This is a genomic window from Paenibacillus sp. DCT19 (assembly GCF_003268635.1).
In the GTDB taxonomy this organism is placed as follows: domain Bacteria; phylum Bacillota; class Bacilli; order Paenibacillales; family Paenibacillaceae; genus Paenibacillus.
In genome coordinates, this window is the sequence record NZ_CP029639.1 from 5,540,001 (window position 1) to 5,655,343 (window position 115,343).

The following is a 115,343-nucleotide window of genomic DNA, read 5'->3' on the forward strand; positions in this document are numbered from 1 at the left end:
ACTCGTTGTTCAGTTTTCAAAGATCAAACTTGAATCATGTTACTCATTTTTGTGTCAACCACATTTTCAGCGGCGACTTTTATAATGTAACACATTTCAGTTATTTTCGTCAAGAACTTTTTTTATTTCTTTTTTGAAGCGTTTTGTTCTCGATGTTCTCCAGCAGAATTTGACTGTTTGTTACAACATTCTGCGTTTGAGGAACGAAATATAATGTATCATAAATCATAATTAAGAGTCAACATTTTTTTATAAATTATTAAACAAACAAAAAAGGAAGGTTTCCCCTCCTCTTTTTACACAGTTAAACTGTAGAGTGCAGCAGTCATTTAACTCTCGATCCAGTAGCGGATCTCGCGCCCTTCTCCCCCGATCAAGGAAGGCCAGCCAGGTGATTCCTTCACTAATGAACGGAAAACCAGCTTACGCAGGACAAGCGGAAGATCTTTGGCTACAAACCTTAATTGAGGATGATGAACAAGTTCATCCATACTCCAAGGTTCTTTCCGGCTACCAAGCACACGTAGTAGCAATCCCGAGCTTTCACTCATTTTGGACATGACAGAAAACTCGCAAGCTAGTAGAACAAGCTCCACACGTTGCTCTAGTGTCTCTGAGCTGACGGTAAGCTCCTGATATAGCTTCCATAATGCCCGATCCAAGCTCTGTACATGTGTCCAAACAGCATGATCCGGGTATATTCCCTGTTCGATTAATACGATTCTAGCCCAGTTCCCTAGAGCCTCAAGTACATTGTAATATGCATCCACCACATGCCCTTCCTGAATGTAGCGTTTCGACTCCACATACATTCTAAGAAAGCTAGCAAATTCATGCAGAAGCTTCTGCTCTCTCAATTCTTGGCTAAACGTAGACAGCTCATCTCGCAGGGCACTTATAGCACCGTCAACTTCCCAGATGATCTCTCCTTCTATAAGGCATTGCATCATGTTGTCATTGTCACCAGTGATCACACTGCTTCGCAGCTCGTGTCGACTTGCATACATGATCTGATAACGCAGATCACCATATTTATAGTGCCCTACCTTAGATGCAACCTCATCTGATTCACATATAATAAGTACAAGCAATTCGAAATCCTGAATCAGGGAGCCGTGGAATCGCTCTCCTGGGTGGGAATAAGCGATAGCCCCAACTGCTCCCGTCTCTTCCGACTGTCCGGATAAAAAGGCTAGGTTCTTTAATTCCACGAGTCCCTCCATACAATTCATGGCAGATATGCGCCAAGTCAGTTATAATATAATTCTACAAGCAGGCTGAAGTTTCCTTCTTTTCCAGGTACGATACTACTCATACGTTAGGAGCATTTTTCATGATTTTTAAATCAGCTAAAATTAATGCTTTTCGCACTTGGGGACTGTTGCTTACCATGCTAGGTATGGGTCTAATGGTCCTGGGTACGGCCGGAATTGTATTCTGGGGACATGCTGGCAAGGTATTTGCTGCTGTAGGACTCGTTATTGGGCTAGTTGCTATGCTAGCTAGTCTGGCGATCTACTTTTGGGCAGGGATGCTGTCAACGAGCGCTGTGCAAGTTGATTGTCCAGAGTGCGGCAAGTTAACCAAAATGCTAGGTAAGACGGATCGTTGCATGTTCTGTCATACCATCCTCACCCTAGATCCCACACAGGCCAATACAATTGCCCCACAACTGAAAGCGCCTTCTCCTTCGAGTACAGACTAGGAATTAAACAGACGAGAAAGATAAACTCAACTCCTTAGATACCCATCATTCGCGACCGTTGTTAGTGCCCACAAGATTTCAATAACAAAAAGACCCGGAATAATCACTCCGGGCCTTTTTGAATTCAACAATGGGATTAACGAAACGAAGATTATAATCTTATTGCGTTGTTCATTAGGTTCTTAATCGTGTACCGATGATAAATTAAAATAAGTTCATTTGCCATAACCAGCTCGTTTCAGTACTTCCCATGCAGAGGCGTTTGCAAAACTGCGATTCCACGCAGCAACGCCGCCAAGTTCCAGCGAATCAATCAAATCTACACGTGCCTGGAGCGACACAGCGTCTTCTATCCATATTTTCTTCGTTGCGCCATCTTCCTCATATTCCACATAGTTCTGTCCACTGGCTTGATCCAGCACAGGCTTTAATTTCTTTTCCTTAATCAGATCTGTAACAGTATTCATACCTACTGCCTTCGAAGAAACCTTGACTTCTCCCTGTTCATTCTTCTCTTCAGTCCATATCCGTGTGTATAACGGCACAGCCATAATTAGTTTATTGGCAGGCACTTCGTCTTCTTCTAAAATACGACGCATAGATGCCTCTGTCCATGGCAGTGATGCTACTGATCCCGCCTTTGGACTTGCAGCCCAGTGTTCATCATAAGCCATCACAACAATATAGTCTGCGAAAGCACCTAACGAACGACGATCTAGAAAAGCCGACCACATCTCACTGTTGGATTTTGGTGTCACATCAACAGAGAGCATCAAACCATGAATACGTGCCATCGCTTTAATTTCACGCACAAATTGAGTTATGTTAGGACCGTCATCCGTATAGACATTCTCAAAATCAATATTGATCCCATCTAGCTGATAGGTCTGCGCATATGTCAACATCTGCTCAATAATATGTGTCCGTGTCTCATACGATGCCATTGCTTCCTTCGTAATATCCGGATCAAAACTATTGTCCATCAGTCCCCATACTTCCATACCAGAGCGGTGAGCCCAGTTCACATAGCTTTTGTCTGCTTTGCTTCTCAGGCTGCCTTGGCCATCTGTAATGTGGAACCAGGTTGGACTAACTACATTCACTCCTGGCAACTTGCCAATGGACGCAATATCTGGTTGCCGATTATACACGGCCTCCCAAACCAAGTTTACAGGCTTACTCTGCCACTTCTTCTCGGCTTCGGTAAGTGTGAACTGGGGCTTGTCCAGCTCCTTTTGCTCAGTGAGGGTGATATTTTTATTGTCCATGTAACCGGCATACCCATTGTCGAGCTGTACAAAACTTTGTTCATCCCCAGTCTGCCATACCCGTACCCGGTCGTCTTGCAGCATATCCGCAATAATAGGAGAACGTTCTTCCCCTTGCTTGTAGAGTGGAACCGTCTTATCTGCTTTGGTTGAGCCGGTATTCACTGTGGCATATTGAATCGTATCTCCCCGCGCATGAGTAGAACTGCACCGGTTGTTGAATCTTCTTGTATCGCTATGCCATAGACTTCCTTCAGAGGTTTAAGCGGAATGTAAGCTTCATCCCCTACTACCTCCGGCTCTACCGACATCGGAAAGTCTTTATGATTCAATTCTGCTTGTGTACTACCTACCTTCATATGCAGCACTCGTTGAGGCGAAGCAATAATAATATCACCTGTAGCCGCTTCATAACGAATGCCTGGATCAATTACGTCCTGCAAAACGCTGACAGGTAACTTGAGCTCGTTGCCTGTACCTGAAGCTTGCCCCTCCATACGCTGTCCTTCTACAAAAATAGGTTGCTTCATCCCAATCCAATCGGGTTCCTCATAGGTTGGATTAAGCCATACACTCGTAATGAGCCAGTACGCAGCGCCCGCAACGATACAAGCCCCAAGGAAACCAGGCCAGAACGAGCGACGTTTCTGACGTGTATATCTGTTTTTTCTACTCAACAGTCTACCTCCGTTATTCATGCTGAATCTTAGTCATTATGCATACATAACATCATCTAATCGCCTTAAAAACAAAAAACGTGAAGAATTCAACCGAATTCCGCACGTTAATATTGTAATTCAACTCTCTTAAGTCCTGCAACTTTTACATACACCGTACACTTCCAGTCGATGACCATGTACTTCAAATCCAGTACTTGTCTCCGCCTGCAGCTCCACGCTTTTTAAAGAAGGATAGCTGAAATCTTCGATCTTGCCGCATTGATCACATATCACATGATAATGATCCGTGACATTGGCATCGAAGCGACTTGAGTTGTCTCCGTATGTTAATTCCCGAACCATGCCGGCTTCCAAAAACATCTTCAAATTGTTATATACAGTCGCCACGCTCATACTGGGAAATTGGGGTTCAAGCGCACGGTAAATTTCATCGGCTGTTGGATGCCCCATAGATTCCATCAGATAATTCAATATGGCATGACGCTGGGGTGTAATACGGACACCGGTCGTTTTCAGATGCTCCAACGCATGTTGGACACGTGTTGCCATAAAACCCACCGCCTTACCTTTCGTTCTCTGAAGGGAGATCACATTACCATGTAACGCCAATCAGAGTTTGATCTTAGGCAGGAACAACGGCCAACCGCCTATCCCACCGTGTCACCTTACCTTATGATAGTTATTGTACGGCGACTACAAGTTTGTTGTCAACGCGGCAGTCACGGAACTTCCGGTGGATTGTCCTGGGAATTTTGTTCATTCTCATTCACCTGTTCCACGTCATCCCCTGTGTTATCTACATCTTGTGCATCTACACGGGGTGTCATGACTTCAGGATTCTCATTAATCGTTAGATCGCTGTTTCCTTCAACTTTGACCGTATATTCCCCTTCGCCTAATTGACCTTCAATCGTTTTGTTCCGCACTGTAAACGGCAAATCTGTTACTAGGTCGCCATAGCTGCTAGAACCATTCAATTTATAGTCACCTAAATTTGGTATCAATATATTAATTGCGCCGACCGCACTGTACACTTCCCAATCGCCGCCGATCTTGGTCGAAGTAATACTGATGCTTCCATTTAACGATTGAGCTCTGATTCCCAGATTCGCATTGTCTAGGGTGATATTTCCATTCCTAGTCTCCGCCGTAAACTCACCAACAGAAGCGGTAATACTGATGCTGCCAACTTGTGTGGTTAGATCCACATCTCCAGATATCCCGCGGGCTTTCATATCTCCTCGATTACTGTCCAAATCAACATTGCCGATTGCATTAGCTACAATCACATCACCATTAAGCGTTTTACCAGAAATATCGCCAACCGCATTCGTAATTCGAATACGCCCGTTTCCCGTCTCAGCCAAAATCGTGCTAATCGCTTCAGGACGATTCAATAAGATCGCTCCATTGGATGTACGAATGTCCAGATTGAAACGACGGTCGTCAGGGACAGTAATGGTCATATTCATACGTGGCTGTGTTTTTTCATTTTCTCCATAAGTCTTGCCCGTAGCTCTGACATAAATAACCTTCGTGCCTTCTGTCTCAACAAAAGAAGCATCTGCTACAGCTTTAGCCTGTACCTCTGAAGCATTGTCCACCCAGACAACCGTACGAACTTCAATTTCGTCAGTGTCTCCGCGCTGAACGGCAATATCTCCATTCACGCCCTGAACGACTATATCCGACGTCTCCATCTCTACTGGCACACGTATGGTTCCTTTATCTTGCATGTATCCAGCAGCTTGGCTATAGTCCATTGATGCAGCTCCGAGATTAAGACTCACCCTGTTCCATAAATGCATGTAGTGATCCTGCTCTGTCACAATAAACACAGAAGCGGTAAGCACAAGAGATGCCAAAATGCCTTTTGCATCAGGTCTAAAACGCATTTTTACCTTCTCGCCCTTTACTTCCTCGTTTAAGGTCTTTCTCTTGCGAAGATACCAAAGAAATAATAGGATGCACTCAAAACCAAGTGCAATGAGCAGCAATGGCCACCAATCCACGATTTCATAGAAGTAGTCGGTCCCCCACTGCTTATCCATAATCAATAAAATACCAACTGTTATGATTAAGGAGGCAGCCGTATAGCGACCCACTCGGATTTTACGGTTCATCGTTTCCCCTCCTAAAATAACGTCATCTATACTTTCGTTTTACGCAGCATAACCCATATTTCACGACCGAATAAAATTAGGCCACCTATAATTAATAAAACTGCAAACACATATCCCCCATACAGCGCCAAAATCTCTTGGAACCAACGAGGCTTACGGAAGAAAAGTACCATAAGTGCTCCTCCTACAATGAGCAACAATCCAAATGATACCCCTCTCTCCCAGACCATAAGCGCCTCTCCTGCAGCACGCTCATTCGTTTCAGGCTTGTCCGAACCCCCAAGCACACTCACTCTACGCCTGCGCATCATAACCCAGTCTGCAGATTGTAAGACATCATACACATTGTAGAAATAAATAATCGGGATGAACAAAGCCAGCAGGATCAACAGTGGTACATTAATCTGTATGCCAATCGACGAGAAATACAAGAGCGCCGACAAGTCCAGTAGAATGAGCAGCATAAACGTAAGACCTCTCATATACAGGCGCAAATAGATATGCCCCATGCCAGGAATAATCGCGCTTAATAACCCGGCGAGGAATTTATGTGTTCGATTCCGAACGGGTTTGGGTTGCTTCTTGCTTACCATGACATGCCCCTTTCCTCAAAAAATGATGCTCACGTTCTTCGTGCATTTGGTTAGATAGTACCCTAAAGCGACAGAAGAGTAACTGGAAGAAAAATGGATACAAGCAAAAACCCTCCGCCACTACTGGCCTGGGGAGGGTTCAATTCATTTATTCTACAGACACCTTGGTAATATGCTCTCGTTGTCTCAATTTGGATACAAGCTGTACTGTACTATAATCATGCGGTACATGGACATGCAGTACAACTTCAATTTTACGCTCGACTGAGATTACTTCAGCAAAAGCCAAATCTTGTTCATTTACTGTAATTTTGCGTATTTTGATCTTCTCATGTTCCAAAAAGGCAGAGATCTGCTCCAGAAAGCCGGGTTCAGATAACGTATGAAGTGTGACGACATGAAGCTTGTTGCCCCGAATGTACCTTAACTCCAGCTTGTTAAATACCCAAAGATTAAGCAGAACTAAAACTGTGGATACGATCGATGCAAAAAAGAATCCTGCGCCTGCGGCAAGCCCAATGGCTGCAACCACCCAGATTGATGCTGCAGTCGTTAAACCAGTGATTGATTTTCCGGTAAAAAGAATCGTACCTGCTCCTAGAAATCCGACACCCGTAATAACCGCCGTCGCTAGACGTGCCGGATCGATCCGTACATTTAATTCATTTGCAAAATCTTTAAATCCATAAACAGATAACATCATAATTAGTGCAGAGCCAAGACATACCAAGATATGCGTACGCAAACCAGCCGCATGATTCGAACGTTCTCGTTCTAATCCTACAAGCCCTCCCAATAACATCGCAAGTAATAACCTTAACAAAATATGCCACTCATCAATAAACCAAGGATTACCCAAAGCCGGTGTTCCCCCTCCAAGTTGTTAACAGCTTTAATCGTTAATATCTAATATTTATTCCCTAATTAATGTTTCATACCTAGGATGGCTGAGATGAGACTATCTCTTATGAAACGTCGTTAGCTCCACGCCAGGTGCAATTTGGACAGTCTCTACGGGGTTGAAGCCGAATTTAGTGTACAGATTCACTGCGGGCTGGTTCAAAGTACCTGTAGACACGATATATCGAGGCACATGGGGATACTGCTCAAACACATGAAACATTAATGTAGCAGCGATTCCTTGACGAAAATGATCCGGATGCACCATCATTCGTGTGATCGTCAACGTATCTTCCTCTTCTTTAGCAACTGCGACAGCCCCGAGAAGCTCACCATCAGCATCTATGCAACCATAAAACGTCTCCCCACAGTTCTGGAGTGTCTCGATCGTATCCATCAGAGGAGGAATCTCCTGAAATCCGATGATTTCAGCTTCTAAGCGATATGCCACATGCTGAAGCCGCCAAAGCTGGCTCACGGTCTCCATATCGTCCAGTGCCAATGCTTGGATATGCACTTTTCCTCATCTCCCTCCTGCGTAATCTAAGTAAACCCTTGTGAATAAGGTATCCAGCTGTAAAAAACATGTACATGGATACTCCATAGATAGAACATGCTTCTATCGTCGTTATCCTTAGTATATTTTTTACAAAAAAGAGGCTGTCACAGGGACGAGCCTCTTTCGATCCGGTCTCACCGGCTGGATTAGCGGTTCAGTACGTCTGTCAGTAGTTTATTGGCTAAGCCTGGATTGGCTTTCCCCTTACTTTCTTTCATAACCTGACCAACCAAGAAACCGATGGCTTTTTGTTTACCAGCCTTGTAATCCTCAACGGATTGAGGGTTGTTTGCAACAACCTGCTCAACAATCGTAAGAATAGCTCCCTCGTCACTAATTTGGACAAGACCTTTCTCTTCTACGATTTGTTGTGGAAGTTTGCCACTTTCCAGCATTTCTTTGAATACTGTTTTGGCAATCTTGCTGCTAATTGTGCCCTTCTCAAGCAGTCCAATCATCTCACCAAGACCTTGTCCTGTCAGTGGAACCTGAGACAACTCTAAGTTACTGGTGTTCAAGTGAGCGAGCAATTCACCCATGATCCAGTTGGATACCGTTTTGGCATCTTGTGTGTATTTCAAGCTATCTTCAAAAAGATCTGCAATCGCTTTGGATGAAGTAATGACCTCAGCATCATAACTTGGCAGCCCATAATCCGCAGTATAACGAGCTTTACGCTGGTCTGGAAGCTCAGGAATTGAAGCTCTAATCCGCTCTTTCCAAGCATCATCAATATGCAGGTTAACTAGATCTGGATCTGGGAAATAACGATAGTCATGCGCTTGTTCTTTGCCACGCATCGTTAGTGTTTTGCCTTGAGCCTCGTCCCAACGACGAGTCTCTTGCACCACTTCACCGCCATCATCCAGGATCTCAGCTTGACGGAATTGTTCATATTCCAAACCACGCTGAACACCACGGAAGGAGTTCATGTTTTTGAGCTCAGCCCGTGTACCCAGCTTCTCTTGTCCATGTGGACGCAAACTGATGTTGGCATCACAACGAAGCGAGCCTTCTTCCATCTTCACATCGGACACTTCACAATACTGCATGATTGCACGCAGCTTCTCAAGATAAGCACGCGCTTCTTCAGGTGAAGAAATCTCTGGTTCAGAGACAATCTCGACAAGCGGTGTACCTACACGGTTGAAGTCAACCAATGAAGCATAGCCGCCATCAACGTGAGTCAGCTTACCTGCATCTTCCTCCAAATGGAGACGTGTAATGCCGATCCGTTTCGTTTCACCATTCACTTCGATATCAATCCAACCGTTCTCACCAATAGGCTGATCAAATTGGGAGATCTGGTACGCTTTTGGAGAATCCGGGTAGAAGTAGTTTTTACGGTCAAACTTACTGACATCAGCAATCGTACAGTTCAGAGCCATTGCCGCTTTCATCGCGTAATCAACTGCTTGACGATTCAATACCGGCAATACACCTGGGTGTCCGAGACAGACAGGGCAAGTATGCGTATTAGGCGGTGCTCCAAAGGCTGTGGAGCAACCGCAGAAAATTTTGGAGTTCGTGTGCAACTCGACGTGGACCTCAAGTCCAACGACCGTTTCATATTTAGATGCGGACATTTCTATATTCCTCCGTTCCGGGCAGTCTACAGCTGCGGACGCTGCTTGTGGAATTCCGTATTTTGTTCAAACGCATGCGCTACACGCAGTACGGTTGTTTCATCAAAGGCTTTACCAATAATCTGCAACCCAACAGGAAGTCCATCTGAGAAGCCACATGGAATGCTAACTGCAGGTACACCAGCAAGACTGACCGGAATCGTCAGAATATCATTAAGGTACATTGTCAGTGGATCGTCCACTTGAGAACCTAGTTTGAACGCGGTTGTTGGAGCAGTTGGTCCGATAATCACATCATATTTAGCAAATACATTGTCGAAATCTTGCTTGATCAATGTACGTACTTTCTGTGCTTTCAGGTAATAAGCATCATAGTATCCGGAGCTAAGCGCATACGTACCCAGCATGATGCGTCGTTTCACCTCTGGTCCAAAGCCCTGACTACGGGACTGATGATACAGATCGAGCAGATTTTCAGGATTCTCTGCACGCACACCATAACGAACACCATCAAACCGAGCAAGGTTCGATGAAGCTTCGGAGGAAGAGAGCAAGTAATAGGTAGCAACTGCATATTCGGTATGCGGGAGTGATACTTCTTCCCAAGTTGCTCCAAGTCCTTCCAATACCTTGAGTGCCTCCATAACCTTATCTTTAACCGCTGGATCAACACCTTCACCGATGTATTCCTTCGGCACAGCAATGCGAAGACCTTTGACATCACCAGTAAGACCGCTCAAATAATCAGGAATGTCGACTTTGGCAGATGTCGAATCTTTGGCATCATAACCAGCAATAGCTTGCAGAACATAAGCAGAATCTTCGACATTTTTGGTCAATGGGCCGATCTGATCCAATGACGATGCGAAAGCTACCAGACCAAATCGAGATACTAAGCCATACGTTGGCTTCAGACCGACTACACCGCAATACGAAGCCGGCTGTCTAATTGAACCACCTGTATCTGATCCAAGGGTGAAATATGCCTCGCCGGCTGCAACAGCTGCTGCCGACCCACCGCTCGATCCACCAGGTACACGATCCAGTGCCCATGGATTACGAACAGGATAGAAGCTTGAATTTTCATTTGATCCGCCCATAGCGAATTCATCCATGTTCAATTTACCGATCGTCACAGTATCTGCCGCTCTAAGTTTCTCCACAACCGTTGCATCATACACCGGGTCGAAATTACTCAGAAATTGGCTAGCACATGTCGTACGCAATCCGTTCGTAACGATATTGTCCTTGATCCCTACTGGCAATCCAAAGAGCAGACCTTTCTCCTCTCCACTAACGAGACGGTCATCCAGCTGACGTGCACGGGTACGAGCGCGTTCCTCATCCAATGCCAAATATGCCCTTACCTTATCTTCACGTACACCAATGTTCTCATATGCCTGATTCACGAGATCGCTGACCGACAATTCCTTGGCGTGCAGCTTGTTATGTATCTCCGGCAACGATTGTTCAAATAAACTCACGATGTTCGTCCTCCTTCCGGTTATCGGTTATTCCATTACAGCAGGCACTTTGAATTGGCCTTCTTCTTCATCCGGTGCATTGTGCATTACCTGTTCGATTGACAAACTTTCTTTTGTCTCATCTTCACGCATCACGTTGCTTACGTGCAGAACGTGACTGGTAGGTGCAATATCGTCTGTGTTCAGCTCATTCAGCTTCTCTGCATATTTTAAAATCGCGTTCAACTGTCCTGTCAGCATCTGCTCTTCATCCGAGGTCAGATTGAGCCTAGCCAGCTTGGCCACATGCTGAACGTCATTGTTTGAAATACTCATTTTCGGATGGCCTCCTTCATTTCGTTCAACTTCCCGAAACCGCCTAAAACGAATCGCTCGTTTAACGGGCTAAAGTCCCAAGATAACTTTTTTTATTATAGGGGAGATAGTTCGACAATTCAATGCAAATGACCTGTTCTCCATACTATCCAATATTCGTTCTTGTTCATAACTGCCAAAAAGGCAGCGCTAAACGCGCTGCCCTTGGTTACCAACCTGTTTAGAATTAATACTAGTGCGTGTTCAAAAAAAGGTTGGACTTTTGGAATTACCTTATTAAATAAGACCTGATTGCTGCAACAGCCGTCGAACAAGCACAGCCGTCTCTGCCCGAGTAATCATAGATTTCGGAGAAATGTTCTCGTTACTTCGACCAGATACAACTCCAGATTGTAGACTGATGTCCACCGCTTCTTTGGCCCAATCGGACACTTGATTCATATCGGTAAACCGTGAAAAATCTTGGCTTGCATTTATATCCAGCTTACGATCCAAGCCAGTGATTTTCATCGTCCGATGAATTATCATCATCGCTTCCTCACGAGTGATATCCTGTGCAGGATGGAACCCACCGTCTGTGTAACCATCGATAAGACCATAATCAGCCGCAGCGCTAATTACACCTGCATACCAATCACTTGGACTCACATCGCTAAACTGGTTATTAGCTGTATTGCTTTGCAGCCCCAACGCTCTTACTAGAACAGCCGTGAATTCAGCACGTGTAATACGCTCATCTGGGTTAAATATTGTATCCGTTACTCCACGAATAACCATACGTGAGCCCATATCGTTTACTTCTGCTTCTGCCCAGTGTCCCGCAACATCCGTGAAAGTTCGTGGATTCCAGACCAGACCATATACACTATTGGTCAAACTATTGATCTTCGCATAGTTCACACCGTTAATATTCGAAATCTTGGTTGGTACATGACGTATGCTGCCATCCTTCTCAACAACTACTCCTGTCGTCACCTGCATGGAATCAATCTCACTAGGTAGTTTTATTGCTCGTTCCACATACTCGTTAAATTGGTCTACACTCACAGATTTACCCTCATATGTGGCCGTGATATTGAATTCTAACAGCGAACCAATCAAGCTAAAGCCGTTTACACGTCCTGCTTCCTCCACTTCGGATACGCTATCTGCTGAAGCAGGGGAAATTTGCAAATGAAGAATCATATCCTCAAGATGGTTATCCACGCCAAGTTGTTGGGCTAGCATACTAATATCCACCAAACGCGAAGGCAAGGAATACGTAGCCGCATCTGTCTGTAGCACAAGTACAGCTTCTTGATCTGCCATGAACTTCACTAATCTTCCAGACAGTTCACCGTTAACTCGGTCTTTTTCGCCGCTTTGCACAGGAAGGGTCACTATGGCTCCCTTGCCTTCTGCCTGCAATTTTTGCATAACAGCTTGCTCATCAACGGTCAGAGTCAACACATTCTGCCCATTCAATTGAGTTTTGCTCAAGGTTCCCACTGTTTCCGGCTTTCCATTCACTAAGATCGTGACACCTGAGTTGGTTGCACCCTCACCAGAAGATGATGCTCCTCCGCCAGATGGTGATGCACCTGTCGCTGCGTTTCCAGTACCTCCAGAATTGCTACCACTACCCGGAGTCGTACCACTTCCTCCATCGGATGATCCGCCAGAACCTCCAGATCCACCGGAGCCTCCAGATCCACCATTATTCGAAGCAGTCCACTTCGCGTACAAAATAACGTTCGATTTTCCTACGAGCAGAATATCCCCTGCACCATAGTTATGTCCACTACCATCGGCAGCCGTATTCCATCCTGCAAAAGTATGTCCTGTCTTCACTAGATTGCCTGTGTTACCCAAAATGGTCACCTGCGATTGTGACTTATACATCTGGTCATCTAAAGGTACACTTCCTGATGTAGCCCCGTTACTGTCATACCGAATTTGATAGCTCTTAGATGGAACATAAGACATCACTGTTGATTTGGGTGCACTAATTCCTTCTCTAAACGCAAGGTAAAGGGCTCCATCTTTGTTAATCGCCAGTCTGGTATCCATTGCAATTCCTTCTGAGACTCCAGCTCCCCCTAACGCTTCCCAACCGTTAACCTCGCTATACTTCATAACCGTTGCTTTGTTCATATTGGCAAAGTCCATAAACGTTACATACGGATTTCCTTCTTGATCAAGCACCATTGAAAAATAATTGGCTTGGTGCTCTGAAAAATTAGGCTCTCCAACATTTTTCCATATGCCCGAATCATCAAATTTCATTACGGTTGGTTTAAGTCCACCTCGTGGATCTGTATAGCCTGCGTACACCGTTTCGTTCTGATCCACTGCGAGCGCAATTTCAGCTACATCCGTATGAGAAAATGCACGTTCACCAACCAACGACCATGAATCATCGGCTTCGTTGTATTTCGTTACGGATAATTTGAAGCCTGCATTAGTATCACTGTATGCAGCATACAGAGTACCGTTTGGACTTATAGATAATGTTCCGCCCGCCGCGGCTGCCAGGTCGTAGCCCGGGTTGCCAATGTACTCCCATTGATCCGATTCGTCATTATACTTCATCACCTTAAGATCATAACCCGTATTAGGTGCAACATAAGGCACACCATTTAGATCGAGTTTCAAATCAAGAGTCCTTAAACTATTCTGAGTGAAACCCGGTGATCCAACAACCTCCCAGCCATCATGCTCCGTGTACTTCATGACGGTGGCACTGCCAATACGATTGCCATCACTATAAGCAACATATATTGTTCCATTCTGGTCAATTGCTATTTTGTTTTTGGATGTAAAACTCTGAGTAAAGCCTGGTTCGCCTACTGCAATCCATCCGTTATCTTTGGTATATTTCATTACAGTCGCTCTATAGTCTTTAGCACTATCCGAATATATAACATATGGCGTACCATTCCCATCAACGGTAATATCCTGGTCTGAAGCTATTGCTTCTGAGAAGCCTGCTTGACCAAGAATATTCCATTTATCCTCCTCCAGATCCGGGTTATCTGTACCCCCAGAAGAAGAAGGTGTCCAAATCGCATATAGTGTTACGTTGGAAGAACCCATGATTAACGGATCGCCAGCCTCATAGCTCGTTCCACTTCCATCACTTGCTGTATTCCAGCCAGTAAATGTATATCCCGCTTTTTCCAAAGCGCCTGTGTTGTCTTGAACAGTTACACCTGCTTGTTCATGGTATTGCTGATTATCGATGGGTGCACTGCCTGTCTGAGCTCCATTTCCATCGTAAGTGATGGTGTACAGGGGTTTAGATCCAAAACGCATTACGGTTGCTTTGGATTGCTCAGATGTATCCTGATAAACCACATAGGGTTGGCCATATTGAGGATCTAGTGCAAGTGCAGGCGTAGCTACCACATCTGCTGAGAAACCAGCTTGACCTACATACTGCCAACCATTTTGGCTATAACTCATAACGGTTACTTTATGACCGTTTGCACCATCCTTAAAGGCAACATAAGTTACACCCATCTGATCTACTACAATTGACGGTGAAGAAATGGAACCTGGAGAGAACCCCGATTCACCAACGGTTTCCCAGCTTTCTGTCTCACTCTTGAATCTCATTACTGTCAATTTAGATGTATCGTCACTAAATGCGATATATGGCCTACCTGAAGAATTCAGTGCAAGCGATGGTGAAGAAGTATATCCAGGTGAGATGCCCGCTTGTCCTACCAATTCCCAAGTATCAGCGCTATATCTCATAACCGTCGTATTGGAGGAACTATCCTGAAAAGCTACATATGGTGTTCCTGCTTGATCAAGCACCAATGACACAGAGCTATTCACGTCTGGGGAGAAATCGGCTGTTCCGACCAAATCCCATCTCATCAAATCGCTGTTATATGCCATTACTGATGCCTTTCCACTAACACCGTCTTTAAAAGCAACATAAGGATTGCCCGCCTGATCCAGCGCAAGCGAAGGATAGTTCGCGCTATTTGGTGTAAAACCAGCTTGTCCTACCGGTTCCCACCCATCATTGACCACATTATATCTCATAACTGTTGCTTTACCATCCTCATTGTTATCCTGAAATCCGATATACGGAGTCCCCTGTTGATCTAGTACAAGCGTAATTCCAATTGCTGAACCGCTCGATAAACCTCTCTCACCAACAAGCTGCCAGCCATCGGAGACACTATACTTCATCACCGTAGCTTTGAAACTGTCACCTAAATCCGTATAAGCCACATATGTATTACCTGATTGATCCATCGCCAGCTTGGGAGCAGAAGCTTCTCCTTCAGAAAAACCAGCATTCCCGAGCGATGTCCATTCTTCATCAACAGAAGCATATGCCTGGTCTGCAACCCATGTCGGAAAGATTGGAACGCCTCCCAAAATGACTACACAAGCCAACAACATCATAATGAATTTCTTACCATTCTGATGAATCCTTCTCATATTCATATCTTCCTCTCTCACCTACGTAAGATTGATAGGGATTACCCTTCTTCAACGGAAGATATTCTATCAAATATCTCTGAACCGATTCTGAACATTATATAAATAGATATCAATTTATTGATGAATCCGATCTATATCAAGTTTTGCTTAAAGTAGCTAAAGATTTATCAAATTGATCATTATATTAGAAAATAAAAAAGAGTCGGCATCAGCCGACTCTCTAAATCCATGCTCGCAGATTAACCTGCTTTATAAAATCCGCCTGTGACATCACTTCGTCCGCGGTTTCCTCTTCCTCTTCCACAGCTTGAAAATCTCCGTTCATCAGATGATGAAACAGCTTCTCATTGTGTGTCGCAAGGGCGTAATCTATCAACGCTTCTCGCTCGACCCGCTCAGCTTCTTGCTTCAGCAGAACCTCTTCCAGATCAACGTCACCGGCTGGAACAAAAAAGTTCCGGTTCATTTGCGGCACTCGAAGCACGTAATCGAACGCATTGTCCGGATTCCGGTCATAAGCGATGATGAATCCATATTCCCCCACAGGAAGATTCTGCTCAAACGCATCCGCGACGATGACAACCTTCTCTCCTAAACGTAGCATCGTCTAACCTCCTGGTAGTCTAACTTTTAATTATTTGTATAGTCTACTAGAAAAGAATAGCGATGTCTAGGAATACTAGAATTATACAACATATTTGTGCAAAATCTTTTTGGAAGGTCATTCCTTAAACGATTGTTGCCGTGTTCTGCCCATTATCGCAAGGCTCAATTGATCCAGTGACCAGAGTCCACATGATAAAACTTTATTGTTTTGACTACACAACTTACATACAAACTAAATGAAAAGTGATTATAGCATGAACAGGTTAATTAAGAGTAGTGTATTCCATACCTCATTCATTTCCAGCAGTAAGTCAAGCAATCGTATCGAATCCCCTGGCTACAAGCATCTGAGCTTGAAAATCCAACTCCATCAACTATTCTTCAATTCTTACTTAATCGACCACGTTAGACTCAAAGAGAAGCAAAATGACATTGTCTAACCGCAATTCACCTCAAAAAACTCCATTAAAATTTAAACCTGACAATTTCCCGGGCAATCAGACTGGATTCCTGTAATCTTGCAACTTGTCAAACCACGGTTGGTTATGCGCTTTGTTTCTTAACACATGGCTTATCCATATATTCTGCTCAGACTTCAACTCTTCATTATTCACGCTAGGATTATGTATTAAATCTTGTTCGGTTCCTACTTCTCTTTTTCCACTTTCTATTATACGACAGCTCTCTTCAATGACCGGATACTTGAAACTTTGTGCCATTGGAATAACTCTTGTTTTCTCCACTTCTAGATTCCTCACTCTCATGATCTCCTATTTGCTATCTTCATCATCATTCTAAACAATCTCTACTTCCTAATTTCTACTGAATTGCAGTGATAAAATGTCTATAAACAAAAAAAGAACGCAAACCGGGTATAGACCACAGTCTGCGTGCTTCGCAAGGTTGGGTATTTCTGATTAACGCTTCAGTTAGATGATGCTGTACAGCTTGTAACAACTAATTGCTATTCTAATGAAAAAAATGTCACTTGTCCAGACTTTCTTCTCATCAAAATGACAGATTGTTATCATTCGCCCATAAGCTTGTCGAATTACCTTGCGGATACGTAAGGATTATTCTGCTTCTCATATCCGATGGTTGTTTTTGGTCCATGACCAGGGTGCACTCTAACTTCATCGCCAAAGGTGTACAGCTTATTCTGGATCGAATCGATCAGATCGCGTTCACGTCCACCTGTTAGATCGGTTCTTCCTACACCCATACGGAATAGAACATCTCCAGCAAATAGATCTTCACCACACAACAAGCTCACACTACCAGGTGAATGACCTGGAGTATGGAATACGTTGAATGTATGACCGATAAAGTTCAGTTTCTGTCCCTCGTCCATCGCATATTCGGCAGGATCTGTCGAAAGCGGCGGTGTTGCTTGTGGCCAGTTCATCGACCCATTTAACTTCGGAGATGACAACCATTCGCTCTCCAAATCGTGCAAGTAAACAGGACAACCCTTCAATTTGCGGATTTCGTCTACACCACCCATATGATCAAAATGAGCATGCGTCAACAAAATTGCTTCAATCTCCAGATCCTGAATCGCCTTCACCAGTGCACTCGGGTTCATTCCTGGGTCGATGATGACTGCTTTGCCCGGATCCTCCCCTGCACAAGATAAGCGTTGGTCTGTAGCGGGCCGAGTGTAAACGTACGAATCTTCAACATATCGAATCAATAACCCGAAATCAGTTCACGCAGCTCGCTAACGATAACTGCATGTGATTCCGTCCCTTCCCCATAACGTTTAGCCATTTCCTGACGTGCCACAGCGATATTATCCTGATAATCTGCCGCTTCACGATCTGGATTGAGACGTTTGAACTCAACCATGACTTCTTGTACATGCTGTGGACGTGGTCCCCACTGACCAAGCACATGACCACCTGTGTCTGCAAAAATAACGATCGGCACAGAGCGTCCACCCATAGTCAAGAATTCATCCATTACTTCCGGGTGATTCTCCATAATAAGCACTTCTGTCGGTATACCAGAGATTTCTAGAGCCTGAAACACAACTGGGATATTACGTACAACATCGCCACACCAGTCAGCAGCAAGAATCAGAACACGCAGATCGTCACGGAAGTTAAGGCTTTCGAAAAACTCACGATCCTCTTCGCTAGCCCAAGTAAAGCTATCATAGTTGGCCTGAAATTCACTTTGGTTCTTCGTCATACTCTCAATAAATTCTTTCGGAGGCAGACCTTTACCGAATTTGTGAGATAAGTTAGGTTTACTCATTACTCAACACTTCCCTTCTTTTTACGAGCATTCATCCATTTAATTAGTACATAAATAATCATAAGTGCCAGTGCTACAAGCAAAATCGGCATAATGTACGGTGCCGCTTTCTCATCAATATGTTCCCATTGATCTCCAAGAATCATCCCTAAATATATAAACAAAGCACTCCAAGGTATAACAGCGAGGGTAGTAAGCAAGATGAATTTGCCTGTATGCATTTTCGTGATGCCAGCCGGAATAGAGATTGCATGCCTTACCACCGGAACAAACCGCGCCGTGAAAATGACACCTGTACCATACCTGCGGAACCACTCTTCGGAATGGTCAATATGTTTTTTCTGGATGAGTATGTATTTCCCGTAGCGTTCAAGTACAGGTCTGCCACCATAACGACCGATCCAGTAAATAAATAGCTGTGCGATCACACCGCCCACTGTACCGAAAATCATAGCACCGAAAAAGTTGATGTTTCCCTGTGATACGAGAAAACCTCCATACGCCAGCACAATTTCACTCGGAATGACCTCAAGCATTAATCCAAGCATGATTCCAAAGTATCCAAGACTTTGAATCCAATCGAACAATTGGCTGACTATATTATGAATAGCGTCCATCTCAACCCTCTTTCTTCATCCTGATTAGCAGTGCCCGTTCGCACGATGGATGTTCGTCCTTATTTTATCACAGGGCTGTAGACGTTGCTACATTGCCCGGCTGGGATTGTGTCCTGTAAGAGGAACTCCGCATATGGTATCGGAAGAGGAGCGTGATGAGATGTCAAGCAAAACCACACCCGGCACTCCCCCGGTAAAACATAACATGCCTGGTCAGAAGCTGCCCTCGGCAAGAGGCATTCGGCGAGCTTGTAGCAAGGAGCTATATCGTACAGCCAAACGACTTAAATTGTATGTTTCCCCGGAGCTGATGAAACAAGCAGAAGAGCTATATTACGGTAAAGTGATTGGCAATCTGCTCTGGATCGGGGAAAATCGTGATAATCGCAAAAAACTGTGTGATTGGTGGAACGCAGATGTAAGCTCAGAGCTTGCTGCATTATGGAGCGTAGAGCTAGAGCCTCTTCAGCGTGCATTTCAACAGGCGTTTGGTGGTTATCGTCTATAGAGAAGTGGAAGCAAGAGAGCGGGAGCAGCTTCTTTTCTACTGCCCTCTCTCTGCTCCTCTCTCATCCATGGTTAGGTGAACCTGTGTACATCGTTAACGATCGATACTGAAATCTTTAGAGGAATAAGTATTGGCAGCTATTGTAGCTATTGTGCGCAGGCTTGCTTCATACGCGGTCACCTCTGGATGAAACACGAAGTGGCGGTCATTACGATCATTATTTATCGCCACCTCTTCAACCAACTGCCTATAATGTTCAACAATATGCACTCCAGCCGCAGCAGTGTGCCTGGCTTGATCGAGTTGTCCTGCCTTCAACTCTCGCCGCGCGATCTGCTCCATCCAATATAAAGCCTCGGAATGAAGCATTGAATCATACCGATTCAATGCAATCGCCTCATTAAAGTAATGTATGGCTTGTTCGCTCTTAAGCGATTGGGCTTCAAGTCTTCCTACTTCAAAATACATTCTGGGATCGGATTGGACATGGGACAAGCTCTGTCGCAGCATCTTCTCTCCATCAACCGCAGGAAGTATTCGAGCTAGCGAAATAGCGATATCCGGACGGTATGGATTCGCTCGGTAGGCCTGAATAAGTATCGATGTTTCTTCCTCTGATAGATTCGGTGATTGTACAACTTGACGATAATGCATCTCCGCTGCAACCTGCTGCCCAGCAAGCCAAGCTGTTCCGCCAATCCAACAGAACGCAGTGAGTAGAATCAAACCGGATCTAGTCCATATATCCACCACTTGATACTTATGTACACTAGCCCCTATTTCATACCTGCATTCCGAGAGTGCCTTTTGCGAATAAGCTTCCTCATGTGTCGATCTCCGCCATTCACGCTGCCCTGAAGGAATTGGATTAGTGCTAAAATCGAACAGTGAAACAACAGGACTATGTTCCAAGTTACTGCCTTTGGCACGGTGCACGGATGGCTGTGCTTCCAGCGTTCGTTGCACATTAAATCGCAAGGCATATGCCCAGCCACCAAGCCAGATAAACATCATCCACAGCAGCGTGAAGCTCCAGTCAAAGTCGATTGCACCATGAATAGCAAAAACCAGGATGCAAGGAATCAGGTGAGTGGCATTTTGCCATGCGATGCGTAGTGTGGAGATAAACCACAACGCAACGAGCACTAGTCCGATTATGCCAGTATCCAGAGCAAGATCAAGGATGCCGCTGTGAACCTCGCCGCCAACATACGGCGAGGATTGTATGGCGCGATACATGCCGCGCCATGCCTCTCCCCCGTGGCCAAGCCATGCGGCCTCGGTCCACAGCTTCAGGGCGTCCTGCCACATCCGTAGGCGGGACAGCCCTGTGCCGACACCTGCCGCGAGACGCTCGGCGGTGGAGGTCACGGCCAGCGCGGCTGCGGCAACTGCCGCCAGCGCCGTGGCCGTTATGGCGGCTGCGCGCGAACTCGCGCTGCTGTGCCATAACCGGCACAGCAGCAGCGTGCCGAGCAGCGCAGCTGCCCATGCCCCGGCCAGTGCCAGCAGGCCGGGCACAGGTGCAGGCGCCAGTTGGGCAGCAGCCAACTGGCGATATAGCCACGCCGCGCTCGCCAGAGGCGCGGCCGTGGCCAGCAGCAGCGGCAGGCGGTATGCCCGCCGCTGTAAGACGAAGGCGCAACCGGCCGCGCAGCCGGTTGCGAGCCAGGCGCCGCGCGACTCGCTCAGCAGGAGCGCGGCGATCGCGGGCATCAGCGGCGCCGCAGCCGCGATGAGCTGCGCGGCGCGCGGCGGATGCACGGCTGGCAACGGCCGCACGCCTTGCTGTGGTCGCCAGCCGATGACGCGCGCGGCGGCGCCTAGCCGCTCCAATGTGTACATGCCAACTACGGCACCGTACGCATTGGGGTATTGCAGCAATCCGCCGAGCCGTGCTCCGGCAGAGCTAATCTCAGGGTCGGCTGTTCGCATGACCCCAAAAGGCAGCGGTATGACACCACACACGGTTAAGATGCCGCTCAACACTAGCACGCCGCCTGTAATCTGCCAGCCGAGATTAAACCATCCTGCTCCTTGCGGGAGCCAAGCCAATATTGCTACCAACAGAGCAAAAATGGCTAGCAAGCTCCACCGGAGCATTTCATCTAAACTGCCCTGTGTACTGTGTGAGCCGATTAACGCATGCATGGCAAACCCTACCATCATACCTAGCGGCCACATCGTCGACGAAAAACATCTCAAGAAAGATAACTGTATTGACTTATCCTCTGGTCGGGTCAGATCTAATCCATTTATGCTCAGCAAACCTCGTTTAGAATTCGTTTGATCTGCATGATACAACAAGAAGATGAAAATGAAGAGGAATGCGAGTAGTGCCCCTGCACAAGCCATCAAAAGAGTTTCATAGACATCAGTAGCATAAAACAATCCCTGGCGTAGAGATGCCATCCACAAAAGCATACAAACGAGCAACCCCAATGCTGCGGTTAAGCATGATTCCAGCGAATTTCTCCCTTTTCGTTTGGACGTATCCCTCTTTGCCAACACATGACACCTCCTACCTGTAGTGCTTAAACCCTTTTAGAGGTTGTTCAAAAAGTCCTCTTTTGATTACGAAGGATGCGCGAGCGGCATCTCAGCGTCGAAGATGGAATTCAGCCGAAATGTCCGTTGCTCACGTAGGTTTGCCTACGCTCCGCTACTCCATTTCTATCTTCATCCCATCTTCTCGGTACTGAAAACCGACCTTTTTGAACACGCACTTTTATTGAGTCGTGAGATCCTCTATGTCAAACTGCCTTATATAAGCAATCTACGTGACGTAGCAATTCCGATACACTTCCATAAGCTTTCCATTCTCATTATCAGTATGGTCAGGATGTTTATGAAACATAAACGAGCATATCCACGTTTCATCATTCGACTCTATCCATTCGTTTGTTAAACTCTAACAATTTGATGCTGACGATCTCATCCACCCAATGAGTCACTGCACTGAAAGCACAAAAAAGGTCAACCAACAATTACTGACTGACCTGAAAACACAAAAAAGCCAGCCAGAACAATTCTGGCTGACCTCCACAAATATTCATTAACAGTCCTTACAATCACTTGAAGAAGGCGTACCCTCATCTGTACCAGATGCTTCCCGAGAAGCGCCTCCTGGCAACAGGTCTGCACAAGCTCGTTCCAGATACGGATCGGCATGAATGAAATCACGGAACGCTGTGTATTCATCCCACAACTGCTTCGTTGGACCTGCTTGGCCCCGTACAGCTCGTATGAGAATGTTTTTGGGCGTATGCTCCATATCGATAAATTCGAGCAACTGCGTTTTGTATCCCATTAGATCGAGCAACTTAGCACGAATGGCATCTGTCGCAAGTGCAGAGAAGCGCTCTTTGAGAATACCATGGGACAACAACGGATTCATGACCGTAGACTCGATCTGGTCAAATAGCTCATGCTGACAGCATGGAACCGATAAAATAACAGAGGCTCCCCAACGGACTGCTTTTTCTAATGCCGCATCTGTCGCCGTATCGCAGGCATGTAGTGTGACGACCATATCTACTGCATTCAGCTCATCATAGTCTGCAATGTCTCCAACCAAGAACTTCAGATCACCATAATGCAGCTTGTTCGCTAGATCGTTACAATGCTCAATGACATCCGCTTTCAGATCCAGACCTATAACTTTCAAGGATCTGCGTTGCTGTACGGACAGGTAGTGATACAGAGCAAAGGTCAGATACGATTTACCACAGCCAAAATCAACAATGGTCAGCGGGCGACCTTCAGGCAGGTGGGGAATTACATCCTGCACCATCTCAAGGAAACGATTGATCTGTCTGAACTTATCGTATTTACGAGCGAGTACCCTACCTTCTTCATTCATAATTCCTAATTCGACTAAGAAGGAAACAGGGACTCCATCCTCCAGTACGTATTGCTTCTTGCGATTGTGGGACAGATCCACAGCCGTCTTGGATGCGGATTTCGTCAGAATCGACACTTTATATTTTTTGCTGATCAAAATCTGATAGTCTGCTTCTGTGGTACAGAGCAGCCCTTGACGAAACGTCTCTTCGGCCAGTTCAGTCATGCGTTCAGTCGCTTCAGCCGGAGTCAAATTCTCATGCAGCACTTTGTTGTTATAATGAAATGCGAATTGATAATGCAACTGATTTTTGAGCGTTACCGGCTTGACTTGCACTTTCGTATACGAGACATTGTCCCGTCTGCGTAGCTGGCTCCAGGTCGCCGTAATCAGCGAGTTCTGTTCAAAGATGTCTTGTATAAGCTTTCGCAATGAATCCACGGGGGTACATCTCACTTTCGATTTGGTTTGGTCAACCGTTACCATACCACAATTCCGTCCCCGCTCCAAGCAAGGACATCTAACAAGCGGTGTTCCTATCCATTCGCCGTTTCCCGATGTAACTGGGCAAACCCCTCTTCCACTTCCTCACGAGGGAGTCCTCCCGCCTCAAGCTTGGCATCTTCAAGTTCACTTAGCCGTTCATAGAATGCCTGCACATCATGACGATAATTCACAGGATGCTCTCCACCAACATGTAATAGTCTATACCAGCTGTTCTCTGCCTGATCATACTTTCCTTGCTGTTCACGGTACATGGCAAGCTGTTTCTCCGTTCGTGCCGGTCGTTCGTATTCTTTGGTTAGATCCAAAATGGACTCGACACGATCCGGCGCATCCAGCAGTTTCGGATTGGCTCCGTGATTTAGTGCATATAGATAAAAATGAAGAGATTTCATTAATCGGATGAGTTCTTCATCTAATGAATGCTGTCGTTCCTCATCATCTATGCCTTCAACCTTCGCTTTTTCACCATATATATAAGCTTCCTCTTCAAGTAGGCGTGCCGCTTGCTGCAAATTATCTACTTCAATCATGCCACGAAAACGGAATAGCTCGATAACATCCTCTGCAGGCAAAGAATTCAGCAAAGACGAATTCAAGCCAAAATTCCTGCGAAGTAATTCATCCAGTTCAGACAGTGCCTCGGCATGTTTCCGCTGTTGCTTCAACGTAAACACTTTGCCGATCGCTTCAGTCATTTCCTCCACCATGCGGAGCAGATAGTCTTTTCTGAACATCCAATGTGCCCCCTTAACGTTCGCTTGTTGACCTAACCTCGGCCTAGCAGTCTTTCATTGCGTGTTCAAAAAGGACGGACTTTGAACAACCTCTATGAACATTATTTTAATGCATGCACTATCAAAAAGCCAAAGTACGCCCCTCCAACCGTGACCTTATACGCAAAAAAACCTCTGCCTTCCCGAATAGGGTATTTGGCAGAGGTTCATATATGCATCATCGTTAATTGTTAAATGGTTAAATGGATCATCACTTTATGCTGTAAATGAAGCTAAGCCATAATCCTCGTTCTATACATTATTTCGATGAAGACAAACCATCCATAAATTGCTTAATCACCTGAATTAACTGTTCCGGTGCCTCATACATGCTCATATGTCCCACTCCGGGAATTACCGCTTGTACGATATGTGGCTTATCACTTGTGAAAGTGCGTTCTGGCGGAATGACAGCGTCCTTCTCTCCAGCAACCAACAGTACAGGTAATGGTGTAGCTGACAAAACATCACGACGATCTGGACGTTCACGCATAGCGAGCGCAGCGCCAGCAGCTCCTTGTGGTGCTGTCTGATACCCAATTTCTTTCACACGTGTAACTTGTGCCGACATGGACTCTACATGTTCTGGGGCAAATAACGCGGGAACCAAACCATCCACGAAATTCACAATTCCATCCGTCTGTATCGTTGACACGGCACGAAGTCGTTTTTCTTTCCCCTCTTCGCTATCCGGGTAAGCCGTAGAATGAATCAAACCAAAGGCATTGAGTCGTTCTGGATGACGCTGAGCAATAGACAAGGCGATGTAACCTCCCATGGAGTGACCAAGCAGAGTTGCCTTTTCTACCTTTAACTCATCCATTAATTGCAGTACATCATTGCCCATCTGATCCATCGTATAACTTCCTACAGGCGCATCCGTTTTCCCGTGTCCACGCAGATCAGGCACGATACAGCGATAGCTTCGTGCAAGCTCAGGTACCACTTCATCCCAATAGGAAGAGCTACCACAATATCCGTGGAGTAAGATCAGCGCATCTCCTTGACCTTGTTCAGCATAACAAATTGTCGTTCCATCACACATCACTTTTTCCATATGTATCCCTCTCTCTACACATAATAAATGCACTTGCGTTCATTGTAATGAATCTGGTTCAGGTTGTATATTATTAAGCATTCCTATCAGGAATGAAACGGTTTGCCCGAAACTGCTGCTTGCAACACGGCTTCTGCAATCATCTGGGACATGTTCATCACCTGGTGAAGAGACGTCATTTGCAACACAGTATATGGTCTTGGCCCATTCGCATTCACCACAGCGGCTACACTATAATGTCCGACGGATGGCAGGTTGCCCCCTACAGATTCAGCTGGATTCAAGGCCTGATTAAAAAGGTAAAAGTGACCTATCGCAGCCTTCGGCCCCAGACACGCATCAATGGCAATGATGACTTGATGTGGCGGGATGCATGCCAGCTTCTGTTGCAGCGTGTCTGCATCACAAGGATATGGCATTGTTCCTATAACATGCCCCACTCCTTTTCCTTCCAGCAAACTCCCTGTTAACGGCCCGAGTGCATCACCTGTAGAACGATCTGTACCAATACACACAAAGGTGATCTCATCTGGGGAGTGAACCTGATATATGTTGTGGAAAAATAAATCTAGCTCTTCTCCCTGCACACTTCTACGGGTTTCTCGATTCTGCTTGCGGATCAATTCCCGCTTATATGCTGCCAAAAACATTTCCTCCTTCGCACATCGTATGGATGTCGACTGTTATTGTATCCATCATTTTACCCGATGCCCTCTTTTCCCGCAAAAGCATTCGCCTGAGCCAGTCCAATCATGATACAATGACAACAGTTTCCGATAGGGAAGGGATGGACATAACGATGGATTTAACGCAAGCAAGTACTGCCAACATGGAATATATGATTGAGGCAATCAAAACCAAATTGCGGATGGCGAGTGGAGCCGCAATGCAAGGATCATCTTTTCCACTGGAAAAGTATGAAGACCTTCACGATCTGTATGAGATGGTTATGGGAAAAGAACACTTGAGCATCTCTGAGGTTGAAGCTGTAGCTTCTGAACTTGGTAACCTGCGCAAGTAACTTCTCTCCTGTCAGATTGTCAAATAGCATGATGGCTGACTACAGTTGATACTACATCGCAGAGTGCAACGAAAGAAGCCTTAGCACAGAAGAGGATCTATTCTCCACATCATTGTGGGAATAGATCCTCTTCTGTTTATTTATTTTCCAATATTCATAGGAACAGATTCAGTACAAATCCGCATCATCCTGAACACTAATGCATCAGAACATAACTTCTTATGGTAGATCAATCAATACAAATTCAGCAGGCTCGCTGCCCGTTCCAGTGATCTGCAGATCACAGCTCTTACGAATTCGTGCTGCATCTCCAGGTTTAAGATCGAAGTTGCCATCTGCACATTCAATGGAGATATGACCACTGATCAGGAAAAGGTGTGTCCGCCTATCTTCATGTTGTGGATACATTAGCTTTTTGCCAGATTCCAATTTGGACAAATAACATGTAACGTCCTGATGAATAGGTAACGCATCCTCCGTGCCTTCCCCGGCTTGCCCTGACACGATAGGGCACAAACGGTTCAGATGATCCTCCGGCTGAAAACGCCGGTTCGTATACGTTGGCTTTGCTTTCCGCTCAGAAGGCAAGAACCACATTTGCAGAAAACGTACCGGCTCCTCTGTTGAAGGATTGGTCTCCGAATGCTCTACTCCTGTCCCCGCACTCATCACTTGTACGGTTCCGGGTTCCAGCAATTCTTCTGTTCCCATTGTATCTGTATGCTTCAACGTGCCTGAAATGACATAACTAACAATCTCTAGATCATGATGTGGATGTCTCTTAAAGCCCTCTTGCGGCATCAGCGTGTTGTCATTATGAGCTAACAGGCAGCCAAAATGGGCATTGCTTGGGTCATCATAATCTGCAAAAGAAAAGCTAAACTCACTGTGTATCCAACCGCGATCCGACGTGTGCCTTTCTTCCGATGTCACTACTTTAATCATGTTCATCCACCTCCAAGGGTTAGAGCTGCCAGTATCTCTCCAGCAGTCCTTCATGTAAACGAATTGTATAGATTCATACCAGTTGGTATGTCATGTTTACCCTTGGTTAGACCATTCTAATCATGCACTTTAGTTCAGTTTATACGCTTTTTTCAGTTGATTGTAAAATGAATTCACTCTCTGCCCGTCCTACAATTGTGCCAGCATCATTTCGGATATCTGGTGGATATATTTCGCGTAACCTTGCAATCGTTGCTTGGTTCGCATAACCAATCTGCTCAAGAATTGACTGGGCAATCCAAGCCCATTCTTCCTCTGAACCATCAAGGATCTTAAAGGTGATGCCTAATCTTTCTTTTTTGAGCGCAAAACCGAATACACCCTTGAATCCGCCCTTGGCTACGATGTTGTCGTCTTCCAGTAGAACAGAGTCTACGCGATGAGTACCACCTACCATGAGTGGAAATTCGTTCATTGCTGCTGTAATGGTCTCTACCGCACTGCGTGTCGAAGCATCCTCGATTAGATCTGGACAGGCTAATTTCAGATAAGCGTTCGATAATGCTGATAATGGCAACGAAAATACCGGAAAGCCGCAGCCATCCGTCCCTAGTTGAATTTCATGCTGCTCAATTCCGGCCATGTACGCCATCGTCTCTAAAATCTCGCGCTGTACCGGATGTTCTCGCTCAGCGTAACTGCCTAGATCAACCTTCTTCATCTGACTGTATCCAAGAATACCTAAGTGTTTCCCTGAACAGTTATGCAAAATCCGGCGCTTCTCTCCCTGACCACGTAACCATTCATTTCGACTCTCCTCATTGAGAGGGTAACTCGCCGCACAGACTAGACATTCTTCTCCCAGTCCGATTTTGGCAGATAACTGCTCCAATACTTGGATATGAACTGGTTCTGATCGATGTGAGGATGCCATAATAGCAATCTCTTGAGCAGATAACCCATAGTGAGACGCAATTCCTGCACGAATGCCTGGAATGGCTTGAAACGGTTTGGCTGATGAACGCGTAAACGCTCTAAAATGTGGATTACCTACTGAATAAACCACTTTACCGTATTCGTCTGTAATACTTATGTGACCGTAGTGGGCGCACTCCATCTCGCCAGCACGGTATTCTTTAACTAACAGGGCACTCTCCATGCGAGTTCTCTCCTTTATGCTCCCATAATCATATCTGCTTTGCGTCACGACGCCGCATGGGATATCTTAATTAGTATAGTACAAAAACTTCATTTTTACAGTTTTTTCGACATATCTTTCGGGTAAAGCATTAACCATATTCCCATCTGACTACTTCAACGGAGGAGATACTCATCATGCTACGTAACGCCCAGTCCTCACCGAGCTTTTTGGCTAAACCCAATTCACCAATTCGTGCTCTACTTATATGGAGCATCGCAGGCATTGTCATGAGTTCTGTCGTTGTATTTCTTATTGCTGCTCTTGCCTCCATCCTGGGCACGGATGTGATTTTGCAATGGGATCATCAGATCCAACGTTTATTCTATCTTCATTCCGAAACTCGTCTTCAACTGTTTCCTTTCACTTCGTTTATTACTGCGCTTGGATCCTTTAAGATCTCTGCTCTCGCAGCCATCGGCTTCACGCTCCTGTTTTTCCTACAGCGAATTCCTCGGTTCTACTTGTATGGATATGCGTTATTGGGCAGTTTCGCCATTATGTGGGCACTGAATACTGGATTAAAAGAGATTTTCCAACGTAGCAGACCCGAGCTTGAGCATCTATTAGTTGTTCACGGCTATAGCTTTCCTAGTGGACATGCCATGATCTCCATGGGCTTTTACGGCATGCTCTTCGTCATCTGGGCTATTGAACGGCAATTACGAACATCCAGACCAGGAATTCCTATTTTATGTGGCATCATATTTGTAACGTTGATTGGTCTAAGTCGGATCATGTTAGGTGTTCATTATCCTTCCGATGTTTTCACTGGATTCATGGCAGGTCTAGCTTGGATTCTCTGCATGATTCCTGCTATTAAACAGCGGAGCTAAGAGCGCGGACAAGATACATTACATATAAATTTCCAGCGGTCTAACGACAAGTTTAACTGTTTCACCTTGAAGCACCGCGTTTATATACGAAGTAAGCAAACGCGAACAGACAACATCCTACATCAAGTTTAAAGGAGGCGGTTGTTATGTGGGGCATTATTATCAGCATAATCATGGCGGTCATTATTGGTTTGATCGGAGATGCACTTGCCGGTCACAACATGCCCGGTGGTATCATCGGCGCAATGATTGCCGGATTTGCAGGAGCCTGGTTAGGGGCACTTTTGCTTGGTAACTGGGGACCAGTTATCGGTAACTTTGCAGTAATTCCTGCCATCATTGGTACAGCGCTCTTTGTGTTCTTGCTGGGGCTTGTGTCCAGACTGTTCAGACAGGCTGCCTGATCGGTCAACAAGGTGTTCGTTGTTTCGTTAGCCGTTTCTTAATTTAAAGAAGGAGTGATTAAACATGAATAAAGCAGAAGAACAATATCCTGTACAGACGGGTTCTACTTTCGCGAAAGGTATTTTCATCGGAGGTTTGTTAGGTGCAGCAGCAGCATTGCTCTTTGCTCCTAAACCAGGACGTGAACTGCGTGGTGACCTTTCCGAAAAAGTAGGTATGGTTACTGATCGTACCAAGGAAGTGGCAAGCGTTGTAGGTGATAAAGCGTCTGAACTAGCCAAAACGGTATCATCTAAAACGTCTGATATTGCAAAAACCGTGAACCAAGGTCGCAATGACGTTATGGATTCCGTTCGCAAAGCTTCGACGGATATTGCTAATGAAACGTCCAAAGCTTCAAGCGAGGTCGCTGTAGCGGCGGAGGATGCGAAGGATGATGCACGTAAAGAGCTGAATTCAACCAGTCTGTAAGGCTAATTGAATGTAAAATAGCCAGCTGAGTTTAGCTGGCTATTTCTCTTCCCATCTCATAATAGGAGGAATGAACATGAGTAAAGTTACAATTAACGGCAACTCGCCTATATCAGGAGACCCTCCTAGACAGCAATATGATACGTCAGAGCATCCTTTTGAATTACGACATGAGGTGAAAAAGCTCAATACCCGTCTCGATCAAATTGCAGATAGTCTTGAAAAGGCGCAGATTAAGGATATCATCGAGAACTATACCAATCCTAAGAAACGAATCATCACCAATTTCACAGCAGGTATGGCTCGTGGCTTAGGACTGACTGTTGGAACATTTGTAGTACTGGGTCTTCTCGGTTATCTCCTGAGTCAATTTGTGAACATGCCGATTGTTGGACAATACATTGCGGATCTGCTTGGCTACATTGAAGACTACAAAAATTAGGAGAGTGATTTCCTAGCCTATCCTTTCCTGACGGAAGTGGGACGTTTGTTCTCATCAACTGGAGGCTGGGAGGACTTCACTCTTAACAGATCCCCTGTCCAGCCTTTCATCATCATCCAAATGTACATGCCAGACATACTGGCCAGGATTAATGCAATGACCAGAACTACTCCCCAAGTTTTATCAATTAGAGGTAAGTTCTCAAAATTCATTCCCCAGATCGCACCAGCTGCAGTAGCGGGCGTGAACACAGAGGTTACGATGGTAAGTGTCTTCATGATCTCATTGCCTCGCACACCAGATGTTGCATTGTCGATAGATATTAAAGTGTCGATTTCCTTCTCATAATGCTGAAAGAGTCGTTCGATTCGTTCAATTCGGTGCTGAAGCTGTCGAAAAAACCGATTATCCTGTATCTCATCCAGGTAAGCTTCCTTGGAGGCTGCGATTAACTCCGAAAAAGGAATAAACAGATTGCTCCAATACAGCAGTTCATAACGAGATACGAGGATCTGATCCATCAGTGTGCGTGCGTTGCGTGATTCCATCTTCCGCTCCAGCTCGCGCAGGTTCATCTCAAAATGATCCATTCCGACGTGATAGTAGTGCAAAATTGCTCGAAACAAAACAAACATGCCGTCTTTTGCCTCATTGCATTGATTCAGCATGGCAGCACGTTCTCCGGTGTTCATGATGCCCCTCGTATTATTGTCCATGTTGAGCGTAACAAGTGTGCGCTGATCCACATAAAAAAACATCTGATTTTCTTTTCGTTCGCTATCCTTCTCATTCTTCACTGCATATAATAAAGAACCAAATATAACGGGCTCATCGCCATTCATAAATCGAACAGATAAATAATTGGAATGCACTTCTGGAATTTTGCGAAGCCAATATTGCATTTCAGGGAATGATTCCATCAGCTCTTGTAAAACCTCATCCATATCCTGCTTGTCTGGTGCTACCCAGTCCCACCATTTCCACTTATTCGAGAAAGACAATTGATCTCGTCTAACTTGCAAATCGACCTCATCCACGAGTTCTAATTCCTCCAATCCAGCATACGTTCATCCTATTACATACAGCACTCCCATCACTCACTAATCCATTCAAAAAAGGACACGTATGCATTCCAGTGGAATCACGTGTCCTTCATTATGCCGAACTCAACTTCATCAAAAATTTACATCTCATAGCATCGAAGCATTTGACATAATCTGTTTTAACTTCTCGGTTGCTCGCTTCTGAATTCGGGATACACTCATTTGAGATACACCCAATTTCTGCGCGATCGCCCGCTGAGACTGACCATCTTGGAACGCCAAGATGAGCACTTTCTGCTCTTGTTCCTTCAACTGTCCTAATGCCTGCTGTAGATCCATCCGCTTTTCAACCGAATCAAAGTCATTGACATCCGCACTAATAAGTTCACCTAATGTCGCCGCACTCTCATCTTGTGATAGCGGGGAGTCTAGGGAAACATAATGGTAACACTCACGGCCAGCCAATACTTCAATGGTTTCCTCCGGGGTAAGGTCAAGATAATGTGCAATTTCGTCTACACTAGGTGAACGTTCCAGTTTCACGGTTAGTTCATCGATAGCATGCTGAACGAGAGCACCCTTTTCCTTAATCCGTCTAGGTACTTGAATGTACCAAGATTTGTCTCGAAGGTAGTTTTTCATATGACCGATCATACTCTTCATGGCGTAAGGCTCGAAAGGAATCCCTAGGTTAATATCGTATTGCTGGAGCAATCGAATCAACGCCATCTGTCCTGTCTGATATAAATCCTCATACAGATCGGGACGATTTCGGGCAATCTTGCCTGCTGCCATTTTTACCATCGGTTCATATTTGCGGATAAGAACAGTAGCAATTTCGTTATCCTTGGTCTGCTGGTATTCCCAGATCAAACCTACAGCTTCAGACATGGACTCTGGGGAGTCACTTTTTCATTCATACTTTCTCCTCACTTCTTGCAAGACGTTTAACGAGTACTACTTTCGTACCTTTGCCCGTCTCACTCTCCACACTGACATCATCCATCAACGCTTGCATCAGATAGAACCCAAGTCCACCGATCTGAGCATCTGACAGTTCCTTGTCATGCAGGCCAGCACGTGTTGCTGCCGGGTTGATGTGGTCAAAGCTTGCACCTTCGTCTTTTACTGTAATCGCGAGCGTTTCGCCATCCACCTCAAATACAACTTCAACCATGCCGCCTTCGTGGGAGTAGGCATACAGTACAGAATTGTTACAAGCTTCGGATACAGCCACTTTCATATCCTCAATATCTTCATAAGAGAATCCCATTTTGGATGCTACCCCATAAAGATTAAGTCTTACGATATCCACATAATCAGCTGTTGCCGGTAAGTTAAGGGTAATTCTTTCAACTTCTGCATTCATTCCTTTTTCGATCCTTTCCTATTGGGAATTCTTCTGTGAGACAAAGAATTTGGCAATACCCGTCATATCAAAAAGCTTCTGTATCTGTGCAGGAACTTCTTGTACTTCGAAGCGTGCTTCCATTCCATGTCGTGCCTTCAGAACAGATAACAGGATTCCGATCCCTGTACTGTCGATATACTTGAGGTCCTTCATATTGATAATCAGATCTTGTTCTTTGTTGTCCACAAGCGGCTCCATGACCAAACGGAATTCAGGAGCAACCGACAAATCCAGCTCGCCAGTCAGATACACCGTGCATACGCCTTCGTGTGTCTCGGTCTTTGCGTTGAATTTTTCATTTTTATTTGTATTCATTAGACATCTCTCTCCTGATCAATGGTTTCCTTACTAATAACCCAACTTGAGCCTATGTGAAACAAAACAAATGTTGGTAAATTATTTTAATTGGCATGATTCATGGCTGATGATCTGGGTTTAAACATTTTTCGTTGTTCCTGAAATCGCGATAATTTCTGCTTCACACTGCCCATTTTGACAGGTTTGCTAATATAATCATCCATCCCCGCTGCGGAGCAGCGTTGTTGAATACCATCCATCACATTTGCTGTCATGGCCAAAATAACAGGCTGATGCGTCTGGGGAAGACGTTCACGAATGATTTTGGTACATTCCAGTCCATCCATGACAGGCATCTGCAGATCCATAAATATATAATCGTATTTTGGATGTTCTAGAACCATGTCGAGTGCTTTTTGCCCATCCTCAGCCAGATCTGAGACAAATCCAAGCTTGCTCAGCATGATCGACATCAGCTTTTGATTAATAGGATGATCATCCACAATTAACACTCTTGGCTGATGCTCGTAATTTTTCACATCAGACGGTTGCTCATCACCACCGCCAACCACAAACTCGGTTTCCACATATCGCTGTGCCTGGATCGTAAATACAAACGTAGCTCCGCGCTTCTCCGATGTATCCAGATAGATGTGACCACCCATCATCTCAACGAGAGTACGACAAATAGCGAGCCCTAGCCCTGTTCCGCCGTATTTGCGTGTCATCGAGGTATCAAGTTGGGAGAATGGCTGGAACAGACGATCCACTTTGTCAGCAGAGATACCAATGCCAGTATCTTTTACGGCAAACTCCAGTGTCATTCTTCCGTCCTTCTCCTCATTGACCGATACGATAAGATAAACCCCACCATGATCCGTGAATTTTACCGCATTAGCAATCAAATTCATTAATACTTGGCGCAATCTTGCCATGTCTCCATAAACAAGCTGGGGAACGGAAGATTCCAGGAAATAGTCCAGTTCGAGATTTTTTTTCCCTGCTTCCACCGTAAATAAACCTAATACCTCCCGAATGCAAGCAACCAACTCAAACGGATGCTCCTCCAGCTCCATTTTGCCCGATTCCATCTTCGTAAAGTCGAGAATGTCATTAATTACCGTAACTAGAGCATCGGCACTACGACGAACGATGTCCGCATATTCTTTCTGGTCTTCCTTAAGCTCTGTCTCCATCAGTAGGTCAACCATACCGATGACTCCGTTCATCGGTGTACGGATCTCGTGGCTCATCATGGCGAGAAATTCGGTCTTGGCATTGGCTGCAATCTCTGCTTCTTCCTTAGCCTGAATGAGTTGCTGGTTCATCTTCTCCAGTTCCTGCGTTTTTTGATGCAGCAGCATGGTCTGGGTCTTTAATCTTTTATTCGTCATAAACATCTCAACAAATCCCTCAATTTTCGATTTCAAAATCTGAGGAATAAACGGTTTAACCATGTAATCAATAGCTCCGGCTGAATAGCCTGCAAACAAATGCTCGGCTTCCCTGCTGTTTGCAGAGATGAATATGATGGGCACATCCTTAGACTTATCGCGGGCTTTAATTAGCCTTGCAGTCTCAATTCCATCCATTCCAGGCATTTGCACATCAAGCACAATGACCGCAAATTCGTCTTTCAGCAAACAACGAAGTGCCTCTTCACCTGAAGTTGCTTTGACGAGTTTATATCGTTCCGATTCCAGAACCGCTTCCAGAGCAAGCAGGTTCTCGGGGCGGTCATCTACCAACAATATATGGATTGGTTCATTAAGCCCCATGACTTGCCTAACCCCCTATTTTATCTTCCGGTATATTTTTTCCGTCCGGTCTAACGGCTCGTAGGCATCACTGAATTCCGTAAAATGTATCGATTCTTTAGACCCCAGAACTAGGACACCGAAGTGGCTTAAACTTTCATGAAATAACCCGTGCACCTGATTCCGCAGTTCATCATTAAAATAAATCATGACATTGCGGCAGAAGATCACATTAAATTCGTTAAACGAACGATCTGTAGCCAGGTTATGTTCGGCAAAAATAATATTTTTCCGCAGGTAAGGATGAAATATAACGGAATTGTACTTAGCTGTGTAATATTCTGAGAAGGCTCGAGTTCCTCCAGCCTCCAAATAGTTAGTCGTGTATAGTTTCATTTTCTCAATGCCGTATACGCCTTCCTTGGCTTGTTGCAATGAGCGATCATTCATATCTGTCGCGTAAATTCTTGCTTTGTCATACAATCCTTCTTCATGAAGCATAATCGCCATCGAATAGACCTCTTCCCCTGTAGAACAACCCGCATGCCATATTCGGATATAAGGGTAGGTTCGTAACACAGGAATGATCTGTTCTCGGAACGTACGGAATAACGATGGATCCCGAAACATCTCCGTTACAGGAATAGACAGATTCTGCACAAATCGTTCGAAGGCTGAGCGATTATGAAGCACGCGCTCCTGCAAAGCAGATATCGTTTTTGCACCTTCTGCATGTGCATAATGCCAAATTCTTCGTTTTAAAGAAGGCAAGGCATAATTTCTAAAATCATATCCATATAGACGGTGCATACCTTCCAACAGCAATTCGATTTCAATCAGTTCGCGCTCTTCATCTTGTGCCAAGCGGTCTGATTCTACCCCCGCCTCGGTAGGTTCCCACGATGTCATAAATTCTCTCCACTCTTCTTTTGTTACTTACGTTTATACAAAATGAACAAACGATGATTACACTTGCCACTCCGATGACAGAACAGCCTTCCGATCGCTGTTATCCCCAGATTTTTCTGATTCCCTTCTCCAAAGGGAAAATCCGGGGATAAAGGCGAACGCTTTGCTTCTCCATGCTATTTCTGTCCTCTTCGTTTCCGTGTAATAATTATTCATTTTATATATCATATTGTCCTTCATTACCCAAACTAGTGGCTTACGAATACAGCCATACACGCATTAATGATAATAATTGATCCGTTTGGATCGGCTTTTTCACATAATCGGATGCGCCAGCCTCAATACACTTGCCACGATCATCCTTCATTGCCTTCGCCGTTAACGCAATAATCGGCAATTTCTCGAATTTAGGAATCTGTCTGATCCGTGTCATCGCTTCATAACCATCCATCTCTGGCATCATCATATCCATCAATACGAGGTCAATTTCCGGATCTTGTTCCAGAATCTCTATTGCTTCTCGTCCATTCTCAGCAAAGGTAACATCCATGCGATATCCTTCTAATACACTGGAAAGAGCGAATACGTTACGAATATCATCATCGACAAGCAATATTTTCTTACCTTCAAATAACGTTTCTTTGTTGTGCAGCTTCTGCAGAATCCGTCGTTTATCTTCAGGAAGATTCGCTTCTACCCTGTGCAGGAACAAGGTGGTCTCATCCAACAAACGTTCTGGAGATTTCACATCCTTGATAATGATGGATTCCGCATATTTACGAAGCTTCGTCTCTTCCTTACTATCAAGCTCTTTTCCTGTATAAATAATAATAGGCAGATCACTCAAATATTCGTCATCCCTAATCTGATCCAACAGCTCGAATCCGGTCATGTCGGTCAGCATCAAGTCTAACACCATGCAATCATAACGCTGGCTATGCAGCTCGGTTAAAGCTTCTTTTCCTGTAGAGACAGCTGTTATTGCCACATCATCATGACCTATCAATTCAATAATGGCTTTACGCTGAGTTTCGTCATCCTCCACAATTAACAAACGCTTCAATTGGTTCTCTGTATAGGATTCGATATGTGAGAAGGCTTTATCCAATGATTCTTTACTGGACGGCTTCTTCAAGTAAGCTATCGCACCCATCATCAATCCTTGCTTCATGTCATCAATGACTGAAATAACATGTACCGGGATATGACGAGTGGTCGAACTACTTTTTAGTTCACCCAAAATCGCCCAGCCATCCATCACAGGTAATTGGATATCCAAAATGATCGCGTCAGGCAAATATTGACGAGCCATTTCAAGCCCCTTATCTCCTTGCAGCGCTACAATCGCTTTGAAGCCTCTTCCTCTCGCCATATCCATCAAGATATGGGCAAACTTCACGTCATCTTCGATAATCAAGAGAACTTTGTCACCTTCTGCAATTTCACCTTGATCATCCTCTACCGTTGTTGATGCTGTAGCCTCTGGTGCTGACAGTTCAATAAGTGCATTGCTGTCAGGATCTGGCGTGATGACAGTCTGTCTGCTTGAACGCATCATTCGAGCTTCTCTTTGTCTAGTAGGCATTTCAGAAGTAACAGCTGCCTCAGCGAGTGACTCCTCTAAGGGAGCTTCATCTTCGTGATTATCAGGTAAATACAATGTAAACGCACTACCTACACCCTCAGAAGATTCTACCTGAATGGCTCCACCGAGCAGGCGAGCAAGTTCACGGCTGATGGATAATCCTAGTCCCGTGCCTCCATACTTACGACTCGTTGTACCATCCACCTGCTGGAAAGCTTCGAAGATCAGATCTGTCTTATCGGATGGAATTCCGATCCCTGTATCCTTCACAGTAAATCCTACGTATTCCTGATTATTGTTCAGGTACCCTGGAAGTTCTTCTGGGGCAATTTTACGTCCAATAATACTTACAGACCCTCGGTTCGTAAATTTAAAAGCATTCGACAGCAAGTTACGAAGAATTTGTTTCACACGATGGCTGTCTGTATATACCCAATCTGGCAGATTACTGTCGAAATCAATATGGAGATCAAGCTCTTTTTTGTTCGCCATGGCGCCAAAATTCTGTTCGACAAATTGAGTCAACTCTTCCATTCGAACGGTCTCATAGTTGATATCCATTTTACCTGCGTCTACTTTTGACAAATCTAGGATTTCATCGATCATTTTCAGTAGATCTGCACCGGACATATAGATCGTTTGAGCGTACTCTTGTTGTTTCGTACTTAGATTTCCATCCTTATTCTCAGACAATAACTGAGAGAGAATCAGTAGGCTGTTCAGCGGTGTACGTAATTCATGCGACATATTAGCCAAAAACTCAGATTTGTATTTGCTTGTCATCGACAACTGCATAGCCTGCTGTTCCAACTGCGTTTTGGTCTTCTCAATCTCGTCGTTCTTCTCTTCGACTTCACGCACCTGTTCTTCAAGAGCACGCGTCTTCGCAATCAACTCGGTATTAAAATGCTCAAGCTCCTCCTGTTGTCGCTGCAGTAACTCCTCAGAACGTTTGAGTGCGCCAGTCTGTTCCTCTAAGTTTTCATTAGAGCGTCGCAATTCTTCCTGCTGTGTCTGCAGTTCCTCGGATTGCACTTGGAGTTCCTCCGTGAGAGCCTGAGATTCACGCAATAATTCTTCCACTCGCAAACGACGGCGAACGTTGTTAAGGATAACACCCAAATTCATAATCAACTGAGAGAACAATTGTTTATGCAGATCGGTAAACCCATCAAATGAAGCCAGTTCTACCACACCAATAAGCTCATCCTCGAAAACAACGGGATAGATCATAATGCTGGTAGCTCGCGATGATCCGGATGCCGAACCGATATGCACATAATCCTCCGGTGTATTCTCTACAACAATCGGATTCATATCCAGAGCCGCCTGACCGATCAACCCTTCTCCGATGCGATAAACTTCTTTACCGACACTCCCATTCTCTTCAAAAGCATAGGCTCCATATCTTCTTAATTCATCTGGATGTTTCTCCTCATCCACTAAATAAACGACACCTAGTTGTGCACCAAGCACAGGCGTAAATTCACTAATGAACATTTGCGAAATCTGACGAATCGAACCGATCCCTCTTAACAATTCTGGAACTCTTGCAATATTAGAACTCATCCAATTCTGATCCTGCTGTGCTTGCACATAAGCTTTTTCGATTTCCATTTTCTCTTCTAAGTCACCCGATACTTCTTTGAACACTGTCGCGATCTGACCAATCTCATCTGTCGACTTGATTTTAATCCGTCGAATGGTCCGATATCGTCCCTGGCCAAAGCTTGTAATCATCATGGATACCGTGTTCAGACCACGAGTAATGCTTGGCAGTACCCACATGATGACACCTAATGCCATTAACACACCAGCGATCATAATGCCAAATGTGATCTGTACAGCTCGTGTATAAGCTTCGTTGGCCGAAGTTATTTCTGTATCGATCTCCTGATCCTGATAGCGTGAAAGAGCATTGAGGCTATCTACCGCCTCTTTCTGAACAGCGAGTCCCGTCGAATTACGGTAGTTATTCGCATCCTCTACACGCCCCTGCGACATCAGGCTGAGCTGCCTCGTACCATAAGCCGCATAAGCATCCCATGCCGTGTTGACTCGATCAACTAACTGATGCTCAGACGCACTGTCGGCTCGCTCACGCACCTCTGTGAGATATCCCTTGGCTTTATCCATCATTTCCTTGAGCTCACCGTCAGCGGCGCTAATCGAATTGGTCGGGTTGAGCAACAAGTTAGCCAGCACTTTGGCCATATCGTTCACTTCTCCGCGTACAGCCGACGTAAATCTCACCTTCATATAACGCTCCTGATACATCTGATCCAATTGCTGATTACTGTTGTTTAGCCGCTCATAACTTATAAATGTAAGAACAATTAAGATTGCCATCAGAGCGGTAAAACCTATCAGCAGTTTGTTCCTGATTTTCACTCCGCTTCCGCCCCTTCACTTAACGTGATCCATACCAGACATTTATCGTCATCCCGCTCCTGAGGAATTTCGTCATCAAAGAACAAGGTTTGCATCAAAGGCTCATTCCACCCATGTGGACCTTTCAACTGCTCCTTGAGAAATTCAATTTGTTCCTCCTGATCTCCTGGGACAGCTTCCGTTAATCCATCTGTGTATAGGGCAATATGACCTTCACCCTCATAATGAATCGTCTGAGGTTCAATATCCATTTTATCGAACAGACCTACTGGGCAGCACACGCTGTCAAATGTTGTGATCGAACCATCTTCACGGAAAAATAAAGCCGGTGGATGCCCTGCGTTAACATAATCGATCCGCTTCTTCCGCGTATCAACGACTAGGTAGATCGCAGTGAAATAATACTGTACCAATTGTTTGCCTAGATGAAGCTGATTGAATCGCCGATTCAGCTCCTGAACTACCTTCTCTGGATCTACATACGTTGTCACCGTGTCCTTCAATACGGAGGCGATAAACATCGTAAATAATGAAGAAGAAATACCGTGACCCATCATATCCAGCAGTATTACACCATAGCGCCCTTCACCTAGGGGATACCACGAATACAGATCACCTGCTAGTTCGAAGGATGGTTTATAGATGGCATTCACATGAAATAAAGGATCTTCAATCGCTGGGCTAAGTACAGCGTTCTGAACCATGGCCGCAAGCTTAAGCTCATCCTGGATACGTTGATCACGCTCCTTATGCCAATCCTTCTCCTGCTTCAGACGCAGTGCCAACCTAATGCGAGCCATCAGCTCCACTTTGTTAATTGGCTTCGTTACATAATCGGAGGCACCGGCATCTAGCGCTTCCGCCAGCTTTTTGGAATCTCCAATAGCCGTAACCATAATGATCGGAATGTCCTTGAGATTCTCAAACTTTTGCACGATGCTACAAGCTTCGATCCCGTCCATTTCAGGCATCATCATATCTAGCAAAATAAGGTCAATATCCGACGGTCTCGGACGAAGTTCATCACTTTCTCCACCTATTCCGAGGATTTCAAACATCTCCATCGCAGAACTAGCGGTTACAATGTCACGATAGTTCTCTTTTTTCAGAATTTCTCGAATGATAATGACATTCGTCGGATTGTCGTCAACAATAAGTATTTTCATTTCTATCTCCTTATCTGTGGCGTTCCGGGTTTGTCGATTCGTTGGTTTTTGTAATAACATGTAACAACCCTAATGTTACATTTTCTGCATTTTACACGACGGTAGACATAATAATTCCTACTATAACTATAAGCGTAAAAATGAAAAACTGCTATCTGTAAATGGCACCATCAGAAGGAAATTCCCCCGCTGGTTACCTTGTTTTTGCCGCGGTTCTGACCCGCTTCCAAACTTGCAAAAACATAGATAAGGAATGGGGAAATCCCCATTCCTTATCTATGTTTTTGATTCAATACGATACATTAGATGAGCGTAACCACCGGAAGCTTGTACGCTTCAATCTTTCTTTTTGGCAATCACTAATACTTTACCTTTATCTAATTCACTTTCGTAGAAGTCCGCTTCCGCTTCAGTGAATCCCATTGATACAATTTTGGCTCTGAGCTCATCTCCACGAGAACGGAACAGATTAGCCATGGAATCAAACAATCCCTCTTCCTTGATGCCAATTTCATTCGCATCCGCTGTGTCTGCAATTCGATCCGTGCGATCCTTTTCATGGGCAAGAACGAAGATATGATCAGCAAGGTATCCGGTATTTTGCAGCTCTTTCACTGCTTCTACCGCCTGGACTCCGTTTTCTACCACTTTAGCATAAGCTTGCGCATTGGTTGAATTCATCGTTTCCACTCTCCTCTGATATTCTTCTTTCTCAAGCTACTTTTAATATATAACCATAGCATTTAGGGATGAAACGCTTTATGTTTTTTTGTCCCTAGGACAAGTTTGCATCGAATAGATCGATCCCCTCAATTTCATCAGTTCCTGGCTTCAAATAAACTTTCAAAGCCTCATCTCCGCGAAGGTACACCTCTCCATCCTCTGCAATAACATAAGGTTCACCAAGCTCCTCTTGTATGGATCTAAGATCCATCTCTATCCACTCTTGATTCAACTTAAATCGTTCTTGAGAGGCATCAATATGAACATATTGAATCTCTCCAGTATTTTCGCAAAATCCCACTTTCACATCCTGAAAATTAAATTCAGGACATCCTAGATAAGGATCTTCATTTATATCAATCGGTTGGCCCTTTTGATACAACATTTGATGCATGCCGTCATCCAAAGAAATATCATTTAGAGTCCGAAATGCCTCAACTGGTTCGGATCGATCTACAGCCAGACTAACTTCTGGCGTTTTCTCTTCCAATACCGTCCATGGCAGATCATGAGCAGCGGTTGTCGCTGCCGGTTGAACGGAAAAGGGAGAAATTACGCTAAACATTACAAGCAATAGTTTCATCATGATTCTCACCCTTTCATGAAGTTCAGATTCGTCACCGCTCTAAATGACTTCCTTCAAGTTAACCTTATATTGTTAATTACTTACGAACACGTTGCCAAAGGTTAGCTGCAAGATCCACATACTTCAACCAATTCTTCCCACCATTTGCTGCATCATTATATGTAGCATCATAGCTTTGCAGGGTACGATCCGTCTTGGTGGCTGGCGTTGCCTGTACATGGATTGGTTCAACAGCTTGTTCTTCTTGTTGACTGGAGCGTTTTGTTTGGAATTTAGCAATCATCGTAGAGGAAACTTGTTTCGCCGCAGCAGTTACTTCGTTGAGTACTTCGCCTAGGTTTTGAACAGATTCCATAACCGGATCAATCTTTTTCATTTTGTGTTGCACATCCGCCGTAATATCATTTGCATGTCTTACCGTCTGTTTCACTTCATAACTGAGTTCATCAATCGTTTTTTGGACTTCCTGTAACGTCTGGGATACATTGTCCAATGAACTCTGAGCGGATTTTAGAGTACGAATTAAAAAGAAAACCAAGACTGCAAAGGCCACCGCAATTAAAGCCACGCTAATTTGATAGATCATAGAAGAACCTCGCTTTCGATATACTATCTGAATTGTTATTGCTATAGTTACCCGACCATTTCCGGGACGAAACAAATGATAAAACCCACTTCATATATTCACTTTCTTGGAAAAATGATGAATGTTTCAACCTAAAAGTCCTCGGTTAAAGAACAACTACACAAGGCTGCGAGGTGAACAATTCTCGCTCCAAAATTCCTAAACGAAAGGATGAAAACTCATGTTGAAATGGTCTGTATTGTTTCTAATTATTGCACTTGTCGCAGGTATTTTCGGATTTTTCGGAATCGTTGAAGCAGCTGCTTCAATCGCTAAAGTCCTCTTCTTCATCTTTGTTGTACTGTTCGTAATCTCCCTCATTACGGGACGAAGCCGAATGCGATGAATGAGGCAACGCAATGAAAATCACGCAGTACATACAAAAGTCTATCGCGCTAACATTAGCCGGTAGGCTTTTGTTCGTTGTACACAGATGAATACATGGTTTGACATGCGAAGCAGCCACTATCCTCTATTATGTATTACACTCCCTTCTTCTCTATTCCTGAACCGCTCTCCCGGCAGTTATAAAATTACAACGTAAATAGGACCTTTTTGACATAGCCAACCTGAATTTATCCCACTGAAGTATGATTTTTACAAGCATCCCTAATACCCACAAATGCTCCAGTTGACTCTGGAGAATGCAAGAAAATATTGTTATAATTTGTGATTCATAGGTGAGCTTGCTTGGTTATTTTTAACACAGGACAACAAATTACATACCTACCGAGGAGGAATTACAAATGAAAAAAATCGTAAGTTTTGCCGCTGCTTTAACGTTGATGGGTTCGATGGCTGCTGCCGCAGGTGCTGAGGAAGCGGTTACTGGAACAGTAACTCCTGAAACTGGAACTGAAGCAACAACACCAGCAACCACAACTCCGGCTGTTGAAGTTAATAAACCGGCTGTAGAAACAGTAGAAGGCACGGTTGAGGGCGTTACAGGTACAACAACAACTGAAACTTCAACAACTACACCTGACAAAATGTTCGATGAGCCTGTTGTAAAAGCGGGAGACGAGGTTCTTGAGCCTACGATGCTGCTTAACCTGTTAGAGCGCACTTGGTTCTATGATGCTCCAAACGGCAAGCCAATCGGTGCACTTGGTTCACAAGTAATCGACACCACAGGTGAAGTTGTTGATGGTTTTGATGGTGGCGAGTGGGTACAAGTGTACACTTGGAAAGGTAAAGCTTGGATTCACGTTGCTATTCAGTAATATCGTATAATCCTTCTAGCCATAAGTAAAGAGGACAGCACGTGAACCCGTGACTGCCCTCTTTTTATTTTGGAAACTGAAATATCATGATCGTTAATCCTTAGCTTACTGTATCGTTTTCACTCATTCTTTGGAGTAGCGTTTTCTATTCTGGGTTCGACATGTACATGTACATGCATAATGTTGTGCGATCGTTTCAATCCTTCCTCCACCCTGTCACAGATCTGATGACCTTCAATCAGACTAAGTTTCCCGTCTACCTCAATGACGATATCCACTAACACATGACTCCCATGAACACGTGCCTTGACATCCTTAATTGTCTCTACGCCAGGAACACGGGCAACAGAAGAGCGAAGATCGGTTAATTCCTTCTGATCAAAACCATCGGTCAATCGGTGTGTGCAGTCTCTGAAAATCTCCCAAGCTGTCTTGCAGATCAGCAATCCTACAGCGATAGCTGCGACTTTATCAAGCCATGGTAGACCGAATTGTGCACCGATGATTCCAACTGCTGCTCCAATACTGACCCACGCATCCGAACGATTGTCCTTGGCTGCTGCCATAAGCGCCTGACTGTTAATTTGCTTGGCTAGACGAGAGTTATAGCGATACACACCTAACATTGAAATCGCGCTTATAATCGCAACTCCGGCTGCCAAGAGATTAGGGGCAACAAAGCTGCCAACATACCAGGATCTTACGGCTTCAACTAGCACTTGAAGTCCCACCACAGCCATAATAAATGAAGCAATCAGTGCCGCTATCGTCTCTGCCCGAAAATGACCATATGTATGATCTGAATCCGGAGGCTTTTGTGAAATCCGGAGGCCGATCAGCACTGCGACAGAGGCTACAATGTCGGTAACATTATTATATCCATCGGCTACCAACGCACTAGAATCAAAAATATAACCACTGATTAATTTAAAAGCAGACAAGACGAGATAAGCTGCTATGCTAATCCAGGCTCCCCGCTCTCCCTTACGGATTTCTTCATAAGCATTCAAACCAGTGCTCCCCCTTTACGATCTCTCATATTGAAGTCCGTGCTCAAACAACATCTTCAAGCTCATTCATCGCATTTTATCAGGTTGCCCTTGTAGGGCTTTTGTAAAACGTATAAAATAAGGACATCCCGTCCAAATCGGACGGCTTAACTGTAAGACCGGGAGGGAAATAACGATGAGCGATAATACTGAACAGAAAAAATCAGTTTGCAGGATGCGATACGTCAAAAATTGGCGCAAAAGAAGGAACAATCAAAATCCGGTAACCAATCCAGCGCCTATTTTGAAGGCGGTCCAAAAGCAATGAAGAGCCAAAACAACAAAAAGCCTAACAATCAGCGCCGCCGTACTGGCGGATCCTAGGCCCTTTGGGTATTTCCCAAGGCACGCTGTAGGGTGACCTCTAACGGCCTCTATGCTAGGTAGTTATGTATGTATGATGCAAACAAAAAAGAACCGCGACTTCCTCTAAGGAAGCTTCGCGGTTCTTTTTATATATCTATCTTTTATTTACGCTTCAACCGGGTACATCTTATTCCGTAATTCCTTAATCTCGTCGCTCTCCAGGTATTCATCATAGCTCATTTGACGATCAATGATGCCTGTTGGCGTGATTTCAATAATACGGTTGGCAATCGTTTGAATGAACTGATGGTCATGAGATGTAAACAGCATTGTGCCGTCAAAATCAATCATACCATTGTTCAGCGCTGTAATGGATTCGAGATCCAAGTGATTCGTTGGCTCATCCAGAATCAATGCGTTAGCACCGGTTTGCATCATTTTCGCCAACATACAGCGAACTTTCTCTCCCCGGAAAGCACGCTTGCTTTCTTCAAGGATTCCTCACCCGAGAACAGCATCCGTCCCAGGAATCCACGCAAGTAGGTTTCATCCTGATCTTTGGAGTACTGGCGCAACCAGTCAACCAAAGTCATCTCGACACCGTCAAAGTATTTGGAGTTGTCTTTCGGGAAATAAGCTTGTGATGTCGTTACACCCCAAGTATATTCACCACTATCAGCTTCAACTTCACCCATCAGGATATCAAACAACAGGGATTTGGCATTACCGTTCGGACCCACAAATGCGATTTTGTCGCCTTTGTTCACGACAAAGCTAAGTTCATTCAGCATGTTTACACCATCAATCGATTTGCTTACACGATCAACAGTCAACAGCTGTTTACCCGCTTCACGCTCAGGCTTGAAGTTGATGAACGGATATTTACGGTTCGATGGACGAAGATCGTCCAATGTAATTTTGTCGAGTTGTTTCTTACGAGAAGTCGCTTGCTTGGACTTCGACGCATTTGCTGAGAAACGTTGAATAAAGGCTTGTAGCTCTTTAATCTTCTCTTCTTTTTTCTTGTTCGCATCACGTTGCAATGCAAGTGCCAACTGGCTGGACTCGTACCAGAAGTCATAGTTACCTACATACAACTGGATTTTACCAAAGTCGATATCGGCAATGTGTGTACATACTTTGTTCAGGAAGTGACGGTCATGGGATACGACAATAACAGTACCTTCATAATCCATCAAGAAGTTCTCCAGCCATTGAATGGATTCGAGATCCAAGTGGTTGGTAGGCTCATCGAGAAGCAGGTTGTTTGGGCGACCAAACAATGCCTGTGCCAAGAGTACACGTACTTTTTCGTTACCACTTAGTTCAACCATTTTCTTCTCGTGCATATCACGGTCGATACCGAGACCAATCAAGAGTGCAGCAGCATCTGGCTCAGCATCCCAGCCGTTCAACTCTGCGAACTCACCTTCAAGTTCACCTGCACGCAAACCATCTTCTTCCGTAAAGTCAGCTTTGGCATACAAAGCATCCTTCTCCTTCATGATGGAATAGAGACGGCTATGACCCATAATTACAGTTTCGAGAACTGCATACTCATCATATTCAAAATGGTTTTGCTTCAAAACGGCCATACGTTCGCCCGGGGTGATGTGCACCTCGCCCGAGTTTGCTTCAATTTCACCTGACAAAATTTTCAAGAACGTTGATTTACCAGCACCATTGGCACCGATCAAGCCGTAACAGTTACCTGGTGTGAACTTGATATTCACATCTTCAAAAAGTGCACGTTTTCCGTAGCGGAGCGTTATGCCGCTTGTACTAATCATTAAGCATTACCATCCTTTATTTATTAATCTGCATTCTGCATGAATAGCAACTTGCATTAATCTTGGATTCAATATCCCGTAGCCTATTCTGGCACCATATTATAACACAAAAAAGCGGCAAATTCGAAAATTGGCCGCTTTTTACATTAAGATACATGTTCAAAAAGGACGGTTTTCAGTACCGAGAAGATGGGATGAAGATAGAAATGGAGTAGCAGAGCGTAGGGAAACCTACGTGAGCATCGGACATTTCGGCTGAATCCCATCTTTGACGCAGAGATGCCACCCGGGCATCCTGCGTAATCAAAAGCAGACTTTTTGAACAACCTCTTAAAGATTTGGTAATAAATTATTCATGCGGATATAACCTTACATTAGCATATTTGGCTTGCTATTGTTAGTCCTGTTTATGTGTTTCATGCTTGATACGTAATGTCTCTCCGTGACCCAGCACACGAATTCGCTCCGCGCTTATCCCTAATTTCTCACGTTCCGCTTCCAGACGGTCAAGCGCCTCCTTAGGCGTATCATCGGCCAGTCTGAATGTTCCGTAGTGCATAGGCACCATAAGCTGGGAGCCACACTCCACGAATCCCTGCAATGCTTCTTCTGGTGTCACATGTTGAGAGGTCATAAACCATTCTGGATCATATGCACCAATCGGCATCAGCGTAACGCCTATATCGAAACGTTCACCGATCGTTTTGAACCCTGGAAAATACCCCGTATCCCCGACAAAATAAACAACGGGTGGCTTCTCTACGCTTTCCTGCGCCGCTAAGTGCTGCGATGCAGAAGCTTCGGATTGTTGTATATGAGACGTGTTGCCTGTTGTATCTGCTGAATTGTTTCGCGTGTTCGTAACAGCCATTTCCTCAGCGTCTTCAGAAGATGTGGGATGAACCACCTCCAAGACATAACCGCCCCAGTGAGAGCTGTTAGTGTCAAACAAAGTACGACGAGTCCAGTGTTGAGCAGGTACAAAGCTTATTTTGACACCACCCAATGTAATATGTTCCCACCATTTCATCTCATGACACCGGTGAAAGCCTTTACGGATCATCTTCCGCTTGAGTCCATCTGGAACGATTAACAGCGTTTTGGCTGTAATCAGCTTCCGTAAGGAAGCCAGATGCAGATGATCATAATGGGAATGGGAGATCAAAATAATATCGAGCGGTGGAATATCCTGAATCGGAATACCAGGGGCACCCAGTCTACGCTGAAATCCCATTTTCTCTGCCCATACCGGATCCGTTACGATATTTAAACCGTAGTATTGAATAAAAAAAGTGGAGTGACCAATCCAGGTAAGGGTCGTCTCCTCCCGATTGGCATGCAAGTAGTCTAACTCCGGTGGGTGCTTAGGTACAGTGTACGAATAATCCTTTACCTTTTTGCGCCGCTCTTCCCTCCACTGCTTGAATTCCTTCAACGTCTTATCCGTGCTTACATTATCAATATTGTTATAACGAATTTTCGGCATGAAAGGGTCCTCCTCCCTTCCTACTATTTTAACCCAGGATCAGCCCATTTGAAAAAAAAAGCCTGTTAGTCCTTTGGGTTTTTGCACATCGCCAAGTACACAAATAAAAAGGCAATTGCCGCTACGATAATCAGTGGTGGAGCATACATGATCGTGAATGTCTCAAAAAAACTCAAACCTGTAATCCCGGGAATGCCGGAAACACCCTCCAGATACATGAAGTTCATCCCTTCTTCTTGCCCGAATATCCACGGACGTAATTCGCATCAAATAGAAACAATTTCATAATCAAAACCAGTGATGGAATGAGCACCAGTAGTCCCAAACTGAACGCTGTAATCAGCGCAATGCCCATCGTTCGATTCGTAAAGCTATCATATATATTAATGTACGGATACAGGATGTACGGCAAATGGGAACGTCCATATCCATACCATGCGAAGGCAAATTGCAGCATCACGGCGATAAAACACCAGCCCAAATATTTTCGCTTCCACACAAGTGTCAGGGCGATGACAAAACAAATAAACGAGGCAATAAACATCCACGAAATATCGAGCATCCGTTCAAAGTGAAGCGGATTTTGTTTGTTAATTTGCAAAAACGCAAGAAAACTCGCAAAAATCGTGGGTAGGCTCCATAACAGCGCATACTCTCTCAACACCTCAAAAGCAATTTCATCCCCTGCCCGCTTGGCATAATAGGACAAAAACATCGCCGAAATGTATAGCACACTCACAAGTGCCAGCAATACAACAGACCAAGTGTAGGGGTTCGTCAGAAACTCTCTCCAGCGAAAAAATACCTGCTCACCAACCTGCTCAATAATGCCTCCTTCGGATATAGCCAAAATGGTGGAAAATACCGCCGGAATCAATAGCCCTGTCGCTCCGTATAAGGCCATATAAATCCGACTGTTCTTACCATGGTTACCATAGGTATTATAGGCGTAATACACACCTCGGATCGCCAGCAATACAATCGCAAGTGAGCCGGGCACTAGGAGTGCCGTGCCGTAATAGAAGGCACTGTCGGGGTAAAACCCCACCAGACCCACAACAAAAAAAATAAGAAATACGTTCGTAACTTCCCACACTGGAGATAGATATCGCTGGATAATGTTGTGAATCTTATTCTCGTGACCAGTTAGCAGACTATAGAAGCTGAAAAAGCCTGCTCCAAAATCAATGGAGGCTACGATTAGATATCCAAATAGAAACGTCCATAAGATCGCAATGCCTGCAATTTCAAAGCTCAATGCACGATCCCTCCTTCAAGCCCCAGTGAATCCAGCTCTTTCTCTGCTTCCTTGTTACGAAATAGCTTGCTAAGCACCCGAATACAAGAGAAGCAGAGTATCAGGTACAGCACAATGAACAGCACCAGCATCCAACCTACAGATGAAGATGTCGTTGCCGCCTCGGATACTTTCATATATCCCCGTAATATCCATGGCTGCCTTCCCACCTCTGCAAACATCCAACCGAGCTCTATCGCAATCATTGCGAGTGGTCCGAGTAGAACAATGCCTAATAAGAGCCACTTCGGATACGGCTTGCGCCCTGGTAACCAACGACGAAACACATAGAGCACCGGAATCAATAAGATGATCACTCCTGTGGTTACTTTAAGATCGAACATATAGTGAATGGATAATGGGGGTCTAAGGTCTGCTGGATACTCTTCAAGCCCTTTCACTTCCGTATCAGGACGGTTCCCTGCCAAAATACTAAGTGCATATGGGATTTCCAATGCATACTTTACCTCGTTGTTCTCATCCAAAATTCCCCCATAGACTAACGGTGCATTTTTCATCGTCTTAAAATGCCATTCAGCCGCCGCCAGCTTCTCAGGCTGGTACTTGGCTAAGAATTTACCAGAAGAGTCTCCAATCATGACGGTACTTACCGCAAAGACAAGCGCGCTCACTGTCGTAAGTTTCAGCGCCTTTTTGTAATACACATGATCCCTTCCCCGAAGCAAACTGAATGCTGCAATTCCAGCAAGCACGCCTGCACTCAGCGTGTAAGAAGAAGCCAGTACATGAGATACTTTGGTTGGCGTAGCTGGATTCAGCATCGCGGCAATCGGATGGATATCCTTCATAATGCCGTTCACAAGCGTGAATCCCTGAGGCTGATTCATAAATGAATTAACGGTTGTGATAAATATGGCCGATGCCGATGATCCTAACGCAACCGGAATCAGCAGCAGCATATGTGTGTATTTCTTTTTGAACCGATCCCACGTATACAAATAGATACCCAGAAAGATCGCCTCGATGAAGAACGCAAATGTCTCCATGAAGAGTGGCAGCGCAATCGCTTGACCTGCAACACGCATGAACATCGGCCAGAGCAAACTGAGCTGCAACCCGATGGATGTACCGGTTACTACACCAACGGCTACGGTAATGACGAATCCACGCGCCCATCTCCGTGCTAGCAATGTGTAATGAATATCATTGGTACGCAATCCGCGCCATTCTGCCAGAGCAATCATTAGCGGAACGCCAACACCGATTGATGCAAAAATGATGTGAACAAACAGAGTAAGACCAGTCAAAATACGACTTAGTAGAACTGGATCCAGCGATGACATGGGTGACACTCCTCTTCAGCATAGTCAGTATGTATTGCTAAGCTTCGGTTATTAGGCATGAGAGAAGCCTTTCTCAATAACTCATGATCCGAATGATACTTTTCACAACGGCATATAACACCACAACGGCAGCTACCAGACAGACGATGATGAGCGTTTTCTCCTGTTTACGAAACATATCCCAGCCATCCTCCTTATTCACGAATTGCAAAAATTGGCTCTATAGACAGTTTGCAAAAGTTCATCTTTTTTTATCCCGAAAAATGTAAAATACCAAAAAAGCCTTTACCTTCGCAGTACGCCTCGCGCACCGAAAGGTAAAGACTTCATTGAACAAACCTTAAATTATAGCTTTTATGATGGGCAATGAATTCCTAATGTCAATTACTACAAGAGTTCATTCTGTTTAGGCAACCTGATCTTAAATGTACTTCCCTTACCCGGTGCAGATATGAAGCCAATTGTACCTTGATGATCCTCTACTATTTTCCGCGAGATGTACAGTCCAATACCGGTTCCACCAATCTGGCGATGATCCGAATTATCCACACGGTAAAACTTCGTAAAGAGCAGATCTTTCACGTTCTCTGCGATACCAATGCCGTAATCACGGACATCAATACATAACCACTCCTCTTCTTCCCACAGAGTGATATCAATACGATCCGTACCTGGAGAATATTTGACCGCATTGCCTATGAGATTGTGCATCACCTGTACCATTCGATTCTGATCCGCATAAGCAAAGAAATCACCATTAAATGCATGAACCTCAATACGCTGAACCGACTTCATGTTCCATTGCTCGGCGACACCCTCCACCAATTCAAGCAGAGGTACATATGTTTTGTGATACGTTAACCCTTCGTTATCCAGTCGCTGGATATCCAGAACATCATCAAGTAAACTGCTGAGCCTTGCCCCCTCAGATGAGATCGTCTCCATAAACTCCTGACGCTGGGATGCCGGCAGATCATACATCATCATTAACTCTACATATCCCATAATGGTCGCTACCGGAGTACGCAATTCATGGGATACGACACTAATCAGCTCATTCTTCATTCGGTTCAAATTTTCTTCCTGTGTTCGATCTCGGAACACCAACAAAAATCCATGGTTTTTACCTGGCACATCTACCTGCTTGATATATAGAGAGAACACACTTTTCTCCACATCGTTAAACCAGAACTCCGTCTCCACAAAGGAACGTTCTCCGTTCAGGAACGCTTGGGTTTGCTCTGTCAGATTAAAGTCATCGGTTATGACGATCTGATCAATTCTTTGGGCAAAATCTTCAATCGACTTGCCTAGGAAATTTCCTAAGCCAAACATCTCTTCAATTCGTCTGTTCACGATTGTAATCGTGCCTGAACGGTCAGACATGACAAGTCCTTCACGGACAGACTCAATAAAATGCTCACTAATGTCCCGCTGCTCCTGAATCGCATTCTTCTCATGGAACAACTCTGCATTTAATTGCTCTAGAGCAAGGGCATGCCGTACACGTTCTTCTTCGGCTCTCGTTCGTTCGGTAATATCCTTAATAAAGAGGTTGTATAACGACTCATTGTTGCCCAGACGAATCTCCACAATCTTGTATTCAATCGGAAATAACGCCCCGTTCCGGCGAATACCGGAAATTTCATCGACGATGGTATATCGCTTGCCCTGCTTATACTCGTATTGCTCAAGCATTTTTTTGATTTCAGCACAGCTTGCGCCTTGAAATAGAGACGGGGCATTCGTTTGCAGAATGACCTCTTCCCGCGTTAAACCGAACATTCTCTCGGCTTCAGGGTTGAATTCTATAATAAGTCCATTGGAATCCACTGCGATAATGGCATCAATGGAAGAATCGATAATGGCGCGCTTGATCTCCTCGCTATTCTTCAACTCTTTGGTTCTTTCCCTGACTCGATCCTCCAGCGTAAGTTTGTCCAGACGAATCTGCTCGAATTGTTCGATAAGCACATCAGCCATTTTACGCAAATTACCAATCAGAATCTGTACTTCAGTTACGTGGCTTGTTGGCCACTCCATCTTGCCATTATTGCGGAATAACAACCGCGGCAGAGAGCCTGTCACACGAGTAAGTCGTTGCATCGGACTTACCACTTTGCGACTGAGCGGAGCAGCAACAATCATGGAAGTAACGATTATCATAAACAGACTCTGGAGCGTGGTCAGGTAGACCGATTCAATACGATTATAATAATTTTCAGAGCTTGTCTCGATGATGACCCGATAAGGGAAATCTGGTATCTGATTCGCTTCATAGATGAACGAAATCTGTTTCCAGAAATCGAGCACATTCCGCTGATGTGATTCAACAGAATGAATTAAAAGTTCATTTTCTCCTGCCTGGATCAGTCGATACTGCTCCAAATCGAGCACATCTCCATTCCTCAGATTGCCTAATCCCGAGGCAGCCACCCTGCCATCATCTGCATGAAGCAGTATTACATTCACACCTAATAGATGATGGTATCGCTCCACATTCTGAGTCAAATTGTCTGCCGTTACATATCCTCTGTTCAAATCCTCAACAACTGCCACAGCCGCATGCTCCAGATTCGAACGAATGGCATCATTAATCTGATCGAGTTGTCTACGGCTATCTGCCGATAACAAGGCTAGTGATACGATTACCACAAAAGCCACCACGTATTTGAACGCAATCCGAGAAAGTGGAATTGTGCCCGTTCTTTTCGCCTTGTCCTCTCCTGTCGTAATCCAAAAATCCACCACAATGCCCGCAATCAGTGCATTAACCATGCTAATGACAGCAATGTGCATATAGGTATACTTCACATCTTCCAGACTCATGCCCTGAATGAAGTAGCCATACGTTGTTATTGGCAACAACATCACTAACCAAAATACCGCATTGGCTTTAATGATACTGCCATTCTTCCAACGAATCTGCCACACTAACATCCATATGAGTTCAACATAACGTAGCATAGCGATGACCATCGTTTCAGGCTGTACTCCTGCAAACAAAAGTTTCAAGATAAGAATAACGGTCATAGCCACGAATCCATAGATACCACCATGTAAACGCAAGGCAACGAGCACCGCTGCACTTACCAGTACCAGATTTACGCCACAAAATAACGTCACCGGAAAAAAACTGCTCGCTGTACCCAAAAGGATAAGGATTGCTGTTCCAATCCAGGGCACACGCAGTTTCAATATGACCCACTCCAGTATCTGTCTTGCCTTGATCTTAGCCATAAGCACATATCCCTCTGATGTTTCTCTTATGTATTTTGAATGGCAAGCCTAGTTCCTCCCATAAATAACGGTAAATAACGACACTTTTCCCCCTAAATCGTCTCTAATCTATTATACTGTAGTTAGTCCATGTTATCTCTTTGGCAATTATTGATTGATCGCCAATTGTATTAGGCTCATGATAAAATATTAAAGTTTAGCTCCATCAAGAGGTTTTATACATATGTGTATCTATTATAAAATAGATTCATGCACCCTATATTTTGGAATAAAATCATTAAAAAATTTGCAGTTTTTCGAACAATATTTAAGTATGAACTTCGTATTTTCTTAACAAATTCAATTCACCCAGGAGTGTGACCTCAATGATCAAAGTACTTCTTATAGAGGATGAGAAAAATCTGGCGGACATGATCGCTTTCTTTCTAGAGGAGGAGGGGTACATAACAGAACGGGTTCATCATGCGAAGGATGCATTATTGCTTTTCCCTAAGTTTCAACCAGACATTGTGGTGACTGATCTCATGTTGCCTGAAACGGATGGCAATGATCTTGTAGATGCGTTTCGCCAGCAATCCACAGTACCTATTCTTATGATCTCTGCAAGCACGATGTTGAATGATCGACTTCGGGCTTTACATAACGGTGCGGATGATTTCCTATGTAAACCCTTCAGTCTGAAAGAGCTCGATGCTCGGATTAAGGCTCTATTACGTAGATCAGCCATTACTTATTCCGATAAACCGCTCCAAGAGGAAAAACCGGCCGATGTGGCCGGGCATGTGAGTGTCAATGAATATAGACGAACTCTGTTTGTAGATGGGCAAGAGATCGAGGTCACGCATATTGAGTTTGAAATCATGAAAGAATTATACGGTAATCCCGGCAAAGTATTTACACGGAATGAGCTCATGGATCGCATCAAAGGCTCAGAACGGGCGTATCTGGATCGTACGATTGATGTACACATATCCAGCCTACGCAAAAAGATTGAACCCGACCCCAAAAACCCTCGTTTTATTAAAACCGTTTGGGGAACAGGCTATAAATATGTTATCTAGCTTAACTATAGCTGCTTGAATCATCAAATCAAATGAATACATAGCCATTTCTTCCCCGGTCATGATCGAATGGACATGGTGGAAGGAATGGCGTTTTTATTTTCCTGCGGAGAGGTTTGAAGCCAGTGCTGAATCTCGCATACCCACTGATCTAATTGTCCGGGATGCCACAAACTAAGTTTAACTTCCCCTGAGCCCGAAATTTGCTGCAAATGCCGTTTGCGAATCAGTGATTGGAAATCAGTGATGACGAGCAATGGAATCTGCGGCATAAATGCCCGAATCGCATTGGCTGCGGATATGGCACTGGAGGCTTCCTTATAATCCACGATACAATAACGGGACTTCTCCCAGCCGTCCTGTTCATTCATTCTATCTTCTTGTTCTCGCTTGCATGTCGCCTCAGCGATCCATTGTCTTAACATTGGAATCATCACGTCATATGCAATGCTACGGCTTCCATCCGAAAGAACAGTAATGGGCTCCATAATGTTACCTCCATTAATTTCATTACCTCCATTGTGAGCTTTTTCATTTAAAAATGTTTGTGCGTGAACATGAAAGAAGTGTTAACAATCTTCGTACTTCTTTACAATATACCTTTGACGAATAAGCGTTGATTTCGCAATTTAGACACATTCATGTAAAATATAGATATACTCGTGCTCAGTCACGGTAAACTTAATGATGAATCCGGTACAGGAGGTTATGAACCGATGAATATTGTTTCCATTGAACCAACACCCAGCCCTAATACGATGATGTTGCATCTGGATGAACGTCTGGAAGACGGAATCCGCAAAACATATACGCTGGATAATGAACGCTCTGCCCCAGCCTTTATTCGCCAAATGCTTCACATTCCCGGTGTAAAAAGTGTGTTCCACACCACCGACTTTGTAGCTTTGGATCGTAAAGGTAATGCCGACTGGTCAGTGATCCTTGGCGAAGTTCAGAGCCGTCTAGGACAACAGGGTCTAGACCTGGATTGGATTGACGGTGAAGATCATTCCGGTGAACACTTTGGTGAAGCCCAAGTATTCGTACAATTTTTCCGGGGTGTGCCTATGCAGATCCGGGTAAAAGCAGGTGCAAAAGAGGAACGCGTTGGACTCTCAGATCGGTTTGTCAAAGCCGTTACTGAGGTTGCCAGTGCTACGCTGATCAAAGAACGCAAGCTGAAGGACTACGGTGTTCGTTACGGTGAACTTCCAGATATCGCTCGCGAAGTGGAACAGGAGCTTGAAGCTGCGTATCCTGCTGAACGATTGAATCAGGTCATTCAGCAAGCCATTGCGCACGGCACCAATGCCGAGGAATTCGTAGAACGTCGTCGCCAACTCGAAGGTGCTGAACTTGAAGAAGCTCTGAACAGCACTGACTGGAATGTACGCTATGCAGCGTTTGACGGCATGGAGCCAACAGCGGAGCGCTTACCTCTGGTTGCTCATGCGCTTAAGGATGAGAAAATGCAAATACGGAGATTGGCGGTTGTCTATCTCGGCGACATTCGCACAGCAGAAGCGATGGAACTGTTATATCAAGCATTACAGGATAGCTCGCCCGCTGTACGCCGTACCGCAGGAGATACGCTATCTGATATTGGTGATCCAGCTGCAACTCCAGCTATGACAGCCACGTTAACTGATAGTAGCAAGCTTGTACGCTGGCGTGCAGCTCGTTTCTTATATGAAGTTGGAACGGAAGAAGCGGAAGAAGCTCTACGCGTAGCAGCTGAAGATCCAGAATTCGAAGTAAGCCTTCAAGCGAAGATGGCCTTGGAACGCATTGAATCAGGTGAGCAAGCAGCAGGTACGGTATGGCAGCAAATGGCTGGTCGTAACAAAAAAACGGAATAGGTCAAAATGTCTCACCCAATATTTGTTATTGCACTGGGAAACATTGAGCGGTATACTGAGTCTCTGTTTAGAAAACCAAACAAAGCTTGTCATGTTTGGTTTCCAACCAATTTCATAAACATATAGATACACCTCATCCATTGATGATGAGGTAGAGGTCGCGGGTGCGATCAGTATGCTGAAGGAGGCGCTAAGGAGCCGCTTGAGATCTCAGCAGAAAGGCGCACCCGCCGAAGCTCACTGGACGCCTCCTTATTTCTGTCCAGTGTCGCTGGGGCTGTTGCCGAAAGGTGCAGAACTGTCACAGTTAGAGCACATATTGCTATGAGTACGTGTCCAGAAAGGTTAAGCTAACTTTTTTGAACAACCTCTGTAAGCAAGTATGATTTCTACTGTGTTGAGCTATCTTAACATCGGGGACAATGTGGTGCGGACTAGATATAGAGACCGCAGGCGAATGCCTGCGGTCTTTGTTATTGTTATGAATTCCTTACCTATATGAACAACATCCGTATTTATTTGAATGAAGGAGTGTTTCCATGCAAGACCGCAACAATACTACATCAACTGGATCATCACTAAAAAAAGGGCTCCGTGCCCGGCACATGACCATGATCGCTCTGGGTGGATCGATCGGTACTGGACTATTTCTTGCAAGCGGTACTGCCATCTCTACCGCTGGCCCGGGCGGCGCACTTCTTGCTTATGCAGCCGTAGGAATCATGGTGTATTTCCTCATGACAAGTCTCGGAGAGCTGGCTACATTCTTGCCTGACTCCGGTTCATTTAATACGTATGCTGCCCGCTACGTTGACCCTGCACTTGGGTTCGCCATGGGCTGGAATTTCTGGTACAACTGGGCTGTTACCATTGCCGCAGAACTTGCTGCAGCTACAGTGCTTATTAAATACTGGTTCCCGGATAGCAACTCCATGCTGTGGAGTCTGTTATTTCTGGTATTGATCTTCTCCTTAAATATTCTGTCAGTTAAGGGATACGGAGAATCGGAATACTGGTTCGCCATCATCAAGGTAGCTACCGTCATTATCTTCCTTACGGTGGGTGTACTTATGATCTTTGGTATTATGGGCGGAGAAGCTGTTGGTTTCAGCAACTTTACTGTAGGTGATGCCCCCTTCCATGGTGGATTCTTCACTGTGCTTGGTGTATTTATGGCCGCAGGATTCTCCTTCCAAGGAACGGAGCTGATCGGTGTGGCTGCCGGGGAAAGTGAAAACCCTCGTGAAAATGTACCTCGTGCGATTCGGCAAGTATTCTGGCGTATCCTTATTTTTTACATTTTGGCGATTACAGTGATCAGTCTAATCATTCCATATACACACCCGAATCTACTCAAAGGTGAGCTGAATAATATCGGTGTCAGTCCGTTTACCCTTGTGTTTGAGAAGGCCGGGCTAGCAATTGCTGCTTCCGTCATGAATGCCGTAATTTTGACTTCTGTACTGTCTGCAGGTAACTCAGGTATGTATGCCTCTAGCCGTGTACTCTACGCTCTTGCTCGGGATGGTAAAGCACCACGCTTCCTGGCACGATTGAACAAAAGAGGTATTCCTATGAACGCGCTGCTCATCACGACTGCAGTCGGAATGCTGGCCTTCCTTGCCTCCCTGTTTGGAGATGGGATCGTGTACACGTGGTTGCTCAATGCATCAGGCATGTGTGGTTTCATCACTTGGCTCGGTATTGCCATCAGTCATTATCGCTTCCGTAAAGCCTATGTTGCTCAAGGCCGAGATCTGAATGATCTACCTTACCGTGCACGCTGGTTCCCGTTTGGCCCGATCTTTGCTTTTGTATTATGCATTATCGTCATTATCGGTCAGAACTATCAAGCCTTTACAGGAGATCATATTGATTGGAGCGGCGCGCTAGTTGCATACTTAAGTGTACCGTTGTTCTTAATTTTGTGGCTCGGCTACAAGTGGATTAAGAAAACCAAAGTGGTACCTTTGCAAGAATGTGATTTCACCTCTACAACAGATTAAATTACAGACAGCTTTCCTTCCGTGCGGAGGGAAGGCTGTCTTTTGTTATATTGAGATTTGCGATCTGCAATCTCCGATTGTTCGAGCCAACTGTTTCTCCTTCGGACAAAAAAAGAACGCTTCTGCATGAAGCGTCCTCGTTCGAAATAGTGAATCCGTTCTAATTCATATTGTTAGCAAATCATAATCAGCAATTACATCGTCCATGTAATTTTCACACGCAAATCAGTGGTATCTGCCATGTTCGAAACGTAATAGGATATTGACTTCATCCCTAGCTGATATAAATCCTGTAGATCCTGAACCAAGCCTTGCTCTGTTCCCTTGTATCTGAATGTTAGCGATGTTCCGCCGTCCTTCATGACCGTTTGCACTTTTTTCTTCAAGGCAGCATGTTCCTGAATCGCATCACTCTCGTTATACAAGGCATAATCCAGGGTATGGTACAGCTTCTGATAAGCAGCTGTTTTACTGCCTCCCTCGGTAATCAGACCATGCAGCACTTCACGGTATAACGTTGAAGCCGCAGGATATTTACCATTATTCGTCCAGAAGTGATCACGCGCCATCTCCGTATCACTCAGCAAATAATAATTATAGCTGACCTTGCCTTTACGGTCAGGCGTAGGATCATCCCACGTGGTGTCCATGTGATACCATTTCCCATCCAGTTTGACCAAATTCCAAGCGTGAAGCTGGTCACCAGCCGTACCTTCGACGATACGATTCTCAATGCCCACTTGCTCTAACATGCGGTAAGCCAGCAAAGAATACCCCTGACATACGGTGCTACCCGTCACTAGTCCGTCGTATGCCGTATATTTCTTTAACGAGGTATCATAGGCGAGGTTAAGCACGATCCAGTCATGGATCACTTTAACCTTCTCGTGATTGGACATGCCTGGAACGATGATCTCCTTCAGGACGCTCGCAACTTTACGATTCACATAGTCCGTCTGTGCCTTCGTTTCCCGATAAGACAATTTAATATGTACCTCTGCCGATACATTGGAACCTTTATAATTAAATGCGTAACTCTTAACCGTATACTGAATATAAGGGTCGCTCTTCATCGCTTCGTCAATGGAGCTCTGCAACTGTTTTTTGAGGCCTTTCACATTACCCTTGTATGTAAAAACCAGTTCCTCTGTACGCTGAGACATCGCCGTTAACAACGTCTTGCGCAATTCCGCAGTCGTAGATATGTCCGTCGTGCCGGAAGCAGCATATAACTGATCCAGATCAACCGTACGCGGTAAAGCCACAGCAATCAAGCAGCTAGCTAGCAAAATGGTGATGATTCGTTTCCCATTCTTGCCCATGAAAGGATACCACCTCTCTTCGCAAAGTTCTCATGCCTCATTGTATCACAAAAGCAACTGACATCAGGCTTCTAGTTTTGTCGAAAAGAATCAAAAGAGACCTTCCACAGAAGGTCCCTCTTATCTTCAGCAAAATAAACATGATTACCGTTATTCTTATTCTATGAATTCAGCACGTACTTATGACATCTTGCTCACGTTTAATACAGACGGTTACCACTCATAAACGTGTCTGTCTTGCCTTGCAGCTTCGCAAGTCGTTCCAAAACCTGTGCAGCCTCAGCAACGGTTACCTTGCGAGCAGGCATGAAGCGGCCTTCAATGGAAGGTAACAAGCCTAGCTTCAGGCTGAGCGAAACTGCGCCTTTGTTCGTCACAGCTCCTGCATCTGCGATGTTAGGCAAGTCAGAAGGTAGCGTGTAGAAACCCGCCAATTTCTCATACCGCAAGATCCGAACGAGTAACACTGCCAGCTCTTCGCGTGTCATTTCTTCTTGGGGATTCAAATTCTTCTCCGGGTCAGATCCACCTAACCAACGTTGATCAAGCAACGTTCGAATCGCTGGATAGTAAGGACTATCAGACGTAATGTCAGCGAAAGGCTTGTCATCACTGTCTCCGCCGTAATACATATCCATACTCGGATTGATGGCTCTGGCCAGATAGTTGAACCAGTCCCCTTTTGTAATCACTCGATCTGGCAGAATACGCCCTTGATCATCAGCAATGAATACGCCGTGCTGAACCATGCTTGTAAGAGCAGTCTCTGCAACATGTCCTGCAATATCCGTAGGCTGTGTCTTGGAGGATGAATTCAAGTCTCCATACATACTTCTCCACTCACCCGTGTTGGCATCCAGTACCTCATACAGACCATAGATCGAGTTTTCACTACGTGTTGGCACGTATGCCAATTTGATTCCCATAGGGACTGCTTCCCCATTCGTCATACCATATCCACCATAACGGGAATAGGCCAGAATCAATTGAATCTCTTTAAGATAAGTTGCCTTGGCATCCTCATAACTGATAGCAGGCTTCGCATCTGTAGGTAACTGCTCTGGAGTTGCAGTTACTCTCGCATAATATTCCGTGATAGAACCATCCTTCGCCACTTGAACCTGTAGAGAATCGTCTTTTACTAAAATTCCATTCATATATCGTTTGAACAGAAACGTTCTTGTTCCATCCATTTCAATGACTGTGGACAGGCGGAACTGCTTCGCTGCATCTGGAGCAAGTGCAATAGCCGTATTGACCGCCAGCTTCTCCGCCTCTGCTTTGGTTACAGACTTACTGCTTGTCTCCTCTGTAGCTTCCGCTTCTGTCGTTCCTGGCATGATGCGCTGATACACGTTAAAACTGTAGATCTGTCCTGTCACTGCATCAACCTGTGCCGAGATATCTCTCATGAACATGTATGAAGCACTGGCATTGCGATTACTCCAGCTCAAACTCCAGACCTGACTATTAGGGCTTGCATAATAACCTTTGATCAGCTGGCTGTGGTCTAATTGATATCCTTTGGGAATGTCGAAATTCTTCTTAATTAAGCTCTCGGCTTGAGATGCATTCAATTTCTGTCCTGTATTCGGAACAAAAGCAGCTACACTTCCCTTTAAGGGTTCGTCCAGTTGCTCCGAATCGGACGTCATTTCTTCACCAGTCATCGGGTTAATTGGATTCAGCGTGTTAGCATCCAGCCCATTGCCTGAACTTTTAGGTAAATAGCCAAGGTAATACTTCTGCCCTTTGCGGGATGAGTAGCCATCTGGGGAAATATAAGCGAGCTCAACATCAAATTGCTCGTCAAATTTCTTCTTGGCCTGCTCGGCAGATAATTCCGGCTTCGATGAAGGGTAGTCGCTCTCAATGGTGCCTCGTGAGTAACCTGTAACTCTTCCCTGGTCATCAACGTTCACATAAGCTGTCTCAGCCTCTGATAACAGACCTTCATGCTTCAATTGGTAACGGTACTGATATTCGGTTCTGCCGAATAATGATTGTTGTACAGCGTATGGATAGGATTCAGAAATAGCTAAAAATGCGTCTTTCTCTAAATCTGGTATCGCTTCATATAAAAATGCTTCAGCCAACTTCTCTGCTTCGGCCTCTGTCACCTGGCTGTCTGATTCAGCACGCTGTTTGTCCAGCAGCTCCGAAGGCAGATGCACACTGAGTACCTCACCTGTGCCAGCATGTACAGTGGCGCTGAACCCCATGGAATGATTGCCTTCACGAATTCCAAAACCAATTTCCCACGCTTTATAATCTGGCGGCGGAAAAGAGTTCGGTGAATCGAAATTGGCAGATGTAATGGTTGCCTTTTGGAGCAACGGAAATAGTTTCAATATGTTATCACTGGCTTGCTTAGAGGAGATCTTAGCTCCTTCCGGCACATCACTGTTTACGACACTTAATACATCTTCCCCCGTTGAAGCTTCGGTTACCTGTTCCGCTGTTGCGGCTGACACGCTGCCTGCAAATCCTGGAGCTTGCGTTGCCAGAAGCAAGGTTGCCATTGCAGCCGTTGCTGCTTTGGCGGTCATCATTTTGAATCGAACGTGAAAACTCAAATCTGTACCTCTCCCTTCAATCTCATACATGGACACACATCAAATAACCCCGCATGAATATTGCTAGTCTTTTCTATGATACCATAAGCTTCCTTTTTAATCGTCCTTTTCCCAACAATTTTACAAATGTGAATTTTGGCAAATCATTCGCAAACGTAAGAAAAACGCCAACATCGTTGGCGTTTCACTGTTTATATATTTATAAATTAATCGTCACTAGCTGCCGCTTGGGGCTGATCTTGCACCCGAACATGCTTCTGTAGAAAAGGAATCACCGTCTCCCAGAACGCTGGATCTTCCTCTGAGCAGCTATGTCCACCACTGTTCACCCATAAATGCTCTACAGGTGGATCGGCTTTACTCATAAAATACTCAAGCTCGCTCGGAGGGATAAAATTATCTCCTTTGGAATGAACCATAAGTAGCGGTAACTGCATCCCCTTACGTCGTTCATTCAACAACATGACAGGATCGCGCTGGCGATAGGACTTGAGTGACTCTCCCAGTCGCCAGAACCAGATTCGCGGGATAAGCTGAGCCAGTGGAAATAATGGGAGACGACGCCGTCTTAGTTCGGAACTTACGATAACCTCAAATTGAGATGGCATCGAGTCTGTAATCACTGCAGAGACAGGGAGATTCTCCGTTACAGCCAGAATGGTACCTAACCCTCCAAGTGAATGTCCCAGCACCCCGATGGCTTCGGGATCAATCTCAGGTCTTGTGGACATATACTTCAACGCCGAGAGTAGATCATCACGGAATAGATAAGCTGAAGCCGCTCGAACGGCATCACTCTCTCCATGACTGCGAACGTCATACATAAATAGAGCGTATCCTGCTTCCCAGATTGGGCGTGCATAGCGGAGTACACGGGAGCGATTAGAACCCCAGCCATGCGCAATGATAACCAGCGGCCACGGCTTCGGTACATGTGCAGCAGCAGGAATAAACCAGCCATGCACTCTCCCTCCACCACTATCAAAGGTTACATCTTCAAAGGGCATAGGCGGCGTCAACGTGATCGGAATTTTTTTGGGTGTCTGGCTGTTCACCGCTGCTTTCCACAGCCCTCCTGCAGTTAAGGCAGCAAAAGCAATCATTCCCCCAACCATCGTTCTCGTTTTCACAGGCATCTCTCCTCTCCGGCTCTTAGCATACCTTCATCATAAGATAGGAATATTAACTACACATTAAGGTTCATCGGTAAAATGGATCATTCTTACCCACCCATACTTTCTTTCGTTAAACTTATAGTGCATGTTCAGAAGTGGACTTTTTGAACAACCTCTTATATTTACCCAATTTACAAATGGCTTGTCACTATACTTTTATACTAGCCGCATTTACGAATGCACGTGTACATGCCGCAATCTGCTCATGATTCCCACTTGCTAGTGCCTCTTTGGGGAGAAGCGCGCTTCCCAAGCCTACCGCTGCTGCACCTGCCGCGTAATACTCTGCTATATTGTCCAGGTTCGCGCCACCAGTCGCAAGCAGTGGAATGTGATTCAACGGCGCCTTGATCTCCCGCAAATACGGGATGCCTAGGCTTGCCATAGGGAACAGCTTCACAACCTTGGCACCTGCTTCATAGGCAGCAACGATCTCGGTGGGTGTCATTGCCCCAGGCCAGATCTCTACTCCCTGTTCTACAGCATATTCAATAACGGATAGATCGACATTGGGCGAGACCAAAAATTGTGCGCCTGCAGCAACCGCTTCTCGTGCCATCTGTACATTTAATACGGTTCCGGCTCCTACATAGGCTTGTCCTTCATGTCGCTCTCGCCAATCGGCGATAATATGATGCGCACCTGCCGTATTGAGCGTAACCTCCATTAGACGTATGCCGCCCTCAGTCATCCCTTGGCCTGCAATAACAGCCGCTTCCCGGCTAATTCCGCGTACAATCGCAACCAGCCTTGATTCTAATAATGTTTCCGTTAAATTCATATTCCTATTCCCCTCGCTCCATCAATTCGGTTGAATATAACTATTGTAAAACATATCTTCCCTTGGTTGAACTACGAAAAGGATGTGACGGAACTCCAATTTAACTTTTGGATAAAAAGAAAAACGACGATAAGCGTTTCAACTCTCCTAAGAGAGCTGTCCCGATCACCGTCGTTGGATACTAACGTTATATCGTTCCTTTATGCATTTTCTAATACACTGCCCTCATCCATCTCTCGAAAGTACTTTTCGTTATACAGCATGCTTGGATGTGTTGGATGGTAAGCCAGAGCAATCGTATTGTGTTCTTGCGCCTTTGTCCGATTACCCAACCTGTCATAACACACACACAATTGCAAATGAGGCATCCATGTCCACGCGGCTTCATTCACCGGTACGATGGGGTCAGCAGGTCGTATAGCCTGAGTCGCCTGTTCGTACCAGAACACTGCTTTGCGGTAATCCTCACGGTCGGCAAAATATCCGCCAAGACGGCAGCATATCTCTGCTCTCGGTAAGTCATAAGCGAATGATCTTAGTAACGCCACAATCTCTTGATCCGGACGTTTCCGTGCGGCTTCGCAATCGGCCATCTTTTGACATGCCGCAATCTGATCCTCAACCCAGCCTAACCCAGTATCCAGAAACTTCGTATAATAGGATACCGCATCCTCATACTGTCCATGATCTTTAAGCTCATTTCCAAAATAATATAAGTCACGCGGAGAAAAGTCTTCACCTGCCTGTTCCCGTTTGCGATAAATTTTCAGGTTGCGATCGGTATATACTTTATCTTTCTTATGTGTGACAGCCACATCACTATGCAGCAAATGCCCGCTCACTTCCAAATATTCATGCACTGCACCAATCCAGCGAAAATGACGATCCCGACGAACCAATCGATTCCGCCGTAGACTGTATGCTACCTGGCCATCTGCTGTAAATGAAAGATTATAATTCATCGTCACACTGTCCACTGCTGGATCAAGGGATCGTTTCAGGGCAATGAGCTTTGCCCGGTCTTGAGGTTCAAACACATCATCGGCATCAAGCCAGAGGATATATTCACTTGTCGCCTGATCAAAGGCAAAATTACGCGCAGCCGCAAAATCATCCACCCATTCAAAATCTATAATATGCTCTGTATACCTTGCAGCAATCTGACGGGTACGATCTGTCGAACCCGTATCGACAATAACCACTTCATCAGCAATGCCGTTAACCGAGTCCAGACAACGTGCAAGGGAATTCTCTTCATTTTTCACAATCATACATAGCGTTATCGTGATCGTCTCTTCTTCGCGTCGAACCCTCCGATTATAAGCGGCTACCCCTGGTAGTTCAGACAAACGATAGATGTGATAGGCAGGATAATACGTATCTACAAACAAGGAAAAGCCGAGTGCTTGCGCGCGAATGCAGAAGTGACGATCCTCCCCCCAGAATGAAATATTCGGAATTCGATCAAAAGTAACACCTGCCTCCAATACATTCCTGCGTATGAGCGTACATGCCCCGAGGCCACCTACTTCGTAACAGCCTGGATTGTGCAATTGCTGCAAAAAAAGCTCTGTCTGGATCGTATGATTATCGGTTTCCGTTCCCTCAGCTACCTTCACACCTCGGCGGTACAACTGATACTCATCCTGTAGCCAAACTTGGGGCATTTCCCTTGCGCCTGGTTGCCAGCGCGTCCAAAAGATATTGGATACAATCTCTTTCTCCGTAGAAACGAGTTGTTCCAGCGTTCGGGGATGTAACACCAAATCAGAATCGATCAGAAATACGGCATCATACTGGTGTTCACAGACGTGTTTCAAAATCTGATTCTTCAAGCGAGCTACTCGCCAGACTTGTTCATCCTGCCAATAGTGTCCACCCTCATCTTTGGTATATGACCCTTCCAGAAGATCCTCATCTTCATTCAACACCGCGTCAACGGTAATAATGGTACCTTCGTTTTCTTTTACAAAATCTCGAAGCATATCCGAAGAGGTCGTTTCCTCATTATCGTCCACAAATAAATAATCTGTTCTTATCGTCGTTCGCTCCAGCGTACATAAGGATTCAAGAAATTCACGAAGTACGACGGCAGTTTGGCGCACTGGACTCGCAATCAGTATGTTTGGCTTAGCCTTTCCCTTCTTCAATCTCGTTCCTCCTTCCTTATTCCAACCATGGTAGAAGTCTTGGCTCCGGATCCAAAATGGACTCATACTGTTCCTTCCACCCATATCTCGCATCCGGATCTAGTGCCTGATAACGCTCCACCTTACGAATTCGGTCTTCTTCCCGTGCCCAGCCATAATGCTTCACCCGAGGTGCATGACAAGCGTAGGAAAAATGCTGGATCGTTAGCGGGAAACGGCCGCAATGCTGAGGTGTTTCCTTCCACTCATAGTCCCATTCAGGACGATACCTAATAAGAAATGGGCGATAGTAAGCATGAGCCTGCCAATACTGATCCTCTCGGTATGAAGTCTCGCTCCACATGTCAAACAAGCGGAAGTAGATCGCATCCTCTTCTCCACTTAATAATTGATCTCGTATCACTCCAAAATCAGATGTTACTATCTCATCCGCATCCAAATTCAGAATCCACTCTGGATTGGTAGAGATGGTTGCCTCCCACTGCTGTTTCCTCAAACTGACTTCATCCGCAAACCGTGGTGTAGAATTCTCTACTAATAATAAAGGTATATCCTGGAGTATCTCCCGGCACATCGCAACCGTGCCATCTGTACTGCCATCATCAATGATGACTGCCCGATCAATCCAGGGTCGATGAGTCTCAAGCGCCTGTCTTAAATAACGCTGTTCCTCATTACGTACAATCATCGATAAGGTCATATGCGGTCTTCTGTCGTCCTGATGATCTGTCAATGCTTCACCCCCCACCCTTTAATTCTGACCATGTATGTATGCTCGTTCATTGCGTAATAGGGGCTCTATTCCTTAACAGGTTGAATCATCTATCAGATGAACCATTCATGCTGTAATCATGTTGTACGCCATTCATCATTGTTCATTGAAACCAATCGTGTCCCTATAGCTACTGTATGCGCTCAAGGAATAAAGTTATGTCAGGCTTGCTTATTTCGTATATGAGCTGTGTGTACTACGCCGTTTATGTGCTATGCGATTGGCAAGTGTATATGGCAAAAAAGCACCCGCTTGCGCGGATGCTTAGGGTATCAAAAAGTATTAATGTATGAATTCACTCATTCTTTGATTAGCGATATTGAGCCAAACGATCATTCAGACTGCGTGTCTGTCCATAGACCTCTTGGTACAATGCAAATAACCCGTCATATACAGCAACTGTTTCTGGGTTAGGATCATAGGATTTCGCAGGGCGAAGGAAAGCCGTAGCGCATGCTTGCAATGACGGGAACCAGCCACATCCATATGCGGCCAACATCGCTGCTCCCATCGCAGGACCCTGTTCGCTCTCCAGCTTCACGATTGTTGCGTTGAAGATGTCTGCCTGCATCTGCAGCCAAGCTTCATTCTTAGCACCACCGCCGATGGAGATGACTTCTGTCACGGTCTTACCAGACCCACGCAGAATATCAATTGATTCGCGAAGTGAGAACGTAATGCCTTCCATCACTGCACGCCCAAAGTGCTCCAGCTTATGCCCAGCATCCATACCAATAAAGCTGCCACGAATGTTAGCGTCAGGATGCGGTGTACGCTCCCCTACAATGTATGGCGTGAACAATAGACCCTGGCTTCCAGCCGGCACCTGGTCAATGCCCTGCAAGAGCACATCAAACGATTTGTCCGCTGCAAATGTATCCTTAAACCAAGATAAGCTATATCCTGCCGCCAAGGTTACCCCCATAATATAGAAGGCATCCTTCTCCCCATGGTTAAAAAAGTGGACTTTCCCTTCGAAATCAAGATCCTTGCGCTCTTCGTAGGACAAAATAACCCCAGATGTACCGATGCTGCACATCGTCTGCCCTTCACTCAGGATGCCAGCGCCAATCGCGCCGCAGGCATTGTCAGCACCACCTGCAAATACTTTGGTCGCTGCTGCCAGACCCGTTTGATCCGCAATCTCCGGCAACAGTGTCCCCACTTCCTCGAAGGATTCCACAAGTCGTGGACAGAGTGAGATCGGCAGTTCAAACGCTTCTGCAATCTCTTGGCTCCATTGCTTGCCCGTAACGTCAAGCAGCAACGTACCCGCCGCGTCGGAATAATCCATCGCGTAATCTCCGGTTAGGCGATAACGCACATAATCCTTCGGCAGTAGGAACACAGCAGCCTGTTTCAGGAGCTCAGGCTCGTTTTCTTGAACCCACAAGATTTTCGGTAGTGTAAATCCTTCAAGCGCACGATTCCGGGCGATGCTTAACAGCTTACCGTCAAGCACCTTCTCGATGCGGCGGCATTGTGCCGTTGTGCGTGTATCATTCCATAGGATGGCATTGCGAAGTGGCTTGCCTGCGGCATCCACCAATACAAGTCCATGCATCTGCCCGGAGAAGCTCAATCCTTCAATTTCGGAAGGCTGTACGCCAGATACCTCCAGCAATTTGCGAAGCGACACAATCGTCTGCTCTACCCAATCCTCTGGATTCTGTTCGCTGTATCCAGCCTTAGGCTGGTAGAGCGGATATGATTCAGATGCTTCAAATGCCACTTTACCTTCACGGTTAACCAGCACAGTCTTAACTGCGCTAGTACCCAGATCGACACCAATTACATAACTCATAAGTATACTCCTTTCGTTTGTAGCAGGATTGAATAAAAAAATTGGGCATGTAAGGTCACTCCGTAATCAGAAGACCCTTGGATCGCCGTTATCCCTGAATTTCCTTGATTCCCTTTTGAAAAGGGTGAAATCCCGGGATAAATGCGCACGCTTCGCTTCCTAGGGTTCTTTCTGATTACTCCGTTTCGCATGCCCTTTATACATTCATTCAAACCGTACAACGCACTCGTTTTGGGTAGCTAGGGCGCTCCAATGACATCACACCGTCATTGGTTGTGAACATTGTAAATCGTTGATTGGGCATGTATGGTCACTCCGTGGTCACAAGACCCTCCGATCGCCGTTACCCCCAGATTTTCTCATTCCCCTTGTTCAAGGGTAAACTCCGGGGATAAATGCGAGCACTTCGTTTCTACGGGTTCTTTCTGTCCACTTCGTTCGGCATGCCCTATGACCATGCTGCTCACGTTTCAAAAAAAACCGTCCCCGCCTTCCCAGAGGAAAGCGGGGACGGTTTGAATGTCACGCTTGTTCAACGTCCAGGGTGCAAGATGTCTGTCCTTGCACCGAGTAGGAAGAGGTGTTCATGCTTACTGTAAGCTCGCTTATGATTTGCTCATAGGCGACACCAATAGAGCATAAATCCCTCTTGCCCTATGACTATCTTAGTCAGCCAGGATGTATTGGTTGAGTTTTGCTCTCAGCAATTCCTGACGTCCGGATTGGTTTTTGCGTGGGTTTTCGTTGTTCAGCGCATACTCAGCAAGGGAAGCAAGTGTTGCTTTACCTCCAACTACATCTGCACCAATGCCTTCGCTGAAGCTGCTGTAACGTTTTTCGATGAAGTCATCGAAGACGCGATCTTCGATCAGTTTCGCAGCTACTTTCAGACCTTTTGCATATGTGTCCATACCAGCGATGTGTGCCAAGAACAGATCCTCAGGCTCGAAGGAACCACGACGAACTTTCGCGTCAAAGTTCACGCCACCACGGCCGATACCACCGTTTTTCAATACTTCGTACATCGTCAATGTCGCATCGTACATGTCCACTGGGAACTCGTCTGTATCCCAACCGATCAGCAGATCACCTTGGTTTGCATCCAGGGAACCGAGCATGCCGTTGATGCGTGCTACGCGGATCTCGTGATCAAACGTATGGCCTGCCAGTGTAGCGTGGTTTGCTTCAAGGTTCAGCTTGAACTGTTTGTCTAGGTCATATTTTTGCAAGAATGCGATGGAAGTAGCTGCATCGAAGTCATATTGATGCTTCGTTGGCTCTTTTGGTTTAGGCTCGATCAGGAATTGCGCGTCGAAGCCGATTTCCTTCGCATAATCAACAGCCATATGGAACATGCGAGCAATGTTGTCTTGCTCCAGTTGCATGTCTGTATTCAGCAATGTGTCGTAACCTTCACGACCACCCCAGAATACATAGTTTTCTGCACCCAGACGTTTACCAACTTCCAGACCTTTTTTGATCTGTGCTGCCGCATGAGCATACACATCAGCGTTACAAGTAGATGCTGCACCAAACATGAAACGTGGGTTGGAGAACATGTTCGCTGTGTTCCAGAGCAGCTTTTTGCCGCTAGCTTTCATATGCTCTTCCAGCAGATCAACGATCGTATCGATGTTGCTGTAGAATTCGCGCAGCGTTGCGCCTTCTGGAGCGATGTCCACATCGTGGAAACAGAAGTACGGCAGATTCATTTTTTCCATAAATTCAAAAGCCGCTTCAACGCGAACCTTCGCTTTATCCAGACCGGAGTAGCTATCCCAAGAACGAACAGCTGTCTCCGCACCAAACGGATCACTGCCGCCTGCAGTTAATGTATGCCAGTAAGCCATACCGAAACGGAAGTGCTCTTCCATCGTTTTGCCAGCAACAACTTCTTCTGGGTTATAGTGTTTAAAAGAAAATGGATTCGTGGAATCTTTACCTTCGAATGCAATTTTATTAACGGATTCAAAATAGGCCATGTGTAAAATGCCTCCTCAATAGTTTTAAAGAAATCGTTTACACCGTTATCCTATCACATCGATTTTACTTTGTCTATCCATTAAACAAAGTTAAATAAAAATGTTTTTTAGACGTTTGTTTACGCTATAATAGTCGAATAGCTTGTTACGGATATCATTGTGAACTCTTTTATCAGAGAGAATAGGAGTGCCTTGTTAATATGAAAATTACCGGAGACCAGATGCTGGTCAAAAAAATAAATAAATCGATTGTCCTTGATACCATTAGACGTCATGCCCCCTCTCTCGTGCGCGAGTGTCTGAGGTGACAGGGCTTAACAAAGCTACAGTCTCTAATCTGGTCGCTGATTTAATCAATGACGAGTTGGTTCAGGAGATCGGCCCCGGGGAGTCAAGTGGCGGACGCAAACCACTGATGCTACTCTTTCGAGGCGCAGCCGGCTATGCGGTTGGCTTGGAACTCAGTGTCACACATTTGAAAGGTGTACTTACGGATCTGGAAGGCCATATTATTACTGAATATGCAGTGCAATTGGAGCATCATGATGTGTCGTCCGTATTTGAACAGTTGACGCTTGCGGCTGATCATTTAATTCAAACTGCACCGCCTTCACCACATGGTGTAATTGGCATTGGCATTGGTGTACCGGGCATGGTCGATGAGGAAGGTACTGTGCTGTACGCACCCAATTTACAGTGGGAGAAAGTTCCTCTACGCGCTATGTTAGAGGAAGCATTTCAACTACCTGTCACGATCGATAACGAGGCCAATGCTGGCGCTCATGGCGAACTGAATTTTGGCGCAGGTATCGGTGTCCGGCATCTAATCTACATCAGCGCAGGCATTGGAATTGGATCAGGCATTATGGTAGATGGCGAATTGTACAAAGGCGCTTGGGGTTACGCCGGAGAAACCGGTCATATGTCTATTGAATCCGAGGGCAGACCTTGTTCATGTGGCAATCGCGGCTGCTGGGAGTTATACGCTTCCGAGAGAGCCTATGAACATCCCGATGATCAACTGCATCTGCCTGCCCACACAACCAAAGAATTGATTGAATATGCCGCTGAGGGGCATGAGGCTGTATTGGCACTATACGAAGGCATCGGCCGTAAATTAGGCATTGGCATCACCAATATCGTCAATAGCTTCAATCCAGAGCGTATCATTATTGGTGGAGGATTATCCAAAGCACGACCATGGATTGAAACGGCATTAAGACAAGTTGTTGAGGAGCGAACACTACCCTATCATCGCCGCAGTTTGCAGATTGAATGGGCTGCTCTAGGTAGCCGTTCAACACGAGTTGGTGCTGCTTACTCCGCTATTTCCCAATTTTTAGGGAGAATCAGAGTATCCGTTTAATAACTAATGAAATTGACATCATTTTGCCCCATTTCCTCCCTTTTTGTTAAAGAAATCCAGAGGTATAATGAATATATGTGATTTTTGTCATGGCGACATGTACGTCGTTGTGTTATTCCCTATAACGAAACGGAGTGAACACCTGTGACCTACGTAGATACTTCAGATATCTCGGCGCAAATGTTTGTCACCGTACTCCTGTTCCTGATCGTGCTTGCGCCAATGTTCAGCCTTGGCATCCTCCGATTGTTTCAGAGCAAAAAGAAGGCTGGTTTCATGTACATGCTGTCAGGCTTAGTGGTGTATGTAATATTTCAGACCTTTATGAGTATTTTTTTCTAGACGTAACAACTGGAATAGATGAAAAAATCCCCTTTGCAGTACTGTACAGAGTTCATGTGGCTACACACTCTGAAGTACGGATCAAAGGGGATTTTTCAGGTTTTTATTTATTTACATTTTGAAATTTCATTACAGAGCTGTGACACAATCACTTTCGAGCGGAGTTTTCTTGAGCACGTTCTTCCATCATGTCCACAATGTCCTTAATCTGTCCCATAACTGAAATTGGATCGGAGAAGTAAAATTTATAACCGTCAATTTCGTACAATTCATTGTTTTTGACCGCATCTAACGTCTTCCATACTGGATCGCTGGCATAGTCGAATGATTCCGCCTTAGCGTCCACGGCCATAAATACACGATCACCTGCATAAGTACTAACAACCTCGTTTGAGATGGTAGCCCATCCTACTTTGGGATCAACCTCTCGTTTTACATTCTCATTCATGGGAATACCTAATTCACCGTGGATACCTCTGCCCGTAAATGCATTACCGTATAAAGTAATATTCTTGACAATTCCTCCAGCGAATACCGTTGCCGTCTCATCTTCCTTAATAATTCGGTTCAAGCGTTCTCTGGCTGCTGCCAAATTTTCCTCAAACTCCACCAACCACGCCGAAGCTTCAGCTTCTTTGCCCAAAATGATTCCAAGTTCCTTCACCTGATCACGAACCGGAGCCGAACTGTCAAGATATACGGTTGGTGCAATTTTTGAGTAAGCACTATACGTCTGGGCATCTCCAGTAACGATTAAGTCTGGATTCAGACCCGTAATCATCTCTAAATTATCCGAAATATCCTCAATCCCTGAAACTCGTTCCTCCAGGTAAGGATTTTGCATAAATAAACCATTACTACCCACAGGCTTCACATCCAAAGCCAGAATGTGACCCAAAAAGAAATCCGTTACGACACGCTTTGGATTAGAAGGCACCTCAACTTCACCCATCGAGGTATGAACCATACGTGTTATCGCTTGATCCGTCCCATTTGTAGTATTCTCACTTGAATTATTCGTCTGCGTAGTTGGAGCTTGCGATTGAGCTGTACTTCCTTCTCCGGTTGAAGCCCCCATACTTCCTGAAGAGCTTCCGCTACATGCACTTAACAGCAACCCAAAAGCCATGAGCAACGCCATGGGTACTCTCTTTATACGATTAATCATTTCGTCAGACCCTCCATCTAAATATTGATAATAATTATCATTATCATAAAAAGGAATATAACATGGGTCTGAAATGCCAACAATGTGATTTCTTCCTCCGAAGGATATAATATCTTCCTCCATGATGTGTTTACGGTACTTTTGTGGAGAGATTCCATAATATTTTTTGAAGGCATTACTGAAATAATATGAATCCTGATATCCAATAGTGGATGCAATCATGCGTATTGGAAGCTTGCTTTCTGTCAAAAGCGTGCACGCTTTTTGCATACGCAAACGGATTAAGCAGTCAATTGGCCCCCGATTCAGCACCTGCTTGAAACAATTTGAGAGATGTCCCGGACTACGCCCCATTACCTCAGACAAAGAATCCAGCGTATGGGGTTTGGCGTAATTCTCCAACATATACTCCAAAGTCAGTGTGACTAGCTCGATAGGATTGGCCGTTTTTACAACTGCAAGCTGTGAATGAAATTGATCCACCATGTGATATATCCACTGGTAGAACAATGCTTTAATCTGAAATGTAATTGACGGCTCTTGCCCTTGCTGCTGTAATTCCAGCATTCGGTCTGTAAGGTCATACAACAACATGGGTTGAGCTGGGATGACACGATATGTAATGTGCGTTGGATATCTACTTTTGTCCCAAATTAATGGCGCATCGCTTTCCTTTGCCGCACACTCTGCTTGGTACGAGATAAAAATATACTCCGCTCCCTCTGAGCCTGCGTGAACCTCAATATAGCTTTTGGCAGGCACATGCATAATCTCAAATGAGTTCATAGAATATGTCTTCTGATTGAGCACCACTAACACACTGCCTTTTCTAACACCCAAAAAATAGCTGGAGTGCATCCGATTTTGCACGCGTTCACCCTTTACAAGCTGCGCCTTTCTCACCATGATATCTTGTAATCTCACCTGTTCCCAGAAGCGAAAATGCTCCTGTTGATCGATGTCCATACTGTCTACTCACCTCCCTGCTAGCAACTTGATCTATGAAAAAGCATATCGTACTTCTGTCTATTCAACAATTATGAGGATGCTAAATTACGTTAACCCAACGAAAAAAAGACCTTAATCCTAATCTGGACTAAGGCCTCTTTCATATTTATATTCAAACGGCTCGCGCGAACCGGAATAGCTATAGATTATCTTAATTCTTTCACTATTGGTGCTCAGACGATTCGTCCGATTTATGCGTCCAATGCTTTAGCGAATTGTGTTTTGTTCATTCCCAGGATGCGATGTTCGCCGATAACAGTCAAAGGTACAGCACGTACGCCCATGTCCCATACTTGTTGTGCGAATTCATCGCTAGTTTCGATGTTGCGCTCTTCATAAGCGATACCTTTGTCAGCCAAGAAACTTTTCACTGATTTGCAGTTCGGACAGTTTGTTGATGTGTATACAATTACGTTTTCCATGATCTATTCACCTCATATAGTTTAGTTATTTTATATTTGTAGATATAGCAACCTTGCTTCGTACAGTGAACTCTTACAGAGAAACTGCCGTGTGCTCCAAGCTCTCGATATATTTCTCTGTATCCATAGCCGCCATACATCCACTACCTGCTGCTGTAATTGCCTGTTTGTAACGCGTATCCTGTACGTCTCCACAAGCGAATACACCTGGGATGTTCGTCTCGGATGTGCCTGGTGTCGTCAAAATATAACCATGCTCGTCAGTCGTAATCTGTCCACCCAAGAAGCCTGTGTTAGGCGTATGACCAATCGCTACGAATACACCGCTCGCAGGAAGCACTTCTTCTTCACCTGTTGCGTTGTTCAACACTTTCAGTCCAGTTACACCGTTCTCACCAGCAAGCACTTCAATTGGAGTGCGATTCAAAGCCATCTCTACTTTTTCGTTGCTGCGTGCACGATCCTGCATGATTTTGGAACCACGCAGTTCTTCACGACGGTGTACCAACGTTACTTTGGAGCCAAAACGGGACAGGAAGCTTGCTTCTTCAAGCGCGGAATCACCGCCACCAATAACGATAATTTCTTTGTTACGGAAGAAGAATCCGTCACATGTTGCACAAGTACTTACACCACGTCCAACGTTGGTTTCTTCACCAGGAATGCCGAGATATTTAGCTGATGCACCTGTAGACAAGATCAGTGTTTCCGATACGAGTTCACCCATACCTTCAACTTGAATTTTGAATGGACGCTCGCTCATGTCGATGTTATTAACCCAGCCTGTGCGGAATTCTGCACCGAAACGTTCTGCTTGTTTACGCATGTTATCCATCAATTCAGGACCCATAATTCCGTCAGGGAAACCTGGGAAGTTTTCAACTTCTGTTGTTGTTGTCAGTTGACCACCAGGTTGTGGTCCTTCAATAACGAGTGGGCTCAGGTTGGCACGTGCCAGATAGATTGCTGCTGTCAGTCCCGCAGGACCAGTTCCAATAATAATTGATTTATACATGTATAGTTCCTCCCCCGGTTTCTACAAAAAGGTTCGACTCTCCAGCATCAAAAGCAAACGCCTTTGCATACACTAAAAATGAGAGCCCAGATCATGTCCATATGACTGGAGTGTTATGACAATTGCCCTATGCAGAAACGGAATTCTAATTTATAATCATTCTAATCTGTTGTTCATTATGATCTCTTTTGTGTAAGGTGTCAATGCTCTGCAGCGATTATGAAGAAGTCTTCATCAGGAGGGAAAATAGAAGCATGAACGAAGCACTCATTGGCAGCTTTATTTCAGCCATGTCCACCGGCCTTGGTGCCATACCGATTTTATTTATGCGCAAAGTAACACATCGACTCCGTGATATTTTGCTTGCCTACGCAGCAGGTATTATGACCTCTGCCTCCGTGTACAATCTCATTCCCGAAGCACTCGGTCAATCGAACCTTTTTGTACTGGCTGTTGGTATTTTGCTCGGTAGTATGGTTCTACTCGTATTAGAGATGAAGATTCCGCATGTGGATCTGGAGAATCCCGAGAAGATGCCATTCAAAATTGAAGCGAAAGCCTTCATGATTATCGCAGCCATTACAATGCATAACTTGCCGGAAGGACTATCCGTTGGTGTTAGTTACGCCAGTGACGATGCCAGTTTAGGTAACCTGATTGCGCTGTCCATTGGGTTGCAAAATGCACCTGAAGGTTTCCTGGTCGCGCTTTTCCTCGTTAACCAGAACATTGGTCGCTTCAAAGCCCTAGGCATTGCTACACTCACGGGAGCCGTTGAGATTATTACAGCAATGATCGGATACACGCTTAGCAGCCTGGTTGAGGGTCTTGTACCGTATGGTCTGGCATTTGCAGCAGGAGCAATGATGTTTATCGTCTACAAAGAGTTAATTCCCGAAAGCCACGGGGATGGCAACGCACGAGTGGCAACCGTCTCATTCCTACTCGGTCTTATCACCATGATTGGTCTGACTGAACTTTTCTAGTTCGACACACAACAAATGTCATAACGTATAACGTATATATGTAATCAAAAAAGAGAACCCCTCCAACAGCTCACCGCCGCCGATGGGGTTCTCTTTTTGGCCATAAATGAAGATTCCATGAAATAGTTGGAATTCATTGTAAGTGCCTACAGAACATCGAATCAGGATTGAAAGCACAATACCGTTTGATGGCCTAACGTAGCAGTCTAAGACCATTCAGGATGACCAGTATCGTACTGCCTTCATGTCCTACAACACCTAGCGGCAATGCTACATCCTGAAGGAAGTTTCCAGCTATTAATGCAAGGATAACGGTAATCGCAAACACCATATTCTGCTTAATGGTTCGCTGCGCACGTCGAGCTTGCGCAATCACCCATGCAATCTCCTCGATGCGATCATTCATCAGCACAACGTCAGCTACCTCTAGTGCCGTGCCACTCCCGGATACCCCCATGCCCATGCCTACCGTCGCTGCAGCAAGTGCAGGGCATCATTAACTCCATCGCCGACCATCAACACCTGGCCATATTGCTTACGCAAAGCATGTACCTGTTTCACCTTATCTTCTGGGAACAGATCAGCATAGACGATACCTACGCCGGTTTCACGTGCAATGACAGTAGCAGCCTCTGCACGATCCCCCGTTAACATGGCTACACGGACACCCATCGCTTCAAGCCTTCTTACAGCCGCTGCTGCCTGTGGACGAACCGTATCCCGCATTGCGATCAGACCTACAATTTCCCTATCTGCTGTCACGACCGACACCGTCTTGCCTTCAACCTCTAGACGAGCCCGTTCATCATACCAATGAATGTCCCTATCTGAATCAATCTCATCTGTTTTCCCAATTCTCCAATGTACATCATCCACCTTACCTTCAATGCCCCAACCGGTTAGTGCCTGTACCTGCTCCGCTTCTGGAATTGCAATATTCTCCAGCATTGCCTGATCCACAATTGCGCGAGCGAGTGGATGCATGGAGAGATTCTCAATACTTGCTGCTGCAGCAAGTACTTGTGCACGGTCGTAAGCTTCTGCCGTTATGATATCCGTGACCTGAGGAGTACCCATCGTTAATGTCCCTGTTTTATCAAAAGCAACCACTTGGGTCTGTGCCAGGTTCTCCACATGTGCCCCACCTTTAAATAGAATTCCTCGACGGGCACTGCTGGACATTGCGGATAACATCACTGGCATAATGGAAGATACAAGAGCACAAGGAGAAGCTACAACTAGAAATACCATCGCTTTATAAAATGCATCCCCCCACGTCCAGCCAAGCAATACCGGTGTTCCTCCGATAATCAATAATGTCACGAGCACAACGATGCGAGCATAAATCCCTTCAAATCGTTCAATGAAACGTTGTGAATCAGGCACTTCAGCTTGGGCTTCCTCCACTAACTTAATAATTTTGCCAAAGAGAGAACCCTCCGCCGACTTGGTAACTTCGACATACAATGCCCCCTCACCGTTCACTGTCCCAGCATACACCTCGTCACCCGCACTTTTGTCTACTGGCAACGATTCCCCTGTAATGGATGACTGATTAATAAAAGAACTTCCGCGATACACGACCCCATCAGCAGGAATCAGTTCTCCTGGTTTGACTAACAGTAAATCGCCAGGCTGTAGCTCATCAATCGCAACAAGATTCATTTGTCCTTCCTCGATGCGGAGTGCTGTTTCAGGTTTCAGCGCCAGTAAGGATGAAATATCTTTATGACTGCGTTCTGTCGCATAACTTTCCAAGGCTCCACTAAGTGCAAAAATAAAGATGAGCATTGCCCCTTCATTCCAGTATCCAATCGTTGCAGCGCCAAGCGATGCGGCGATCATAAGCAAATTCACGTCCAGATCACGATCTTTGACGAGCGTCTCTATTCCTTCTTTTGCCTTTGTCCAACCACCCAAAGCATACGCCGCAATGTATAACATGATGGATACTGGCTGAGACCACGAAGCCGTACTCCAAGCAATTAACATCAAGAGTCCACTACCTAGTGCTGCCTGCATCTCCTTGTTGTGGAGCATCGCTCGAAAGTTTGGCCTACGGCCGCGGTTGGGGTTAGGCGAATTCGTTGAGCTCTTCTCTGCCTTAACTTGCTTATGAATGGGTTGATGGATAGCTTGCATGTTCATCACTGTCCTTTCTGAATGTTGGAACGCATATTCTGGCTGACTTCGCCATTTCGTATTCCAAAGATGAGTTGTATTGAGAATGAGATCCATTGTTAATGCCCTAAAAATGACACATGCTGCTGCGGGAATCCCGCAGCAGCATGGCGATCAAATGAGAATGATAATCATTTTTGTACTTATGCAATTATTTTTACCTCAACCAACTTTTGATTATTATATGCCTGTGATCAACATTTGTAAATGAGTATTTGCAAAGTTGTTCGAAGAAAAAAAGCAAAAAGCCACCGATCCATAAGGATGGTGACTTAAATTTAGAGTCTTTGTCTTAAAGGTCAATACGACATATTAGTTCATCTGAGCTTCCAGATATCATCTTCACATGTAGTCTACATGAGAAGCTAAACTTCACACCAACTTATACACTAACGCTTGCTTGTTGACTCGCTTTGATTGCTTGCTCCAGATCATACAGGATATCTTGAATATTCTCCGTACCCACCGATAAACGAATCAGCTCCGGATTAACGCCAGCCGCCGTCTGCTCATCTTCTGACAGCTGTTGATGTGTTGTACTTGCTGGGTGAATAATGAGAGATTTGGAATCACCCACATTCGCAAGGTGAGAGAACAGCTTCACATTTTCGATTAGTTTACGTCCTGCATCTACTCCGCCTTTGATACCAAAGGTTAGAATCGCACCTTGACCTCTCGGTAGATACTTCTGTGCGAGTTCATACGATGCATGACTTGGAAGACCTGCATAGCTTACCCACAATACATCGTCGTGTTTTTCCAGATATTCCGCAACCGCCAGTGCATTGCTACTATGACGTTCTACGCGCAGATGAAGTGTCTCCAGCCCCTGCAGCAACAGCCATGAGTTAAAAGGTGAGATCGTTGCACCGATGTCTCTTAACAACTGCACACGCGCTTTGATAATATAGGCGATTGGTCCAACAGCCTCCGTGTATACTACACCATGGTAGCTGGAATCTGGCTCGGTCAGACCTGGGAACTTCCCACTTGCCTTCCAATCGAATTTTCCACTGTCCACAATAACGCCACCGATGGATGTCCCATGCCCCCAATGAATTTGGTAGCAGAATGCACAACGATATCCGCCCCATGCTCAATTGGTCGAAGCAGATATGGGCTTGGGAACGTATTGTCTACAATCAACGGAATACCATGCTCATGTGCAATCGCCGCTACGGCTTCAATATCTAGCACATTCCCTTGAGGATTACCGATCGTTTCGGCATACAGTGCTTTTGTTTTCTCCGTAATTGCTGCCCGGAAGTTTTCAGGGTCACTGGAATCCACGAACTTCACGTCGATGCCCAGCTTCGGCAGTGTCGTGGAGAATAAATTGTATGTTCCACCATAGAGACTTGCCGAGGACACAATCTCATCCCCCGCACCAGCAATATTAAGGAGTGAGAAGGTGATTGCCGCCTGACCCGAAGCTGTAGCCAAAGCCCCAGCCCCACCTTCCAGTGCTGCAATGCGTTGCTCAAATACATCCGTTGTTGGATTCATCAGACGTGTGTAGATGTTGCCAAACTCTTTCAATCCAAACAAATTGGCTGCATGTTCAGTGTCACGGAAACCATAAGATGTTGTCTGATACAAAGGTACAGCACGTGCATGAGTTGTTGGGTCTATTTCCTGACCCGCATGAATTGCCAATGTTTCAAATGAAAGCTCACGTTCGTTTGACATAAAATCTGAATCCTCCCTTAGGTATACGTCTCTGAATCTCTGGGTGTACTCACTAGGTGGCGTATGTTTTCCATATTCTCTCACAAGATGTCGCATTTGAAAAGAATTATTTCCGATTTTTCCGATAAGAAATTATAAATATAGTATTCATCGTCTTGGTATACTAAAAAACCTTTGCTAATGCAAAGGCTCTTTAGTCATTTTCACTCACTTCATTGCTACTGCGAAACAACAAGAGCTAACGTTTATACTCGTACGCCATTCCATACTTCACGCAAATGTTTAGCCGCAGGTACCGCCTCTTCCGCAGTCACACCTTCTAATGAAATATCAATATGCGGCTTATATTGCTTCAACAGTTCAAAGAATAACGGATAATCTAAAATACCGGCACCAGGTACAGGGTTAATCTTCTCCCATTGGGCATTGAAAGCCACATCCTTGGCGTGAATCACAATGATTCGCTGATACAGCGTCTCCATGACTTCTCGTAGGAACCCTGCCTGATCTGCTACATGATGCTGTTTAATCAAGTTACAAGGATCGAACAACATACCCAGATTGGAAGAAGGAATCTCTTCAAACAAACGCACCATATGTTCACGCGTATGCAATGTATGCGTAGACACAGGCTCAATCGCAGCATGAACGCCCCACTTCTCAGCCTCTTCCGCGATCTCCTCTACTGTTGCTCGCAATACATTCCATGCGTGTTCTTCATACGTATCCGGATGTGTACTGAGGTATGTGTCCAAACCACCCGTTTCCGTTGCAACCATGCTGCACCCGAAATCTCTAGCATACCTTAGGTGTTCCTTGAATCGATCAATATCCGCACGCCGGCTCACCGGATCGGGATCTATCGGATTAATATAACAGCCTAGCACCGCAATCTTCACGCCACGCTGTGCAAATTGATCTCCAATCTCATTCGCCAGCCCAGGGCTTAGCTTGCCATTCGCAGAATCAACATCGGAGAGTGCTTTGGCAAGCGCAAGCTGCACCGAATTGAATCCGTTATCTGCGATCGTCTGTGCAAGCTGTGCTGTAGGCTGCTTACCAAACGTATGCGCCAGAATACCAAGTTTCATCATTCATGCCTCCTTTATAATCGGATAGGTGGAAAACCTAGCGAGCGAGCCAGCCACCATCGACATTAAGAACATGACCGTTCAAGTAATCTGAGGCTGATGATGACAAGAATACAACCGGCCCTTTCAAGTCTTCTGGTGTTCCCCAACGCCCAGCTGGAATACGCGCTGTAATATCACGGTACCGATTCTCATCTGCTCGGATCTGCGTTGTATTATCCGTTTCCATATAACCTGGTGCAATTGCATTAATCTGTACGCCTTTACCTGCCCATTCATTGGCAAGTGCTTTGGTCAGACCGGCAACACCATGTTTGCTCGCTGTATATCCAGGTACATTAATGCCACCCTGATAGGACAGCATAGATGCAATGTTTATGATTTTACCGCTACCACGTTCAATCATATGTCTACCTGCCAACTGGCTCAGGAAAAATACGCTATTCAAATTAATGGCAATGACATCATGCCAGTCCTGATGCCCATGATCCGCAGCAGGTGTACGGCGAATGATACCCGCGTTGTTTACCAGAATATCAATTTTACCTTGAAAAGATAATGCCTGTTCGAACACCTTAGGCAGTTCATCCTCAATACTCAGATCCGCTTCTATAACATAAGCTTTGCGTCCCAATGCTTCAATAGCACTGGCTGTTTCCTCAGGTTTGGAATAGGATACCAGTACAACATCGGCTCCTGCTTCTGCCAGTCCGATCGCCATACCTTGTCCCAGCCCTCCAGATGTTCCGGTCACGAGAGCAACTTGTCCACTCAAATCAAATGGGTTCATATGTGATTCCTCCGCATGTTATGATATGCAAACCGTACATAAATTAACTCTGATAATCCACTTTGACACCGTTCTGACTATATAGCGCCGCTGTGTCTTCATCTAGTTGATGATCGCTGATAATGCAATCAAGCTCTGAACAATTCGCAAAAGTCCGTAGTGCAAATTGTCCGAATTTATGATGATCCACAACGCCATACACTTGTTGGGATGCCGAGATCATTGCTTTTTTCAGCGGGACGAGATCACCTGTATAGATGGATAATCCGAACTCGAGATGAAGTGCAGTGGTAGAGATAAATGCTTTATGGATATTAAGCCCCGATATAAAGGTAGCCGTATCGTCCCCTACCAGCATATTTCGAACTCGCGCTCCCCTGGCACAACCAATCGTACCTGTTCCTTCTTCGTTAACTCCGCAATAATAAACAAGTCGTTTGTGACCACAGTCAAAGGGAGGTTATCCATGCGTCTCGCCATCTCTAGCGTTGTACTTCCGCCGTCCAATGCAACAATATCCCCGGGACGTATATAAGCAAGTGCCCGTTCGGCGATTTCCGTTTTTTCCGGATGGTGTTTCTCAATGACTCCGCGGCTGTTCAAAATACCATATTGATCATTCTGAGCCAGCATTGCCCCACCGTGTACACGGACAAGTAAACCCATGCTCTCCAGCTTGGCAAGATCTTCCCTTACCGTCTTACCTGTAACCTGCAGCAGTTCACTTAGATCACTAACGGTCACTTCCTGGCGTTGTAACAACGCCTCCATAATTTTTTCATGTCGCTTCAATGAATTCATCCAATCAACTTCCTATATAACTGAATTAAAATAAATAACCTGTCTCACGCACAATGGATTACTTCAGATCTTTCATTGCTACGCCGTCCATATCCTCGAAGGTTTGGTTCTCACCAGCCATCGCCCAACAGAACGTATAATTGCTTGTACCTACGCCACTGTGAATAGACCAGCTTGGCGAAATGATCGCCTGACGATCACGAACAACCAGATGACGTGTCTCGTTTGGCTCACCCATCATATGGAACACTACGCCATCCTCTGGCAGGTTCCAATACAAGTATACTTCGGAACGACGATTATGGGTATGTGCAGGCATGGTGTTCCACATATTACCCTTGTTGAGCTCTGTAATACCCATGACCAGCTGACAGCTCTGAATGCCACCCTCGCCTTGGTGGATATAACGATAGATCGTGCGTTCATTAGAGCTTTCAATGCTGCCCAGATGGTTAGGCTGAGCTTGCTCTTGTGTAGCTTTTACTGTTGGATACGTATGGTGTGCTGGTGTTGATACAAAGTAGAATTGTGCTGGCTGTGCATTGTCACTGCTCTTAAACAGAACCTCTTTAACGCCACGTCCGATATACAGACATTCCTTCGCACCGATCTCATAGCCTTGACCATCAGCAGTTACCGTTCCATGTCCGCCAACGTTAATGATACCGATTTCACGACGCTCTAAGAAAAAGTCCGTTCCGATATCCTTCAGGTTCACTTCTAGTGCAATATCCTTGCTCTGTGGTACAGCCGTTCCTACAATATAACGATCCACATGGGAATATACAGTCACTAATTCATCTACAGCGAATAGCTGCTCCATCAAAAATTCCTCACGCAGACGAGATGTATCATATGTTTTTACTTCATTAGGGTGTGCAGCGTAACGGTTTTGCATGTTTAATCCATTCCCTTCGTCATTTGAATGATGTTCATATAAGTTCATTTTAGTTCATTTTATATCTTTTGTGTACCTTTTTTTTCAAAATAAAACGCTCCATGTAATTAAATATGTACATCTATATTCCTAAAAGTGTTTATATCCACACAATCTCGCATAAATTAGCTCGTCCACTCACACTCAATTAACCTATTCGCTCGCATCCATTGAGTTATTTAGGATAATCCGAATTCCGGGTGCAAAAATCTAAAAAAAAAAAAGGATTTCCACAGTCATGGATAGACTGGGAAATCCCTTTATAATCTGAAACTTAATGTGCAACTGCGTTGTTAAGCATGATCCAGATCGAACCAATAACGATGGTCATCATCATCAGAAGCCCGAAAATGAGAGCCATAACATTCCAGCGTGGTTTCTCTGTCTCACGAATATGCATGAAGAAGAAGAGTTGAACCACAAACTGAAGTGCGGCTGTACCAAGAATAACAACCATTGTTCCTGTTTTACCCATCATGTCGTTCAGAACAACCACCAGCGGGATGATCGTCAGAACGATAGAGAGAATAAAACCGATGACATAGGACTTCAGCGAACCATGTTGTTCATGGCCATGGGAATCATGCGTGTTGTGCTCTGCCATCTACATCACCCCATCAGATAGACGATGGACAGAAGGAAGATCCATACAACGTCCAAGAAGTGCCAGTACAAGCTGATTACGTTGATTTTACCGCGAGTAACATCGGTAATCCCACGTTTTTTCAGTTGGAACATCAATCCAATCATCCAGATCAGACCGAGCGATACGTGAAGTCCGTGAGTACCCACCAAGGTGAAGAATGCGCCGGAAGCAGCACTCGTCGTGTAGCTGAATCCTTCGTGAACCATCTCAACAAACTCATAAATCTCCAGTGCAAGGAAGCCTGCACCGAGAACGGCTGTAACGATAAGCCAGTTAATCAATTGTTTAACTTTACCTTGGTTCATTGCCAGAACAGCAAGTCCGCTCGTAAATGAACTTGTGAGCAAGAGGAATGTTTCAGCAATTACGCCAGGCATTTTAATCAACTCAGACAAGATTGGTCCGCCCGCCGTATTGTCGCGCAACACAATGAAGGTTGCGAACAATACGGAGAACAGGATTACGTCGGAAATCAGGAAGAACCAGAAACCGAGAATTTTCATTTCCTGTGGATCATGGTGGCCATGATCATGACCATGTGCATGATTCTCACCGTGCTTAGCGGCTGCTTGAGCCATCTATACCGACCCCCTTAACGACGCTTCGGTACGCTTAATTTCGTCAACCGGAATGTAATAATCCGTGTCGTATGAGAATGAACGGGCGATCATGCAGATACCCACGCCAGCGAGTCCGAGAATTGCCATCCATAGCCATCCAAAGACGAAGCCGAAACCAGCTACGAACCAGAAGACAGACATAATGAACGGAATCGAGGAATTTTTCGGCATATGAATTGGCTCATATACAGGCTCAGGCGGATGAATGCCTTTAGCACGACGTTCTTTCTCTTCCCACCACTCATCAATATCATCTCCGCGAGGTGTAACAGCGAAGTTGTATTCAGGAGCTGGTGAAGGAATCGACCACTCAAGCGTACGAGCATCCCATGGGTCGCCAGAAGCTTTGAGTGATTTGTATTTGCGAATACCGTCTGCGATTTGTGCAACTTGGAACAAGAATCCGACACCCATCAGGAACGCACCAATCGTAGAAACGAAGTTCAGTTCCCACCAGCCAGTGTCCCAGCCGTAAGTGCTCAGACGACGCGTCATACCCATCAGGCCGACAGCGTACTGCGGCATGAAGCAGACATAGAAACCGATATTCCAAGTCCAGAATGCCCATTTGCCCAGTTTCTCTTCCAATTGGAAACCGAACATTTTTGGCCACCAGTAGTACAGACCTGCGAAGTATCCGAAGACAACGCCACCGATTAATACTTGGTGGAAGTGGGCAATCAGGAAGTAACTGTTATGGAACTGGAAGTCAGCAGGAGCAACGGATAACAGAACGCCCGTCATCCCCCCGACGATAAAGCACGGGATAAAGGCAAGTGTCCACATCATCGGAGTGGCCATGCGTATCCTTCCTTTATACATCGTAAACAGCCAGTTAAATATCTTAACCCCTGTTGGAATGGCAATCAACATCGTCGTAACCGCGAAGAATGCATTAACGTCCGCTCCGGAACCCATCGTGAAGAAGTGATGCGCCCATGTGAAGAAGGACAGGAAGCTGATGATCAACATCGCGAATACCATCGATTTGTAACCAAACAGTTTTTTCCGCGAGAACGTACTTACGATCTCGGAGAACACACCGAATGCCGGCAAGACGACAATGTATACCTCAGGGTGACCCCACATCCAGATCAAGTTGATATACATCATTGGGTTACCGCCCAGATCAAGTGTGAAGAAGTGCGCCCCGGCAAACCTGTCGAGGAAGAGCAATGCAAGTGTCACAGTCAAGATTGGGAATGCAAACAAGATAATAATACAAGTGGAGAATACTGACCAAGTGAACATCGGCAGTTTCATCCAACGCATACCTGGCGCACGCATTTTAATGATGGTAACCATAAAGTTGATACCGGTAGCCAGGGAACCGATACCCGATATTTGGATACCCCATATATAGAAGTTCTGTCCTACCCCGGACTGTGCGACAGCTCCGATAGAGGCGGATAACTCAGCCAACCTGCGTCAGGTGAACCACCAATAACGAAGGACAGGTTAAACAGCATCGCTCCTAGGAAGAACAACCAGAAGCTCAGTGCATTCAGGAACGGGAACGCAACGTCTCTCGCTCCGATCTGAAGTGGCACGATAACGTTAAATAGACCAAACATAAATGGCATCGCCATGAACAAGATCATGATCGTACCATGCGTTGTAAAGACCTGATTATAATGCTCAGGGTGTAAGAAATCCATATTAGGCATTGCTAGCTGAAGACGCATCATCAGCGCATCCACACCACCACGGAACAACATGATAATGGAAGCGATGATATACATAATACCGATCTTCTTGTGATCGACAGTAGTTAACCAGTTACGCCAGAGCCAGCCCCATTTTTTAAAATAAGTTAGCACCGCTACAATAGCAATCATCGTAATCCCGATCGATACCATCGCACCATAGATGAGTGGATCACCAGTTACGAAAAACTCCGATGCAAACTCTTTAATTGTCTCTAACATTGGGCTCTCCTTTCGAATCTTTAGTTAGCACTCTTGTCCTCGTCTTGCTTGGACTCTTGAGTGGCTTGATTAGCTCCAGCAGCTTCACTTGAGCTTTCGTGCTTACTATGAGCTCCATTACCATCTACAACATACTTAGTTACGATTTTCTGGAACAGACCTTCTGGGAAGGCTGAGTAATAAGCAACATTGCTTGTTCCAGGCTCAGTAAGTGCATCGTAGCCCTCTTGTGTCAACTCTTGGGAATTTTGTTTCACTTCTCGAACCCAATTGTCAAACTCTTCGTCTGATGTAGCATTCACATCGAAACGCATTTTGCCAAAGTGCTCACCTGTAAAGTTGGCGCCTGAGCCCCAATACTGTCCTTCATGGTCAGCTTGCAGGTACAAGGTCATCGCCATACCCGACATTGTGTAAATCTGACCACCAAGTTGCGGAATCCAGAACGAGTTCATTGGTGAATCCGCGGTAAGTTCAAATTTCACGGGCCGGTCTGCCGGAATATTCAACGTATTGACCGTTGCAATCCCTTGCTCTGGATACATGAACAACCATTTCCAGTCCAATGATGATACTTGGATCGTCACAGGTGCTTTCTCAGAAGCCAGTGGCTTCGAAGGCTCTAGATCATAAGTGTAACGAACTGTTACAATAGCGAGTATTCCAATGATGATAATTGGAACCGTCCACCAAATGACCTCAGCTTTGGTACTATGAGACCAGTTCGGCTCATATGCAGCTTTATTGTCCGGTTTGTCGCGGTAACGCCATACGATTACTGCAGACAAAATCAACACAGGTACGATTATGACAGCACACAGAATGGTTGAAATTACGATCAAATCTCTCTGTGAAGCGCCAATCGGTCCCTTTGGATCCAGAACAACGTACTGCCCGCCTGCCAGCATTGGCCAGACAATCAATGCGATGGTAACCAACGTCAGGACAACCGGAATAATAATCCGGGCTAGCGACCTAGGTTTCTTGTTCATCTTGATCCCCTCTCCTTAAATTCGCTCATACTGAAAAATCAGTATACTACTCTATTCCTTCTAAAGATATCAGAAATGAGCAACTTTTTTGTTCTTGTTAACAAATTTGTCGATTTTACACCCTAAATGTGTGAATTTTTTCTCACAAATTACTTGCACACTTGATATTTCCGTATAATAAAACATCACATGTTACGTAAAAAAATAAAGCCCTTTGCAGTCTCGTTGAATAGGTCAACGAATCCGCAAAGGGCTATATTGACTGGATTCCGATTACTTATCCAGTCTTAGTATGGACGAATATCCTGCAGATTATAATTAATCCGCACCTTCGTCTTCATGACGTGTATGAACTAATCCGATCGCTTTAGCAATAACGTAAATGAATACGCTACCAACCAGGAAACCAATACCCACCATCAAGCCAAGATTACGGTCATTAAATTCATTCAAGTTGATCAAACACATCACTACACCTGTAATAAGCGCGATCCAGGCAAAAACTGTCATCGTTAAGACTGCGCGCCGCATATTTTTATCCTTGCGCTCCAATTGGCTTACCATTGCTGTCTTCGATGCCATAGTAAACACTTCCTTTTCCCTTTTTGTAAGTTATTTACTGATACCAATATACCACATTAGTATGATTTTTAGTCAACAAATGTTCAAATTTTATTCGCAATTTGGACACTTTATTTATTGTTTACCTGTTGACAAAATAGATATTTTATCTTCTTGTTATGTATAACCCAAAAATGACTGCTTCATAACAGAAATCGTAAACAAGCTTTTGAAACATTCGTGAATGACCCGAAACCAACCGTTATGTACACATTCCAAAAATAAAAAAACGGTGCCTCCATTTAATCGGAGCACCGTTTCATTTGATTGCATATCAAGACCGAATCCATTCTAGTTCCAGTCTGATTCATGTTCCTTGCATTTAGCTGCGAATTTCCAGCCAATTGTTCTTAATCACGTTTTGATACCAATAGAAGCTTTCTTTCGGTGTTCTTACTAGCGAGCGGTAGTCCACATGAACGAGTCCAAAACGCATACGGTACCCTTCAGCCCATTCAAAGTTATCCATCAGCGACCAAGCCATGTAACCTTTGAGATTGATGCCGTCATTGATGATCCGATGAATCTGAGCCAGATGCTGTTCATAATAAGAGATCCGGCGATCGTCATTGATTTTTCCATTATCCAGATCATCATTGATGCAAGCACCATTCTCTGTAATATACACATCCACATTTCCATACTTTTGAAGATAGTGCATAAATTCATACAGCCCACGGGATTCGATAGGCCAGCCAATATCCGTTTTGGTCAGTCCCATATTTAATTCTTCCGATTGAAGCGCCCCTGCTTCCGGATTGAAGCGATTGAGTCCCATTGTGTAATAATTGATGCCAAGCAGGTCGATTGGCTGTGAGATGATCTCCATGTCGCCTTCCTGAATCGGCACAGTAGCACCAGCTTCAGCGAACCAGTCCACCATAAACTGAGGGTAACTGCCTTTGTAGATTGGGTCGAGGAACCAATCTGTATTCAGTGCAATGGAACGGTCACACGCAGCCTGATCTTCAGGAGACTTGCTGTAAGGCTCTGCCCAGCACACATTCGGAGCGATACCAATCTGTCCGGTGATACCCATGCGACGGAATGATTGGACAGCTTTACCGTGAGCAACGAGCAATCCATGAGCAACATTGATTGACGTTTGCAGATCACGATTCCCTGGCGCATGGATCCCTAACAGGTTGGACAAGAAAGCAATGCACCACGGTTCATTAAAGGTCAACCAGAAATTAATTTTTCCGGAAAACTCCTTGAAGATCACTTCTGCATATTTCACAAAAGCATCTACCGTTCTACGATTACCCCAACCCCCGTCATCCTCCAGCGTTTGTGGCAGATCCCAGTGATACAGCGTGCAGAACGGTTCAATTCCCGCTTCAAGCAGCTTATCCACGAACCGATGGTAGAAATCTAACCCTTCTCTGTTGATCTCTCCATCCCCATCCGGAATAATACGAGGCCAGGCAATGGAGAAGCGATACGTGTTGATACCGAGTTTTTTCATCAGTTCGATGTCTTCTTCGTAGCGGTGGTAGCTATCACACGCGACATCGCCGTTATCTCCGTTAAACACTTTACCAGGTGTACGCGCAAACGTATCCCATATGGATACCCCACGTCCACCTTCCTGCGCCGCCCCTTCGATCTGATAAGAAGCAGTCGCCGTTCCCCAGCGGAAATCCTTCGGAAATTGAAAAATAGTCATCGTTTATTCCTCCGTCTCTGTTGACACACGAACCGTCTGCCCGCCTGTCACCCCTATTGTCGTTACATAATCCCCTTGCGTTGTACGCTCTGACAAGCTCTGCTCATGACCTTCAATACGTACAGGACAAGTACTACGAAGCGTTAATGAACCACCGTGATCAGCGGTAACTTCAGCCGTCACCAACTTACTGTTCTCCCACACCATAGCCACCGTATAGGCTCCTCGTGCGCGTAAGCCCTTCACACTACCGCTCGCCCACGCTTCAGGCATTGCAGGCAGGAGATGGATTTCACCCATATGACTCTGCAGTAACATCTCAGCAATGCCAGCCGTGCCTCCAAAATTACCATCAATTTGAAACGGAGGATGATCATCAAACAGGTTAGGATGGGTCGATCGCGCAAGCAAAGTACGTACAAATTGATGTGCATGCTTACGATCCAGTAGACGTGCGTAGAGATTGATCAACCAGGCACAGCTCCACCCTGTATGCCCTCCCCTTGTGAAATACGACGCTCAAGCGATACTCGTGCAGCTTCAACAAGCTCAGGTGTATGCACTCTGTTGATCTGATCCCCGGATACAGTCCATATAGATGCGATACATGGCGATGTCCTGGTTCAGATTCAGCAAAATCCTGGAACCACTCTTGCAGCTGCCCCTCGCTGCCAATCCGGAAAGGATACAGTCTGCTCTTCGCCTCTGCGAGCTCCTGCGTCCATTCCGAATCTAGCCCAAGCTGATTCGCAGCCGTGATACTTCGCTCAAACAACTCTCGGATTAAGCTCATATCCATCGTTGATGCCATGGATACGCTTCGAGCCTCCCCTTCCTCAGTCAAAAACTTATTCTCCGGTGAGGTGGACGGTACCGTAACCAGATAACCGCCTGGCCCCTCAATAAGCCAATCTAAACAGAACAGAGCCGCTTCTTTCATGATGGGGTATGCACGCTCTGCCAAGAATTGCTGATCTCCTGTAAACAGATAATGCTCCCACAGATGTGAGGTCAGCCATACACCACCCATTGGCCAGAATGCCCAGCTAGCATCCCCTCCTGTAGGTGTTGATGTTCTCCATATATCCACATTGTGATGTGCAGTCCAGCCACGAGCCCCATAGTGGATACGAGCCGTTCTACGCCCTGATTGGCTCAGATCATCAAGCATCGCAAACAGCGGATCATGGCATTCACTCAAATTACAGACTTCCGCTGGCCAATAATTCATCTCCGTGTTGATGTTTGTTGTGTAATCACTGTGCCACGGGGGCTCCACCTGATGATTCCATATGCCTTGTAGATTAGCTGGCTGCGTGCCAGGACGTGAGCTTGCCATGAGCAGATAGCGACCATATTGAAAATATAACGCCTCCAGTCCAGGGTCTTCCGCCCCTTCCTGGTAAGCTAACAATCGCTCATCTGTAGGCAATTCACCATTGCCTGTCATGCCCAGATTCAGATCAACTCTTGCAAATAACGCTCTATGATCCTGCTCATGACGTTCCCTTAGCTGCTCTGGATTGAAGGACTTGGCTTTTGCGATGGTCTCACGACATGTCTGCTCTAACCACACGCCTTCTTTCACTGGCATGACATCATAACGTTCAAATGCTGTTGCAGCCGCCAGGTAGAACACAACCTGATCCGCTCCTAGAACACGCAGGCTGTCCTCTTCAGCCACAACCCGAGCCTCGCTGCCTACTATACTGATACTTACTCTAACAGCATAGGCGGTTCCATGGTCATCCTCATAAATGACGGATTCAGGATGATCTCGGAAATAGTTCGATTCGACATGACTCGGACAGCGACTGAACAATGTCATGCCATCTTCTGAAATCTGCGATGTATACGGGTGTGGACTGTCTAGTGAAAGGCTGACGTTCACTGCTCCTTCGTGATCGGCTGAGAGCGTACATACCATCACATCGTCCACAGCACTCGCATATACTTCACGTTTATAACGGATACCATTACAGCTATAGCTTGTCGTCGCAATTCCAGCTTCCAGGTCAAGCTCTCGTTCGAATTCCTGAACAGGGGTTCCAATCAGCTGCTCCTGCTTCAATAGGAAGTGCCCCATCGGCTGATAAGCTTCAACGTCACGCCCCAACATTTCACGGTTCAGCAGTTCTTCCGCTTCACTGTACTGCCCTGCCATAATGAGTTCACGCGTCTTCTTCAGATATCGCTGACTGCTGTACTGTACTGTGTCGCGCGGGTATCCTGACCATAGTGTGTCTTCGTTTAGCTGAATGCGTTCTTGCACGTCACCGCCGTACACCATACCCCAAGACGCCCATTACCAATAGGAAGAGCCTCTTCCCAGCGGGTTGCTGGCTGACGATACCATAACCGATTCGGCTGTATGTTCTTCGTTAATGAGGTCATTACATAGCTCCTGTTCTTGAAGTAATGTTATTCTAGTCGTTCATGTTATAAAACGTTTTCGAAAAATAGTTTAATGACTAGCAATCTATCCGTTATTTCACCTTCATTGTTACTACATTCCAGCTCATTTTAGGTCATAATGAAAGTGCTTACACTAACAAAATTATAGGAGATTTCATCCTTATCGTCAATGTAAAACATCACAGTAAATCGCAGAAAAGACCCTTCATCTCAGGGTCTTTTCTGCGGTTCAATGCCTTCAACTAAGACATGTTACTTAACGTCTTTACCTGTCCAGAGCGCAACGCGTTCTTTGACCCAAACCGTATATTGTTGCTCCATTTCTACAGCACCTGCTCGATCAAGTTCTGCGAGGAAATCATCGTATACTTTATCGAAATCTTCTTTTTTAGCAAGTACCGCTTCTGGAATACGTTTGCGGATGATGTCCTGTGTTTTCTGGTACTGTACGTTGTAATCTGTATCTGATGGAACTGGCATATTGTAAGCCGCGCCCCACTCTTTAACCTCGAACTCATCCTCGGAAGGGAAGAAATCTTTCCAGGTTGTAATTCCGTATGCTTTTAACGTTTCTTTCTCAGCTGGAGTATAACCTGCGATGATCTGTTCCGGGAATCTCGTTGTGTAATAATTGTCCGTTGCATCCTTCACACCGTCACCATATCTTGCACTAAAGATGGAGTACAGCTCTACACCTGTTTCTTTGGTGAATGCAGCATTATCATTCGTTTTGCGATCTTGGATCTCTTCAGGAATGACACGTTTGCCATCAACTACGTTGTAGTGCTTACCTTCGATACCCCAGTTTCTAAGCACTTGACCCTCATCGGAAGCAAGCCAGTCGAAGAATTTAATGATACGCACTGGGTCTTTTGCTGATGTCGAAATTCCGATACCGTAACCATCAAATCCTGTTGGCTGGAACGTTGTATCTTTCAAGTCCTTATTCAACATAACAGAGAAGTGAGCATATGTGCTGTCATCTTTGCCTGCGGCTTTCAACGCATTCTCAGCGTCTGAATATCCCCACTCTGCATCGATGAGACCAAGCACACGTCCACTCGCAATTTTGGATTTATATTGATCTTCTTTTTGCACAAATGTATCCTTGTCGAGCAGTCCCTCATTGTACATATGGTTTAACCAGCGGAAATATTCTTTTTCGATTGGACGTTTAACATGCAGCATCGCTTCATACGTCTCTGGGTCAATGTAATATTCTCCATCATTGCTACCACCTGTTGTTGCGGAAGCTGGGTTGGTCACCGTAATCATAATTTTCCAATCGTCTGCATTGAGCGACAGTGGAATGGTTGGTTGACCATCAATCGTTGGATATTTCTCAACATATGCACGAAGTACATTTTCATAATCCTGCAAGGTTTTCACTTCTGGATAACCAAGCTCTTTCAATACCTTTTGCTGAATCTCGAAACCGTCGGTAGCATCGAATGCAACGTTATCTACCCCCATATTTGTTGGGAGCGTGTAGATCGATTGATCTTCCAAGCTATACTTCAGACGATTCATCTGTTCGCCATAGATTTTCTTCAAGTTGGGAGCATGCTCCTCAATCAGATCGGTCAGGTCAAGCATAGCTCCTGCATCAACAAGCTTGGACAAATTACCTTTTGGATAAATGATATCCGGGTAATCTCCACTTGCTGCCATCAAGGCGATCTTCTGGTCACCACCATTGTTAACGTCATATTCCGCCTCAATCGTAACACCTGTTTGTTTCGTAATCTCTTGACCTACTTCGTCCTGCATTCTATTCCAGTTCGGACTAGCATCGGCTCCAAAAAATGTAAATGTAACTGGATCCGTGCCTGTTGAACCTTCGGACGAAGACTCTTTACTACCTGAGTTACCACAACCTGCTGTAACCAATAGCGCACTTGCCAGCATCAACATTGCAAATGTCTTTGGTGTCTTGCTTTTCATTTTGCCTCTCATTGTCTATATCCTCCTAGTTAGGCGAGCTTTGAATTAGTGCTAACCTTATCCTCATCAGAATAAAGCGTTTGCTGAAAATGATTGTAATAAAATTATAGGTGATCTTAAATTTCTCATCAATCTGTAGAAGAACCCCTTCGCAGGGGTTCTTCAAGGTAATCCCTATATCATTCGGTCTTCCATTCCGAATTACTTAACCTCTTCGCCAGTCCACAGTGCTACACGCTCTTTAATCCACACCGTATATTGTTGCTCCATTTCGACTGCACCATTTCTGTCAAGCTCAGCAAGGAAATCATCATACACTTTGTCGAAGTTTTCTGGTTTAGTCAGGATCGCTTCTGGGATACGTTTACGAACGATATCCTGTGTTTTTTGGAATGTTACGTTGTAATCTGTATCCGAAGGAACAGGCATGTTGTACGCTGCACCCCAAGGTTTCAATGGCAGTTCTTCCTCAGATGGGAAGAATTCTTTCCATGTTGTGATTCCGTATGCTTTCAACGTTTCTTTCTCAGCCGCAGTGTAGCCTGCTACGATCTGCTCAGGGAAGTTCGTTGTGTAGTAGTTATCAGTGGAATCTTTCACACCGTCACCATATCTTGCACTAAATACGTTATACAATCCAACACCTGATTCTTTGGTGAAAGCAGTGTTGTCATTTGTTTTGCGATCTTGAATTTCTTCAGGGATAACACGTTTGCCATCTTCCACTTTATAATGTTCGCCTTCAATACCCCAGTTTCTCAAAACCTGACCTTCATCGGAAGCCATCCAATCCATGAATTTAATAATACGTACTGGATCTTTAGCTTCTGTTGAGATCCCGATTCCGTAACCATCGAAACCAGTCGGTTGGAACGTATGATCCACGATGTCATCGTTCAAGGATACGGAGAAGTGAGCATAAGTCGCATCGTCTTTACCCGCTGCTTTCAGCGCGTTCTCCCCATCTTGATAGTTCCACTCTTGGTCAATCAGACCCAATACACGACCACTGGCAATTTTGGATTTATACTGGTCATCCTTTTGCACGAATGTATCTTTGTCGAGCAGACCTTCTGCATACATGTGGTTCAACCACCGGAAGTATTCTTTCTCTTCTGGACGTTTGTAGTGAAGCTGTGCTTCATACGTTTCAGGGTTGATGTAATACTCACCATCATCCGGCCCGCCTGTAGCTTGGAATGCTGGGTTCGTTACCGTAATCATAATTTTCCAGTCATCCGCATTCAGCGTCAGTGGAATCGTTGGTTGGCCATCAATGGTTGGATGTTTAGCCACATACTCTTTGAGTACATTTTCGTAATCCTGTAACGTCTTGATTTCAGGATATCCTAATTCTTTCAACACACGTTGTTGAATTTCGAATCCACCCGTAGCATCAAATGCAACGTTACCAACCCCCATATTTGTTGGGATGGTATAAATGGCCTGATCCTCCAAGCTATATTTCAGACGGTTCATCTGATCCCCATATATTTTCTTGAGGTTCGGTGCATGCTCTTCGATCAGATCCGTCAGATCCAGCATCGCTCCTGCATCAACCAGTTTGGACAGATTGCCTTTTGGATAGATCAGATCAGGATAGTCGCCACTTGCTGCCATCAAGGCAACCTTCTGATCGCCACCGTTATTTACATCATACTCAGCTTCGATCGTAATACCGGTTTGTTTAGTGATTTCTTTACCGATAGCATCCTGCATTTTATTCCAGTTAGGACTTGCATCTGCACCGAAGAATGTGATCGTCATTGGAGATGTTGTATCCCCTGTATCTACTGGTGTTTCTGATGCTGTACTGCCTCCGCAACCGGCTGTGATTGCTAATGCACTGGCTAACAGCAGCATTGCAAACGTTTTTGGTGTTTTGCCCTTCATGTGTAATCCCCCTTATGGATATAATGAAGCTATATTTTGTATAACAGGCTGCCCTGCACATACCTTTACGTGGCTGACTGCACTCGATGTGACCCCTCTGGCTAGAGACATTGTTGTAAAAGCGCTTTCTGTTTTTTGGGTAAATTCACGAACGACAGGTCGTTATACCCTAATTCAGTTTATTACCATTCACTTATTATCATGCAGGTTAGCAATCAAACAAGTTATTAATGAAAGTGCTTTCATATCTGAATCATAAATGTTGTTAATAACCTTGTCAATAGTGAATTTATTTTACAGAAAACGTTTTTCGTAAACCGATATAATTGTTATATTTCTTTGAACATATTCATGCGATCTGTAACACTTTATTAATGGGATGATCGAAACCAAGTTTTGATTTCAAGCCATACACCAACTCGGTTTTGGACAAATTAAAACTTATCATATGATGATCCCCCGATACGGTAAGCGCAGCTCCTCAGCCACGCTTACACTGTGTATCGCAGGTCATCTACTCACGCTATTCAGTCGATACATTATGCTTTAACAGCTCCGAGGGTCATACCACCTACAAAGTACTTTTGCAGGAATGGATAAACAAGCAGGATTGGAACTGTCGCGACAATCGTAATCGCCATCTTAATGGATTCCGGAGAAATCTGTGCCATCTGCTGCGCCATGTCATTGGCGTTACGTCCAGCGCTTGAGCCCTGTTGTGTACTTTGTAGTACCTTCATGAGCTCGTATTGGAGCGTCGTTAAATTAGGTTTATTGTTGTTGTAGATGTACGTATCGATCCATTGATTCCACTGTCCTACCGCCAAGAACAACGCGATGGTAGCAAGTACAGGTTTACACAACGGAAGAATGATTTTGTAATAAATGGTGAAGTCGTTTGCACCATCGAGCTTAGCTGATTCCTGCAGTGCATATGGCAGACCGTCCATGAATGAACGAATGACAAACACGTTAAAGGCAGAGATCATCAATGGGAAAATGTATACCCAGAACGTACCGATCAAGCTCAGGTCGCGCATGAGGATATATGTCGGGATCAGACCACCCGAGAAGTACATCGTCAGAGCGAGTGATACAGAGACAAATTTTCTAATTTTAAAATCAGGCCGGCTGAGCGTGTACGCAATCATCGATGAACTCAGCAATCCGAGGAACGTACCGATTAGCGTACGTAGTACGGATATTTTCAAACCTGTCAGCAATCCTTCATATTGGAAAATGGTTTTGTAGTTCTCCAATGTGAATTCCCGCGGCCACAGATAAACTCCGCCACGCACTGTATCTGTTGAATCATTAAACGAGATCGCCAGTACGTTCAGGAATGGATACAGTGTTACAATCAGCACCATGGTCATCGCGAGGATATTAAATATATTGAACACTTTATCGCCCCGTGTTGCATTGAATGCTTTGTTCGCCATAATGTCGTCCCCTCCCTACATGATGCTTTCTTTAGTGATTTTTTTGAACAATCCGTTCGCTGCAAACAGAAGAAGAATACTAACTACGGAGTTAAATATCCCTATGGCTGTACCGTACGAGAATCGTCCTAGATATATACCGTAATTCAATGCATATAAGTCTAATACTTCAGCATAGTCGGTGACGAGACTGTTACCGAGCAAGAGTTGCTTCTCAAAGCCTGTACTAGTCAAGTGACCGATAGCCATGATGAACAGGACTGACATGGTTGTCCGAATACCAGGCAATGTAATGTGCCACATCTGTCTCCAGCGGTTGGCTCCATCCACACGAGAGGCTTCGTACAGCTCTTGGTCAATACCCGTAATAGCCGCCAGATAGATAATCGCATTCCAACCGGTTTCTTTCCACATATCTGAAGCGGTTACAATGTACCAAAACAGGTTACCTTGCGCCATGAATTGAATTGGTTCGTTAATAATATGAAGACCCATCAAGATGTCATTGATTACGCCTCCATCGGTGGAGAGCATTTTCGTAACGATCCCGGCAACAACGACCCAGGATACAAAGTGAGGAAGGTACGACACGGTTTGTACTGTGCGCTTCAAGAACACACCTTTTAGTTCATTCAAGAGAATCGCGAAGAAAATAGGCACGACAAAACCTACAACTAGCCCCATTATGCTCATGGCTAGTGTGTTTCGTAGTACAAGATAGAAGCGTTCGTCACTGAACAATTCTACAAAGTGTTTAAAACCAACCCATTCTTGTTCACCGAACGATCTAGCTGGTTTATAGTTTTGGAATGCCATCGTCCATCCCCATAAAGGTAGATAGTTAAATACAAATACCCAAGCTACGAATGGCAATGACATGAGATAGAGAAACTTTTGTTGCTTAATGCTGTCCCAAATTCCGTTCCGGCCTTTTTTGGTAGGCGGATTGGGGTCACTGCTTCTTTTCGCGGAAGCGGATTTTTCTGTTAGCGTTTCCATCTCCGTTCCCCCTCCTCTGTTTTTATAAAATCATCATACTAGATAGAGCGTTTTCATAATACCATCTTGATTTTAGAGAAAATCATATAAAAATTAGATATCCCCCTATAGAATCCGACATATTTGAGTCAAAATCAGTGCATTTTAAGCATTTTAAATTCAATATATGAAATATAAAGGAATTTACACGCCATAATTACAATTTACGAAAACGTTTTTTCGAAATCGTTTACTTTACATTTCTATAATAAAAAAAGAGCCCTTTCAGGCTCTTTGAATTAGAGTGCAAAACGTATCGTTTGTAACTTCAATATGCCCAACAGCTCACCCACGGAAATAGCAGATTCTGGTTCGAATTGATCACTCAGCAGGTATGATACGACTTCTTGGAACAAATATGCGACCTCAGGGCGTTTCATCAGAGACAGTTCAGTGAATGGTAGAGAAGACACCAGTAATTTCCCCTGTCCAACCCTCGCTTCAAAGGCATAGGTGAGACGTTTCGCTCTGTGGAAGTGATCGATAACCTCAATCAATGGGCTTACTCCCTGAAGCGTATCCAAACAGATCGCAGGTGTACCGTTAACGAGATGATACCATTGCCAATCCGAAGCATGACCGTAAGGGAAACGCCCTAACAGCGCGGTCTGCTCCTTCAAGTTTAACCCCATCGTTGCCCCTGGTTGAGTAGCAAACATTAGATAATTCCAGAACACAGGCAAATACTTCGTCTCTACCGGATCATATAACCCTTCTGGTGGAGTCTGAATCCACACATGCCCCCCATTCACTAGATAATCCAGTACGTTTGGTGTAAGAGACTTAGCCATGACGAGCTGGAATTGTGAGCCTCTTCGTAGCGTATTTCCATCTAAATTGTCCACGTGACCCTGATGTGCGCCTAGAAGATGTGGCTGAAGCTCGGTCACACTATTCCAGATTCGGTGAGTTTGCTCATGGATCCGGTGATGTGGAAATGACCAGCCGTGCCATACGTTCGTCGCAATGACCTCGTCATCCGTTGATCGAATCTCTGCTTCGATCTTAAAGGCTGCCACATGTTCAGAAGGTGCATGTATCGATAGGTGTCCAAGAGGCCATACGACGCCTCGATCTACTTCTCCATAGTGCCAATGTCCTTCTTCTAAAACGACTTGATTGCTTACCAGCTTCCAATGAACGGATGCGTTCTGAAGAGGCTGCTGTCCATAATGGGACACACGTGCTTCGACTTGTATCGCTTCCCCAGCATAAAACGTTCGCTCTCTACAGCTTAGAAGTAAGACTGTATTCTCGTTAAATTGTTGAAAGTCTGCCGGCTCTGCAATCCCTTTGCTATCCCAGAACACATCCAGAATACCTGTCGTGGCATGCCCCTGTCCAGGGAAGTCACGGATATCCAGCAGCTGTATACCCGCTGCATTCGGGGTACGGCGCACGCGCTCCATCGCTTCTTTTAGTGATCGCACCAGATGTGCACCGCTCGCTTGCTGGTAGGGCTCCAGCTCCGCTGCCATGCCTTTACGAGTTAATGACTCTTCAACCGGTGGTAACCAGCTAGGACGGAGAACACCTGTATATTTCTCACGTTCCTGTGGGCGCACATACATGGTGTATTGTGCATGTTCATGACCAATCACCGGACGATCTGCCAGCCGGGTCACAGCTTGATAATCAAGTGTTGTATCCGGCACGGCAGACAATTCCGATTCCAGTGGAGGATGCCAGTTCAAGGATTGGATATAGAAGTCCCCTTCCCGACCTTGAGCTGGGAGCTGACCGAATCCTGTGTTATCTGTATACAGGCGAGACGGGTCAAGCGCTTGTGCCTTTCTCACCAGTTCATTTAATTCCGGATGACCGTTAGATCCAATCAACTCATTTCCCATTGAGAAGAGTACAAACGAAGGATGATCGTGCAGCGACGATAACAGACCTTCAAGCTCGTGGGTTAGATAGGTCAACACTTCTGCTGGCGCAGGCTGTTCTCGATCTTCGAATAATCTTGACCAATGCGGAAGCTCAGCTTGCACCAACATTCCCTCTTCATCTGCTGCTTCCCAGAAAGGTTGCGGTGCGCTCCAGCCATGCAGACGTACATGGTTGAACCCGTAAGACTTGGCAATCTGAAATTGCCGGACATAGTGCTGCTTGTCCCAGACTGGATAACCTGTGAGTGGGAAAATACAGCAATCTACGTAACCACGCAGAAAAATCGGAATGTCATTCAGCATAAGCTTCTGTCCATTAGCCTGGAAAGAGCGAACCCCAAATGTTCGATGGTGCTGATCAAGCTGCAAGTCCCCGTCATATAAACGAATCTTAGCTTGATAAAGTGAAGGTGACTCATCCGACCATAAAGCAAGACCTTGTTTCTGTGCAAGGTTCACCTGCAGTGGTTGTATCTCTACGATCCGTTGCCCTTCTGACTCTCTTGCTCCTTGTCTAACTTCGTCCTGATGATCTTGTAACTCCACCTTAAAGCTGTGACAATCGAGCCAAGTTCCATCAGGATGCTCAATATCAATATGTAACCGCAGTGCTGATGCCGTAAAATGTGAAGCAACACTTATCGTTCCTTTAACCGTTAAGGTCTCCTGACTGGCATCAGGAAATAGGCTCAGCTGGTTAATACGGTTCATTGGTATGCACTCTAATGTTGCTCCACCTGTAATCCCACCCCAAGCAGTAGCTGTGTGCAGGGAGTGGATATGACTACCCGCTAGAGGATACTTCATCGTGTTATCCACACGCAGCTTCAATTCGTTTAATGATCCTTCTCGAACCCAAGGCGTAATATCCCATTCTTGTACATTAACCAAACTGTCCCGCTCACCGACATATTGACCATTGACCCAGAGATCCGTTGTCCAGCGCACTCCCTTTAGTCTCAATATATAGGCACAATCTGTATCCGTGGAAGCGATCTCAAAATTCCTCGTGTACCAGGCAGCTCCTTCGTACTCACGTACCTTAGTCCACGTATCCACACGTTGATAGCTTGGCTCTTCGCCGTATCCCTGTTCTTCCCACGAACCGGGGACTTGAATCTCCCCCCATGCAGGATCATCAGAGGATGGTGCAACTAGACTTGAAGAATCAGCAGCAAGGCAGAATTGCCAAGCTCCGTTCAGGTTATATGTTTGACGAATAGCATTAGGATCGAATGATTGCATCTGCTTTATCGCTCCTCACCTTATGATTTACATTCAGTTTAAGAGGTACGTTCTGGCCTGCACCATTGCATAAACACGGAAGAACATGGACTATCTCATGAAATGATAAGAACACCTACAGCGTAACCTACAGGTGTTCATGTCATTATTCCTGAAAACGTTTTATTAATTCTGAATACGTACTAACATTTCTATATGTCTAACCGCTACTCGCTTGTAGTCTCTCCAGGCTTCTCTTTGGATTGTAATTTAGCATGTTCTCTGGCCTGTTTATATGCTGAAGGAGATTCACCTACATATTTTCTGAACTTTCCGTGGAAGTAATCCACATTGGCATACCCTACTCTTGCGGCAACCTGATGTACCTTTAATCCCTCGTTCAGCAATTCCTTCGCCTTCTCCATCCGCACTTTATCCAGGAAAGCGTTAAACGACTCACCTGTATGATTTTTGAACAATTTCCCCAGATAACTACTATTGTAGTTGAATACCTCAGAGAGTACTTCTAGCTTCAAATTCTCGCCGGGGTTGCGTCTAATAAACTCAATCATTTGTTTCAACACCGTATCCGTACTGCCCCACCCATACGCTGAGTAAGCCGGTTCAAATGCTCAGCAGCCATCACTTGCAGATCCCTTAGTGTATGCTGATGATACACCTCAGTAATTAATATTGAATGCTCCTGCAGAATAGACTGCATCTGTTGATTGGCAGCAGCAAGCTTATTGATCGCCAAAGAGAATATTTGGGAGAACGCGGTCTTGATTGCTTGTTCTGTCCGATGATACGGCACGATCCGATCCTGCATTTCGGCCAGAACCCTCATCACCGATTCATGACTTCGAATATCGAGTGCATAATACAGTTTGTCCGCAAGTTCAGCTTCATCTGGTTCAAAACCGTCTGATTCGGAACCCTCGATTGAATTGATGTGTTTCTCACCAATGACCTGATCATTCCAGAGCATCATTCGTTCTTCGGAGAACAAGAACCGATCAGCCAACATAGCGTTGGCCTGACGGTAGGACTTAGCAATCTCTACTGTAGATGAAACAGGTTGACCTGCCGCCACATACATGTAAATATTCCATTCCTCTAATAGACTACTCAGTTCATTATGAAGATCACGGGCTCCGCCAATAGAAATAACCGCTTCTTTGTACAACAGCCCTAACCCCGAATGGAACGAAAATACGATACCCCGCTGTTGCTGGTCAAAGGCTTCAACCAGTTTGCGCTTAAGAGCACTCCCTCGTTGCAAATCAGGTGAAGCATGAATCTCCAACAAAATAATCTGATATTGAGGCCACTTCAGCCCGAGTGTATCTTCTTCAATAGTGCCAGTACCTTCCTGATTATCAAAAAGCAGCGCTTCAATCTGATGCTCACGGTATGCTGTATCCTCACCCGCATGTCGCGCATGTGTTTCACGCTCCCGTTTCAATACGACAGATATACGTTGAAGCTCGCTAATGATTTCTTCCTCATCTACCGGTTTAAGCAGATAACCATCTACACCGAAGCTGATCGCTTTTTTGGCATAATCAAAATCCGCATACCCGCTCAAGATGAGAAAATGTGCATTTCCATGCTGCTGGCGAACTTCTTCAATGACATCTAATCCCGTCATGCCAGGCATCCGGATATCAATAATCGTCAGATCTGGCCTCAGCTCGTCAAAACGTTCTATCGCTTCACGACCGCTTGCTGCGGTTCCGATCACTTGAAATCCGTATTCTTCCCAGTTAATAATTGTCGTTAATCCCTCTCGAATACTGGGTTCATCATCTACCAAAAACACTCTATACATTCTGGTTCCCTCCTGCTGGCAAGGTGAAAGAAACCTCTGTTCCTTCCCCGTACACACTCTTGATCTGTAATCCATGAGGCTCGCCGTAAGTCAGCGTTAACCGCTGGTGTACATTACGTAGACCGATTCGGCTCTTCTCCTGTTCCTCAGGTCCACAGATGAACTGCATAACCTCAACCAACCGTTCTGGGGTAATGCCGGCTCCATCGTCCTTTACATGAACCTGAATTGCCTCATCCATCGGATAGATGCTAATATTCACACGCACCGTACCCTCTTTATTCTCTAAACCATGCACGATGGCATTCTCCACAAGGGGTTGGATGATTAATGGAGGTATGGAGATTTTCTCTACCTCTGGATGAATATCAATGACGAATGCGAGACGATCACCATAACGAAATTTCTGAATTTCCAAATAAGAACGAACCATTTCAAGTTCTGCCTTAAGGGTTGTTTTGCCGCTACCAATCTCTAAACTCTTGCGCATGAGCTTGCCTAACAACCGCACGATATTGGCGATCTCCGCTTCTCCTTGGATATGGGCTTTCATACGGATCGATTCCAAGGCATTAAATAAAAAATGAGGATTGATCTGGCTTGCCATCATTTTCAGTTTAATCTCTTTTTGGGCGATTTCCAATTGCGTATTCTGCTCAGAGGTTTCCACAACCTGGGTCATCAGATCATTAATACTTTTCACCATATAATTAAATTGTCTAGAAAGTTGTCCAATCTCATCATTGCCGTCAATGCGTGACGTGACATTCAGATCTCCTAGCGCAAGCTTGTTCAGATGTCTACTAAGCCGCAGCAAGCGGTTAGACGTGAGGAATGAGATGATATACACCAGCAACAGTGCAATCACCAGCACCAGTATCATAAAGCTCATACCGATCAAGCTAATTTTATTGGCGTCCTTCACTATATTTTTGGTCGCAAACACTGAAATGACCTTCAGGCTATTGATACTGTACATAGGGTTCAGTTCATCAATCACAATGTTGGAAGGTTCTCCTTGGAAGTCAGCCTCCAACGTGCCTTTTGCTTGATTCTGAAGATCGATACCAAAATCAAGCTGGTTCAGCGTTTGACCTACTAGCTCCGTATTTTTGGCTGCAACGATATAACCCTGCTCGTCCGTGATTAGCGTCTCAAACGGTTCTTGGCGCAATAACTCATTCAATTCATCCTGATTAATCCCAATCATAAGAACGCCTTCGGTTCGGTATTCGGGAAAGGGAACCTTACGAACTAAGCTCAGTTTGTGTACTGGATTGTCTTCCTTGTTAGGGATGTAGAACCATCCGATGCTGGTTGAAGTGAGCGCCTTCTGATACCAGTAGCTATCCTTCGTTTGTTGATCCACCGGAATAATTTCCAGATTGTTAATTAACGTTGGGTTGGTCGAATAGAAACGAATGCCCGCGACCTCACGGTACTGACGCTTGTATTCCTCAAAATCCTTATATGCCAAATACGCTCTCGTCAGTTCCATCACCGATTCATATCTTGTGTTCACGATCTTCTCCAGATCCTTGTTGAACATTAGAATGTTGGATATATCTGTTGGCACACGCAGCAACGTAGCAGTTTGACTCTTGATTTTGTCCACGTTATTAATGGTCTGTTCGATGGCATTATCCAGCGCCTGTTGGCGGAAATATGCCGTGACAGCCAGACCAACGATCAAGACCGGAACCATGACGACGAGTACGTAGGAGATCAGCAATTTATGCTTCATTTTGAGATTGTTCGATATTTGTATTAACCTCTTTAACATGTCTGCACCTTCCGTCATCTTGTACAAGCGCTTACATATATAAGGGCAGGCTTACGGCAACCTCACCTTCTTATATATCTTATCATACCACGGAAAAAGCCCTAATCAGGGCTTAATCTTACTTTTCAACCTGAAGAAAGTTGCTCAGTCTTCAAAATAAGATCTGATAGCTGCACCTCGGAAAAGACCACATGGGTCACCGTGACAGCGTATGGAGTCAGTTCTGTTATACAGGCTTCCACCTCGGCCATACTCGGTGTGCACAACATGACCATGAAGCATGCCTTGCCTGCCACCCGATATGCAAACTCTGCCCAAGGCAACTGACGAATATAATCAGCGAAGCGTTCATGCTCGCCGTTGCGTAAGGTTACCTCAATCATACACCGCACCGTACATCCCAGCTTGGCTCGATCAATATCCACTCGATATCCCTTAATGACGCCTTCGTCCTCCAGCCTGCGTACTCGTTCACTCACTGAGGAAGGAGATAAGTTAACCTGTCTTGCTAATTCCCGTATGGACAGACGAGCATCTTCCCGAAGCTTTCTCAATATATGATAATCTGTGCGATCCAGGTCCATTTGTCTACCCATGCTCCTTTTTTCAAGACATTTGTCTTAGATTATCATACATTTGCAATCATTTGCAGTGGAGGGCACTTCCAACCATACGATAAAATTTAGTTACAGCGGTAATTTAGTCATGATTAGTGAGTATTCAAAAGCAAAACTTTTTGCGTTACCTCTATTATTACATTTGCTATGTATACCCAAACTTCTCTAAAGGAGCGATCGCATCGTATGCCTATGATTTCTTATTCATCTCATGGAGACACGCCATTTCAACGCCTACTTGGTCATAATCCATCGATTATGCTGCACTGGAACGCATTGGGAGATACCCTAGCTGCGGACAAATTGTTATCAGCCGAGCTCAAAGAGCAGGTACGGCGCACACTCGCTCATCGGAACGGCTGCATGTACTGTCGTGCCAAAGGGACTCCTGATCCGAAACCCGAAGAGGCCGCCATCAGTATGGCGACCGGACTTGCGGAGTTATTTATTCAGACGGGTGGCAATGTGGACTCTGCCGTTTTCCCCGTTCTACGTGAACATTTTACCGACGCTCAGCTCAGTGAGCTATGTGCCTGGATCTGTTTTGCGATTGCATCCCAATGGTTCGGCGCGGCTCTTCAGCTTGAGGCACCGAATGAATCCGAGTAATTATGGACGTGGTGTCTCTACACCGTTGAGAATCAATTGCGGATGAATGTCTGCACTTAGTGAAGCGGATACCGCGCAATATTTCTCTTCTGCCATCTGGATCGCTTTCCAGATCCGGTAATCCGGGATATCTCCATCGACTTTGAAGACCAGATCAATAGAAGTAAAGCCTTTTGGCATCCCTTCACTACGTGTACCTTGTGCCTCAATTTCAATCGATGAAATCTTGTCCAGAAAAGCGTCCAGAATCATCGTAATATCAATGCCCATGCAGCCGCCAAGACCTGCCAGCAGCAATTCCATTGGTGTAGCTCCTTGGCTATCTCCGCCATAAGCAGCCGTTGCATCCATACCTACAGCGTAGCCGGATGGTCCTTCTGACGTAAACGCGCGTTTGCCTTTCCATACCGTAGTTACATTCATGATGTTATCCTTCTTTCATATTTAAAATTCAGTGATTTGTTGTAAAAACTTGCGTGTGCGTTCTTGCTCAGGTTGTTCAAAAAACGCCTTAGGGCTTGCTTCCTCCACAATCGATCCGTCAGCCATGAAGACGATTTTGTTCGCTACATTGCGGGCAAACTTCAACTCATGGGTCACCACAAGCATCGTCATGCCTTCCTGAGCCAGCTCTTTCATAACAGACAACACTTCACCTACGAGCTCAGGGTCAAGTGCCGATGTAGGTTCATCAAACAGCATCACCTCAGGCTCCATCGCGAGTGCACGAGCAATAGCAACACGTTGCTGTTGTCCACCGGATAAACGGGAAGGATAAGCATCCTGCTTATCCGAAAGACCCACACGATCAAGTAAGAGCTTGCCTCGTTCGGCTGCTTCATCACGCTTAATCTTTTTGACGGTGACAAGCCCCTCCATCACATTGCCGAGTACCGTCTTATGCGGATAGAGGTTAAACTGCTGAAATACCATGCCCGTCTGACGACGTATTTCTAATACTCTCGCACGCTGTACACGCAGAGAATCAGCACTGTCGACCACAGTACCATTCACTTCGATTCGTCCACCAGACAGTTGCTCCAGACCGTTCAAACAGCGAAGCAATGTACTCTTGCCTGAACCGCTTGGTCCAAGCAGTACAACGATATCTTTGGCGTTCACGTGTAAATCTATATTTTTAAGTACTTCATTGTTCTCAAAGCGCTTGCTAAGCCCTGTCGTTGTAATCATCGGTTCTCCTCCTTCGATCAGTAAGCCCGAGCGAGCCTACGCTCCACTTGTTCCAAAATGGCCGAGAAGCCGATGCTCATAATCCAGTAGATCACACCGATTGCTAGATAAAACGGCATGTTCAGCGCATATTGAGAGACCAGTAATTGTGCCGAACGAAGCAGCTCGGTTACCCCGATTGCGGCCACAAGGGACGTTTCCTTCAACATCCCAATAAACGTATTACCCATCGGTGGGATAGCAATCCGGACAGCCTGCGGGAACACAATACGTCTCATCGTCTGAGCAGGTGTCATGCCTGTTGCATATGCTGCCTCTGTCTGTCCTTTGGGAACAGCCTGGATCGCTCCACGGAAGGTTTCAGACAAAAAGGCACCTGCATTCAAGCTGAGTGCAAGACAAGCCGCGGTGAGTGAGCCTAAGGTTACCCCGTAGTCCACTAACCCGTAGTAGATAACGAATAATTGCACGAGCAACGGCGTTCCTCGCATAATGGATACATAAAACCGGGCAATCAGCCGGAGCCACATCGGTCCTTTCAGACGAGCTACAGCGACGATTACCCCGATGATAAAGGCAAAAAACATTGAAATTACCGTTACATAAAGAGTGTAATACGCCCCTTCAAAAAGAAGGGGACATTCTCAAGTATCAAATCAAGTTCCATGGATCAGACTTCCCTTCGCCTTGCAGGTTCATTATTGCGCAGGCTCTTCATTGAACCATTTTTTGAAAATAGTATTGTATGTGCCATCGTCCTTCATGCCTTTGAGCGCATCGTTCAGTGCAGCCACCAGTTCCGGGTTGTCTTTACGAACCGCGATTCCGGCTTGGTCGCTCTTGATTGGTTCGCCTACAGCTTTGATCTTGAACCCATTCGCATCGACAATAGGTTTGAGCGCATACAAGTTGTTGATTGTTGCATCAATACGACCTGCATCCAGGTCTTTCAGTGATGAGATGACATCGTCATACGTTTTGATCGTGAAATCGCCAACTTTGGGCAGCACTTCATTACGCAGATATGTTTCATCGTTTGTACCAAGACCTACACCAATCGTTTTACCTTTGAAATCCTCTAACGTCGTAATATCGCTGTTATCTTCTTTTACAATGATTTTCACGGAGTTGGTAATGTACGGATCACTGAAATCCAGTGCCTTTTTGCGTTCATCGGTGATCGTCATTTGGCTAATGATCGCGTCCAGCTTTTTGGATTGCAGACTTGGTGTCAGCCCAGAGAACTCTTGGGATATAAATTCAACCTCGACTCCCAGACGCTTCGCTACCTCACGTGCGATATCCGCATCGAAGCCGTCCATTTCTTTCTTATCATTCAGGAAGTTGTACGGACGATACGTTCCCATCATCCCTACTTTAATAACGCCAGCCGACTTGATCTGTTCCAGTTCATTGCTCGCTGGTGCCGCAGCATTTCCATCATTATCTGTTGTTGCTTTGCTGCCGCAAGCGCTTAGTACCAGCACGGTAATCAGAAGCAACGCGGTTAGCGTCCAGCCTTTGCGAGTTTTGTTCTTACGAATGTTCAATCCAGTATTCATGTTGTGTTCTTCCTCTCAAGTCGTTATGTGGTTGTGCATACAGAAGCATGTTATATGTGGTACCTAATGCAGATCGATACAGTAGTTATCCCCATTATTCCCTGCTCGTGGCTGAAACATGTGGTAGGGCGTACTTCTATTTTCCCATTCCTATGCTCATCCTTATTTCAAAATAAATGCTTCGGAATCAGGCAATACTTCATGTGCCTAACAATCCGTAAAATTCAAAGCTTGCTGCCTCCGCCGCGAGCGACGATGCTGTCATGGAAGAGAACTCGTTGTGCAGATCCTCTGAACCAAATAACCAACGCGTGATCATGCCTTCAATCATGCTGACAAGCAATGCTGCTCTGAGCGGAATATCCATCGATTTTGGCAACATTCCCAGCTCCATGGCTCTCTCCATGTTGTGACGAAATGCCGTTTCCACCGCATTGCGTGTCTCCTCCACCAGACGGCGAACTGCATCTTCGGTAACGATGCCTTTGAGGAGCAACTCCATGAAGTAACGATTGTTTGCGGCAAAAGAGAACAAATCGGTAAACAGTCGTTCCGAAGCCTTCACCATATCTTCTACCGTCCCGGCATCCTTGCGGTATCCTTGTCCAATCGCTTCAAGAAGTTTCTCTCGGCCTGTAAGTACAATCTCGGAAGCGATGGCTTCCTTGCTTTTGAAGTGCCAATAAAAGGTTCCCTGAGCGACACCCGCTTCCCGAACAATATCGGAAATTTTGGTCTGATGATAACCCTGCGTTGCAAAACGCTCTAGTGCTATGCGTATAATCTGGTTCCGGCGGTCTTCGCCAGGTTCCAAAGTGTTACCTTTACTCATACGTTCAACCCTCCCGATTGATCAGTCAGTCAGTTAATGTATATCCTATGGGATAACTAGGTTTTTGTCAATATAGTTTTAAACAATAGATTCATGAGAGAAGTTGAAGTTGTATGCATTTCTGATCATAATAGAGCATAGCCATGTTCTAGAGGACAGGCATTGTGTAGCAGGGCAGCTCACTTCTGCCATCTGCATTTCAAGGAGGAAGAGAATTGGACTTTATATCATCTATTATTATGGGCATCATCGAGGGTTTGACTGAGTTTTTGCCCGTGTCCTCAACAGGACACATGATTCTGACCGCCCACCTGCTGGGTTTATCGGAGGACAACGAGTCAGTCAAAACGTTTGAGGTGGTTGTTCAACTCGGAGCTGTACTTGCAGTCGTGGTGTTGTACTGGAACAAGTTTATCGACATGTTCCGCTTCACTGGGGGAAAACGTAGTTATTCCCGCCGTCTAAACCTTGGACACATTTTTCTCGCTATGGTTCCTGCTGTAGTCATTGGACTTGTCTTCCGGGATTGGATCAAAGCACATTTATTCGGCCCTGAGACGGTACTGTACAGCCTTGTCATTGGGGGCGTTCTGATGATTGTAGCTGAACGCTGGAGCCACCGTAGTGAGCGCATCACTACCCATGATGTAGACGATATTTCGTATAAACAAGCTTTTGTAGTCGGGCTATTTCAGATTTTGGCGCTGTGGCCTGGTTTCTCCCGTTCCGGCTCCACGATCTCTGGTGGCCTATTCGCAGGGATTAGCCGCGTAGCTGCTGCCGAATTTACGTTCCTGGTATCCGTGCCAATCATGATTGGTGCTACAGGGTATGATTTATACAAAAGTATCGATCACTTGAACGGCAGTGACTTCCCGATCTTCGCTATCGGTTTTATCGCAGCCTTCATCGTTGCGATGCTTGCCATCAAAACATTCCTGTCCATTCTGAAACGTCTCAGTCTTACGGTGTTTGCGGTCTACCGCTTCGTTCTAGCAGCCGTATTCTTTATCATTCTCATGTAAAGTCAAATATCGTAGCGCAATATAAATGGCGGTCTCACGTTCCTCTGGAACGGAGCCGCCATTTTATTTATGTGTTACATGTGCTCTGTGCTAAATCCAATAAATCGAGTCCTATGTATAGATGACATAGAGGCTTTTTTTACTTTGGGTAAACCTATATATCTAGTACCACTGCTTCACTTGAATTTCTCTTAATTTCTTCCGATATCTCATCTGCTCAATCAAATTATATCTATTCTGCTTCTGCTCCTCCAGCCGCCTTCTCACTCCTCGCATCAATAATTGATATCTTAGTTCATCATTACGACTCAGTTGATGCATTTCTTGAAAAATAGCTTTGCTCATAGTAATCTCTGTTCACTCCAGTATTAAATTTACTACATGAGTTGAACCTGTGTTCAGCTTATGTCGCATTAACATTGTACTGCTAGGGTCTAAACAAATTCTGAACACCAATAGAAAGTTATGAATTGGAGTAGGACATTAAAAAAACACCTTCAAATCATGGGTATGATTGAAGGTGTCTATGTTGGCTTAGATTCGTTTAGAACCAAACGCTACGTTTTAGTTAAACTTTGGATTCCAACGTAGTCAGATATTCCGAGATTTGAGCAGGCGTCTTTGCCCATTTGCTGTGCAGATGCGCGATTTTCTTGCCATTTTGGAAAACAAGCAAGCTTGGAATCCCACGTACACCATTTTCCTCAGCTAACGGCTGTAATTCTTCCGCATCCATAGCATAGAACGTTTTGTCGGCATGCTGGTCAATTACATCTCCGATAAAGCGATCCAGGTTTTTGCAGTCTACGCACCACGTCGTATCGAATTTAATAACCGTCAGGCCGTCGGAGTTAATGGTGTCACGATATTGTTGTTCACTTTGAATTCTTTCCATAGGTGTCCTCTCCCTTGTCTATTTATGTTCAGCCACAACAGTATTATGCGCAGTTGA

92 protein-coding genes, 10 pseudogenes and 1 riboswitch are annotated in these 115,343 nt (G+C 45.2%); of the genes and pseudogenes, 17 read left to right on the top strand and 85 right to left on the bottom strand.

Annotated features, from left to right (window positions below; genetic code table 11):
• Positions 1 to 329: 329 nt before the first annotated feature.
• Entirely contained in the window at positions 330 to 1,211 is an 882-nt protein-coding gene (locus DMB88_RS25275; RefSeq protein WP_251384338.1) for a nucleotidyltransferase-like protein, read from the bottom strand.
• A gap of 122 nt (positions 1,212 to 1,333) precedes the next feature.
• Here DMB88_RS25275 and DMB88_RS25280 point away from each other — a divergent pair, with 122 nt between their 5' ends.
• The gene (locus tag DMB88_RS25280; protein WP_128103538.1) at positions 1,334 to 1,705 is read left to right on the top strand and encodes a DUF2614 family zinc ribbon-containing protein; all 372 of its coding nucleotides are present in this window, start codon (positions 1,334 to 1,336) and stop codon (positions 1,703 to 1,705) included.
• Between the two features lie 215 nt (positions 1,706 to 1,920).
• Here the strand turns inward: DMB88_RS25280 and DMB88_RS25285 are convergent, their stop codons facing one another.
• The 16 genes and pseudogenes from DMB88_RS25285 to DMB88_RS25355 form a co-directional block, all read right to left on the bottom strand.
• A complete protein-coding gene (locus DMB88_RS25285) occupies positions 1,921 to 3,138 on the bottom strand; it encodes a glycosyl hydrolase family 18 protein (RefSeq protein ID WP_368028221.1) in 1,218 nt (405 codons plus the stop codon).
• A complete protein-coding gene (locus DMB88_RS32215) occupies positions 3,135 to 3,650 on the bottom strand; it encodes a stalk domain-containing protein (protein ID WP_368028222.1) in 516 nt (171 codons plus the stop codon). Before DMB88_RS32215 ends, DMB88_RS25285 begins: the two co-directional genes overlap by 4 nt.
• A 129-nt stretch (positions 3,651 to 3,779) precedes the next feature.
• Positions 3,780 to 4,202: a peroxide-responsive transcriptional repressor PerR gene (gene perR, locus DMB88_RS25290; RefSeq protein ID WP_056693464.1), complete on the bottom strand. Its 423-nt coding sequence runs from the start codon at positions 4,200 to 4,202 to the stop codon at positions 3,780 to 3,782.
• Between the two features lie 170 nt (positions 4,203 to 4,372).
• The gene (locus tag DMB88_RS25295; protein ID WP_128103539.1) at positions 4,373 to 5,776 is read right to left on the bottom strand and encodes a DUF4097 family beta strand repeat-containing protein; all 1,404 of its coding nucleotides are present in this window, start codon (positions 5,774 to 5,776) and stop codon (positions 4,373 to 4,375) included.
• A 26-nt stretch (positions 5,777 to 5,802) separates the two neighbouring features.
• Entirely contained in the window at positions 5,803 to 6,369 is a 567-nt protein-coding gene (locus DMB88_RS25300) for a hypothetical protein (protein ID WP_128103540.1), read from the bottom strand.
• Between the two features lie 148 nt (positions 6,370 to 6,517).
• Positions 6,518 to 7,228, bottom strand: coding sequence for an MgtC/SapB family protein (locus tag DMB88_RS25305; RefSeq protein ID WP_128103541.1), 711 nt, complete (start codon positions 7,226 to 7,228; stop codon positions 6,518 to 6,520).
• 99 nt (positions 7,229 to 7,327) lie between these two features.
• Complete coding sequence (locus DMB88_RS25310; RefSeq protein ID WP_164848850.1) at positions 7,328 to 7,756, bottom strand: GNAT family N-acetyltransferase; 429 nt, start codon at positions 7,754 to 7,756, stop codon at positions 7,328 to 7,330.
• Positions 7,757 to 7,974: 218 nt separating this feature from the next.
• Complete coding sequence (gene gatB, locus DMB88_RS25315) at positions 7,975 to 9,414, bottom strand: Asp-tRNA(Asn)/Glu-tRNA(Gln) amidotransferase subunit GatB (RefSeq protein ID WP_128103543.1); 1,440 nt, start codon at positions 9,412 to 9,414, stop codon at positions 7,975 to 7,977.
• Between the two features lie 26 nt (positions 9,415 to 9,440).
• A complete protein-coding gene (gene gatA / locus DMB88_RS25320) occupies positions 9,441 to 10,898 on the bottom strand; it encodes an Asp-tRNA(Asn)/Glu-tRNA(Gln) amidotransferase subunit GatA (RefSeq protein ID WP_128103544.1) in 1,458 nt (485 codons plus the stop codon).
• A gap of 27 nt (positions 10,899 to 10,925) precedes the next feature.
• The gene (gatC, locus tag DMB88_RS25325; RefSeq protein WP_128103545.1) at positions 10,926 to 11,213 is read right to left on the bottom strand and encodes an Asp-tRNA(Asn)/Glu-tRNA(Gln) amidotransferase subunit GatC; all 288 of its coding nucleotides are present in this window, start codon (positions 11,211 to 11,213) and stop codon (positions 10,926 to 10,928) included.
• Between the two features lie 276 nt (positions 11,214 to 11,489).
• Positions 11,490 to 15,653 (bottom strand): S-layer homology domain-containing protein, encoded by a 4,164-nt coding sequence (locus DMB88_RS25330; RefSeq protein ID WP_164848788.1) that lies wholly within the window; start codon positions 15,651 to 15,653, stop codon positions 11,490 to 11,492.
• Between the two features lie 223 nt (positions 15,654 to 15,876).
• On the bottom strand, positions 15,877 to 16,260 hold the full coding sequence (locus DMB88_RS25335) for a hypothetical protein (RefSeq protein ID WP_056693448.1): 384 nt from the start codon (positions 16,258 to 16,260) through the stop codon (positions 15,877 to 15,879).
• A gap of 499 nt (positions 16,261 to 16,759) precedes the next feature.
• Complete coding sequence (locus DMB88_RS25340; protein WP_128103547.1) at positions 16,760 to 17,020, bottom strand: hypothetical protein; 261 nt, start codon at positions 17,018 to 17,020, stop codon at positions 16,760 to 16,762.
• A 293-nt stretch (positions 17,021 to 17,313) separates the two neighbouring features.
• A pseudogene (locus DMB88_RS25345) lies at positions 17,314 to 17,945 on the bottom strand (MBL fold metallo-hydrolase).
• Positions 17,946 to 17,951: 6 nt separating this feature from the next.
• Positions 17,952 to 18,521 (bottom strand): thioredoxin family protein, encoded by a 570-nt coding sequence (locus DMB88_RS25350; protein WP_128103548.1) that lies wholly within the window; start codon positions 18,519 to 18,521, stop codon positions 17,952 to 17,954.
• Complete coding sequence (locus DMB88_RS25355; RefSeq protein ID WP_128103549.1) at positions 18,521 to 19,138, bottom strand: undecaprenyl phosphate transporter UptA; 618 nt, start codon at positions 19,136 to 19,138, stop codon at positions 18,521 to 18,523. The genes DMB88_RS25350 and DMB88_RS25355 overlap by 1 nt, the downstream gene beginning before the upstream one ends.
• A 160-nt stretch (positions 19,139 to 19,298) precedes the next feature.
• Between DMB88_RS25355 and DMB88_RS25360 the strand changes: the two genes are divergently transcribed.
• Positions 19,299 to 19,646 carry a dehydrogenase gene (locus DMB88_RS25360; RefSeq protein ID WP_082560313.1) on the top strand — a complete coding sequence of 116 codons (348 nt, stop codon included), beginning with the start codon at positions 19,299 to 19,301 and terminating at the stop codon, positions 19,644 to 19,646.
• A 93-nt stretch (positions 19,647 to 19,739) separates the two neighbouring features.
• Here the strand turns inward: DMB88_RS25360 and DMB88_RS25365 are convergent, their stop codons facing one another.
• The 5 genes from DMB88_RS25365 to yyaC all read right to left on the bottom strand — a co-directional run bounded on the left by DMB88_RS25365 (position 19,740) and on the right by yyaC (position 26,471).
• Complete coding sequence (locus DMB88_RS25365) at positions 19,740 to 21,197, bottom strand: O-antigen ligase family protein (RefSeq protein WP_368028223.1); 1,458 nt, start codon at positions 21,195 to 21,197, stop codon at positions 19,740 to 19,742.
• A gap of 1,504 nt (positions 21,198 to 22,701) precedes the next feature.
• Positions 22,702 to 23,976 carry a class I SAM-dependent methyltransferase gene (locus tag DMB88_RS25370; RefSeq protein ID WP_128103551.1) on the bottom strand — a complete coding sequence of 425 codons (1,275 nt, stop codon included), beginning with the start codon at positions 23,974 to 23,976 and terminating at the stop codon, positions 22,702 to 22,704.
• A gap of 50 nt (positions 23,977 to 24,026) precedes the next feature.
• Complete coding sequence (locus tag DMB88_RS25375) at positions 24,027 to 24,731, bottom strand: DUF6483 family protein (RefSeq protein ID WP_128103552.1); 705 nt, start codon at positions 24,729 to 24,731, stop codon at positions 24,027 to 24,029.
• A 298-nt stretch (positions 24,732 to 25,029) separates the two neighbouring features.
• Positions 25,030 to 25,827 (bottom strand): alpha/beta fold hydrolase, encoded by a 798-nt coding sequence (locus DMB88_RS25380; RefSeq protein ID WP_128103553.1) that lies wholly within the window; start codon positions 25,825 to 25,827, stop codon positions 25,030 to 25,032.
• An 86-nt stretch (positions 25,828 to 25,913) separates the two neighbouring features.
• Positions 25,914 to 26,471, bottom strand: coding sequence for a spore protease YyaC (gene yyaC / locus DMB88_RS25385; RefSeq protein ID WP_254438339.1), 558 nt, complete (start codon positions 26,469 to 26,471; stop codon positions 25,914 to 25,916).
• 155 nt (positions 26,472 to 26,626) lie between these two features.
• Between yyaC and DMB88_RS25390 the strand changes: the two genes are divergently transcribed.
• Positions 26,627 to 26,848: a DUF1128 domain-containing protein gene (locus DMB88_RS25390; RefSeq protein ID WP_056693416.1), complete on the top strand. Its 222-nt coding sequence runs from the start codon at positions 26,627 to 26,629 to the stop codon at positions 26,846 to 26,848.
• A 219-nt stretch (positions 26,849 to 27,067) separates the two neighbouring features.
• Here DMB88_RS25390 and DMB88_RS25395 read toward each other — a convergent pair whose 3' ends face one another.
• Both DMB88_RS25395 and DMB88_RS25400 read right to left on the bottom strand, forming a co-directional pair.
• Positions 27,068 to 27,793, bottom strand: coding sequence for a pirin family protein (locus DMB88_RS25395; RefSeq protein WP_128103555.1), 726 nt, complete (start codon positions 27,791 to 27,793; stop codon positions 27,068 to 27,070).
• A gap of 139 nt (positions 27,794 to 27,932) precedes the next feature.
• Complete coding sequence (locus tag DMB88_RS25400; RefSeq protein WP_128103556.1) at positions 27,933 to 28,952, bottom strand: asparaginase; 1,020 nt, start codon at positions 28,950 to 28,952, stop codon at positions 27,933 to 27,935.
• Between the two features lie 176 nt (positions 28,953 to 29,128).
• On the opposite strand from DMB88_RS25400, the gene DMB88_RS25405 reads away from it, so the two are divergent.
• The 4 genes from DMB88_RS25405 to DMB88_RS25420 all read left to right on the top strand — a co-directional run bounded on the left by DMB88_RS25405 (position 29,129) and on the right by DMB88_RS25420 (position 31,145).
• Complete coding sequence (locus DMB88_RS25405; RefSeq protein WP_128103557.1) at positions 29,129 to 29,827, top strand: phosphatase PAP2 family protein; 699 nt, start codon at positions 29,129 to 29,131, stop codon at positions 29,825 to 29,827.
• A gap of 146 nt (positions 29,828 to 29,973) precedes the next feature.
• The gene (locus DMB88_RS25410; RefSeq protein ID WP_056693407.1) at positions 29,974 to 30,231 is read left to right on the top strand and encodes a GlsB/YeaQ/YmgE family stress response membrane protein; all 258 of its coding nucleotides are present in this window, start codon (positions 29,974 to 29,976) and stop codon (positions 30,229 to 30,231) included.
• 64 nt (positions 30,232 to 30,295) lie between these two features.
• A complete protein-coding gene (locus DMB88_RS25415; RefSeq protein ID WP_128103558.1) occupies positions 30,296 to 30,703 on the top strand; it encodes a YtxH domain-containing protein in 408 nt (135 codons plus the stop codon).
• A gap of 70 nt (positions 30,704 to 30,773) precedes the next feature.
• Positions 30,774 to 31,145, top strand: a complete 372-nt coding sequence (locus DMB88_RS25420) for a DUF5665 domain-containing protein (RefSeq protein WP_128103559.1) — start codon at positions 30,774 to 30,776, stop codon at positions 31,143 to 31,145.
• 17 nt (positions 31,146 to 31,162) lie between these two features.
• Here DMB88_RS25420 and DMB88_RS25425 read toward each other — a convergent pair whose 3' ends face one another.
• The 11 genes and pseudogenes from DMB88_RS25425 to DMB88_RS25475 form a co-directional block, all read right to left on the bottom strand.
• On the bottom strand, positions 31,163 to 32,200 hold the full coding sequence (locus tag DMB88_RS25425; RefSeq protein ID WP_254438340.1) for a magnesium transporter CorA family protein: 1,038 nt from the start codon (positions 32,198 to 32,200) through the stop codon (positions 31,163 to 31,165).
• Positions 32,201 to 32,335: 135 nt separating this feature from the next.
• A pseudogene (locus DMB88_RS25430) lies at positions 32,336 to 33,108 on the bottom strand (sigma-70 family RNA polymerase sigma factor).
• On the bottom strand, positions 33,105 to 33,557 hold the full coding sequence (gene rsbW / locus DMB88_RS25435) for an anti-sigma B factor RsbW (RefSeq protein WP_128103561.1): 453 nt from the start codon (positions 33,555 to 33,557) through the stop codon (positions 33,105 to 33,107). Before rsbW ends, DMB88_RS25430 begins: the two are co-directional and overlap by 4 nt.
• A gap of 18 nt (positions 33,558 to 33,575) precedes the next feature.
• Complete coding sequence (locus DMB88_RS25440) at positions 33,576 to 33,914, bottom strand: STAS domain-containing protein (protein WP_128103562.1); 339 nt, start codon at positions 33,912 to 33,914, stop codon at positions 33,576 to 33,578.
• 86 nt (positions 33,915 to 34,000) lie between these two features.
• Positions 34,001 to 35,674, bottom strand: a complete 1,674-nt coding sequence (locus DMB88_RS25445) for a response regulator (RefSeq protein ID WP_128103563.1) — start codon at positions 35,672 to 35,674, stop codon at positions 34,001 to 34,003.
• A 15-nt stretch (positions 35,675 to 35,689) separates the two neighbouring features.
• Positions 35,690 to 36,562, bottom strand: coding sequence for a CheR family methyltransferase (locus tag DMB88_RS25450; protein ID WP_128103564.1), 873 nt, complete (start codon positions 36,560 to 36,562; stop codon positions 35,690 to 35,692).
• A 256-nt stretch (positions 36,563 to 36,818) separates the two neighbouring features.
• The gene (locus tag DMB88_RS25455; protein WP_128103565.1) at positions 36,819 to 40,538 is read right to left on the bottom strand and encodes a response regulator; all 3,720 of its coding nucleotides are present in this window, start codon (positions 40,536 to 40,538) and stop codon (positions 36,819 to 36,821) included.
• Positions 40,535 to 41,704 (bottom strand): PP2C family protein-serine/threonine phosphatase, encoded by a 1,170-nt coding sequence (locus DMB88_RS25460; RefSeq protein WP_128103566.1) that lies wholly within the window; start codon positions 41,702 to 41,704, stop codon positions 40,535 to 40,537. Before DMB88_RS25460 ends, DMB88_RS25455 begins: the two co-directional genes overlap by 4 nt.
• Before the next feature lie 336 nt (positions 41,705 to 42,040).
• Positions 42,041 to 42,385 carry a YflT domain-containing protein gene (locus DMB88_RS25465; RefSeq protein WP_056693378.1) on the bottom strand — a complete coding sequence of 115 codons (345 nt, stop codon included), beginning with the start codon at positions 42,383 to 42,385 and terminating at the stop codon, positions 42,041 to 42,043.
• Between the two features lie 94 nt (positions 42,386 to 42,479).
• The gene (locus DMB88_RS25470) at positions 42,480 to 43,013 is read right to left on the bottom strand and encodes a hypothetical protein (protein ID WP_128103567.1); all 534 of its coding nucleotides are present in this window, start codon (positions 43,011 to 43,013) and stop codon (positions 42,480 to 42,482) included.
• 76 nt (positions 43,014 to 43,089) lie between these two features.
• Positions 43,090 to 43,599 (bottom strand): DUF948 domain-containing protein, encoded by a 510-nt coding sequence (locus DMB88_RS25475; protein ID WP_128103568.1) that lies wholly within the window; start codon positions 43,597 to 43,599, stop codon positions 43,090 to 43,092.
• Between the two features lie 220 nt (positions 43,600 to 43,819).
• Between DMB88_RS25475 and DMB88_RS25480 the strand changes: the two genes are divergently transcribed.
• Both DMB88_RS25480 and DMB88_RS25485 read left to right on the top strand, forming a co-directional pair.
• Complete coding sequence (locus DMB88_RS25480) at positions 43,820 to 43,984, top strand: DUF1328 domain-containing protein (protein WP_017692264.1); 165 nt, start codon at positions 43,820 to 43,822, stop codon at positions 43,982 to 43,984.
• Between the two features lie 400 nt (positions 43,985 to 44,384).
• The gene (locus DMB88_RS25485) at positions 44,385 to 44,861 is read left to right on the top strand and encodes a hypothetical protein (protein ID WP_128103569.1); all 477 of its coding nucleotides are present in this window, start codon (positions 44,385 to 44,387) and stop codon (positions 44,859 to 44,861) included.
• Positions 44,862 to 44,980: 119 nt separating this feature from the next.
• Here the strand turns inward: DMB88_RS25485 and DMB88_RS25490 are convergent, their stop codons facing one another.
• The 7 genes and pseudogenes from DMB88_RS25490 to DMB88_RS25515 all read right to left on the bottom strand — a co-directional run bounded on the left by DMB88_RS25490 (position 44,981) and on the right by DMB88_RS25515 (position 55,333).
• Positions 44,981 to 45,871 carry a cation diffusion facilitator family transporter gene (locus DMB88_RS25490; RefSeq protein WP_128103570.1) on the bottom strand — a complete coding sequence of 297 codons (891 nt, stop codon included), beginning with the start codon at positions 45,869 to 45,871 and terminating at the stop codon, positions 44,981 to 44,983.
• A gap of 510 nt (positions 45,872 to 46,381) precedes the next feature.
• Positions 46,382 to 48,006: pseudogene (locus DMB88_RS25495) on the bottom strand (ABC-F family ATP-binding cassette domain-containing protein).
• A gap of 397 nt (positions 48,007 to 48,403) precedes the next feature.
• On the bottom strand, positions 48,404 to 49,492 hold the full coding sequence (locus DMB88_RS25500; protein WP_128103571.1) for an MBL fold metallo-hydrolase: 1,089 nt from the start codon (positions 49,490 to 49,492) through the stop codon (positions 48,404 to 48,406).
• A 65-nt stretch (positions 49,493 to 49,557) separates the two neighbouring features.
• Positions 49,558 to 49,710: a cytochrome bd oxidase small subunit CydS family protein gene (locus DMB88_RS30370; protein ID WP_156395355.1), complete on the bottom strand. Its 153-nt coding sequence runs from the start codon at positions 49,708 to 49,710 to the stop codon at positions 49,558 to 49,560.
• 5 nt (positions 49,711 to 49,715) lie between these two features.
• On the bottom strand, positions 49,716 to 50,750 hold the full coding sequence (locus tag DMB88_RS25505) for a cytochrome d ubiquinol oxidase subunit II (protein WP_128103572.1): 1,035 nt from the start codon (positions 50,748 to 50,750) through the stop codon (positions 49,716 to 49,718).
• Positions 50,747 to 52,093, bottom strand: coding sequence for a cytochrome ubiquinol oxidase subunit I (locus DMB88_RS25510; protein WP_128103573.1), 1,347 nt, complete (start codon positions 52,091 to 52,093; stop codon positions 50,747 to 50,749). Before DMB88_RS25510 ends, DMB88_RS25505 begins: the two co-directional genes overlap by 4 nt.
• 387 nt (positions 52,094 to 52,480) lie before the next feature.
• Positions 52,481 to 55,333 (bottom strand): ATP-binding protein, encoded by a 2,853-nt coding sequence (locus tag DMB88_RS25515; RefSeq protein ID WP_128103574.1) that lies wholly within the window; start codon positions 55,331 to 55,333, stop codon positions 52,481 to 52,483.
• Positions 55,334 to 55,698: 365 nt separating this feature from the next.
• On the opposite strand from DMB88_RS25515, the gene DMB88_RS25520 reads away from it, so the two are divergent.
• Positions 55,699 to 56,394 carry a response regulator transcription factor gene (locus DMB88_RS25520; RefSeq protein ID WP_128103575.1) on the top strand — a complete coding sequence of 232 codons (696 nt, stop codon included), beginning with the start codon at positions 55,699 to 55,701 and terminating at the stop codon, positions 56,392 to 56,394.
• A gap of 59 nt (positions 56,395 to 56,453) precedes the next feature.
• Here the strand turns inward: DMB88_RS25520 and DMB88_RS25525 are convergent, their stop codons facing one another.
• The gene (locus DMB88_RS25525; RefSeq protein ID WP_128103576.1) at positions 56,454 to 56,882 is read right to left on the bottom strand and encodes a hypothetical protein; all 429 of its coding nucleotides are present in this window, start codon (positions 56,880 to 56,882) and stop codon (positions 56,454 to 56,456) included.
• 228 nt (positions 56,883 to 57,110) lie between these two features.
• Between DMB88_RS25525 and DMB88_RS25530 the strand changes: the two genes are divergently transcribed.
• Entirely contained in the window at positions 57,111 to 58,253 is a 1,143-nt protein-coding gene (locus DMB88_RS25530) for a virulence factor (protein ID WP_128103577.1), read from the top strand.
• Positions 58,254 to 58,397: 144 nt separating this feature from the next.
• A riboswitch (Lysine riboswitch) is annotated at positions 58,398 to 58,666 on the top strand.
• A 126-nt stretch (positions 58,667 to 58,792) separates the two neighbouring features.
• On the top strand, positions 58,793 to 60,259 hold the full coding sequence (locus DMB88_RS25535) for an amino acid permease (RefSeq protein WP_128103578.1): 1,467 nt from the start codon (positions 58,793 to 58,795) through the stop codon (positions 60,257 to 60,259).
• Here the strand turns inward: DMB88_RS25535 and DMB88_RS31805 are convergent.
• From DMB88_RS31805 to xylA, 9 genes are all read right to left on the bottom strand, one after another.
• The gene (locus DMB88_RS31805) at positions 60,256 to 60,387 is read right to left on the bottom strand and encodes a hypothetical protein (protein WP_302476277.1); all 132 of its coding nucleotides are present in this window, start codon (positions 60,385 to 60,387) and stop codon (positions 60,256 to 60,258) included. The genes DMB88_RS25535 and DMB88_RS31805 overlap by 4 nt on opposite strands.
• Before the next feature lie 66 nt (positions 60,388 to 60,453).
• Positions 60,454 to 61,581: a transglutaminase domain-containing protein gene (locus tag DMB88_RS25540; protein WP_128103579.1), complete on the bottom strand. Its 1,128-nt coding sequence runs from the start codon at positions 61,579 to 61,581 to the stop codon at positions 60,454 to 60,456.
• A 200-nt stretch (positions 61,582 to 61,781) separates the two neighbouring features.
• On the bottom strand, positions 61,782 to 64,157 hold the full coding sequence (locus DMB88_RS25545; RefSeq protein WP_164848789.1) for an S-layer homology domain-containing protein: 2,376 nt from the start codon (positions 64,155 to 64,157) through the stop codon (positions 61,782 to 61,784).
• 206 nt (positions 64,158 to 64,363) lie between these two features.
• Positions 64,364 to 65,287: an alpha/beta hydrolase gene (locus tag DMB88_RS25550; RefSeq protein WP_254438341.1), complete on the bottom strand. Its 924-nt coding sequence runs from the start codon at positions 65,285 to 65,287 to the stop codon at positions 64,364 to 64,366.
• A 193-nt stretch (positions 65,288 to 65,480) separates the two neighbouring features.
• Entirely contained in the window at positions 65,481 to 66,113 is a 633-nt protein-coding gene (locus tag DMB88_RS25555; protein ID WP_128103581.1) for a bifunctional 4-hydroxy-2-oxoglutarate aldolase/2-dehydro-3-deoxy-phosphogluconate aldolase, read from the bottom strand.
• A gap of 200 nt (positions 66,114 to 66,313) precedes the next feature.
• Positions 66,314 to 68,263, bottom strand: coding sequence for a glycosyltransferase (locus DMB88_RS25560; RefSeq protein WP_254438342.1), 1,950 nt, complete (start codon positions 68,261 to 68,263; stop codon positions 66,314 to 66,316).
• Between the two features lie 16 nt (positions 68,264 to 68,279).
• Positions 68,280 to 68,996, bottom strand: coding sequence for a glycosyltransferase family 2 protein (locus tag DMB88_RS25565; protein WP_254438343.1), 717 nt, complete (start codon positions 68,994 to 68,996; stop codon positions 68,280 to 68,282).
• A gap of 349 nt (positions 68,997 to 69,345) precedes the next feature.
• A complete protein-coding gene (gene xylB / locus DMB88_RS25570) occupies positions 69,346 to 70,839 on the bottom strand; it encodes a xylulokinase (RefSeq protein ID WP_128103583.1) in 1,494 nt (497 codons plus the stop codon).
• 665 nt (positions 70,840 to 71,504) lie between these two features.
• Complete coding sequence (gene xylA / locus DMB88_RS25575; protein WP_128103584.1) at positions 71,505 to 72,821, bottom strand: xylose isomerase; 1,317 nt, start codon at positions 72,819 to 72,821, stop codon at positions 71,505 to 71,507.
• A gap of 200 nt (positions 72,822 to 73,021) precedes the next feature.
• Here xylA and DMB88_RS25580 point away from each other — a divergent pair.
• Both DMB88_RS25580 and DMB88_RS25585 read left to right on the top strand, forming a co-directional pair.
• Positions 73,022 to 74,187, top strand: a pseudogene (locus DMB88_RS25580) (ROK family protein).
• Between the two features lie 144 nt (positions 74,188 to 74,331).
• Positions 74,332 to 74,529: a hypothetical protein gene (locus DMB88_RS25585; protein ID WP_056693310.1), complete on the top strand. Its 198-nt coding sequence runs from the start codon at positions 74,332 to 74,334 to the stop codon at positions 74,527 to 74,529.
• 148 nt (positions 74,530 to 74,677) lie between these two features.
• On the opposite strand, the gene DMB88_RS25590 is transcribed toward DMB88_RS25585, so the two are convergent.
• The 3 genes from DMB88_RS25590 to trxB form a co-directional block, all read right to left on the bottom strand.
• Complete coding sequence (locus DMB88_RS25590) at positions 74,678 to 76,663, bottom strand: AraC family transcriptional regulator (RefSeq protein WP_128103585.1); 1,986 nt, start codon at positions 76,661 to 76,663, stop codon at positions 74,678 to 74,680.
• A 233-nt stretch (positions 76,664 to 76,896) separates the two neighbouring features.
• The gene (locus tag DMB88_RS25595; RefSeq protein WP_056693307.1) at positions 76,897 to 77,127 is read right to left on the bottom strand and encodes a glutaredoxin family protein; all 231 of its coding nucleotides are present in this window, start codon (positions 77,125 to 77,127) and stop codon (positions 76,897 to 76,899) included.
• A gap of 73 nt (positions 77,128 to 77,200) precedes the next feature.
• Entirely contained in the window at positions 77,201 to 78,142 is a 942-nt protein-coding gene (trxB, locus tag DMB88_RS25600) for a thioredoxin-disulfide reductase (RefSeq protein WP_128103586.1), read from the bottom strand.
• A gap of 254 nt (positions 78,143 to 78,396) precedes the next feature.
• On the opposite strand from trxB, the gene DMB88_RS25605 reads away from it, so the two are divergent.
• Positions 78,397 to 79,128, top strand: a complete 732-nt coding sequence (locus DMB88_RS25605) for a ZIP family metal transporter (RefSeq protein ID WP_128103587.1) — start codon at positions 78,397 to 78,399, stop codon at positions 79,126 to 79,128.
• A 193-nt stretch (positions 79,129 to 79,321) separates the two neighbouring features.
• Here DMB88_RS25605 and DMB88_RS25610 read toward each other — a convergent pair.
• From DMB88_RS25610 to DMB88_RS25710, 23 genes and pseudogenes are all read right to left on the bottom strand, one after another.
• Positions 79,322 to 81,270: pseudogene (locus tag DMB88_RS25610) on the bottom strand (heavy metal translocating P-type ATPase).
• 421 nt (positions 81,271 to 81,691) lie between these two features.
• A pseudogene (locus DMB88_RS25615) lies at positions 81,692 to 82,998 on the bottom strand (homocysteine synthase).
• A 245-nt stretch (positions 82,999 to 83,243) separates the two neighbouring features.
• Positions 83,244 to 84,092, bottom strand: coding sequence for a sugar phosphate isomerase/epimerase family protein (locus DMB88_RS25620; RefSeq protein ID WP_128103588.1), 849 nt, complete (start codon positions 84,090 to 84,092; stop codon positions 83,244 to 83,246).
• 34 nt (positions 84,093 to 84,126) lie between these two features.
• Positions 84,127 to 84,879 (bottom strand): 2-dehydro-3-deoxy-D-gluconate 5-dehydrogenase KduD, encoded by a 753-nt coding sequence (gene kduD, locus DMB88_RS25625; RefSeq protein WP_128103589.1) that lies wholly within the window; start codon positions 84,877 to 84,879, stop codon positions 84,127 to 84,129.
• A 43-nt stretch (positions 84,880 to 84,922) separates the two neighbouring features.
• Positions 84,923 to 85,680 (bottom strand): annotated as a pseudogene (locus DMB88_RS25630) (DeoR/GlpR family DNA-binding transcription regulator).
• A gap of 58 nt (positions 85,681 to 85,738) precedes the next feature.
• Positions 85,739 to 86,578 carry a 5-dehydro-4-deoxy-D-glucuronate isomerase gene (gene kduI / locus DMB88_RS25635; protein WP_128103590.1) on the bottom strand — a complete coding sequence of 280 codons (840 nt, stop codon included), beginning with the start codon at positions 86,576 to 86,578 and terminating at the stop codon, positions 85,739 to 85,741.
• Between the two features lie 313 nt (positions 86,579 to 86,891).
• Positions 86,892 to 87,221 carry a cytochrome o ubiquinol oxidase subunit IV gene (cyoD, locus tag DMB88_RS25640; RefSeq protein WP_056693282.1) on the bottom strand — a complete coding sequence of 110 codons (330 nt, stop codon included), beginning with the start codon at positions 87,219 to 87,221 and terminating at the stop codon, positions 86,892 to 86,894.
• A gap of 5 nt (positions 87,222 to 87,226) precedes the next feature.
• Complete coding sequence (locus DMB88_RS25645) at positions 87,227 to 87,841, bottom strand: cytochrome (ubi)quinol oxidase subunit III (RefSeq protein WP_128103591.1); 615 nt, start codon at positions 87,839 to 87,841, stop codon at positions 87,227 to 87,229.
• Positions 87,842 to 89,811 (bottom strand): annotated as a pseudogene (locus DMB88_RS25650) (cbb3-type cytochrome c oxidase subunit I).
• A gap of 20 nt (positions 89,812 to 89,831) precedes the next feature.
• Positions 89,832 to 90,803, bottom strand: a complete 972-nt coding sequence (cyoA, locus tag DMB88_RS25655; RefSeq protein WP_128103592.1) for a ubiquinol oxidase subunit II — start codon at positions 90,801 to 90,803, stop codon at positions 89,832 to 89,834.
• A 318-nt stretch (positions 90,804 to 91,121) separates the two neighbouring features.
• A complete protein-coding gene (locus DMB88_RS25660) occupies positions 91,122 to 91,385 on the bottom strand; it encodes a hypothetical protein (RefSeq protein ID WP_056693273.1) in 264 nt (87 codons plus the stop codon).
• A 361-nt stretch (positions 91,386 to 91,746) separates the two neighbouring features.
• Positions 91,747 to 93,093 (bottom strand): GH1 family beta-glucosidase, encoded by a 1,347-nt coding sequence (locus DMB88_RS25665; protein WP_128103593.1) that lies wholly within the window; start codon positions 93,091 to 93,093, stop codon positions 91,747 to 91,749.
• 3 nt (positions 93,094 to 93,096) lie between these two features.
• Positions 93,097 to 93,564: a glycoside hydrolase family 95-like protein gene (locus DMB88_RS31550; protein ID WP_254438344.1), complete on the bottom strand. Its 468-nt coding sequence runs from the start codon at positions 93,562 to 93,564 to the stop codon at positions 93,097 to 93,099.
• A pseudogene (locus DMB88_RS25670) lies at positions 93,530 to 95,487 on the bottom strand (glycoside hydrolase N-terminal domain-containing protein). The gene DMB88_RS31550 and the pseudogene DMB88_RS25670 overlap by 35 nt, the downstream one beginning before the upstream one ends.
• A gap of 273 nt (positions 95,488 to 95,760) precedes the next feature.
• The gene (locus DMB88_RS25675; protein ID WP_251384380.1) at positions 95,761 to 97,464 is read right to left on the bottom strand and encodes an ABC transporter substrate-binding protein; all 1,704 of its coding nucleotides are present in this window, start codon (positions 97,462 to 97,464) and stop codon (positions 95,761 to 95,763) included.
• A 189-nt stretch (positions 97,465 to 97,653) separates the two neighbouring features.
• A complete protein-coding gene (locus DMB88_RS25680; protein WP_128103594.1) occupies positions 97,654 to 99,345 on the bottom strand; it encodes an ABC transporter substrate-binding protein in 1,692 nt (563 codons plus the stop codon).
• Positions 99,346 to 99,884: 539 nt separating this feature from the next.
• On the bottom strand, positions 99,885 to 100,787 hold the full coding sequence (locus DMB88_RS25685) for a carbohydrate ABC transporter permease (protein WP_056693260.1): 903 nt from the start codon (positions 100,785 to 100,787) through the stop codon (positions 99,885 to 99,887).
• 15 nt (positions 100,788 to 100,802) lie between these two features.
• Positions 100,803 to 101,786: an ABC transporter permease gene (locus DMB88_RS25690; RefSeq protein WP_056693257.1), complete on the bottom strand. Its 984-nt coding sequence runs from the start codon at positions 101,784 to 101,786 to the stop codon at positions 100,803 to 100,805.
• Between the two features lie 278 nt (positions 101,787 to 102,064).
• A complete protein-coding gene (locus tag DMB88_RS25695) occupies positions 102,065 to 104,962 on the bottom strand; it encodes a glycoside hydrolase family 2 protein (RefSeq protein ID WP_128103595.1) in 2,898 nt (965 codons plus the stop codon).
• Between the two features lie 206 nt (positions 104,963 to 105,168).
• On the bottom strand, positions 105,169 to 105,513 hold the full coding sequence (locus DMB88_RS31560; RefSeq protein ID WP_254438347.1) for a helix-turn-helix domain-containing protein: 345 nt from the start codon (positions 105,511 to 105,513) through the stop codon (positions 105,169 to 105,171).
• 5 nt (positions 105,514 to 105,518) lie between these two features.
• Positions 105,519 to 106,772 (bottom strand): response regulator, encoded by a 1,254-nt coding sequence (locus DMB88_RS25700; protein ID WP_254438348.1) that lies wholly within the window; start codon positions 106,770 to 106,772, stop codon positions 105,519 to 105,521.
• Entirely contained in the window at positions 106,765 to 108,555 is a 1,791-nt protein-coding gene (locus DMB88_RS25705; protein ID WP_128103596.1) for a sensor histidine kinase, read from the bottom strand. The genes DMB88_RS25700 and DMB88_RS25705 overlap by 8 nt, the downstream gene beginning before the upstream one ends.
• Before the next feature lie 125 nt (positions 108,556 to 108,680).
• Entirely contained in the window at positions 108,681 to 109,139 is a 459-nt protein-coding gene (locus tag DMB88_RS25710) for an Lrp/AsnC family transcriptional regulator (protein WP_128104612.1), read from the bottom strand.
• Between the two features lie 219 nt (positions 109,140 to 109,358).
• On the opposite strand from DMB88_RS25710, the gene DMB88_RS25715 reads away from it, so the two are divergent.
• Positions 109,359 to 109,781: a carboxymuconolactone decarboxylase family protein gene (locus tag DMB88_RS25715; protein WP_128103597.1), complete on the top strand. Its 423-nt coding sequence runs from the start codon at positions 109,359 to 109,361 to the stop codon at positions 109,779 to 109,781.
• Here DMB88_RS25715 and DMB88_RS25720 read toward each other — a convergent pair whose 3' ends face one another.
• The 5 genes and pseudogenes from DMB88_RS25720 to DMB88_RS25740 form a co-directional block, all read right to left on the bottom strand.
• Positions 109,782 to 110,204, bottom strand: a complete 423-nt coding sequence (locus DMB88_RS25720; RefSeq protein WP_128103598.1) for an OsmC family protein — start codon at positions 110,202 to 110,204, stop codon at positions 109,782 to 109,784.
• 21 nt (positions 110,205 to 110,225) lie between these two features.
• Positions 110,226 to 110,972 carry an amino acid ABC transporter ATP-binding protein gene (locus DMB88_RS25725; RefSeq protein ID WP_128103599.1) on the bottom strand — a complete coding sequence of 249 codons (747 nt, stop codon included), beginning with the start codon at positions 110,970 to 110,972 and terminating at the stop codon, positions 110,226 to 110,228.
• Positions 110,973 to 110,989: 17 nt separating this feature from the next.
• Positions 110,990 to 111,639, bottom strand: a pseudogene (locus tag DMB88_RS25730) (amino acid ABC transporter permease).
• A gap of 31 nt (positions 111,640 to 111,670) precedes the next feature.
• Positions 111,671 to 112,534, bottom strand: a complete 864-nt coding sequence (locus tag DMB88_RS25735) for a substrate-binding periplasmic protein (protein WP_128103601.1) — start codon at positions 112,532 to 112,534, stop codon at positions 111,671 to 111,673.
• A gap of 199 nt (positions 112,535 to 112,733) precedes the next feature.
• Entirely contained in the window at positions 112,734 to 113,366 is a 633-nt protein-coding gene (locus DMB88_RS25740; RefSeq protein ID WP_128103602.1) for a TetR/AcrR family transcriptional regulator, read from the bottom strand.
• A gap of 215 nt (positions 113,367 to 113,581) precedes the next feature.
• Between DMB88_RS25740 and bacA the strand changes: the two genes are divergently transcribed.
• The gene (gene bacA / locus DMB88_RS25745; RefSeq protein WP_082560308.1) at positions 113,582 to 114,391 is read left to right on the top strand and encodes an undecaprenyl-diphosphate phosphatase; all 810 of its coding nucleotides are present in this window, start codon (positions 113,582 to 113,584) and stop codon (positions 114,389 to 114,391) included.
• A gap of 162 nt (positions 114,392 to 114,553) precedes the next feature.
• Here bacA and DMB88_RS25750 read toward each other — a convergent pair whose 3' ends face one another.
• Entirely contained in the window at positions 114,554 to 114,736 is a 183-nt protein-coding gene (locus tag DMB88_RS25750; protein WP_056693213.1) for a hypothetical protein, read from the bottom strand.
• Positions 114,737 to 114,959: 223 nt separating this feature from the next.
• Positions 114,960 to 115,286, bottom strand: a complete 327-nt coding sequence (locus tag DMB88_RS25755) for a thioredoxin family protein (RefSeq protein ID WP_128103603.1) — start codon at positions 115,284 to 115,286, stop codon at positions 114,960 to 114,962.
• Positions 115,287 to 115,343 lie beyond the last annotated feature (57 nt).

Excerpts from the sequence above, each read along its gene's own strand:
- DMB88_RS25280 (WP_128103538.1), top strand. The coding sequence starts at position 1,334 with ATGATTTTTAAATCAGCTAAAATTAATGCTTTTCGCACTTGGGGACTG.
- perR (WP_056693464.1), bottom strand. The coding sequence starts at position 4,202 with ATGGCAACACGTGTCCAACATGCGTTGGAGCATCTGAAAACGACCGGT.
- DMB88_RS25295 (WP_128103539.1), bottom strand. The coding sequence starts at position 5,776 with ATGAACCGTAAAATCCGAGTGGGTCGCTATACGGCTGCCTCCTTAATC.
- DMB88_RS25300 (WP_128103540.1), bottom strand. The coding sequence starts at position 6,369 with ATGGTAAGCAAGAAGCAACCCAAACCCGTTCGGAATCGAACACATAAA.
- DMB88_RS25310 (WP_164848850.1), bottom strand. The coding sequence starts at position 7,756 with ATGGAGACCGTGAGCCAGCTTTGGCGGCTTCAGCATGTGGCATATCGC.
- gatB (WP_128103543.1), bottom strand. The coding sequence starts at position 9,414 with ATGTCCGCATCTAAATATGAAACGGTCGTTGGACTTGAGGTCCACGTC.
- gatC (WP_128103545.1), bottom strand. The coding sequence starts at position 11,213 with ATGAGTATTTCAAACAATGACGTTCAGCATGTGGCCAAGCTGGCTAGG.
- DMB88_RS25330 (WP_164848788.1), bottom strand. The coding sequence starts at position 15,653 with ATGAGAAGGATTCATCAGAATGGTAAGAAATTCATTATGATGTTGTTG.
- DMB88_RS25335 (WP_056693448.1), bottom strand. The coding sequence starts at position 16,260 with ATGCTACGTTTAGGAGAGAAGGTTGTCATCGTCGCGGATGCGTTTGAG.
- DMB88_RS25350 (WP_128103548.1), bottom strand. The coding sequence starts at position 18,521 with ATGAGTAAACCTAACTTATCTCACAAATTCGGTAAAGGTCTGCCTCCG.
- DMB88_RS25355 (WP_128103549.1), bottom strand. The coding sequence starts at position 19,138 with ATGGACGCTATTCATAATATAGTCAGCCAATTGTTCGATTGGATTCAA.
- DMB88_RS25360 (WP_082560313.1), top strand. The coding sequence starts at position 19,299 with ATGTCAAGCAAAACCACACCCGGCACTCCCCCGGTAAAACATAACATG.
- DMB88_RS25370 (WP_128103551.1), bottom strand. The coding sequence starts at position 23,976 with ATGGTAACGGTTGACCAAACCAAATCGAAAGTGAGATGTACCCCCGTG.
- DMB88_RS25375 (WP_128103552.1), bottom strand. The coding sequence starts at position 24,731 with ATGTTCAGAAAAGACTATCTGCTCCGCATGGTGGAGGAAATGACTGAA.
- DMB88_RS25380 (WP_128103553.1), bottom strand. The coding sequence starts at position 25,827 with ATGGAAAAAGTGATGTGTGATGGAACGACAATTTGTTATGCTGAACAA.
- DMB88_RS25390 (WP_056693416.1), top strand. The coding sequence starts at position 26,627 with ATGGATTTAACGCAAGCAAGTACTGCCAACATGGAATATATGATTGAG.
- DMB88_RS25395 (WP_128103555.1), bottom strand. The coding sequence starts at position 27,793 with ATGATTAAAGTAGTGACATCGGAAGAAAGGCACACGTCGGATCGCGGT.
- DMB88_RS25400 (WP_128103556.1), bottom strand. The coding sequence starts at position 28,952 with ATGGAGAGTGCCCTGTTAGTTAAAGAATACCGTGCTGGCGAGATGGAG.
- DMB88_RS25405 (WP_128103557.1), top strand. The coding sequence starts at position 29,129 with ATGCTACGTAACGCCCAGTCCTCACCGAGCTTTTTGGCTAAACCCAAT.
- DMB88_RS25410 (WP_056693407.1), top strand. The coding sequence starts at position 29,974 with ATGTGGGGCATTATTATCAGCATAATCATGGCGGTCATTATTGGTTTG.
- DMB88_RS25415 (WP_128103558.1), top strand. The coding sequence starts at position 30,296 with ATGAATAAAGCAGAAGAACAATATCCTGTACAGACGGGTTCTACTTTC.
- DMB88_RS25420 (WP_128103559.1), top strand. The coding sequence starts at position 30,774 with ATGAACATGAGTAAAGTTACAATTAACGGCAACTCGCCTATATCAGGA.
- rsbW (WP_128103561.1), bottom strand. The coding sequence starts at position 33,557 with ATGAATGCAGAAGTTGAAAGAATTACCCTTAACTTACCGGCAACAGCT.
- DMB88_RS25440 (WP_128103562.1), bottom strand. The coding sequence starts at position 33,914 with ATGAATACAAATAAAAATGAAAAATTCAACGCAAAGACCGAGACACAC.
- DMB88_RS25445 (WP_128103563.1), bottom strand. The coding sequence starts at position 35,674 with ATGGGGCTTAATGAACCAATCCATATATTGTTGGTAGATGACCGCCCC.
- DMB88_RS25450 (WP_128103564.1), bottom strand. The coding sequence starts at position 36,562 with ATGACATCGTGGGAACCTACCGAGGCGGGGGTAGAATCAGACCGCTTG.
- DMB88_RS25460 (WP_128103566.1), bottom strand. The coding sequence starts at position 41,704 with ATGAAAATACTTATTGTTGACGACAATCCGACGAATGTCATTATCATT.
- DMB88_RS25465 (WP_056693378.1), bottom strand. The coding sequence starts at position 42,385 with ATGAATTCAACCAATGCGCAAGCTTATGCTAAAGTGGTAGAAAACGGA.
- DMB88_RS25470 (WP_128103567.1), bottom strand. The coding sequence starts at position 43,013 with ATGATGAAACTATTGCTTGTAATGTTTAGCGTAATTTCTCCCTTTTCC.
- DMB88_RS25475 (WP_128103568.1), bottom strand. The coding sequence starts at position 43,599 with ATGATCTATCAAATTAGCGTGGCTTTAATTGCGGTGGCCTTTGCAGTC.
- DMB88_RS25480 (WP_017692264.1), top strand. The coding sequence starts at position 43,820 with ATGTTGAAATGGTCTGTATTGTTTCTAATTATTGCACTTGTCGCAGGT.
- DMB88_RS25485 (WP_128103569.1), top strand. The coding sequence starts at position 44,385 with ATGAAAAAAATCGTAAGTTTTGCCGCTGCTTTAACGTTGATGGGTTCG.
- DMB88_RS25500 (WP_128103571.1), bottom strand. The coding sequence starts at position 49,492 with ATGCCGAAAATTCGTTATAACAATATTGATAATGTAAGCACGGATAAG.
- DMB88_RS30370 (WP_156395355.1), bottom strand. The coding sequence starts at position 49,710 with ATGTATCTGGAGGGTGTTTCCGGCATTCCCGGGATTACAGGTTTGAGT.
- DMB88_RS25510 (WP_128103573.1), bottom strand. The coding sequence starts at position 52,093 with ATGTCATCGCTGGATCCAGTTCTACTAAGTCGTATTTTGACTGGTCTT.
- DMB88_RS25515 (WP_128103574.1), bottom strand. The coding sequence starts at position 55,333 with ATGGCTAAGATCAAGGCAAGACAGATACTGGAGTGGGTCATATTGAAA.
- DMB88_RS25520 (WP_128103575.1), top strand. The coding sequence starts at position 55,699 with ATGATCAAAGTACTTCTTATAGAGGATGAGAAAAATCTGGCGGACATG.
- DMB88_RS25525 (WP_128103576.1), bottom strand. The coding sequence starts at position 56,882 with ATGGAGCCCATTACTGTTCTTTCGGATGGAAGCCGTAGCATTGCATAT.
- DMB88_RS25530 (WP_128103577.1), top strand. The coding sequence starts at position 57,111 with ATGAATATTGTTTCCATTGAACCAACACCCAGCCCTAATACGATGATG.
- DMB88_RS25535 (WP_128103578.1), top strand. The coding sequence starts at position 58,793 with ATGCAAGACCGCAACAATACTACATCAACTGGATCATCACTAAAAAAA.
- DMB88_RS31805 (WP_302476277.1), bottom strand. The coding sequence starts at position 60,387 with ATGCAGAAGCGTTCTTTTTTTGTCCGAAGGAGAAACAGTTGGCTCGAA.
- DMB88_RS25540 (WP_128103579.1), bottom strand. The coding sequence starts at position 61,581 with ATGGGCAAGAATGGGAAACGAATCATCACCATTTTGCTAGCTAGCTGC.
- DMB88_RS25555 (WP_128103581.1), bottom strand. The coding sequence starts at position 66,113 with ATGAATTTAACGGAAACATTATTAGAATCAAGGCTGGTTGCGATTGTA.
- xylB (WP_128103583.1), bottom strand. The coding sequence starts at position 70,839 with ATGAGTTATGTAATTGGTGTCGATCTGGGTACTAGCGCAGTTAAGACT.
- xylA (WP_128103584.1), bottom strand. The coding sequence starts at position 72,821 with ATGGCCTATTTTGAATCCGTTAATAAAATTGCATTCGAAGGTAAAGAT.
- DMB88_RS25590 (WP_128103585.1), bottom strand. The coding sequence starts at position 76,663 with ATGGACATCGATCAACAGGAGCATTTTCGCTTCTGGGAACAGGTGAGA.
- DMB88_RS25595 (WP_056693307.1), bottom strand. The coding sequence starts at position 77,127 with ATGGAAAACGTAATTGTATACACATCAACAAACTGTCCGAACTGCAAA.
- trxB (WP_128103586.1), bottom strand. The coding sequence starts at position 78,142 with ATGTATAAATCAATTATTATTGGAACTGGTCCTGCGGGACTGACAGCA.
- DMB88_RS25605 (WP_128103587.1), top strand. The coding sequence starts at position 78,397 with ATGAACGAAGCACTCATTGGCAGCTTTATTTCAGCCATGTCCACCGGC.
- DMB88_RS25620 (WP_128103588.1), bottom strand. The coding sequence starts at position 84,092 with ATGATGAAACTTGGTATTCTGGCGCATACGTTTGGTAAGCAGCCTACA.
- kduD (WP_128103589.1), bottom strand. The coding sequence starts at position 84,879 with ATGAACCCATTTGATTTGAGTGGACAAGTTGCTCTCGTGACCGGAACA.
- kduI (WP_128103590.1), bottom strand. The coding sequence starts at position 86,578 with ATGCAAAACCGTTACGCTGCACACCCTAATGAAGTAAAAACATATGAT.
- cyoD (WP_056693282.1), bottom strand. The coding sequence starts at position 87,221 with ATGGCAGAGCACAACACGCATGATTCCCATGGCCATGAACAACATGGT.
- DMB88_RS25645 (WP_128103591.1), bottom strand. The coding sequence starts at position 87,841 with ATGGCTCAAGCAGCCGCTAAGCACGGTGAGAATCATGCACATGGTCAT.
- cyoA (WP_128103592.1), bottom strand. The coding sequence starts at position 90,803 with ATGAACAAGAAACCTAGGTCGCTAGCCCGGATTATTATTCCGGTTGTC.
- DMB88_RS25660 (WP_056693273.1), bottom strand. The coding sequence starts at position 91,385 with ATGGCATCGAAGACAGCAATGGTAAGCCAATTGGAGCGCAAGGATAAA.
- DMB88_RS25665 (WP_128103593.1), bottom strand. The coding sequence starts at position 93,093 with ATGACTATTTTTCAATTTCCGAAGGATTTCCGCTGGGGAACGGCGACT.
- DMB88_RS25675 (WP_251384380.1), bottom strand. The coding sequence starts at position 97,464 with ATGAGAGGCAAAATGAAAAGCAAGACACCAAAGACATTTGCAATGTTG.
- DMB88_RS25680 (WP_128103594.1), bottom strand. The coding sequence starts at position 99,345 with ATGAAGGGCAAAACACCAAAAACGTTTGCAATGCTGCTGTTAGCCAGT.
- DMB88_RS25685 (WP_056693260.1), bottom strand. The coding sequence starts at position 100,787 with ATGGCGAACAAAGCATTCAATGCAACACGGGGCGATAAAGTGTTCAAT.
- DMB88_RS25690 (WP_056693257.1), bottom strand. The coding sequence starts at position 101,786 with ATGGAAACGCTAACAGAAAAATCCGCTTCCGCGAAAAGAAGCAGTGAC.
- DMB88_RS25695 (WP_128103595.1), bottom strand. The coding sequence starts at position 104,962 with ATGCAATCATTCGATCCTAATGCTATTCGTCAAACATATAACCTGAAC.
- DMB88_RS31560 (WP_254438347.1), bottom strand. The coding sequence starts at position 105,513 with ATGATTGAGTTTATTAGACGCAACCCCGGCGAGAATTTGAAGCTAGAA.
- DMB88_RS25700 (WP_254438348.1), bottom strand. The coding sequence starts at position 106,772 with ATGTATAGAGTGTTTTTGGTAGATGATGAACCCAGTATTCGAGAGGGA.
- DMB88_RS25705 (WP_128103596.1), bottom strand. The coding sequence starts at position 108,555 with ATGTTAAAGAGGTTAATACAAATATCGAACAATCTCAAAATGAAGCAT.
- DMB88_RS25710 (WP_128104612.1), bottom strand. The coding sequence starts at position 109,139 with ATGGACCTGGATCGCACAGATTATCATATATTGAGAAAGCTTCGGGAA.
- DMB88_RS25715 (WP_128103597.1), top strand. The coding sequence starts at position 109,359 with ATGCCTATGATTTCTTATTCATCTCATGGAGACACGCCATTTCAACGC.
- DMB88_RS25720 (WP_128103598.1), bottom strand. The coding sequence starts at position 110,204 with ATGAATGTAACTACGGTATGGAAAGGCAAACGCGCGTTTACGTCAGAA.
- DMB88_RS25725 (WP_128103599.1), bottom strand. The coding sequence starts at position 110,972 with ATGATTACAACGACAGGGCTTAGCAAGCGCTTTGAGAACAATGAAGTA.
- DMB88_RS25735 (WP_128103601.1), bottom strand. The coding sequence starts at position 112,534 with ATGAATACTGGATTGAACATTCGTAAGAACAAAACTCGCAAAGGCTGG.
- DMB88_RS25740 (WP_128103602.1), bottom strand. The coding sequence starts at position 113,366 with ATGAGTAAAGGTAACACTTTGGAACCTGGCGAAGACCGCCGGAACCAG.
- DMB88_RS25750 (WP_056693213.1), bottom strand. The coding sequence starts at position 114,736 with ATGAGCAAAGCTATTTTTCAAGAAATGCATCAACTGAGTCGTAATGAT.
- DMB88_RS25755 (WP_128103603.1), bottom strand. The coding sequence starts at position 115,286 with ATGGAAAGAATTCAAAGTGAACAACAATATCGTGACACCATTAACTCC.